Consider the following 114,249-nt stretch of genomic DNA (forward strand, 5'->3'; position numbering starts at 1 on the left):
GTTACGGCCACCGAGCAACTGATCTTCATGAACCCAGCCAATGATATTGGTTGAAGGCACGACCACACGATGCCACTTGCCGGTCTTACCATAGGAGCGCATTTCGCGGCCCTTCTCGACTGTACCGATAGCCGGTGAGCGATCCCATGCGTTCTTGTGAATGGTGAGTTTTGCCTTGGCATAAATCACCGATGGAGAATGAGCGGCCGTATTGGTGCCGCGCGGTGGCATAGGCAATGCGCGTGCGGATGCAGGGGGAGGCGGCGGTGGAGCCACTTTCTGCGTCGCCATTGCGGGCTTTGAAACCTCAATTGCGGCTTGCTGCACAGGCTTGGCCGGTGCCGGCGCTACCAATGCGGCCGGGCGTGGCACAGGACCCACCGCGCCAGCATAATCTCTGCTTTGCGACTTCTTTTCGACCACGGCCTTCTCGGCAGGTTGTCTGGCTTCAACCTTGGCAGGAGCAGACGAAGTGGTTGTCGGGACAGTGCGTTGGAACAAGGCGGTCAATGCTGCTTGCGGGCTTTTATGCTGAGCCGTTGCCCACAGGCTAAACGCACCCAATCCCAAAATAGCGCCAAGCGCCAGAATTGGTGCTGATGAACCTGAACTGTTCTTGCGCCCGGTAGAACGCCCGGTTGAGCGTTTTGTCGGGCGGGAACTCCGTTTCCGTGGCGCCATTTTTCATGTCCCCTGTCCGAATCGCGACAGGAAGACACTACCGAGTCTTCCTTCGCATTTCGTTACCAGGGTATTTATCAGACCGAGCGGGTGAGGCCGCCATCCACGCGCAGGTTCTGACCCGTGATGTAGGCAGCACCTTCGGAGGCAAGGAATGAAACCGTCGCAGCGATTTCTTCGCTTTTGCCATAGCGCTGCATAGGCACGCTATCCCGGCGTTCTTCTGTTGCTGGCAGACTGTCGATCCAGCCCGGCAAAACATTGTTCATACGGATATTGTCTGCCGCATAGGTGTCGGCGAAGACTTTTGTAAACGAGGCCAAACCAGCACGGAAAACTGCTGAAGTCGGGAACATCGCGCTTGGCTCAAAAGCCCATGCAGTCGAGATATTGATGATCGTGCCGGATTTCTGCTTTTGCATGAAAGGCACGACGAGACGGCTCGGACGTACGACATTCAGAAAGTAAGTATCGAGACCCTTATGCCAATCTTCATCTGTAATATCGAGGATCGGTGCGCGTGGACCGTGGCCGGCACTATTCACCAGCGTATCGATACGCCCCCATTTTTCGATAGTTAGATCGACGAGCTTCTTCAGGTCGTCAGCCGACTGGTTCGACCCTGTGACGCCAATGCCACCCAATTCCTCGGCCAATGCTTCGCCTTTGCCAGATGACGAGAGGATTGCGACGGAAAAACCGTCCGCTGCAAGCCGCCGTGCGGAAGCCGCACCCATACCGCTGCCACCTGCTGTAATGATCGCTACTTTCTGTGTCGACATTTCCTGATCCCAAAATACTGAAATTGTTTCGATATGCAGAAGGTAGCGGACGAGATTGAAATCCCAAGTGAATTTTCTTGAATTTAAGATTTTATAGCGTTGTTCCGGCAATAAAAAACGCCGCTTTCGCGGCGTTCTAATTAAGCTGGTCGGAATGAATTATTCCTGTCCGGATGCCTTGTTGCCCGAAAAGGGTTCACCGGAAGCAGTCTCACCGCGTTTCTGGCTCGCCTCTTTTTGCTGAACAGCATCACGAAATGCTGCCCACTCATTTTCGTGGCGACGATAAAGTGCATCTGAAGTCTGGATATCCATTTCGATCCTCCATTGGCTCTTGGCATGGCAAATAACATGGACCTTGAAGAATCGTTGCATCACAAACGGTAAGCGTTTGAAATCTTAATCGGTTTATATGTTTATAACCGATTTAGACTTGAAACTTTTTGCCGTGTTGACGCGCCTGTCTTAGCCTAAAGGCTTAGTCTTCCTGAATGGAAACGCCACCCTCTCCAATTTTCATTTCGATGCCGGAAGGTTTTGATTCCTCCTGATAGGTATAGATCGCGAATCCTGCGACCACGACAATAAGAGCACCGATAATCAGATAAAGCCCGTTGCGATTCACTCTGAAACTCCTGAAAATTTGAGGATGAAAACAAAACGCACCAGAGCAAGCTTGGTTCCTGGCTTTGAGCTAAGCCATAAACGCACCGAGCTGCGTAACGCTGTGAATAAAATTTGAAAAATCTGTTTTTAGCGCTTGCTTTATACACGGCGATTATCTAGGGAAGGGCCGCTTACAAAGCACGGAGCGTAGCGCAGCCTGGTAGCGCACCTGATTTGGGATCAGGGGGTCGGAGGTTCGAATCCTCTCGCTCCGACCATTCTTTCCAGACAATTTGCCAAGATGAGTATGTCGCAGTCAGATGCTGTGGCGTGCGCCTTTATCGCGTTGACATGGTGTGACGTGTAAACTATTGCCTTGGTGAAATTATCGCCCTTCATGGGCTCAAGAGCATAGATCAAGGTTCGTCAAATGGTTGCACGTATTTACCGTCCAGCTAAGACCGCAATGCAGTCTGGTAAAGCCAAAACCGATAACTGGCTTCTGGAATATGAGCCAGAAAGCGCTCGTAAGGTCGAGCCGCTTATGGGTTACACATCATCCGGTGACATGAAGAGTCAGATTCGCCTGTCTTTCGACAGCCGCGAAGACGCGATTGAATATGCGACCCGCAACGGTATCGCTTATCGCGTAATCGAGCCGCATGAAGTGAAGCGTCGCAAGGTTTCCTATTCGGATAACTTTAGCTTCTATCGTCCACAGCCTTGGACGCACTAACAGCTTTTCCCGGCCTCATGCTTTGTGCTATGGCCGGGTTCTGATGGTGAGGTCCCGTAGCTCAGCTGGATAGAGCACCGGCCTTCTAAGCCGTAGGTCACTGGTTCGAATCCAGTCGGGATCGCCATCAAAACAATGACTTGGATCATTGAATCTTCCTCTGCCAAAAACCTCACATTGCAGCAATCGTATCCGCCAGCATTAGCGCTGCGGTCAGCAATTCTGCTAATCACCTTCGACACAGTTGCAATTGCGTTCCCAAGTGCTAAACGGGAATTCCGGTAACTCGAAGGAATACGATATGCCGGATCTCTCCACACTTATGCTTTTTGCCACTGCTTGCGTCGTGCTCACTGCTACGCCAGGGCCAGATATGCTTCTCATTGCCTCCCGCAGTATTAGCCAAGGACGGGCTGCAGGTTTTCTCACCTATGGTGGTATTGCCGTGGGCACATATTGCCACGCAGTTGCGGCAGCCCTTGGTCTTTCGCAGCTCTTTTTGGTTTTACCCGTAGCCTATGAAATTGTGCGCTGGGCAGGCTGCATCTACCTCCTTTATCTTGCCTGGAAGACCATTCGCTCAGATGGCACTGTCTTTTCACCCGTGGCGAGCCTTAGGCGTTTTTCTTTGAAGCGGATGTTCGGTGAGGGGCTTTTTACCAATTTGCTTAATCCGAAGATGGTGCTCTTTGTGCTGGCGTTATTTCCCCAGTTTGTGAAGCCTGAGGCTGGCTCCCTCATCTTACAAATGTTGGTTTTGGCAACCGTGCTCAACGGCATTGGTTTGATTGTGAATGGAAGCGTTATTCTTTTGAGTACGCATGTTCGCAATCGCATTAAAGCACGGTACTCTATGCGAAAGCTGCCACAATATCTGCTGGCGACTGTGTTCGCAGCGCCTGCCTGCCGCCTCGCGCTGGGAGGTAGCAATTAGGTTTTACCTGGTACAATAACAAAAACGCCGCAAATTTTGCGGCGTTTCTCAATTCGAAATTGTTTGTCTTACTGGCCATGGGGTCCATCGCCGGAGCGGCTTCGTGGGAAAAATCGCGGACCACGATCACGCGAGCGATCCCAATTTCTTCCACCACGGTCCCAGTGGCGGCCTCTGTCCCATCCACGGCCGCGATCCCAATGGCGACCACGGTCCCAATGACGGCGGTCATAATGGCGACGGTCCCAGCGGTCGTTTCGGTCGTTGAGGGCAGCGCCAATCGCGACACCAGCGATCAATGGAATGCCGATCAGAGCGGCATTACGACCGAAATCGTCTGAGTAACCGCCGCTAGAGCCTTCACGCATGGCGAGGTAGCGGGATGATGCCCAGCCGGACAATCCGCCATAGCTAATCTGGCACCAGCCATAACCCGAGGTGCAACCATGCACATTGACAGGCGCTCTATTCGGAATGCTGCCGAGCGCGGCATAACCCGTTCCCGGACCTGTGCGTACATTAAGATTGGTTGTTACAATCGCGTTAGCGGCTTGCGCAGCACCCGCAGAAAAAACACCCAGCGCAATCATGGCGGCTTTAAGAGTGAGTTTCATGGGTCTTCTCCCTGGATTTATATGCACGGTAAACGAATTTACCGGGCAAGAAGTTCCCAATGGTTCTGCTTATGCGTGTATTTTAGCGACGGTGACGCAGAATGACGGCAATGGCCAGTCCTGCCAGACCAATAGCGATTACACCTTGCAACACGAAAACCCAGTTCATCATGGCATTTCCTTTGGGTGCTTTCGGCACCTGAAGACAAAATAGACTTATCTGGTTGGCTTCCTACCGTATTTCAGGGGCATGTGAAATGGATAAGTACCGAAAAGCAGCCGCAGGGCCATGAATGTTGATTTTAAATATCAACTTTCAATCTATGAAAACAAAAGCGACCATTCGGACGCTTCTGCATTTTCCAACTATTCGTCCCTTCCGAAATATTTGGTTTTCAGCGCAGCCAGCTCTTCGCTTTCCTGAAGGCTGATGATCGCAATCGAAGCGGGCTTAACCAGATCACTATGGCGCGGGAAGGCGAAGCCATATTTATCAGGGCTGAAGGTGTTGCCCACGATCTCGATCGGCGCATCGACATTTTGGTGTACATAATATTCAAGCACAGGACTATCGCCAACGATTGCCGAGATTTCGTCATTGGTCAGTGCGGTTACAGCTTCGGGAAGGTGGTCGAAACCTACAGTTGAGATGGAGCGCGCTGCCATTGTCTGCTCTGCAATACTACCCGTGCGCACACCAACCGTCTTGCTCTGAAGGTCAGCCAAGTTGTTGATGTTATTGGAGATATGGGCAACGGTCATTACGCTGGTTACGGAAGATGTTACGTAAGCAACCACGGCAATACCAAAAACCAGCCAGAATGCCTGCCATATACGTCCCGCCCAACCGAAGAGATTCTTGCGTGAGCTTTTGCCGGAAGTGGCAAGCGAAACAACGTGATAGAAGCTTTCGGCCAGGCCCTCAAGCCAACGACGTGGGAAATTCTGGTCAAACCGGCGATCAAAGAGCGTAAGCAAAACTGTGGCAACCAGAATGACGATGCCAATCCAGGCGTAGGTGGCAAGATGGCCTGCATCTTCCAGGTCACCAATCAGATCTTCCCAGCCATTTCCCGCTTGGGTGTGAACCATGATCCGAAGGCCTGCATCAAACCAAGGATGAGTAAAATCAACCACTTCCGCACGTTTTTCAGTGATTGTAATGTTGGTTACAGCCGCATCGACTTCGCTCTGAGAAACGGCCTTCACCAGCGCATTATAGTTCGGATATTCGACGAATTGAGACGCAAGCCCTAGACGTGTGCTTATACTGCTCCACAGATCGATAGCCATGCCGGTGTAGATGTCACCCTGTTTGCTGACAAAAGGCTCACTGACATAAACACCGACTTTCACCTGACGCAGAGCTGTGTCCTGAGCGACAGTCGGAATCGCTGATAGAGCTAGTAAAAAGAGCGCGAGCAGACTCTGCGTAAAAAGGTGAAGCGGATGCTTAATTGAATTCCAAGAAGACACTGACCCAAGCCGATATTTATTTTCGATAGTTCATAAGTATAAATATTCCAACACTCGATGGAAGCAAAAGAATGAGCTAATTTCACCCTAAATTTTTATTTATATATAACTAAAATACTATGTAAAAACAAAGCGGCTCCCGATACCATCAAGAGCCGCTTTGCTATTTTATGTGTCTATTCCGAGGAGACGAGCACGAGATAAGGCAATTCAGATTGCTGCAAAGCCTTTTTCGAGATCGGCAATCAGGTCAGGTACATCTTCAAGGCCGATCTGCAAGCGAATGACTGGGCCCGGATAATCGCCCTTGGCAACCATGCGATCCTTGATGCCAACTTCATTGGCGAGGCTTTCGTAGCCGCCCCAAGAATAACCGAGCCCAAAAATCTCAAGCGCATTCAGAAATGCGTGAGCTTCCTGCCGTCCGCCGCTTTTCAGAACGAAAGCGAAGACGCCTGACGAGCCTTTGAAGTCGCGCTTCCAGATTTCATGGCCGGGATGGCTTTCAAGGGCCGGGTGCAGCACACGATCAACCGCTGGATGGCTTTCAAGCCAATGAGCGACTTCAAGCGCACTTTTGCGGTGATGTTCCAGACGAACACCCATTGTGCGCAAACCGCGCAGGATCTGATAGGCATCGTCAGGTGCAGCACAAAGGCCGAGCGTGCCATGCGTTTCCAGAAGCTGCGGCCAGCATTTTTCATTGGCCGAAATTGTTCCGAAAAGAATATCGGCGTGACCGGATGGATACTTCGTTGAAGCATGGATGCTGATATCAACGCCAAAATCGAGCGGTTTGAAGTAAAGCGGCGTTGCCCAGGTGTTATCCATCATCACAATCGCACCGACCTTATGCGCTTCTTCGACGATTGCCGGGATATCCTGCACCTCAAATGTGTTGGATGCTGGCGACTCCGTGAAGACGACCTTGGTGTTCGGGCGCATCAGCTTTGCAATGGCTGCACCGATCTCCGGATCGTAATATTCAACCTCGATACCCATACGCTTGAGGATCGTATCGGCAAAGTGACGGGTTGGATTGTAAATAGAATCGACGAACAAAACATGGTCGCCGGGTGACAGGAAAGCCAGCAGAGGGATAGTGACTGCAGCAAGACCAGAAGGCACGCAAACAGTGCCAGCGGAACCTTCAAGAGCGTCTATAGCCTTGCAAAGTGCTTCACTGGTTGGAGTGCCGCGCGTTCCGTAAGTGTATTTCTGCGCGCCCGTCGCCATGGTCTGTGCATCCGGGAAAAGAACGGTAGAGGCGCGCACGACGGGTGGATTGACGAAGCCATAATAATCGCGCGGTTCATAACCATCATGGGCCAACCGTGTGTTTATGCCCAGCTTTTCTGTCTTGTCCTGTTTGTTAGTCACGAAATTGCCTCCAGGCCATGTTGCATGCTTTGCCACCAGTTCTCATTTGGAGAGCTTTGCAAACTTGTTTCCGGCGGATTCAGTCTTGCATGTGCAGGTTTTGGTCCGCTCCGGTGGATACTCCAATTTATTGGATAAGACGCACATGAAGCGGATGCAACATGGCGCTTTGTAACAGTGATAATGTAAACCAGAGAAAGAGTAATTCCGATATGAGTGAGAGTAAGGCCACAAGCACAATTCTTTATCCGATCCGCATCGCTTCGGAGTTGGTAAGGGCGCTTGTCAGGCCGGCTTATCCGGGTGCGCCATCAAGCTGGACACTTGAAATGACGGCGCTTGTAGTTCTGCTGCCCTTTGTTCTGCTTGTTCTGCATATTTGGGATGCGCAGATTGTTCGCGCTGCAATGAACAGCGACTTCTTTGTCATGGAAGTGCTTAGAACCATTACGGATTTGATTCGCACTTTGGTCTGGCTTGGCGTCGGCATTATCGTTTGGCTGAGCACGGCTTTCTTGCTCTCACCAAACATTCGCTTAGCTTCACAACAAGTGCTCGTCCGTTTTCACAGTTGGGCGACTCTTGTTCTTGCCTCAATCGTTGTCGGCAGTTTTCCCACGGAGATCGGAAAGCTCTTGATCGGACGCGCGCGCCCGCTTTTGCTGGATGAATTGGGCTCCGCGTATTTCGCTCCGTTTCGGGGCGAACATTCTTATGAAAGTTTCCCCTCCGGACACTCCATGATGGCCGGTATCATGCTGGTTTCACTGTGGATTTTCTTGCCCCGCTGGCGGTTTCTCACGGTTCCGGTCTGTGTTCTTTTCGTTATCAGCCGACTGGCAGCCGGCGCTCATTATCCGACGGATGTCGTGGCTGGACTGACAATTGGCTTTATCGCGACATGGTGGGTGGCTCGCTATATGGCGACGCGAAATATTATTTTTTCGCTAGATGAAGATCAGGTGATGCCGCGGGTCTGAATGGGGCAAAATTGAGGTGCTGATCGCTATGTTCAGCGCCTCTTTTTATCTATAACGATTTGTAATTATTGAATTTTTATAATATTTTCTTTTTTAGGTTCGGCTGATTTTTCAAGCTGAACGCCTTTACCCTAAAATTGGGAAATCGTGTAAAAATCTGCATGTTGATGACCCATTTTTTAGGCAAACCGGCTTTTTCCACGACGTTAATAGCTTGACCAAAACCAAAATATCGCCTTCGATAGCGCTGTGAAGGCGACAGGCATCACTCCGCCCATAAAAACAACAGAGGGTCGATAACGGCTCCGGGCGAGGGATATCTGCGTAAGCAGGGGTGGGGGAGGTCTTGTGGCCTGTTCTTCAACCTCATGCAAAAAATAAAGCAACAGAGACGTGCATGGATCATTTGTCCACCACGATCTCCAGGGAACATAAAAGGTTGCAGGCCAGATGAAAAAGACTGTTTTGACAGGGGTATTGGGTGCAGCGGCGTTGTTTGGCGCAGCTTCGGGAGCATCAGCCGATACACTTTCGGATGTAAAGGCTAAGGGGTTCCTGCAGTGTGGTGTCAACACAGGTTTGCTCGGCTTCGCATCGCCTAATGACAAGGGCGAGTGGTCGGGTTTTGACGTTGATTATTGCCGTGCGGTTGCTGCCGCGATTTTCGGCGATGCAACGAAGGTAAAGTTCACGCCTCTCAATGCTAAAGAGCGCTTTACTGCATTGCAGTCGGGCGAAGTGGATGTCCTCATCCGCAACACGACATGGACCATCAGCCGCGATACGTCGCTGGGTCTCGATTTCCCTGGCGTCAATTACTACGACGGTCAGGGATTCATGATTAACTCGAAGAAGCTGTCGGGTATTAACTCAGCACTTCAGCTTTCCGGCGCTTCAATCTGTGTTCAGGCTGGCACCACGACCGAGCTGAACATGGCTGACTACTTCCGCGCCAACAAGATGGAATACAATCCGGTGGTCTTCGAAAAGCTCGAAGAAGCCAACGCAGCTTATGATTCTGGCCGTTGTGATGCCTATACGACTGACCAGTCGGGCCTCTATTCGACGCGCCTCACGCTTGCAAACCCGGATGACCACGTTGTTCTGCCGGAAATCATTTCCAAGGAACCACTCGGACCAGCTGTCCGTCAGGGCGATTCCAAGTGGGCAGACGTTATCCGCTGGACTCACTATGCGCTGCTGAATGCTGAAGAGTTTGGTATTACTCAGGCCAATGTCGAAGAGATGAAGAATTCCGATAACCCGGAAATCAAGCGTCTTCTCGGCTCGGAAGCGGATACCAAGATCGGTACGGATCTCGGCCTCACCAATGATTGGGTTGTGAATATCGTTAAGGGCGTCGGCAATTACGGCGAACTCTTCGAACGCAATCTGGGTGCCAACAGCCCGCTCAAGATCGCTCGCGGTATCAATGCGCAGTGGAACAAGGGCGGCCTGCAATACGGTATGCCGATCCGCTAAGGCCGATCCGCTAAGGAACGCGCTTTTATTGGATAAATATCGGGCGGGGGCAGCAATGCACCCGCCGGATTTGTCGGCTGTATGATTTTGCAGCTGACCTCAGAATCCGCAGCGCATTCAGGGTTCGGCACACAGGTCTTACGACTGTACCAAGCAATTTAACTCGCGCTTTGTATCTTATGAGCAAGGCTGCAAGGTTCGGCATTTATACGTAACTGCTTTGAAAAGATTTTCCCGGTGGGGGTCGGGAGCCACAGCTATTTTCAAAGCTGATGCGAAAGGCCGAAAGAAAACAGGGAACATATGGCTTCCTATTCTGCAACCGAACGACGCCAAAGCGGCGGCGGCACATCACTCCTCTATGATCCGCGGCTTCGCGGCATCTTCTATCAGGTCGTGGTTTTTGCTGCCGTTATTGGCTTGATCTACTGGATCGTGGGTAACACGATCACCAATCTTCAACGCGCCAACATCGCTTCCGGCTTCGGATTCCTGAATGGTCGTGCTGGCTTCGATATCAGTCAGACGCTGATTTCCTATTCAAGCGATTCCACCTATGGCCGGGCCATTCTGGTTGGCCTGATGAACACGCTATACGTCGCTGGACTTGGTGTTGTTCTGGCGTCGATCATCGGCTTTCTGGTGGGTATTGGGCGGCTCTCGCGCAACTGGCTGATCCGCAAGATCTGCATGGTTTATGTCGAGATCTTCCGAAACATCCCGCCGCTTCTGGTTATCTTCTTCTGGTATTTCGGCGTGCTTTCCGTTTTGCCGCAGGCGCGAGAAAGTCTTTCTCTGCCGCTTGGCAGCTACCTGAATAATCGCGGTTTCTTCATGCCGTCGCCCGTATGGGGTGAGGGTGCGTGGCTGTTGCCGGTTGCCTTGTTGCTTGGCATCGTCGTTTCATTTTTCGTTGCGCGCTGGGCGAAGCGTCGGCAGATGGCGACGGGCCAGCCGTTTCATACGGTTCGCGTTTCCGCAGCATTGATCATCGGCCTGCCGATACTGGCGCTGATCGTGACCGGATTTCCTGTCTCGTTTGATTTTCCGAAACTCGGAACCTTCAATCTGACAGGCGGTGCGCAGGTTAAGCCTGAATTTCTCGCGCTGCTTTTGGCCCTGTCGTTTTATACAGCATCCTTCATCGCTGAAACCGTTCGTGCAGGCGTTCTGGGTGTCAATAAAGGCCAGACCGAAGCGTCTTATGCGGTGGGCTTGCGTCCAGGTCAGACGATGCGTTTGATTATCGTGCCGCAGGCGCTGCGCATCATCATTCCTCCGCTCTCCAGTCAGTATCTCAATCTGATCAAGAACTCTTCGCTGGCCATCGCAATCGGCTATCCGGATCTGGTCGCCGTTGGCGGTACGATCCTTAATCAGACCGGTCAGGCTGTTGAAGTCGTGGCTGTCTGGATGGTGATCTATCTCGGTATCAGCTTGATCGTTTCTGTTCTGATGAACTGGTTCAATGCCAAGATGGCGCTGGTGGAGAGATGACAATGGAAAACGCAAATCTCCAATATGTCCGCCCGCAAATGGTCGAAGGCGAAGCACCTCCGCGTTCTGTGCAGGGGCTTTCGCATTGGTTGCGGGTCAATCTTTTTGCCACACCAGTTGATGCAGCTATGACCATTCTGGGTCTGCTGCTTGTGGCGTGGTTTCTTCCGCCGATCATCCAGTGGTTGTTCATCAATGCAGCCTGGACAGGAACAGACCGCACAGCCTGTCTGACGATCGCACAGGGCGGCACTCAGCCAGAAGGCTGGTCGGGTGCCTGCTGGGCCTTTGTAAATGCGAAATACGAGCAGTTCATTTACGGACGTTACCCGATCTCCGAACGCTGGCGTGTCAATCTGACTGCGCTGATGTTCGTGGTGCTACTCGTGCCGCTTCTCATCCCAAGGGCGCCGCATAAAGTCTTGAATGCGATCCTCTTTTTCTTCGTGTTCCCGATTATCGCCTTCTTCCTGCTGGTCGGCGGCTGGTTTAGCTTGCCATTCGTGGAAACACCGCTTTGGGGCGGCCTGCTGGTAACGCTGGTTCTGTCCTTCGTGGGTATTGCAGTATCATTGCCATTGGGTGTTGTGCTGGCTCTCGGACGACGCTCAAAGCTGCCGGTTATCAAGACCTTCAGTATTATCTTCATCGAAATGGTTCGCGGTGTTCCGCTGGTGACAGTGTTGTTCATGGCGAGCGTGATGCTTCCACTATTTTTGCCGCCGGGCGTGACCTTCGACAAGCTGTTGCGTGCGCTTATCGGCGTGGCACTCTTCGCGTCGGCTTATATGGCGGAAGTGGTGCGCGGTGGCCTTCAGGCTATCCCGCGTGGGCAGTATGAAGGTGCCGATGCACTGGGTCTCAGCTACTGGCAGAAGACGAACCTCATCGTGTTGCCACAGGCGCTCAAGCTGGTGATTCCGGGTATTGTGAATACCTTCATCGGCCTCTTTAAAGACACCAGCCTTGTCTACATCATCGGCATGTTCGATCTGCTCGGCATTGTCCGTCAGAATTTCTCCGATGCGAACTGGGCTTCTCCACAGACACCTGCAACAGGTTTGATCTTTGCGGGCTTTGTTTTCTGGATTTTCTGTTTCGCCATGTCGCGATACTCTATATTCATGGAACGAAGGCTCGACACGGGTCATAAACGATAAGAATCAAGGGAATAATACAAATGAGTGCACAAAGCGCCCTCCCGCAATCCGAACTCGGTGTCGAACTCGACCGTTCAAAGCTGGAAGTCTCGAAGACCGATGTGGCCATCGAGATCAAGAACATGCACAAGTGGTATGGCGAGTTCCACGTTCTGCGTGACATCAACTTGAAGGTCATGCGTGGCGAACGCATCGTCGTTGCTGGTCCTTCGGGTTCCGGCAAGTCAACCATGATCCGTTGCGTCAATCGTCTGGAAGAACACCAGAAGGGCCAGATCATTGTTGATGGCATTGAGCTCACCAATGATCTCAAGAAGATCGACGAAGTGCGCCGCGAAGTCGGCATGGTGTTCCAGCACTTCAACCTCTTCCCGCATCTGACCATTTTGGAGAACTGTACACTCGCACCGATCTGGGTTCGCAAAATGCCAAAGAAGCAGGCGGAAGAAATCGCGATGCACTATCTGGCACGCGTGAAAATTCCAGAGCAGGCCAACAAATATCCGGGCCAGCTTTCAGGCGGTCAGCAGCAGCGTGTGGCAATTGCCCGCGCGCTCTGCATGAGCCCGAAGGTCATGCTGTTCGATGAGCCGACCTCGGCGCTTGATCCGGAAATGGTCAAGGAAGTTCTGGATACAATGGTGAGCCTTGCTGCAGAAGGCATGACGATGATCTGCGTAACGCACGAAATGGGCTTTGCCCGTCAGGTAGCAAACCGCGTGATCTTTATGGATCAGGGTCAGATCGTTGAGCAGAATTCGCCAGCTGAGTTCTTCGACAACCCGCAGCATGAACGCACCAAGCTGTTCCTGAGCCAGATCCTGCACTAATCATTCGATTAGTCGAAATATAAAACACCCGCCAGAGTGATCCGGCGGGTGTTTTTCTTTGCAGCGGTTCCAGTTAAGACTGAATCGTTGGAACCGCTGTAACTGTTTGGTTTTACGCCTTATCCGACGCATCGCAGCAGGAAAAGAAATCAGTCTGGCGAACTGATTCATCTACGGAGACACTTCGCAGGCTTGCTGGAAATGCTATTCGTCATTCGGTCCCTGGCAGAACTGAATGCGATTGCCGAATGGATCAATCACCGCCATGACACGGCCCCATGGCGCGTCCTCGATGCCGGGCCGCATATAGCGATAGCCATGCGCATTAACTTCCCTGTGGAATTCTTCGACACCCTGCATACGGACGAAAATATTCGCGCCTGGACTGCCATCACCGTGATGTTCGCTCAGATGCAAGGTCAGACCAGCGCGGGAAACCTGCATATAAAGCGGCATTCCGTCGGCAAAGCGATGTTCCCAATCAAGTGTGAAACCCAGAAAACCGATATAGAAATCTTTGGCTTTCTCGATATCGAAAATTCGGAAGATTGGGCAGGTCTGTTCAAACTGGATTGTCATTCTGGCTTGCCTTTGCGACTGGTGTATTGTTCACCATTAGAGCGCATTCCGAAAAGTGTGAAACGGTTTTCGGACCAAGATTCGCGTCAAAACAAATATTTTGGGCGCCGATCCAATTCAATCAAATCCAAACGCGCTCTAAAACCATTCCGAATCCTGCGATCGGCGACTTTGATCAGTCTTCGACGAAACGACGCAAACGCTGCAGTGCATCATCCCATTGTGCAGAGACAGTGCTGAGATAGGCCCTCGCATCGACAAGCGGGGTCGGGCAAAGCCTGAAACGGCTTTCACGCCCAACCTTATCGCGCTCAACCAATCCCGCTTGCTCAAGCACAGAAAGATGCTTGGTCATTCCCTGCCTGCTAATGCTGCCATTTTGTGAAAGCGTGACAATTGAGCGGCTTTCACCGTCGCTCAATGTTTCGATCAGGGCCAGCCGGGTTGGGTCGGCCAGTGCTGCAAAAATGGCAGACATGTTTGCTGATTGCGTGAGCGAGGCTTCGTTCATTTGCTTTCGAGGTATTCCTTGATATTTCGCATCTGCTCTTCCCAACCACCCGTGTTCATTCGAAGGGCGATTGGCTGACGCTCCGCAGGCAGGGCATCAAAGCCTGTTTCGATAACCGTGAGTTTTGTGCCCGACTCGATTTCTTCAAGTTTGAATTCTACCAGTGTCTGCGGCTCTTTCGCATAATCTGTTTCAGCTTCAACAGCATAAGGATGCCAGGTGAAGGAAAAATAATGCGGCGCTTTCATATCCTTGATGAAGGACGTCCATCTGGTGTCGCCGCATCCATCAAATGTAAAGCGGCCAGTCGATGCGCTGCCGACAATAAATGGTCCGTCAATTTTGACCCGGAACCATTCGCCGAATTCCTCATGATCCGTGAGCGCGCGCCACACCCGATCAATGCCGGCGCGAAGGTTCACGGTCTTCTCAATACGATCAGTCGATGATGTCGTTGTCATGATATGCACTCTCCTTGATTGGCAACTGTATGGTTGCCAATCTACACGAGTTTTACATATATGCAACCATATGGTTGCTTAATTCATTTTTGCAGCGGTGCTTTTGCAGGAAGTGGAAACAGTGTGATGAATTTTTCTGCCAGAGCATGATCCCCTTTCAGTGTGAGCAGGTTTGCCTCTTCAAGGGCGATTAAGGGCTGTCCTCCATAGATTGCTGCAGCCATCATGCGGGGAGAACTTTCAAAAGCGATATCATATTGCTCCGCTCTACCGCGCGTTACTTCCAATCCGCCGTTGTGCAGGTGCGCGGTGAAATCTTCATCATCGAGTTTAAGCCCAATCACAGCATTCATGCCTTGCGAGCGTTCGGGACTGATCATCGTTCGTAGTGATAGCAGGAACGACGTGGTCGAAATCGGCAAATTGGGATCATGGCTCGGCGAACGTGCAGCCCAGCGACCAAGTGTTTGCAGGATCGGTTCTGCTTCATAACCCCATTCAGTCAATTCATAGACCTGCACGGATGCGGGGGGCGGCAATTTCGACTTCCGTAAAATGCCTGCTTCTTCCAGTCCTTCAAGCCGCTGTGTGAGAACATTGGCGCTTATTCCTGGCAAGTCTGATCGTAAATCGCTGAAACGCTTCGGTCCGAACATCAGTTCGCGAATGACAAGCAAGGCCCAGCGTTCCCCAATCAAATCAAGGGCATGTGCTGCTGCGCAAGCATCATCATAGCTGCGTCTTGCTGTTGGCGCTTCGCGATTGGTTATTTTTTCTAACTTCATAGTTGCTAATTATAACTTATCTGTCATTATGTTCAAGCAATCTTATGATAGTCGGTTTCAAACAACACATAAAATGCCGACTTTATCGCCCGGGGGATCGGGCAGGCGATAAAAAAGCTGCCGTAAAGACAAGCCAAATGAAAATGGGCAGTTCATGCCCGCAATTGGAGGAATTGCCATGCCTAAAATGATTTTCGTAAACCTTCCCGTAAAAGACGTCGCTCGCTCAACCAGCTTCTATGAAGCAATCGGAGCAACGAAGAACCCGATGTTTTCGGACGAAACGGCGTCCTGCATGGTCTTTTCCGACACGATCCATGCGATGATTCTCAGCCATGAGAAATTCAGCCAGTTCACGCCTAAAAAGATTTCCGACGCCAATGCCACAAGTGAAGTTTTGATCTGTCTTTCGGCGGATAGCAAAGCGGATGTGGATGCAACGGTTGAAAATGCAGCTAAGGCCGGTGGTCGCGCCGATCCGGCTCCCAAGCAGGATTACGGTTTCATGTATGGTCGCAGCTTCGAAGATCTCGACGGTCACATCTGGGAGCTGATGTGGATGGATATGGAAGCAGCCGCAAAAGCGATGGGATAATCCACGCATATCCCGAAAAATATGAAACGGTTTTCGGGCGAGAAACGTTTGAAACTAACAGATCGAGCATTTCCAGCCATACAACCAAACTGGAAATGCTCAACAAGTCGGGGGCTGAGACATATGGGAGGAACAATCCATGTCTGGCTTAACAGTATGCCTCTGGTTCGATAACGAGGCTGAAGAGGCGGCCAATTATTACGTATCGCTCTTCAAGGAATTGGGAAAACCAGCCTCTCTGGATGGCTTCATTCGCTTCCAGCACGGTCACCAATCCGGCGGCACCGATGTCGTCACTGCAAACTTTACACTGGACGGACAGGCGATGACTGCCTTGAACGGTGGTCCACAATTCAAGTTCAACCCGGCAACATCGCTTATTCTGAAATGCAAGGATCAGGCAGAGCTTGATGCGTTCTGGAACCGGTTGCTGGAAGGTGGCTCTGCGATGGAATGCAGCTGGCTGACCGACAAATATGGGTTTGCTTGGCAGATTGTGCCGGAGTTCCTGCTCGAGATTCTACAGAACGGCGAGCCAGAGGTCAGGCAGCGCGTGGCAAATGCCATGATGACGATGGTCAAGATTGATATTGCCGCGCTGGAAGCCGCGCGCGACGCAGGCTAACTTCTTACCGCTGCAACCGCATCATAGCCATAAAGCCAGTCCAGATCTTTCAGGAAAGTATCTGGGCTGCGCATGGCAAAGAGCATGTTGCGTCCAAGCGCAAACACACCTGTCGCGTGATAGGCAAAGCGGTTTAGCTGGCCGCGTTTGGCAACTGCTGCAATCCGTTCTTTGCGAACAGAATCAAATCGCTTCAGCGCTGATTGTGGCTCTTGGTCATCCAATGCTTCGGCAAGTGCTGCCGCATCTTCAATTGCCATGGCAGCCCCTTGCGCTGCAAAGGGTGTGACAGCGTGAGAGGCGTCACCGAGAAATATCGTTCTGTCCGGGCCGACAAACTGAGCATCGGCCATTTCAAAAAGCGGCCAGTAGGTCCACTCGGTGGCTAGAGTCAGCACTTCACGTACCGGGTCGCTCCAATCGGCATAGATTGACTGCAGCCGCGCATTGTCACCCGTCTTAGACCAGACCTCACCGGGGTTATCGCCCGTCGTAATGGCGACGAAATTGAAGAAATCACCGCCCTTTACCGGATAGGCGATAAAATGCGCCTTCTTGCCAAGCCATGCAGAAACGGATTTCTGTTCTGGGATTGCTGCCTTGAAGCTTGCGGGCAGGGCATCCGCTGCAAGTGTTGTACGCCACGCGATATGGCCGCTGAAACGCGCCTTTTCATATCCCGCTTTGGTGCGTTGTGCAGACCAGACGCCATCGCAGGCAATGAGATAGCTGGCAGCAATATCTTGATCTGCTCCGCCACGTCTAACCGTTGCGGTGATGCCGTTTTGATCTGCCTTATGGCCAATAATCTCAGCACCGAGATTAATCTCGATATTTGGATTGTCGTGGCAGGCATCTAACAGGGCTGTTTGCAAATCAGCGCGATGGCAAACGACATAGGGATGATGCCAACGTTTGAATGCCTTGTCGCCAAGTTGCATGGCGAGCAGGGGGCGAGCCTTGCGCCCATCCATGAGATAAAGCGCTTCTGGCGTAACGGCTTGGGAGGAAAGGCAGTCGGCCACGCCAAGGCGCTGGAGGTGGCGCATCGCATTGGGAGCCAGCTGCAAGCCCGCGCCGACTTCCGACAGGGCTTGCGCTTTTTCAAACAGCTGGACAGTCCATCCGCGTGCCGCACATTCAAGTGCTGCACTGAGACCGGCAACACCGGCCCCTGCAATCAATATGCGTCCGTTGACCAAGCTGCTCATAATATCAGCGGCACGAATACCGCCATTTATGTTCAGGCAGCTTTGTCTGCAGGTGCTTCGTAAACGCAGCCTGCAGGAACAGTCTCGTCAGCGTGAAGCTGCGGATTGTAACGATAGAGCGTCGAGCAATATGGGCAAACCACTTCGCTTTCGTCACCCATGTCGAGGAAGACATGTGGATGATCGAAAGGCGGGTTTGCGCCGACGCACATGAATTCCTTCACGCCGATTTCAATGGAATTGTGTCCAGCGTCATTCTGGAAGTGTGGGATGATGTGATCGGACATAATAGGCTCCGGAGCTTTTGGATCGCGGCATTCAAATTGGGATGGCTATTTTTCAAGCGTTTACCGCGAACGGCTTGTTTCTGGAAGCGTTTTCATCAATTCTGGGGACATTTCAAGCGGTTTGCTATCAAACTGTCATATGACAGCCATAGGCTTATCGTCGCGCCGGGATTTGCCGGTAGTAACCGGGACAGGAAAAATGAACGAAAACAGCGTTGTGGCAACCCAGGCCGCCGATTTGACCGCACATGTGGCAGATCAGGCGGCAAATGACCATTCTGCAACCCCGAATGCCAGCAAAGTTCAAAACGCTCACGAAGCTTTGAACACTGACAAGACAGCAGAGCTGATGCAAAGCCCTGAACGCTTCGTCAATCGCGAGTTTTCCTGGCTTCAGTTTAACCGTCGTGTTCTCGAAGAAGCAGGCAATACGCGTCAGCCACTGCTGGAGCGTCTGCGCTTCCTGTCGATTTCGGCAGCCAACCTCGATGAATTTTTCATGGTGCGTATTGCAGGGCTTGCTGCACAGGTGCGTGCAGGTGTTGCCATGCGCAGCGCCGACGGTCGCACGCCGCAGGAGCAGCTTGATTTCGTTCTGGAAGAAGTGGGCCGCCTGCAGGAAGGCCAGCAGGAACGTCTGCGTACGCTGCGCGAAGAACTTGAAAAAGAGAATATCGAGATCGTACGCGCATCGACCTTGTCGAAGACCGAAAAAGATTGGCTGGAAGGTCACTTCCTGGAAACAATTTTCCCGGTTCTGACGCCGCTTTCAATCGATCCTGCGCACCCGTTCCCGTTTATTCCGAATCTAGGCTTCTCGATTGCGCTGCAGCTTGCGCGTCGTCTTGATGGTCATCCGATGACGGCGCTGTTGCGCATTCCGGTCGCCCTGAAGCGCTTCATCCAGTTGCCGACCGAGCAGCAGAACGCGTTCCGTTTTATCACCATTGAAGATGCAGTCAGCCTGTTTATCGGTCGTCTGTTCCCGGGCTATGAGGTGCGCGGTGCCGGTACATTCCGCATCATTCGCGACAGCGATATCGAGGTCGAAGAAGAAGCGGAAGATCTGGTCCGCCTTTTTGAAACAGCTCTGAAGCGTCGTCGCCGCGGTCAGGTGATCCGCATCGAATTTGATGCTGAAATCCCCGAAGCGCTGCGTGTTTTCGTTGCTACCGAACTGGGTGTCTCGGAAAACCGCATAAGCGTTCTCGAAGGTCTTCTGGCGCTCAACATGATTTCGGAAGTCGTTTCGATCCCGCGCGATGACCTGAAATTTGTGTCTTACAATCCGCGTTTCCCTGAGCGCATTCGCGAGCACGGCGGCGATTGCTTTGCCGCGATTCGTGAAAAGGACATTGTGGTCCACCATCCATATGAATCATTTGATGTGGTGGTGCAGTTTCTGCGTCAGGCCGCAGCTGATCCGGATGTGTTGGCAATCAAGCAGACGCTTTACCGTACCTCCAATGACAGCCCGATCGTGCGTGCGCTCGTCGATGCGGCAGAAGCTGGCAAGTCGGTCACAGCCCTTGTTGAGCTGAAGGCTCGCTTCGACGAAGAAGCCAATATTCGCTGGGCCCGCGATCTGGAGCGCGCAGGCGTTCAGGTGGTCTTCGGCTTTATCGAATTGAAGACGCACGCAAAGATGTCGCTGGTTGTTCGCCGTGAAGACCAGAAGCTGCGTTCCTATGTTCACCTTGGCACTGGCAACTACCACCCGATCACAGCGCGTATTTACACCGACCTTTCATTCTTCACTTCCGATGCCGATATCGCACGCGATGTGGCGCATATCTTCAACTTCATCACCGGCTATGCGCAGCCTGCTGAAGAAATGAAGATCGGGATTTCACCGCTTACCTTGCGCACGCGAATCTTGAAGCATATTGATGACGAGATCACCAATGCGAAGGCTCATAAGCCTGCAGCCATCTGGATGAAGATGAACTCGCTCGTTGATCCACAGATTATTGACGCGCTTTACAAGGCCGGTCAGGCGGGCGTGCATGTGGACCTCGTCGTGCGTGGCATCTGCTGTCTGAGACCGGGTGTTCCTGGCCTCTCAGACAACATTCGCGCAAAGTCGATTGTTGGGCGTTTTCTCGAGCATAGCCGCATTTTCTGCTTCGGAAACGGGCATGATCTGCCTTCAGACAAGGCAATCGTCTATATCGGTTCTGCCGATATGATGCCGCGCAATCTCGACCGTCGCGTAGAGACACTGGTGCCCATTACCAATGCCACCGTGCATCAGCAAATCCTGTCGCAAATCATGTTTGCCAACATAATTGATAACCAGCAGAGCTATCAGCTACTTGCGGACGGCACCTCTCGCCGGATAGAAAAAGAAGATGGAGAGGAAGCTTTCAACGCGCAGGAATATTTCATGACAAATCCAAGCTTGTCGGGTCGCGGAAAGTCGCTGAAGTCATCTGCCCCCCGTCTGATTGCGCATCGTAAACGTGCGCAGGCGGAAAGAAACACGACTTCATGAGTCCAGCAGTAGCACAAGGCCGGTTGAAAGGCCTCAAGCCCGTCGCGGTAATCGATATTGGTTCCAACTCGATCCGTGTCGTTGTTTACGAAGGCATTGTCCGGTCTCCGACAGTGCTTTTCAATGAAAAGCTTCTCTGCGGTCTTGGCAAAGGATTGGCCAAGACCGGAAAGCTCAATGAGAAATCCGTCGATATCGCCCTGCGCGCATTGAAGCGTTTTCGCGTTCTGGCCGAACAGGCGGGTGCGATTTCCATTCATGCACTGGCAACAGCCGCAGCTCGCGAGGCGAAAAACGGTCCTGATTTCATTTCTCAGGCCGAGGCTATTCTTGGACGGCACATTGAAGTGTTGTCGGGCAAGGAAGAAGCCTATTACTCCGCTTTGGGTATCATTTCCGGTTTCTACAAACCGCAGGGCGTAACTGGCGACCTTGGCGGCGGCAGTTTGGAGCTGGTTGGCGTCAATGACCATGAGGTCGGTGAGGGGATTACCCTTCCGCTCGGTGGCCTGCGTTTGCAGGACATGTCGAACGAACAACTGCCTGAAGCCGCCAAAATCACCCGCACCGAGCTTGCACGCGCGACACTTCTTGAAGAGCATCAGGGAGAAGTCTTCTACGCTGTGGGTGGTACGTGGCGAAATCTCGCCAAGCTGCATATGACGGCCAAGCATTACCCGCTGCACGTCATGCATGGCTATGAGATGGACCCGGTGGAAGCAAAAAGCTTTCTCACGCGGGTTGCCAGAGGCAATATCGACACGATGCGCGGCATCGAAGCAGTATCCAAAAATCGTCGCCAGCTTCTTGCTTATGGCGCTACGGTTCTGCTCGAAACCATTCGGCGCATGAAACCCTCCAAGATCGTATTCTCGGCGCTGGGAGTTCGTGAAGGTTACTTGTATTCGCTGCTGCCCAAGAACGAACAGCGGCTTGATCCGCTTTTGTCTTCTGCAGAAGAGCTGGCAATCCTGCGTTCGCGTTCGCCGCGTCATGCACGCGAGCTCGCAACATGGACAACGCTTTCGCTTCCCGTTCTCGGTTTCGATGAAACTGAAGATGAGAGCCGCTATCGTCAGGCGGCGTGTCTGGTGGCTGATATCAGCTGGCGTGCGCATCCCGACTATCGGGGCTCGCAGGCGTTGAACATCATCGCGCATGGTTCGTTCGGCGGTATCGATCATCCGGGCCGTTCTTTCATGGCTCTTGCGAATTACTATCGCCATGAAGGATTGGTCGAAGACGAAATTGCGCCGGAAATCCTGCAGCTTGCCTCACCGCGCCTGCGTGAGCGGGCAAAGCTTCTGGGTGCGCTGCTTCGCGTCATCTATCTGCTATCGGCATCTATGCCGGGCGTAATCCCGCGTCTTTACTGGCGTGAGGAAGAAAACGGCATTGCACTGGTCGTACCGGGAGATATCGCCGATCTGATTTCTGACCGCCCTGAAGGGCGTTTACAGCAGCTTTCAAAGCTGACGGGAAAGAACCTATTCTTTGCCATCGGCGACAGTGCGATTGACGCGAACGAGCATCATTGAAAAGAGTATGATTGATAAATCGAAAGGCCGGCGAGAGTTTTCTCCGCCGGCCTTTTTACTTAGTTTACAGCGGTTCCAGTTAAGAATGAATCGTTGGAACCGCTGTAACTGTTTGTTTTTACGCATTATCCGACGCAAAACTGCTTCGCACTTTTGCTGGAAATGCTATAATTCGACAGCTTGAATACGCCGGTTCTCAAATTTAATGCCGATTTTGCCTTCAATGAGATCGAGTGCTTTCTGGCCGAAGACTTCGCGGCGCCAGCCCTGAAGTGCGGGCACATTGGCATTCTCGCCTTCGGCTGCAATCTTGTCGATATCATCGGAGCTTGCGACGATCTTGGCTGCAACGCCGTGTTCTTCGGTCACAAGCTTGAGCAGCACTTTAAGAATATCTGCAGCTGCAGCACTGCCTTCTGGCGAATGAGACTGTTTTGGCAACTTTGGCAGATCTTCTTTTGGAATAGCCAGTGCCGCCTGAATGGCATTCACCAAGCCTGCCGCCTGAGCCGAACGTTCCCAGCCCTTCGGGATCGAACGAAGACGTCCGAGCGCTTCCGCATCTTTTGGCTGCTGCTGGGCGATTTCAGCGATCGTGTCATCCTTGATGACGCGGCCACGCGGAACATTGCGTTCGCGCGCTTCACGTTCGCGCCATGCAGCAACAGATTGAACGATAGCAAGCTCGATTGGCTTGCGCATACGCGTCTTCACACGCTTCCAGGCATCATCTGGATGAAGGTCATAGGTTTCACGCGCGCTGAGAACGGCCATTTCCTCGTTGACCCATTCGCTACGGCCTTCTTTCTGAAGCTCATCTTTCAGATAGAGGTAGATGTCGCGCAGATAGGTGACATCGGCCAGCGCATAATCGAGCTGCTTTTCAGACAGCGGGCGGCGGCGCCAGTCGGTGAAGCGCGATGACTTGTCGATATGTTTTCCAGTGACCTTCTGAACCAGAGCGTCATAGGAAATGGCATCGCCAAAACCGCAGACCATGGCAGCAACCTGGCTGTCAAAAATCGGGGCAGGGATCAGGTTGCCCAAGTGGAAAACGATTTCAATGTCCTGACGTGCGGCGTGGAACACCTTGACCACTTTTTCATCGGCCATCAGGCGAAAGAAGGGCGCAAGATCGAGACCGGGCGCCAGTGCATCGACCAGAGCGGTATGATCGGGCGAAGCCATCTGAATAAGACAGAGTTCCGGCCAGAAGGTCGTTTCCCGAATGAATTCGGTATCGACCGTTACGAAGTCGGATTTGGCTAGGGCGGATACGGCCTCTTCAAGGGCCTCTGTGGTCGTGATGAGCTGCATGTTTTTCTTTTAGAGCGCATCCCGAAAACTGTGAAGCGATTTTCGGACAAGATGCACGTTTAACAGAGGATTAGCGCGCGCTTCGATATGATTCAGTCAGATTGAAACGAGCACTGGATAATGGTGGGCTGCTTTGGGCTGCGTGCCGCGCCACAAGAAGCATATAGCGATGGAATAACACGTAAATAGTGATTTTTGTCGACATAATCCGTCAAGCTGGTTTAACAAGGCCGGATACGTGCCCGGATACAGGCAGTATCGGCTTGACAAAGCGTGATCAAAATGCGCTTTTCCGCCGGAATTGCAGCGCTTTGCCTGCACAAGATTTATAAAGTTCCAAAAGGCAGAAATCATGCACCGTTATCGCAGCCATACCTGCGCAGCCCTTCGCAAATCGGATGTTGGTTCAAAAGTCCGTCTGTCTGGCTGGGTTCATCGCGTCCGTGACCATGGTGGCATCCTCTTCATCGACATTCGCGATCATTATGGCCTCACTCAGGTTGTTGCTGATCCTGATTCGCCAGCGTTCAAGATTGCCGAAACCGTTCGTGGCGAATGGGTCATCCGTGTTGACGGTGAAGTGAAGGCCCGCGCAGATGAAGCTGTGAATGCCAATTTGCCGACCGGCGATGTTGAAATCTTCGCAACCGAGATCGAAGTTCTGGCTGCCTCTAAGGAGCTGCCGCTGCCAGTGTTTGGCGAGCCGGACTATCCGGAAGACATTCGTCTCAAGTACCGCTTCCTCGATCTGCGCCGCGAAACGCTGCACAAGAACATTATGAGCCGCACGAAGATCATTGCAGCGATGCGTCGTCGCATGACCGAAATCGGCTTCAATGAGTTTTCGACGCCAATCCTGACGGCCTCCTCGCCGGAAGGCGCGCGCGACTTCCTCGTTCCAAGCCGTATTCATGAAGGCAAGTTCTACGCGCTGCCGCAGGCTCCGCAGCAGTATAAGCAGCTTCTGATGGTTGCCGGTTTCGACCGCTACTTCCAGATTGCACCTTGCTTCCGCGATGAAGATCCGCGTGCAGACCGTCTGCCGGGCGAATTCTATCAGCTCGATCTCGAAATGAGCTTCGTAACCCAGGAAGAAATCTGGGAAACGATGGAACCAGTCATGCGCGGCATCTTTGAAGAGTTTGCAGAAGGCAAGCCTGTCACGAAGCAGTTCCGCCGCATCGCTTATGACGACGCAATCCGCACCTATGGTTCGGACAAGCCTGATCTGCGTAACCCGATTGAAATGCAGGCTGTGACCGAGCACTTCGCTGGTTCCGGCTTCAAGGTCTTCGCGAACATGATCGCCAACGATCCAAAGGTCGAAGTCTGGGCAATCCCGGCAAAGACCGGCGGTAGCCGCGCATTCTGTGATCGCATGAATTCATGGGCGCAGGGCGAAGGTCAACCGGGTCTCGGCTACATCTTCTGGCGCAAGGAAGGCGATAAGCTTGAAGGCGCTGGCCCGATTGCCAAGAACATTGGTGAAGAACGCACAGAAGCGCTCCGCAACCAGCTGGGTCTCGGCGACGGCGATGCCTGCTTCTTCGTAGCCGGTCAGCCATCGAAGTTCTACAAATTCGCAGGCGATGCCCGTACGCGGGCTGGTGAAGAGCTGAACCTCGTTGATCGTGATCGCTTTGAACTGGCCTGGATTATCGACTTCCCGTTCTACGAATGGGATGAAGACAACAAGAAACTCGACTTTGCGCACAATCCGTTCTCGATGCCACAGGGTGGCATGGAAGCACTGGAAACGCAGGACCCGCTGACGCTCAAGGCTTACCAGTACGATCTGGTCTGTAACGGCTTTGAAATCGCTTCCGGTTCGATCCGTAACCAGCTGCCGGATGTGATGGTCAAGGCGTTTGAAAAGGTTGGCCTCAGCCAGCAGGACGTAGAAGAGCGCTTCGGCGGTCTCTATCGCGCGTTCCAGTACGGCGCGCCTCCACATGGCGGCATGGCTGCCGGTGTTGATCGCGTTATCATGCTGCTCGTTGGTGCAAAGAACCTGCGCGAAATCTCGCTGTTCCCGATGAACCAGCAGGCGCTCGATCTTCTGATGAACGCACCTTCGGATGTAACGCCAGCGCAGCTGCGTGATCTTCATATTCGCTTAGCGCCAACCCAGAAGAGCTGATCTTCTCAGGTTTGAAAATCAAAAGCCCGGTCGCGAGACCGGGCTTTTTCTTTGACCTTATCAGTACGGCAAAAGAAAACCCGGTGAGCAGAACTCACCGGGTTTTGTTTGATGAACCTAAGTTCGATCAGTTGTTGGCTTCAACGCCAACTTTCAAAAGCTGGATCAGCTTTGTCGGGTCGAGCGAAGCGGTCGCAACGATGGACGCGAAGCTTACCGACTGGTCAGGCGAAGCCGAAACGGTCAGCGACTTTGGATCGTCGAAGTACTTTTCAGCTGCGGCCTTGAGCTGCTGGGCAAATTCAGGGTTCTTGAGCTGTGTTGCCATCAGCGGAACCATCATCTTCAGCTGTTCGCCGAGCTGCTTACCATCGGCACCCTGCTGCTTGCCGTAATATTCGAGCAGCTTCTGTGTCAGTTCTTCGTTGTCAAAGCGGATCGACAGATTCTTGAGGCTCAGCTGTTCAGCGAGACCGAGAAGAGCGAGGCCAGCTGCGTCTTTTTCTGCATCAGCCTTGGCCATGTTTTCCTGTGTCTTCTGCAGAGCTTCTACGAAAGAAAGATCATAGCCGTCGATAGCAGCGGTCAGATTGATCTTGCCGAGTTCTTCAGCATTGATTTCAAACTGATCCAGCGTCGCATTGCCCGAAGTCGGCAGCCATGTACCCTTCGAGTTGATCGAACCCTTAAGAGCGCTCATATCGAGTGGAGCGAGCGGGTTCTTGCCGTTCTTGTCGAAAGTCGCATCAATATCGGCAATAGTGAGATTGTAGTCGATTTTTTCGGCTTTGTTGGCCGAATTCAGGGTCACTTCCATGCCCTTGATCAGAGCGCCATCTTTGCCTGGTGTGCCCACCGAGAACTCGTCGATCTTCATCTTGTCGTAGAAGACCATCTTGGCGAGCGGGCCTTCGGCTTTCTCGGATGGAAGAATAACGTTCTCCATCGAGATGCCTTTGATTGTGGCTTTATCGTTTTTGTCCGCACCTTCAGGAGCGAAGTCCAAATCTGCAACCGCAACTTTTTCGATGCTATAGCCGCCTTCTGGCGTGTCCTGCACGTTTTCGAGCGTTATATCGCCGACAGGCGTCGCGCGGTCAGAAATGGTAGGCAGCTTGATTGTTGTGCCTTTGAGCAAAATGTTGTCGCCGTCAGCCTTAACTTCGGCGAAGTTCAGCTCTCCGCCCTGCTTTGTATAGAGGGCTTTAACGCGCTCTGCGACTGCATTTGCATCTGCAGCCATTGCCGCACTGCCAAGAACAAGCGAGAGCGCGGTGCTTGCTGCGAAGACGCGCACGGCCTGCTTGCTAACAACGAAAACCTTCATTTATTGGCTCCTGATCATTTGGTAAATTTTAGATAGCCTTCATAAGCCTTTACGCAAGGAAAAACAGCCTGTTTCATTCGTTACGTATAAGTTGTGGAGAAAACCTCTACAATTCCCGTATAGAAGCTAAATGACGGCAACATTGCGACGAATGTACTGGATTGGTTCTCATCCCCACTTGCTGACGAATCGCGCAATTGGTACTGAGAACTATGGGTAAAAGTCTGATTCCGCCGGACGACGGCGACGAACACATCGAACGGGTTGATCTTAAATCGGCCCTCGAGGAACGCTACCTCGCTTATGCGCTGTCCACGATCATGCATCGTGCGCTGCCGGATGTGCGCGACGGTTTGAAGCCGGTTCATCGCCGCATCATGCATGCAATGCGCCTGTTGCGACTCAATCCCGATCAGGCCTATGCAAAATGCGCGCGTATCGTCGGTGACGTTATGGGTAAATTCCACCCACACGGCGACGCCTCGATTTACGACGCACTTGTGCGTCTGGCGCAGGATTTTGCCGTGCGTTATCCGCTCGTGGACGGGCAGGGCAACTTCGGCAACATCGACGGCGATAATGCGGCTGCGATGCGTTATACCGAAGCGCGGATGACCGAGGTCGCAACGCTGCTTCTTGAAGGCATTACCGAAAACGCCATCGACTTCCGCCCGACCTATAATGAAGAGGACGAGGAACCCATCGTCCTTCCGGGCGCGTTCCCGAACCTGCTTGCCAATGGCTCGGCCGGTATTGCGGTCGGCATGGCCACCAATATTCCGCCGCATAATGTGGCGGAGCTGTGCTCGTCGGCGCTCTATCTTATCAATCATCCCGAAGCGACTGTTGAAGAACTCGTCACTTCGCCGGAACAATGGGAAGAGCTGAAGAAGGAAGCGGAAACCGATCCGGCAGCACTATTGAAGTGCAAGGTGCGTGGTCCCGATTTCCCGACCGGCGGCATCCTGGTGGAAGAGCATGCCAACATTCTCGAAGCCTATCGCACCGGGCGTGGTTCTTTCCGCGCACGCGCGCGCTGGGAAAAGGAAGAGGGCAATCGCGGAACCTGGGTGATTGTTGTCACCGAGATCCCATATCAGGTTCAGAAGTCGCGCCTGATCGAGAAGATTGCAGAGCTGCTTCTGGCCAAGAAGCTGCCACTGCTCGACGATATTCGCGACGAGTCTGCTGAAGACATCCGCATCGTTCTGGAGCCGAAGAACCGCACGGTCGATCCTGAACTGCTGATGGAATCGCTTTTCAAGCTGACCGAGCTTGAGAACCGCGTTTCGCTCAACATGAACGTGCTCTCGCACGGCAAAGTGCCGAATGTTCTGTCACTGGGCGGCGTGCTCAAAGAATGGCTTGAACATCGCAAGGAAGTGCTCGTTCGCCGTTCCGAATACCGTCTGGCAGAAATCGAAAAGCGGCTGGAAATCCTTGGCGGTTTCCTGAAGGCCTATCTCAATCTTGATGAAGTCATCCGCATCATTCGTGAAGAGGATGAACCGAAACAGGAGCTGATGCGGTTCTTTGATCTGACGGATAATCAGGCCGAAGCAATCCTCAACATGCGCCTGCGTTCTTTGCGCAAGCTTGAAGAGTTTGAAATTCGCAAAGAATTTGATGGTCTGACTGCTGAAAAGACTGATCTGGAAGGCTTGCTTGCTTCGGGCACGCGCCAGTGGAAGAAGATCAGCACGGAAATCAAAGCCGTCCGTGAGAAGTTTGGGCCTGAAACCAAACTTGGCAAGCGCCGCAGCACCTTTGCCGATGCGCCAAGCCATGATCTCGAAGACATTCATCAGGCGATGATCGAGCGTGAGCCGGTTACGATTGTTGTGTCTGAAAAGGGCTGGCTGCGCGCGATGAAGGGCCATATGGCTGACTTCTCGACGCTGGCCTTCAAGGAAGGCGATAAGCTCAAGCTCGCCTTCCATGCTGAGACGACTGACAAGCTGCTGTTCTTCACGACAGGTGGCAAGTTCTTCACCATTGGTGCGAACACGCTTCCGGGCGGGCGCGGCCATGGCGAACCGATCCGTATCCTCGTTGATATGGAAAATGATCAGGATATCCTGACGGCCTTCGTTCACGATCCACAGGCCAAGCTTCTGCTTGTATCGCATGAAGGCAATGGCTTCATAGTGTCCGAGAATGAAGCGGTCGCCAATACCCGCAAGGGTAAGCAGGTGATGAATGTGAAGGCGCCAGATGAAGCCAAGCTTTGCCAGCGCATTTCGGGCGATCACATTGCGGTCGTGGGCGAGAACCGGAAGATGGTCGTCTTCCCGCTTTCGGACATTCCTGAAATGACACGCGGCAAGGGCGTTCGTTTGCAGAAGTATAAGGACGGCGGCGTGTCCGATGTTCGTACCTTCGCGATCAGCGACGGCCTGTCGTGGCAGGATTCAGCAGATCGCACCTTCAATCGCAGCAAGGAAGAACTTGTCGAGTGGATTGCGGCCCGTGCCTCTGCTGGGCGTCTGGTACCCAAGGGGTTTCCGCGTTCGGGCAAATTCTAAGGTTCTGTTCAAATAAAGAAGGCGGCATGTGCCGCCTTTTTGTTTCTAGCCCTCAAATTTCTGCCAGCCGCGTGGGCCGAGATGCTCCTGCGGCCTGAAGCGCGTCTTATATTGCATCTTGCGCGACCCCTCGACCCAATAGCCGAGATAGACATGGGGAAGGCCAGCAGCGCGTGCGCGCTGGATATGATCAAGGATCATGAAAGTTCCGAGCGAACGCTCGTGCATATGCGGCGTGAAGAATGAATAGACCATAGACAGGCCGTCTGCCATCACGTCGGTAAGGGCTACCGCGATTAGCTCTCCATCGCCTTTCGCGCTGATAAAACTGTCCGGGCCGCGTCTGCGATATTCGATAATCTGCGTGTTGACGTGGGTATCTTCGACCATCATCGCATAATCGAGCACTGTCATATCGGACATGCCACCAGAATGGTGACGGGCATCCAGATAATCGCGGAAAAGGGCATATTGTTCGGTGCTTGGCTGTGCCTTGTGCTGGCGGCCGATCAGATCGCGATTATGGTTCCAGACCCGGCGCATACTCCGGTTCATCTCAAATTCACCGGTCAGGATACGCACAGAAACGCAGGCGCGACAAAGCTCACAGGCCGGGCGATAAGCAATATTCTGAGAACGACGAAAACCGCCCTGTGTAAGCAGGTCATTGATTTCGCTGGCCTTGTCACCCACAAGATGAGTGAAGACCTTCCGTTCCATCTGGCCGTCAAGATACGGGCAGGGCGATGGAGCCGTTAAGAAAAACTGCGGAGACTGTTGCGGTTGATGGGTCATTCAATATCCACGAAACGGCAATACCGAACCATCTCTTTATGCCCTAAAGATTGAGCCGGCTGCACAAAACGTCAATAGACATTTTGTGCAGCCGGCCCTGAATTTTTTTGATGCTTGCTTTAGCGGTCTGAACGAATGACTGCTGTACCAAGCAAGAGGTCGTGCACGGTACGCTTACGGTCGATCACCAGAGTCGCCAAAAGGATGAACGGTGTAAGCACCACATTCAGGCCCCAGAACAGGACAGTGTGGACCAGTGCCAGCATCGGATCGACTGTGCCGCCTTCAAGGCGCACCAGCTTGATGTTCATCATCTGCATACCCTTTGTGGCCTGTTGAGGCCCGCCAAGAGTGCGAGATATGTAAAACAATGCGACTACCGGGAACATGATGGCGTAGAGCGCCCATCCCAGCGAAAGCGTGAGAATTCCAAGGATGAAAATTACGATTGCTGCTGGGATGCAAAGAAAGAAGACAATCATATAGTCGATAAGAAAAGCCATAATACGGCGTGTGCGCACGCCTTCAAAAAATGCGCGGCTTTCAAAACGCGGGCCCATGACTTCGCCGTGCAGAATATGGTCGGACATTTTTCCTTCCAGTCCTTCAAAAGAAGCGTCCGGGAACAACCGTCCGCTGTCCCGCACTGCGCGGAACAGTCTCAAGGTGGTGTATGAAACTGGCTATTTCAAGGAAACAGCGTCTCGGAATTTAGCCCTGGCTTTTCAGCTTCTCAGCAACGTCGAGCGCAAAATAGGTCAGGATGCCGTCGCAGCCTGCGCGTTTGAAAGCCAGCAGGCTTTCCATCATGACTTTTTCTTCGTCGATCCAGCCATTCATGCCTGCAGCTTTGATCATCGAATATTCGCCCGATACCTGATATGCATAAGTCGGCAGGCGGAATGTGTTTTTCAGGCGATGGATGATGTCGAGATAAGGCATCCCAGGCTTAACCATCAGCATGTCAGCGCCTTCAGCCACGTCCTGTTCGGCCTCGCGCACCGCTTCGTCCGGGTTTGCTGGATCAATGTAGTAAGTCTTCTTGTCGCCCTTCAGCAGACCAGCTGTACCGATTGCATCGCGATAGGGGCCATAGAAGGCGGATGCGAATTTGGTCGCATAGGACATGATCGGTACATGGTTGAAGCCATGCGCATCCAGTGCCTGACGAATAGCGCCGATACGGCCATCCATCATGTCGGACGGTGCGATAACGTCTGCACCGGCTTCCGCCTGTGCGAGCGCACCGCGCACGACCATCGCAACCGATTCATCGTTGATAATTTCGCCATTGCGCAAAATGCCGTCATGACCGTGCGTTGTGAACGGATCGAGTGCTGCATCGGTAATGATACCGATTTCCGGCACTTCCTTCTTGATCGCACGTACAGCGCGGTTGATCAGATTGTCCGGACTTGCAACGAAAGCGCCGTCCTCTGTCTTTACTTCTGCCTTTTCGCGCGGGAAAGGCGCAATCGCGGGAATGCCAAGCTTGGCAGCCTTTTCGGCCATGCGTACAGCCATATCGACCGAATAGCGCTCAACGCCCGGCATCGCGTCCACAGGCTCGCTGACATTGGTTCCGTAAGTCAGGAAGAATGGCAGGATCAGATCGTCCACCGTGAGATGTGTTTCCTGAACCAGTCTGCGTGACCAGTCGGCCTTGCGCATTCGGCGCAGACGACGCCCACCGGTCACGTCATCGACGTGCCCTGAAATGTTGGCAGAAGAAATGTTGGACAAACGATCAGTCATATAAATGTTCCCGCGAGAAGAAAGCTTGGGAATCTAACGGTTCGGAAGCTTGTTATCAGATGAGCACGGTTTATCACGGGAAAAGTGGCTAATCCAAGCACAATGGCCTGCGCAGGATTGACGCGGGGCGTTTCACTTTCTACGCATTGAAAGCATTTCCAGCAAAAGTGCAAAGCAGTTTTGCGTAGGACAATGCGTAGATTAAAAGGGCATTTCCAGCAAAAGTGCGAAGCGGTTTTGCGTAGGACAATGCGCAAGAGGGAATGATTATAGCGGTTCCAACGTTCAGCTTTATCTGGAACCGCTTTAATCGCACGGGAGAGACATGATGCAGATCGATTTCGGTGGTGGCGGTGAAATCAGCTTTGAACGCAAGGGAAAAGCGGGCCTCGTGAAGCTGACGCGCTCATCGGCGCTCAATGCTTTGACGCATAAAATGATTCTCGCTCTCGACCGTGCTCTGCAGGCCTGGGAAACCGATCCGGATGTCGCCTGTGTTATTTTGGAAGGCGAAGGCCGGGCGTTCTGCGCCGGTGGCGACGTGGTTGCAGCCTATAAGGCCGGACGCGAAGGCACACCCGCTTTTGATTTTTTCCGCGATGAATATCGACTGAATGCCCGCATCGGGAGATTCCCAAAGCCATATATCTCGCTGCTTAACGGCATTGTCATGGGTGGCGGCGCTGGCATTTCCGTACATGGTTCGCACCGGATCGTGACCGAAAACACGCTTTTTGCGATGCCCGAAACCGGCATCGGCTTCTTCCCGGATGTCGGTGGAAGCGCCTTCCTGCCGCATCTCCATGATAATTTCGGCTATTATCTTGCGCTCACCGGCAACCGAATTCGCTGGGGCGATTGCCTGCAGAGCGGCATCGCGACCCATGCAGTGGCCGCCAGCGATCTTGACGACCTTCGCGATGACCTCGTTGCAAAAGCTGACCTTGATGGGGCTTTGGCCAGTGCTCAGTATCCCGATTTTGAGACGGCCCCCGAAACCCGCAAAGTCATTGCGGAAAGTTTCGCACATGCGACGCTTGCCGAATGCCTCGACGCTTTGGAAAAAGCAGCAGCCACGGGCAATAAACCGGCAACGGATATTCTGAATGTTATCGCCACGCGTTCGCCAACCAGTGTCGCTGTCACATTCCGCCAGATTGCCGATGGTCGCGCACTGGATCTCGACGATTGTATGCGGATGGAATATCGCATCGCGTCGCGTATGCTTGCTGGGCATGATTTCTATGAAGGCGTACGCGCGGTTTTGATTGACAAGGATGGAGCACCTGTCTGGAAGCCAGCTTCGACTGATGAAGTGAAGCCGGAAATGGTCAATGCGTATTTTGCTAATCTTGACGAGAGGGAACTGAGTTTTTGATGCGTCAGGATGAACTGCACCAGCATATACAACCCAGCGGCACTGAATGGTCCTTTGTCTGGTTTATACGGCTGATCGCTTTAGCTGCTCTTGCGAGTGGCGTTTATTACTGGATTAAGCTGATCGGCGTTTATCCAGGCTTGCTGTGGCGTTTCGACCTCATGCCGTGGCAATGGCAGACGGCTTGCGTGGCCCTTGCTCTGCTTATGCCGGTTGCGGCAACCGGGCTGTGGATGCGTGCGCAATGGGGACCGGTGTTGTGGTTCGTGGCGGCTGTCGGTGAGATTGCCATCTATTCTGTCTTTGCGCGCCACTTTGATTACAGGCCCCTTATCGTGGGGTTTAACGCCGTTTGTCTCCTCATTTATGTTGTGTTCCGCGTCCTGCTTTACCTCGAGAAAAGACGACTTTCTCGCGTTCGCATAACGGCCTGAAATCGCGCACCGGTAACAAAACATTAAGTCTAAATCTGCATTTCGCTTGGTAAGCTACTGTTAAGGCTGACTTTTAAGTCGAATTTTATGGATCGCGTCTAAAGTCCTCTCAAGACACGGTGAGAAAATACACCGGACCAACAGGAAAGAGAGTGGCCTCATGTAAGGCTGCTCCGACAGAGAGGCAAAAGAAATGATCAATGCACAGCACAGAATGGATGCATCTGCTCCGCTTTTGAATCCCGAAGCAGCTCTCCGCACACTTTATCTCGAAGCATTGCAGCTGGTTGAACGCCTGCATCGTCGCCTCCTTGATGTCATCAAGGACGAATTCGACCGCGCCGGCCGTAGCGATATCAATGCGACGCAGGCACTGCTCCTGTTCAACATTGGCAATTCTGAACTGACCGCTGGTGAGCTGCGCTCACGCGGTTATTATCTCGGCTCGAATGTTTCCTATAATCTCAAGAAGCTGGTCGAGATGGGTTTTATCCATCACGAACGCTCGAATACGGACCGTCGTTCGGTTCGCGTCAGCCTGACAGACAAGGGCAACGAGATTGCTGATCAGGTACAGGCACTTTACCAGCGCCATATTGCTTCTATCGAGCAGGTTGGTGGTATTCAGGTTGAAGAATTCACCGCGATGAACAAGTCGCTGCAGCGTCTGGACCGCTTCTGGAACGACAGCATTGCTTACAGGCTTTGATATTGCGGATGCCGAAAGGCAGCCGACAACTTAGAAGTTTGTTGCAGAACGGTCACAATTGACCCAGTTTGTATGTTAAAGTTCATTATTGCGAGCTAATTCAGCAAGGCCTGGCTTGAAATCCGGGCTTTGCGACATGAATAAGCCATAAAAACCGACATAAGCGGTTTAATACAGCGCATAAATTAGAGCTATCTGCAGATGCGACGCATCTGGGCGAAACCGGTTAGCCTTTGGGACCAAAACTATGACCAAAACCGACAAGAATGCCGAAGCTTTCAATGTAGGCCGTCGCAGCTTCCTGCGTGGCGCAGCAACGGCCGGTTTGGCTGCTGCTGCAACTGCTATCGCTCCTGCGGCTTTTGCCCAGCAACAGGCTTTGAATGATATTCTTTCGGCGCCACGCCGCGGCAACTGGGATGACCAGTTCGATGCCCGCGCGACCGGCGGTCAGAAAGTGGCAACCAATCAGCCAGTGCTCAGCCAGCAGACTGTGGGAAATCTTCAGTCCGCTATCGCACAATATGCGGATCTGGCAGGTCGCGGCGGCTGGCCACAGGTTCCGGGCAATGCGAAGCTGCAGCTTGGCGTTAATGATCCTTCGGTACAGGCTCTGCGCCAGCGTTTGATCGTTTCGGGTGATCTTCCGCGTGAAGCCGGTGTGTCCGGTGCGTTCGATACCTATGTCGATGCAGCGGTCAAGCGCTTCCAGTCGCGTCATGGCCTTCCGGCTGATGGTGTGATGGGCCAGTTTACCTATGCGGCAATGAATGTGGATGCCAATACGCGTCTTGGCCAGCTGCAGACCAACCTCCAGCGCCTGTCCGGCATGACATCTGCAACACAGTCTGAACAGCGCTTTGTTATGGTCAACATCCCGGCTGCTCGTATTGAAGCAGTGGAAGGCGGCAGCGTTTCGCAGCGCCATACAGCTGTTGTTGGCAAGATCGACCGTCAGACGCCGATCCTTGACTCCAAGATTCACGAAGTCATTCTTAATCCTTACTGGACCGCGCCAAAGTCGATCATCCAGAAGGATATTATTCCGCTGATGCGGAAGAACCCGCAATATCTCGCGAATAACAAGATCCGTCTCTACAACGCTCAGGGACAGGAAGTTCCGCCGGAAAGCGTAGACTGGAATACCGACGATGCTGTGAAGCTGATGTTCCGTCAGGATCCGGGCAAGATCAACGCCATGTCCTCGACAAAGATCAACTTCCACAATCAACATGCCGTTTACATGCACGACACGCCGCAGAAGAGCTATTTCAACAAGCTCATGCGCTTCGATTCGTCGGGCTGTGTCCGCGTGCAGAATGTCCGCGATCTTGATGTCTGGCTGTTGAAGAATACCGCTGGCTGGGATCGCCAAAACATTGAAGGCACCATTGCATCGGGTGTGAATACACCTATTCAGGTTTCCGATCCTGTGCCGCTGCATTTCGTTTACATCACCGCCTGGTCAACAGGCGATGGCGTGGTGCAGTTCCGCGACGATATCTACAAGATGGATGGTGCAACCGCTTTGGCGCTCGGCACCGATACTTGATCCCAATTGACTTACTAAAAAGCCGTCCGAACTCGTTTCGGACGGCTTTTTTGTTTTGGGTGCTGATCCAAGCTACGTCATGCCGCATTTTGGAACATGCTTTTCGCTTAGCGGCCATTGGCCTTGCTAATCGAAGTGTGATACTGCGCCTCATACCATATAGCTATCACCGGCTAACCGGAGGGTGTGAAACATGTCGCAAGCCAATAACGCTTTTTTCAACGCAACTCTTGAAGAAATCGATGCCGATATTTTCGGTGCGATCCGTAATGAACTCGGTCGTCAGCGTCATGAAATCGAGCTGATCGCCTCGGAAAACATCGTTTCTCGTGCGGTTCTTGAAGCTCAGGGTTCCATCCTCACCAACAAATATGCCGAAGGTTATCCGGGCAAGCGCTACTACGGCGGCTGCCAGTATGTTGACGTTGTTGAAGAATTGGCAATTGAACGCGCCAAGAAGCTGTTTGGCGCAGAGTTCGCAAACGTACAGCCTAACTCCGGCAGCCAGATGAATCAGGCCGTGTTTCTTGCGCTTCTGCAGCCAGGCGACACCTTTATGGGCCTCGACCTGAATTCCGGTGGCCACCTGACACATGGTTCGCCAGTCAATATGTCAGGCAAGTGGTTCAACGTTGTTTCCTATGGCGTTCGTGAAGACGATCACCTTCTGGATATGGAAGAAATTGCTCGCCTCGCACGCGAACACAAGCCAAAGCTGATTCTCGCTGGCGGTACCGCTTATTCCCGCATCTGGGATTGGAAGCGCTTCCGTGAGATCGCTGACGAAGTTGGCGCATATCTGATGGTCGATATGGCTCACATTGCTGGTCTGGTCGCCGGTGGCGTACACCCATCGCCAGTTCCACACGCCCATGTCTGCACCACGACGACTCACAAGTCGCTGCGCGGTCCACGCGGCGGTATGATCCTCACCAACGATCCTGATCTGGCGAAGAAGTTCAATTCGGCTGTCTTCCCTGGCCTGCAGGGCGGCCCGCTGATGCATGTGATTGCTGGTAAGGCAGTTGCTTTCGCGGAAGCTCTGAAGCCAGAATTCAAGGTCTATGCTCAGAACGTCGTCGACAATGCGCGTGCGCTTTCGGGCGAACTGAAGTCGCAGGGTCTCGATATCGTTTCCGGCGGCACAGACAACCACCTGATGCTGGTCGATCTGCGTCCGAAGAATGCAACAGGCAAGCGCGCTGAAGCAGCTCTCGGTCGTGCGAACGTGACCTGTAACAAGAACGGCATTCCTTTTGACCCAGAAAAGCCATTCGTAACTTCTGGTGTTCGCCTTGGAACGCCTGCTGGCACGACCCGTGGTTTCGGCAAGGCTGAATTCAAGGAAATCGGCTCGCTGATCGCAGAAGTGCTCGATGGTCTCAAGGTTGCAAATTCCGATGAAGGCAATGCATCGGTTGAAGCAGCGGTTAAGGCAAAGGTCATTGCACTGACCGACCGCTTCCCAATGTACGGCTATCAGGGCTAAAATTGCTCACAATTTGATGAAGCCCCGCTCAACCCTGTTGAGCGGGGCTTTTTCAATTATGCCCTAATTATGCATCAACTTAACGATGGGGTATGATTGTCAGGAATCAGTCAATCTAAGGCGTGCCTTTCAAATCGGCGCGCTTGGAAACAAAGAGTGAAGTGCGTCGCGTAAGCTATATGCAGATGCGCTTTCGTAAGTGAAAGAGTGCCATGCGTTGTCCCTATTGCCAGTCTGAAGATACGCAAGTTAAGGATTCCCGCCCGGCGGAGGATGGTGCCGTTATTCGCAGGCGCCGTGTTTGCTCGGTCTGTGGCGGACGTTTTACCACTTTTGAACGCGTACAGCTTCGCGACCTCATGGTCGTCAAGAAGAGCGGTCGCCGTGTACCTTTCGATCGCGAAAAGCTTGCCCGCTCCATCGATGTGGCATTGCGCAAGCGCGACGTGGATGAGGAGCGCGTAGAACGTGCAATCTCCGGCATCGTGCGCCAGCTCGAGAGTTCGGGTGAGGCGGAAGTCACATCAGACGAAATTGGTCGTCTTGCCATGGATGCTCTCAAGGGCGTCGATGATATTGCCTATATCCGATTTGCTTCCGTTTATCGCAATTTCAGCAAGGCCGTTGATTTCCACAACGTCATTGATGAACTGACGGTAACTGAAACAGATCGTGATCCGGACGCATAAAATGAGCCGAATGGAATTCCGGCACGCAAATGTGACGTCGGATGACGTTCGCTTCATGGAAGCGACCATTCGACTTGCCCGTCGTCACAAAGGCCTCACAGGCACAAACCCGTCAGTGGGCACTATCCTCGTTAAGGACGGTATCATCGTTGGACGTGGCGTCACCGCAATCGGTGGGCGTCCTCATGCGGAGCCGCAAGCGCTCGCAGATGCAGGTGAAGCGGCCCGCGGCGCTACGGCCTATGTCTCGCTGGAGCCCTGCGCTCATCATGGTCGCACCCCGCCATGTGCCGAAGCGCTGGTGCGGGCTGGTGTCGCGCGGGTGGTGGTTGCCGCAACCGATCCGGATGACCGGGTGAGCGGAAAAGGCTTCGCCATATTGCGGGACGCGGGCATTGAAGTGGTGCCGGGTGTTCTGTCGGACAAGGCGGCTGATGACCTTGCAGGCTATCTGAATCGATCTTCTAAAAAACGTCCGGAAGTGATTCTGAAACTTGCACTTTCTGCCGATGGCTATATCGGGAAAAAGGGCGAGGGACAGGTTCCTATTACCGGTCCGATTGCGCGCGCCCAGTCGCATATTCTGCGCTCGCAGACTGATGTGATCCTCATCGGAGTTGATACTGCAATCGCCGATGATCCTATCCTGAATTGCCGTCTTCCGGGGTTGGAACAACGTTCGCCAATTCGCCTCATATTGGACAGCGGATTGAAATTACCGCTCGATTCAAGGCTTATTCGCACTTCGGAAGCCCTTCCTTTGTGGCTTTCCTGTTGTGAAAATGTGGCGCCGGAGAGGCGATACGAGATGCAGGCTGCAGGATGCCGCATCATTGCAGCGGAAAGCGATGAGGGCCGTATCGCTTTGCCGGAGCTGATGGATGATCTTGCAGCACAGGGTATTTCGTCTGTTCTGGTCGAAGGTGGAGCCAGTGTTGCCACAAACTTCCTAAAAGAAAAGCTGGTTGACCGCCTTGTTCTGTTCCATTCGCCTGTGGAAATCGGCGCGACGAATGGGGTTGCCGTCACGGATCTGCAATCCCATATCGATAATGAATTTACAATTTTGCGCAATGCGCAGTACGGCGACGATGCCTGTATCGAGTATGTAAGGAAAGCGTGATGTTTACTGGGATTGTCACCGATATCGGTAAAGTGGATCGTATCAAGCCTTTGAATGAAGGCGTTTTGCTGCGTATTGAAACAGCCTATGATCCTGAAACGATCGAGCTTGGTGCTTCGATTGCCTGCTCTGGTGTGTGTCTGACAGTCGTGGCACTGCCGGAAAAAGGCACAAATGCCCGCTGGTTTGAAGTTGAAGCCTGGGAAGAAGCGCTGCGTCTGACCACGATTTCAAAATGGGAAAACGGCACCCGCATCAATCTTGAGCGCTCGCTCAAGCTTGGCGATGAAATGGGTGGTCATCTCGTTTCCGGTCACATTGACGGGCAAGCTGAAATCGTAGAGCGCAAGGAAGAGGGCGATGCTGTACGTTTTACCCTGCGCGCGCCGGAAGAACTTGCACCCTTTATTGCACAGAAGGGTTCCGTTGCGCTTGATGGCACTTCGCTGACGGTCAATGGCGTTAATGGCAACGAATTTGACGTTCTGCTCATTCGTCATTCGCTGGAAGTGACGACCTGGGGCGATCGCAAGGCTGGTGACAGGATCAATATTGAGATCGATCAGCTCGCACGGTATGCAGCAAGGCTTGCGCAATATCAGAAATAAGCTTAGAGCCTACACTCTAAAGCTATAACAGCATTTTCCGAATTTAGCGTTGACCGCAGGTTTTGCGGTCCGCGATTTCTGCCATGGAGTCTCTCATGTCGAAGCACGAGGCGCACGCGCCGCATTTGCTCATTGTTGAAGCGCGTTTCTATGAAGAACTGTCCGACGCGCTTCTTGACGGCGCGAAGGCTGCTCTCGATGCCGCTGGCGCAACATATGATGTTGTGACGGTACCCGGCGCGCTTGAAGTGCCAGCGACGATTTCTTTCGCACTGGATGGCGCGGAAAATGGTGGCACTTATTACGATGGTTATGTTGCCCTCGGCACAGTTATTCGCGGCGAAACCTATCATTTCGATATCGTTGCCAATGAATCCTGCCGTGCGCTGACTGATCTTTCGGTTGAAGAAGGTCTTGCTATCGGCAACGGCATTCTGACAGTTGAGAATGACGAGCAGGCCTGGGTCCGTGCGCGTCGTGAAGACAAGGACAAGGGCGGCTTCGCTGCCCGCGCTGCGCTCACCATGATTGATCTGCGTAAGAAATTCGGAGCCTGATACGATGACTTCTTCTTCTGAAGGCCGTTCTGCACCGAACGCGCCACGATCTGCAAACAAGCGTGGCGTTGCACGTCTTGCAGCCGTACAGGCGCTCTACCAGATGGATGTCGCCGGTATCGGCGTCATGGAAGTCGTGGCTGAATATGAGGCCCATCGTCTTGGCAAAGAAGTCGATGGCACACAGTATCTTGACGCCGATCCGCAGTGGTTCCGCGCCATTGTCGCGGGCGTTGTCGATAGCCAGCTCAAGCTCGACCCGATGATTCATCAGGCGCTCACAGAAGACTGGCCGCTGTCGCGTCTCGACTCGACACTGCGTGCCATCTTGCGTGCCGGTGCATGGGAATTGCAGACCCGCAAGGACGTGCCGACAGCTGTCATCGTTTCGGAATATGTGGATATCGCAAAGGCGTTCTACACTGAAGATGAGCCAAAGCTTGTTAACGCCGTGCTGGATCGTCTGGCTTTTGAACTGCGCGGCGAAAGCCGTGGTGCAAAGCCGCGTGGCCGATAAACCTTAGCCACTCAGTAAATACTCAAAAAGGCTGCGAGAAATCGCGGCCTTTTTTGCATTCTGGCACAATAAACTACGGCTTGACCTTTGCAGATAGCTTCCGCATGTTGGACATGCGGCATTGAGAATGCTGAAATGCAGAAACATCAGCCAATTATTTGATTTCTGGTCGATGTTTTCAGAATAACAACAAGCCGAAGAAGCCCGGTGAATGGTCGGTTTCAGGCACTTCCATGCCGCTGTTCTTAGGCCCGGGGAGGGGTTTTCGGGCCTTTCATGCGCCGATGTGTGCAGGCAATCGCTACCCTTGTGAGCGGTCTGCTTGTGACTGGCGCGAGCTCATGGGAGTTGGCCTAAATGGGAATTGGAGTTCTTCTTCTCGTCATTGCCTGTGGTGTGCTTTCCGTTCTTTTTGCCGTATGGGCGATCCGCTCTGTACTTGCGGCCGATCAGGGCACACCGCGTATGCAGGAAATCGCTGGTGCCATCCGTGAAGGTGCTGCAGCCTATCTCACCCGACAATATACGACCATTGCCATTGTTGGCGTCGTGGTCTTTCTGGCAGTCTGGTATCTGCTGTCTATTTCTGCCGCCGTGGGCTTCCTCATCGGGGCAGTGCTTTCCGGGCTGACCGGCTTCATCGGTATGCATGTTTCCGTTCGTGCAAATGTGCGCACCGCACAGGCGGCATCCTTGAGCCTCGCAGGTGGTTTGGAAATTGCTTTCAAATCCGGCGCTATCACCGGGATGCTGGTGGCGGGTCTCGCACTGCTGGGCGTCTCAGTCTATTATTTTATCCTGACTGTCTGGCTGGGTTATTCGCCTTCCGACCGCACGGTCATCGATGCCCTTGTGGCACTTGGCTTCGGCGCTTCGCTCATTTCGATCTTTGCGCGCCTTGGCGGCGGCATCTTCACAAAAGGTGCTGATGTCGGTGGCGATCTCGTGGGTAAGGTCGAAGCAGGCATTCCGGAGGATGATCCACGCAATCCTGCAACCATTGCCGATAATGTCGGCGACAATGTTGGTGACTGCGCAGGCATGGCAGCGGACTTGTTCGAGACCTATGCCGTTACAGTCGTTGCAACCATGGTTCTGGGCGCGATTTTCTTCACTGGCTCAGATGTTCTCTCAAGCGTGATGCTCTATCCGCTGGCGATTTGCGGCACTTGTGTCATCACTTCGATTGCTGGCACGTTCTTTGTCAAACTCGGCGTCAATGGCTCGATCATGGGCGCGCTTTACAAAGGCTTGATCGCAACCGGACTTTTGTCCGTGGTGGGTTTGGCAATTGCCAACACGCTTACCATTGGCTGGGGTGAAATCGGCACTGTCGCAGGCATGTCGATCACCGGCACCAATCTCTTCATCTGCGGGCTGATTGGTCTCGTCGTCACCGGTCTGATCGTGGTGATTACCGAATACTACACCGGAACTAACAAGCGTCCGGTCAATTCGATTGCCCAGGCTTCGGTCACTGGCCATGGCACCAATGTCATTCAAGGCTTGGCTGTTTCGCTGGAATCGACTGCTTTGCCAGCAATCGTCATTGTTGGCGGTATCATCGGCACATATCAGCTCGCGGGCCTCTTTGGCACAGCAATTGCTGTTACGGCCATGCTTGGCATTGCCGGTATGATCGTGGCCCTCGACGCTTTTGGCCCGGTTACGGATAATGCTGGCGGTATTGCTGAAATGGCCGGTCTTGATCCGGAAGTGCGTAAATCGACCGATGCTCTCGATGCCGTCGGCAACACGACCAAGGCCGTCACCAAGGGCTATGCAATCGGATCGGCGGGTTTGGGTGCGCTTGTGCTCTTCGCAGCCTATTCAAACGATCTGGCTTATTTTGCCGCCAACGGGCAAACCTATCCATATTTCGCGGATATGGGGCCGGTGTCGTTCGAGCTCTCCAATCCTTATGTGGTTGCCGGTCTGATTTTTGGTGGCCTCATCCCCTATCTCTTTGGCGGTATGGCGATGACGGCTGTTGGTCGTGCGGGCAGTGCGGTGGTGCAGGAAGTGCGTCGTCAGTTCCGCGAGAAGCCGGGCATCATGACGGGCAAGGATCGTCCGGATTATGCGCGAGCTGTCGATCTTCTGACGAGAGCCGCCATTCGGGAAATGATTATTCCGTCGCTTCTGCCGGTTCTGGCGCCGCTTGTCGTCTATTTCGGCGTGTTGCTGATCTCAGGCTCCAAAGCCGCAGCCTTTGCAGCACTCGGTGCCTCGCTGCTGGGCGTTATCATCAACGGCTTGTTCGTGGCCATATCCATGACATCAGGCGGTGGCGCCTGGGATAATGCCAAGAAGAGCTTCGAAGATGGCTTTACGGATGCTGACGGCGTGAAGCATCTCAAGGGATCGGAAGCGCATAAAGCTTCCGTGACCGGCGATACCGTAGGCGATCCTTACAAGGATACGGCAGGTCCAGCCGTTAATCCTGCCATCAAGATCACCAACATCGTGGCACTCTTGCTGCTTGCGGTGCTGGCTCACATGGTTTGATGAAGCACTAACAAAAAAGCCCCTCCAAAAGAGGGGCTTTTTTTAATTCTTTGTATTGGATCAGTTGTTCGCGCCGCCAGCAGCACCCGGCAATGATGTCGGAGCTTTGGAAACACCCTGAATAATCTGACCAATGAAGGTCTGGTCCTTGCCGCCAGTTGGCGTGGTGCGCGATACGAAATCGAACAGCTTGCCGTCCTGTAGGCCGTAATTGGCAATATTGCTGACCTTGCCGTCCTTGTCGAAGTAAACGGCAAGGATATGACGGTCGATAATTTTGGGCTTCATGAACTGAGCCGCACGATAACGCTTCTGCGAAATGTAATAAAACACTTCGTTATCGAAGGTCGCCGTAGTGGATGGCGTACCGAGTGCGAGAAGCACCTGTTCACGGCTGGAGCCAACCGGAACCGAATCAAGTGCCTCCTGATCGAGCACGTAACCCTCTGTAAGTGTTTCCGACGGGTTTAGCGTGGACGCAGTGTTGCATCCGGCGAGAGCCGCCGAAAAGAGAATTGCTGTGCCTGCGAGAAGGGCACGCTGTTTGCGTGCGCTTAGGAAAATTCGCTGCAACAAAGACCTCTCCATACATTCTATATCAGCGCGGCACTTTCGCCGTCGGGAGAACTTCGGTAAACCACCTTGCTTCTGGATGCAACAAGTACGGTCGTACGGGAATGATTCTTCGACTTTTTCGCCGCAAATCTAAAGCAAATGAGACAGTTGTGCTTCGCGTTTACGAGACGATCGTGGCAGCGGCGCGGCAAAAGCGTTTTTATGCACAATTTCAAGTGCCTGATACGCCTCTCGGTCGCTATGAAATGCTCTCAGTTCATATTTTTCTCGCTCTTCATCGCATGAAAGGCGAAAAATCTGCATTATTGCCGCTTGCGCAGGACATTGCAGACGAATTTTTCAAGGATGTCGATCATTCCTTGCGGGAATTGGGAATCGGTGATCAGGGCGTTCCCAAGCGCATGAAAAAGCTTGCACGCATGTTTTATGGTCGTGTCAGCTCTTATGGGACTGCATTGGATGCCGGTGATCGCGACATGCTGGCAACAGCTTTGACACGCAATATCCGCCCGGACCTCGAATTATGGCCGCATTCTCACTATTTGAGTGAATATCTGTTTGCTTGCCGTGATCGGCTGGCAAAAATTGAGGACAGTGCTTTGGCGGCAGGCGACATATCCTTTATGGATGCTGACGAGATGGCGTTTGCGCCAATATAGCATTTCCAGCAAAGGTGCGAAGCGCCTCCGCAGGGAAATCAGTTCGCTGGACTGATTTCTTTTCCTGCTGCGATGCGTCGGATAATGTGTAAAAACAAACAGTTACAGCGGTTAAAACTTAACTGGAACCGCTGCAAATAACGAAACAAAGGCTAAAGAGAATGACTGATAAACCGGCGCTGACCTATCCCGTTCCAGTTCTGCATCTGCCCCCCAAGGGCATAACGGTGAAGATTGGGACCACTGACAAGGAAAGAGCTGCTTTGGCTGCCCAGCATGGCTTAGAGGCCGTGAATTCCTTTGCTGCAGAGTTTTTGCTGACGCCTTGGAAAAAGAGCGGCATTCGTTTGCGCGGAACCGTCAATGCGGAAATCGTGCAGTCATGCGTGGTTACACTTGAACCGCTTAATGCGACGATTGCGGAAGAAGTCGATACGATCTTCGTGCCAGAAAATTCACGCCTTGCGAAAATTCAGCTCGATGAGAGCGGAGAATTGCTGCTGGACGCCGATGGCGCGGATATTCCCGAGACTTTTCCTGGCGACAAAATTGATATTGGCGCTGTGGCTGAAGAGTTTTTCGAACTGGCGCTCGATCCATACCCTCGCAAACCCGGCCTGCCTGACGATGCCGAGCCAGCCGTATTTGGCGATGTTGAAGAGGAAGAGAAGCCTGATTCGCCTTTTGCCGAGCTCTCGGAATGGTCCAAGAAGCCCTGATTTAACCGATGCTTGAGAGAATCTGGTTGTGCGCGACCGGAAAAACACTATTTTCGCGGAAAACCCCTATGTTTATAAAGAAGCAAATGGGGCAGGGATCGCACAGGAATAATCAATAGTGATAAAAATTTCGATTGACGCCATGGGCGGTGATTTTGGCCCTGAAGTGGTCATCCCTGGTGCTGCGAAGGCGCTTGAGCGTCATCCTGATATCCGGTTTATTTTCTTCGGTCTGGCTGGTCAGGTCGAGCCCATACTTGCGCGTTATCCAAAGCTACAAGCTGCTTCCGAGTTCCGCGCCAGTCAGGTTGCGATCAAGATGGATGACAAACCAAGTCAGGCGCTGCGCGCTGGTCGGGGCAAGTCTTCCATGTGGCAGGCGATTGAAGCGGTAAAGACCGGCGACGCCGATGTCTGCGTTTCTGCTGGTAATACCGGCGCACTGATGGCCATGTCCAAATTCTGCTTGCGTATGCTGTCTGATGTCGAGCGTCCGGCAATTGCCGGTATCTGGCCTACACTGCGTGGCGAGAGCATCGTTCTCGACGTTGGCGCAACGATTGGTGCCGATGCACGTCAGCTTGTCGATTACGCGGTTATGGGCGCGGGAATGGCGCGGGCGCTTTTTGAGGTGCGCAAGCCGACTGTAGGTCTCCTCAATGTCGGTACGGAAGAAGTCAAAGGTCTCGACGAGATTAAGGAAGCTGCCCAGATTCTGCGCGATACACCGCTGGAGGGTTTGCAATATACCGGCTTTGTCGAAGGAAATGATATCGGCAAAGGCACGGTCGATGTCGTCGTCACAGAAGGCTTTACCGGCAATATCGCTCTGAAGGCCGCCGAAGGCACTGCTCGTCAGATGGCAACGCTTCTGCGCCAAGCCATGAGCCGTACCTTGCTTGCCAAGATCGGTTATATTTTTGCCAAGGGTGCATTTGATCGTATTCGCGAGAAGATGGACCCGAACAAGGTGAATGGCGGCGTTCTTCTTGGATTGAGCGGTATTGTTATCAAGAGCCATGGCGGCGCAACGGCAGAAGGTTTCTGCTCGGCGGTCGAAGTCGGCTATGACATGGTGCGTAATAAGCTTCTTCAGAAGATTGAAGCGGATCTGGCGCATTTCCACCACAGTCATCCGCATTCTGCGTCTAATGACGGCAACGAAACAGCCAAATGATAATTAACCCATAACAGGGTATGAATTTTGACCGGCAGGCGTGGGTCTGCGATGGTCAGGCTAGGACAGGAAAACAAGATGATAAGATCTGTCGTAAGAGGTATTGGTTCGGCTCTGCCTAAGCGGATCATGAAGAACTCCGATTTTGAGGGCGTGGTTGAAACCTCTGACGAATGGATTGTCCAGCGTACAGGTATTCGTCAGCGTCACATTGCTGGCGAAGGTGAAACGACAGTATCGTTGGGTGCGGCTGCTGCCCGCGCTGCATTGGAAAATGCTGGCCTGCAGGCTTCTGATATCGATCTCGTTTTGGTCGCAACCTCGACGCCAAACCATACGTTTCCTGCAAGCGCAGTCGAAATTCAGCGCGAACTCGGCATCACGACCGGCTTTGCATTCGATCTGCAGGCGGTTTGCAGTGGCTTCATCTATGCCGTTACGACTGCTGACCTCTATATCCGTGGCGGACTTGCACGTCGTGTTCTGGTTATCGGCGCAGAAACCTTCTCGCGCATTCTCGACTGGAATGATCGCACCACCTGCGTTCTGTTTGGCGACGGTGCCGGTGCGCTGGTTCTCGAAGCCGGCGAAGGCAAGGGCTTGACCTCTGATCGCGGTATTTTAGCTGCCAACCTTCGTTCCGACGGCAATCACAAGGAAAAACTCTTTGTGGATGGCGGCCCGTCGACGACACAGACGGTCGGTCATCTGCGCATGGAAGGCCGTGAAGTCTTCAAACATGCCGTGGGCATGATCACAGATGTGATCGAAGCATCCTTTGCTGAAACGGGCCTTAGCGCCGATGACATCGACTGGTTTGTGCCGCATCAGGCCAACAAGCGCATTATCGATGCTTCGGCCAGGAAGCTGAATATAGCTGAGGAAAAGGTCGTTATAACCGTTGATAGACACGGCAACACCTCTGCTGCGTCGGTTCCGTTGGCTCTTGCTACGGCTGTCGCTGACGGTCGTATCAAGAAGGGCGACCTCGTTCTTCTGGAAGCTATGGGCGGTGGATTTACCTGGGGCGCAGTTTTATTGCGCTGGTAATAAAAAAATTGATGGGCCGCGAGGAAACTCGCGGCTTGACCACACCGCTTTTATTTGTGTAACCTCCTGTCACTTAAGGATATTATCTGTTCAAACACTAACCAGGTAGGTTCGGTTATGGGAGGTAAGACGGTCACACGCGCTGATCTGGCAGAGGCTGTTTACCGAAAGGTAGGCCTGTCCAGAACAGAATCGGCGGCTCTGGTCGAGATGATACTCGATGAAGTCTGTGACGCCATCGTCAACGGTGAAACTGTGAAGCTGTCGTCTTTCGCGACATTTCAAGTCCGTGACAAGAATGAGCGCATCGGCCGTAATCCGAAGACTGGCGAGGAAGTTCCTATTCTCCCACGCCGCGTCATGACGTTCAAAGCTTCTAACGTTCTCAAGCAGCGTATTCTGCAGGAACACCAGAAGCGTAGCGCAAAAGGCGCCAAGTAATCACCTCATATAGATAAAGAGAGATTTGTCTCTTTATCTCTTCGTCCTCACTGGACGAAGTATTTCCGCTTGCTTATTTATCCAGTGACATCTGTAAATCCGAAAACTGTGCCTCTTTCTGTAATATATGAAGGGGTGCTTATAAAGTTCTGATATTATATAATCGACGGATAAAGCGAGTCGTTTCGCTAATATAACAGACCGAAAAGTAGGGGCTTTTCATCCCAACTTTTTGTGTTAAACGCCGTTAGATTATTATGATATTATGGCTGGCGCTGATTGATGTGCCGATTGCCATTTGAACTATCTGGACTGGCAGGTTCGCCCAAAAGACGACCAAACCACTGGAAAGGGCAAGCAGATGGACAAAAGCCCTGATGCATTCAGGACTATTAGCGAAGTTGCCGAGGATCTCGATCTCCCTCAGCATGTACTGCGTTTCTGGGAAACGCGTTTCACCCAAATAAAGCCTATGAAGCGAGGCGGTGGTCGCCGCTATTATCGTCCGCTGGATGTTGAGCTTCTAAAGGGTATTCGCCATCTGCTTTATGATCAGGGTTACACCATCAAGGGTGTGCAGCGTCTGCTTCGCGAGAACAACGCACAGTTCATCATTGCCTTGGGTAATGGCGATGTGCAGGCTATTGAAGCGATCACGCGCCAGAAACAGGCTGCGGCAGAAAAGCAGGCAATGGAAAATGCCGCTGATCATGAAATGGCTTTGCCGAACGGCATCAAGGCACCACAACCTGCACGCAAGCTGTTCGGATTGCTGAAGGGTGAAGAAGACGGCCCGATCGGTGCCGATGGCAAGCGGCCATCGAAAGACAATCGGTCGCTCTTGCAGGAAGCACTTTTTGATCTGCTTGAATGTAAGCGACTATTGGATCAGGTTCGCTAGAGCATTTTGCATTTAAGCTGAACCATTCGAAACGCATTATCTTTTTGTTTTACACACGTCTTTGCCCGAAAACTGGTGTCCGGTTTTGAGAGACATGCTCAAAGAACGTAATTGAATTGAGATAATAAAAAGGGAGGCTTTTGCCTCCCTTTCTTTTTGGGTTATGTCGATGAGAGTTTGAGCCCGACGATGCCCGCGAGAATGAGCGAGACGCTTAAAATCCGGAAGAACGTCGCAGCTTCGCCCAGAATGACAATGCCCACCACGAATGCACCCAAGGCACCGATTCCGGTCCAGATTGCATAAGCTGTGCCCAACGGCAGGCTACGCATGGCAATTGAAAGCAGTGCAAAGCTGCCGATCATCGTTACGATGGTGATGATTGTCGGCGTCAGAAGAGAGAATCCTTCTGACTTTTTCATAAAATAGGCCCAGACGATTTCAAGGCCGCCCGCAAGTACGAGATAAATCCATGCCATTATAGTGCTCCTTGGGTATGGGCCGTCCCATATTTGAAGGAACGAAAGGTCGTCCTTTCGCTCTGGTATTGGGTTTCGAGCGCATCACGAAAAGTGTGAAACAGTTTTCAGATGAAGATGCGCGTTAAAGCTCTAGTGAGAAGGATGCAGGGCGTCGTTTAGATACATGCAGCTTAGCATGGTGAAAACATATGCCTGAATGATAGCCATAAGCAATTCGAGTGCGGTAAGTGCGACAGTCATGGCAAGTGGTAGAACTGCCGACAACAAGCCCATCGTGCCCAAACTGCCCAAGCCCACGACAAAGCCCGCAAAGACTTTAAGCGTGATGTGCCCCGCCAGCATGACGGCAAACAAGCGCACCGAATGGCTGATTGGCCGTGAAATATAGGACATCACCTCGATAGGTACGATAATCGGCGCGAGTATCATGGGGACACCTGCCGGCATAAACAGCTTGAAGAATTTAAAGCCGTGGCGGACCAGCCCATAAATAGTCACGGTGAGAAATACCAGCATCGCCAGCGCGAATGTCACAATGATGTGGCTTGTAACCGTAAAGGCATACGGAAACATCCCAATGAGATTTGCAACGAGGATGAACATGAAAAGCGAGAAAACCAGCGGGAAGAACTTCATCCCGTGTTCGCCTGCATTCTCGCGAATCGTTTTGGAAACAAACTCGTAGAGCATTTCGACTGACGACTGCCAGCGGCCAGGCACAACCCGATTCCGGCGTGAGGCTAAAAACAGAAAGCCAGCAGCAACTGTTACAGTCAGCAGCATGTAAAGCGCAGAATTTGTGAAGACAATCTGTTGGCCACCAAGTGTACCAAGCTCGACGATAGGTCGAATCGCAAATTGCTCAATAGGTCCAGCCACGGAACACCCCTCTTATGGGGCCGTCCCCTATGCGAACACAGACGCGGGTCGTCCCGCGCAACTTTCAGATAGAGACATTTTTTGCGGGCCGCAAGTCTCACTTAATTCAGAACCTACGAAAACTTGAATGGGCAGCTCTGGATCGAGACCGTTTTTGCGCTATTTTTAAAGTAACGCAACTCACTCTGGAGACTGATTGATGGCTATCTCACGGCGAAATTTCATTGTTGCTGCTTCTGCTGCGGGGGGCGGGGCAGCTCTGTCGCCATTCGATAGCTCTCAGGCTCAGGCACAAGGTCAGGCTTCGGTGTCAAAGGTCGAGAATCCAGGTTTTCATCGCTTTCAGTTTGGCGATTTTGAAATCACGACGCTTTCCGATGGGCGCAGAGCAGGCGAAGCGCCTGAAAAAACCTATGCAATCAATCAAGACCCGAAGGACGTGGCGGCACTTCTGGAGGAAAATCTCCTGCCGACTGATCGCTTTGTGAATAGTTTTACACCAGTTCTGATCAATACGGGCAAAGAGTTGGTGCTGTTTGATACCGGAATGGGCGCAGGGGCGCGCGAAGCCGGTCAGGGCAAATTAATCAGCGCTCTTGAGGCTTCGGGCTATAAGGCGGACGACGTATCACTCGTTGTGCTCAGCCATTTTCACCCCGATCACATTGGCGGCTTGATGGAAGATGGTAAGCCGGCTTTCGCGAATGCGCGTTACGCTGCCGGTCAGAAGGAATTTGACTTCTGGACAGATCCGGGGCGTCTTGAGACACCGGCTAAAACCGTTGCGCAAATGGTGGAAAAGAACGTGAAGCCATTCGCCGAAAAAACGACTTTCATCGATGATGGCAAGGAGGTCGTCTCGGGCATTCACGCGGTGGGTGCTTATGGCCATACGCCAGGTCACCTGGCGTTCCGAGTGGAATCGGGCGGAAAGTCGCTGATGCTGATTTCCGATACGGCCAATCACTCTGTCATCACCTTACAGCGCCCCGACTGGCATGTTTCTTTTGATATCGACAAGGAAATGGCGGTTGAAACCAGAAAGCGTATCTTCGATATGCTTGCGACGGAACGTCTGCCGTTCATTGGCTACCATATGCCTTTCCCATCCCTTGCTTATCTTCAACGCGCAGGTGAGGGCTATCGTTACGTCCCGGAAACTTACCAGATCCGCGCAAGTTAAGTCCCCTTATCTACGGTGCAGGGCTGTTCATTTCTGCAATTGCAGAAATTAGACCTTGCGCCGTAACAGGTTATATTCTACGGCTTTTTCATGGTCCGGAGCGTAGCGCAGCCCGGTAGCGCACTTGACTGGGGGTCAAGGGGTCGTGGGTTCGAATCCCGCCGCTCCGACCATTAAATCAAGCCAAACAATAGAAGTTTTTATGGTGCTTTTGCTGACGCTTTTCACAAGCTTCGGCTGAGGATTTCCATCATTTTTGAAAATTGTTTTGTAGCCGAAGTGAAGCGCTCAGTGCCGTCTGCAGTCTGCACAAGCACAAAAAAGCCCCTGTATAGAACAGGGGCAATTTTGTTAACCTAATGCAATTTTGGATAAGAATACGTACGGGGGTAATACGATAAACTGATCCATAATGAAGTTAGTAAAAGAAGTTACGAAAATCTATTTCCACGTTAAATGAAAAAATGCCTGGTAATAGTATATCTTGATTAGATCGCAATTTTAGTTATTGAACAACCGCACTTGTTCGCTCACAATTATGAAGTGGGATTGTCTTATATGATGCAAGTTTGGTTGATTGATATTTTCCAAACGAAAAGAAATTTTACCATTTGGTTCAAAATATTTATTTGTATAATGCGGCGCTTCACGAATGTTATATTTAAGAGGAATCGTTCTTTCATTGCTGAAATTATTGCTGTTATCTGATCTCAAGCGGTATTTATTCGTCTTTTTCAGGTTGATGCTTGATGTGCGAGGCATGTAGTGATGAGTTTGATCATTGATTTCGTCAAATACGTTTCAATCGTCGTGATTGGTCTTTTGCCTATTATGAATCCCTTGACGACAATTCCCTTATATATGTCGCTGACCAAGCGCATGAGTGCTGAAAACAAACGTGTTCAGGCGCGAAAAGCATGTATTTATGCATTTTCGATTCTCACAGCATTTCTATTGCTCGGAAACGGGATCATCTCGCTTTTCAGCATATCCATGCCAGGTATTCGCGTCGCTGGCGGGCTGATCATCATGATTTTGGCGTTGCGGATGATTTTCTCGGGGGAGGATTCGTCATCAGAAGTAGATGCAGAGCCCGCCGATATCAAAAAAGCTGATCTGGATTATTCTTTCTCACCACTCGCAATGCCGAGCCTTGCTGGGCCGGGCTCTATTGCGGTTATTATGAGCTTTGGATCGCAGATTCCGTCTGAGCACACAATCATTGGCCATGGGATTGTCATTGTTGGTATCGCCATCACGATCTGCGTTGCTTATCTCGCACTCTCGTCTGCGTCACTGATTGAAAAAGTGCTCGGGGAACACGGTATGCAGGCTGTGACAAAGATCATGGGCTTTCTGCTGACCTGTGTGGCCGTGCAGTTTCTGGCGTCCGGTATCCGCGATTTCTACATCGAGTTCAGCAAAATCAGCTGATCCAATCAGGATCGTGGGACGAAGAGGATGATGCAGGTGCCGACAAAGGCCGTTGCGGCACCAATGATATCCCAGCGGTCTGGACGCATTCCTTCTGCAGCCCAAATCCAAACAATCGAAGCGATGATGTAAATACCGCCATAAGCGGCGTAAGCACGGCCGGCAGCGTCACTTTCAATCAGCGTGAGCAGGTAAGCAAAGAGCCCAAGGCAAACCAGCCCGGGAATAAGCCAGAGCGGCGACTTATCGAGTTTGAGCCACGCCCAGAATGTAAAACAGCCTGCGATTTCGAACAAAGCGGCGGCGACATAGATAAGAAGCTGCAAAGCGATTTTCCTAGAGACAGTTAGTTGCATAAGGCTGAGGTTCAGCAGCTTTGCGCTGATACTTATACTCCAGCCCCGCGCACCCCCAAATAATGCCGAACAGCAAATAGAAATGACGCCAGTGATCGGTATCAATGACATTGCCAATCAGCACATGCCCCAGATAGGCAGCATAGGCGCACATCAGAAATGGCTGCCACGGGCGGTTTCGAAACATCAGTTTGAAACCAATGCCGAGCGTTAGAAAAGTCAGCGTCATAAAGCTTATGAAACCGATCCATCCATAGTCGAGTACCGCTTTTAGCCAGGTATTATGCGTGTCCTCACCAAACATAGGCCCAAACTCAAGCGGTCCAATGCCCAAGGGATGTTCGGTGGCTAACCACATGCCCAGCCAGTGACGCGCAAAGCGGCCCAGCCGCGCGCTATCGTAGCTTTGTTCCAGCTGTGCACGCTCGAGAAAGAAGGAGCGAACATCTGGAATCTGCAGCAGCAGCAGCACAGTGAGAACAATCACGACAACAGAGAGGAGACCAATCGTTATAAGTCGCAGCCGGAACTTGTTGCTTTCACTTTGCAAAAACAGAACTGCGAAAATGCAAATGAAGGAGAGGGGAACCATCCCCCATGCGGCGCGTGAGAACGATACCAATATGCCCAGGACAAGCACGCAACACAGCGGCATGTAAATCAGGAGATCGCGCATATTTCCGCGCATGATACGGTAAAGGCACCATGTAAAAGGCAGGACCAGAAACGGAGCGTAGACGTTAGAATCCTGAAATGCCCCTTTAGCACGATCATAACGCGTGAAGATTTCCGCACCGGGAAAAAGATTGAGATAGCCAGCAATGCCCAATAGCGAAGATACAAGACCAATGAGCAGATAGGCATTGAAGATCGTTTTCAGGCGCCGATAGTCGGCTTCGATAATTGCTGCATAGAAAACCGCTGTGAAGGCCAGGAAGAGCGACACAGCGATGTAAAGCGGCGCATCCTTGGTATCCGCCATCTGCATGACGGAAATCATGCCGCCGAAATTGAACATGGTGAAGATTGCAAGCAGCACCATACTGGTCCGCGTCAACCGCATCCCGAAAAGCAGCGCCACACTAATGAGCGCGACCATATAGAGTTCATACGGCGCAGGCTCGCTCATGACGAACCCAAGCAGAAATACACCGAACCCTATAGCGAAATTACTGATCAGCCTGTTCAGCGCGCGCTTGCCCGCAACATCGGCAGCAGGCAGGCTACGCCGATTTTGAGCCGCATCGTTGACGCTATGGGAAATCGCGCTCAATAAGCATTTTCCGTATTGAGAAGTCGGATCGGCGTGAGAAACAGGATCTTCAGGTCAAACCAAAGCGACCAGTTTTCGATATAAAACAGATCATATTCGGTGCGCATTCTGATCTTGTCGTCATTGTCGATTTCGCCACGCCAGCCATTGATCTGAGCCCAGCCTGTTACGCCTGGTTTCACGCGGTGGCGGGCGAAATAGCCGTCAACCACTTCGTTGTAGAGCACATTGTGCGAGTGAGCAGCCACTGCATGTGGGCGAGGTCCGACCAGGGACAGCGATCCGGTTAGCGAGTTGAAGAACTGCGGCAGCTCATCGATAGACGTTTTGCGGATAAAGCGGCCAACTCGAGTTACGCGTGGATCATTTTTAGTGACGGCATTGCGCGCTGTCGGATCGCTAAGCTCGGTGTACATCGAGCGGAACTTCCAGACATTGATCACTTCGTTGTTAAAGCCATGGCGCTTCTGCTTGAAGATTACAGGTCCCTTGCTGTCGAGCTTGATGGCAATGGCTGTGGCCAGCATGATCGGTGAAAGGAAAATGATGCCAAGCAGACTGAAGGTAATGTCGAAAATACGTTTCGCGACAGAATCCCAATCGTTGATCGGTTTGTCGAAAATATCCAGCATCGGCACGGTGCCGATGTAGGAATAAGCACGGGGACGGAAGCGAAGATGATTGTTGAGAGCCGAAAGACGAATATCGACCGGCAGGACCCAAAGCTTGTTCAGGATCATCAGGATACGCTCTTCAGCACTGATCGGCAGAGAGACGATCAGCATGTCGATATAAGCGATACGTGCAAATTCTATGAGTTCTTTGATATTTCCAAGCTTGGGATAGCCAGCGACGATAGGTGGAGAGCGCTTATCATCGCGATCATCGAAAATGCCGCAAATGCGAATATCATTATCCGGCTGTTGCTCGAGCGAGCGGATCAGCGCTTCAGCGTTAGGGCCGCCACCGACGATTACGGCGCGACGCTCCATGATACCGTTTCGTGCCCAGCGGCGGATGCGCCATGAAACGAACAGACGGCAAATAATGAGAACAATCAGACCGCTCAAGGCCCAGATAAGAAACCAGGCACGCGAAAAGTCGGACGAAACTTTAAACAGAAAGCCAGCGACGGCGACTGTACCAAGAACCGTCGCCCAGCTGATGATGACGCGTTTCAAATGGCGGCTGGGGCTACGCAGAATATTGATCTGATAGCCGTTGTTTATTTCCATCGAAAGCACATACAGGCCACCGCCTGCGGCCATGATCAGGAAATAATAAAGCAAATGAGGAGTGTTGAAGCTTACATAATAAGCGAAACTGAATACGCCCGTCAGAAAAACAATGCCGAACTCAACAAGCCTGATGACCCCGCTCACCATGGTTGGTGACAATGTGTCACGAGCATATTGCTCGGCCATCTGGCGCGCCATCGGGTTCAGTTCTACCCGTTCGTTCTGCTTGGAATCCTTCGCACCGCTGGCATTGCTTGCCTCAAGGCTGTTTGGAGAAGGCGTATTATTATCCCGCACAGTTTTACCCCTACTAATCAAAGTGCCGGGCTATCTTTAAAGGCAAATCCTAAGGAATTGCTGATTAAACGGCCTCCATCACGATAAGATCGTTAGGATCGTGCCTCACGGTAAACCAATTCTATAGAATGTGCCATTGTCTGGAGGCTGAAGCGCTCATGCAAGCGCGAGGCGTCGGGCATGGAAGCCTTGAAGCTGTCTTCGTCGTTCATGATGACAAGCAGCTTAGCTGCCAATTTCTCCACGTCGGGTTCGACAAGAGAAGGAGAGCTGGGGCCGAAGATTTCAGGGATACCACCGACGTTGCTCGCGAGCACAGTCTTTCCAGCAGCCAAAGCTTCGAGAACGATATAGGGAAAAGCTTCTGCACGCGATGGCACGACCATGACTTTCCCGAGCGCAAAAGCTTCGCGTGCTGCCATTCCAGACATAAAACGGATTTGGTCCGCCACTCCCAGCTCATCTGAGAGCGCCAGAAATTCCGGCTTCTCGGCGCCGTCGCCTATGATTGTCGTGGTGAAGCGTTGGTTGTGTTTGTCGCGAAGGTCGGCGAGGGCGCGGATCAACAGATCAGGGCCCTTCAAGGCACGCATGGTTCCGACAAATAGAAAATCGGTGGCGTCTGGTGCGGTTGCCGTATGAACAAACTCTTCATCGGACAAACCATTATAGATGACCGCATGAAGATCATATGGTCGACCGACTTTCTCTTCATATGTTCGCTTCTCAAAATTTGAAACAAACAGAACAGCGTCGGTCAGCGGCGCCAGCAGTTTTTCGATGAGAAAGACAGCGCCACCGCGGCGTGTCTTTCTGTCGAAATGCAGGCTACCGCCATGCGGTGAATAGATACGGGCTACGCGAGACTTAAAAACCCGTAGGACTGAACCGAACAGACGTGCATAAACGCCACCTTTGGCGCCATGACCGTGCAGGATGTCCGGCTGCAATTTCTTGATGATACGATACGCTTTGAATGCTGCTTTGATATCGCCAGTGCCGATATGTCGTTGCATGGCGATACGGTGGATACCAAGCGTAAGGTACGGCTGTAACTCTTCGAGCAACGCTTCTTCACGCGGACCGCCGGTCGTAGCATCGCAGACGATGCCGACCTGATGTCCATTTTGAGCTTGCGTCGCGACGAGATCGCGCACATGGCGGAACAGCCCGCCGGTGGGCTCACGGAAACAATGGACGATCCGAAGTGGGGAAACGCTTTTTTCATCAGACATTTATCGCCATCAGAACAGACGTTCGCGGACATAGACTGTGTCGCCCGGCAGGATCGGATCAGAGATCAGAACCCGACCTGTCACCACTTCGCCGTTAACGGTGCGCGTGATGTCGACATTCTCCTGATTGGCGCGGGGGCTGAAACCGCCCGCCGCAGCAATGGCTTTCTGAACAGTCATGCCCGGCACGTATGAATACTGACCGGAGCCACCGACTTCACCCATGATGAAGATTGGCCGATAGCGATCAACCTCGACACTTACATCTGGATCGCGCAGGTAGCCGCCGCGCAGTTTGGACGCGATAACTCCTTCAAGTTGCTTTACGGTTTTGCCGCTCGCAGGAACGCTGCCAATAAGCGGGAAAGCGATGTAGCCCGACTGATCGACGCTATAATTATTGGTGAGGCTTGCCTGCTCAAATACGGTAACGCGCACGCGATCGCCGGAATTGAGCATATAAGGCTCGTTCAGTGCTGCATGAAAAGCCGGAGGGGCAGGGCGATAGCTTGAACATGCGGAAAGCGTCATCGCCGCGAGGCCGAGCGCGATAAGGACCATGTGGCCCGAGCGCTTTTTATGAGTTTTCTGCATTGTCATTGTTGCCTCGGTCTCTTCCGAAAAGCCTGCCGCATTTAGAGATTCGGATCACGAATATCCGAGTGCTTATGAGTGATGTTATCGTTTGATTAAGGTTAATGGCTGGTAAAGAACCGCCATTCGGATGAAAAATCTTTATACATGGGCAGCTTATACAGGGCGTATTGAATAAAACCCGTTTGTCCTCTGCTAATTCGAGCGGCGATCCGTGCTGCGTCAGCAATTTGAGCCTTGGTATTAACATTGCGATGCGTGTGTTTAACGGTCTGGTTACCTTGTTCGTTTACGTTTCCTTACAAAATTGGCTGTTTGCCTTTGTATGGGTGAGGGCGGTTGCTCGAGAACCGTTGTCTCGCGGAGTGTCGGAATGACTGAAGTCGATAGCCTGTCGAAAGACGCAGATATTGATATCGGTGCGCTCTTTGCGAGCCTGCGCCGAAATTGGCTTTTGATTATCAGTGGTGCAGCCATCATGGCTGTGCTGGCGTGGATTATTTGTCTGCTTATCACCCCGGACTATCGTGCAGAAACGCGCATTCTGATTGAATCGCGCGAGTCCGTTTTTACGCGCCCCAATGGTGAAGCGACGACTGAACGTCCGGTCATGGACCCCGAAGGCGTTAAAAGTCAGGTCGAGGTTCTAACCTCTGGCGATCTTTTGAAGCAGGTCGCAGACAGGCTCAAGCTTACCCAAAACGAGGCATTTACCTCAACGAATATAAGGCCTTGGACGCGTGTCTTGATTCTTCTTGGGATGCGTAACAACCCAGAAAATCTGACGCCTGAAGAGCGTGCGTTGCAGATTCTGCGTCAAAACCTGCAAGTCTTCAATGTCGCTGGTTCACGCGTGATCGTGGTTCAATATACGTCTGCCAGTGCGCAGGAAGCAGCTGATATCGCAAATGCAGTTGCAGACGCATATATCGCGCTTCAAGGTGCTGCAAAACTTCAATCCAATGATGATGCTACCGGTTGGCTCGCGCCTGAAATCGAGGATCTGCGCGGTAAGGTTCGCGATTCAGAAAAGAAAGTCGCTGATTATCGTGCGGCCCAAGGACTTCTGACCGGACAGACGAACACCACCATCGCCGCCCAGCAGCTCACAGAAGTTACAACCGAACTTACGCGTCTGCGCGCCAATCGTGCCGCTTCGGAGGCCCGCGCCGAGAGCGTCCGTCAGGCACTCGCTTCGGGTGTGCCGGTTGATACGCTGCCCGATGTGGTTGCGTCCGGCATGATGCAGCGCCTTGCTGAACGTCGCATTGAACGCAACGCGCAAATTGCCGATCTATCGGTGACGCTGCTTGAAGGTCATCCGCGTATTAAGGCTTTGCGTTCGCAGCTTGCCGATCTGGATCGTCAGATTAATGCGGAAGGTCGCAAATTGCTTGCGAGCCTCAATAATGAGGTGAACGCCGCGAAACTTCGCGAAGATGAGCTTAACCGCGAGCTTAACCGTGTCAAAGCACAGGCCGCACAGGCTGGTGCACAGGAAGTGGAGTTGCGGGCTCTTGAGCGTGAAGCCGCGGCTCAACGTCAGCTTCTGGAAACTTATCTGACGCGTTATCGCGAAGCTGCGTCGCGAACGGATCGCAATTATGTTCCTGCCGATGCGCGCATCTTCTCGCGTGCCGATGCACCTGCGGTTCCTTATTATCCGAAGATCTTGCCTATCGTCAGCGCAACCTTTGTTGCCGGGCTTCTCATTCTTTCAATCTTCGTATTGCTACGTGAGCTGTTCAGCGGTCGGGCATTTGTAACTGCGGATGGAAGGCGCATTGCTTCGGTCGAAGAAATTGAAATGCCGGTCATTGAGGCTGCGACCGATATGGCTTTTGTTCCGCCTTCGGAAAATGAACTAGAAGGCTCTCACAGGCCGGTCCGGCATTGGACATCGCCATTCATGACGGAAGCTTTGGTCGAAATCGACCAGAATGTTCCAGCCGTTCCGGAAAACCCGAATGGTGTGAAAGCGGTTGCCGATAGGCTCGTGGCGAACAAATTGAAGCGCGTTATTGCGGTTTCGCCAGAAGGCGATACGGCTTCCGCGGGCACTGTTCGGTTGCTGCGCGAGCTGGCGGATCGTGGCAAGCGTGCCATTCTGATCGATATGACTGCCTATGGTACGTTGGGGCGGACAATGCTGGATGGCGGCAACCGTGCCGGCATTACAGAGCTTCTCGCGGGAGAACGCCGCTTCAATGACGTCATTCACACCGACCACTATTCTCAGGCGCATGTAATGCCGCTTGGTAAAGTTGAGCCGGAAAGCGCAATGCGTTCGGCTGATCGTCTGCCGTATATTCTTGACGCGCTGGAAACGGTTTATGATTTCGTCGTTGTCGAATGTGGTCCTTCGACCTCACGTCAAATACGCCGTATCGCAGATGGTCCGGCATTGGTTATCATGAATATCGTCGATCCTGACGACAACACTGTCGTTATGGCAGCCCTTGATATGGATCAGGGTGGCTATGAAGACGTCATCATTCTGATGGATAATCCGGCCCATGCTGCGGCTGCTTCCAGTTCTGAAACGCCACGGCCGACAGCCTGATTTCGATTCCCGATCAATGAGATAGCGCTTTCAACTGAATCAGATCGGGAAGCGCTTACCTTGAAATCTCAGCGTAGGGCCAATTTGCTCCGCATGGTCTTGGCTAATTGCCATAGGCGCGGATTACCCTTGATTTTAGCAACCACCTTGCTTCTTGCTGATTGCAATACAGTGAATGCTTTGCCTTTTGCAGTCAGCGGAATGATGGTGTCGTAGATGCTGGATTGGATATCGCACCATTCCCGCTTATAGGGCTCATCGCCGATACCGAAACTATAGATGTCTCGTCCGCTCTCGCAGTTTTTCTTGATATCTTCGTAGAACAAAAACTCGCCGGGGCTGGCGGTCATCAACTCATCATCGGCAATGGCGCTGAACTCGACGGTTGGCCCGGATTTCGAGATGCTCTTGCCAATAAGCGAACGGATTTTGCCGTTCACCTCCAGAACCCGAAGTTCGAAATTTGGAGATTGTTGTTCTGCAGCATGGCTATAAAGCTGTTTAAAGAAGGCCTGAATGTCTGCCTCTGCAAAAGGGTCGCTTATTCCCATTTGTTTAAAACGGTGGGCTTTGAGTGCAAAGAATGCGTCGAGCGCCTGCTCAGATTGCAGACGAGATTCAGGCCTATAAATCCGCCATCCGCCAGCTTCTTCATAACGCCGACCATGCTGACGATGTTTTTTAAGTTTACGCTTGGCGTTGCTGCGCTCCAGCACGCTTTCAAAGCCGCAAGTGATAGATGCCGCAAGAACCGGATTAGGGTTCTCTGCGCTCTTCGTCTGTAACAACGGATTATCGCGCCCGGATAAGGACGGTAGCTGCCGCGTCAGTGAAAGCACATCCACGTCTGGGCGCGCTTTGCGTATAGCTGTCACAAGATTTTCGATTGATTTGTAATCAACCTGACCGTCAAGCCATGGGAAATTGCAATTCGCGTGGCTTCCACCGGGATAGCGCAGAACGCGTGCGCCATTCATTCTGAGAACTTCCAATGGCAATAGCATGATGGGCTCGTTGCCAGTAAAAAGACCCGCTACAAAGCTATCCGCATTAACTTGCCTGCGCCAGCAGTCGATCCAGTCAAAACTTTGAGCATTCCCGTGGACGGCATCCTGTTTTGACCAGATATCGCGCAACTGCTCATAATCGGTGATGAGCCGCGGTGTCAGGCTAACTATTGCCTTGTCAGTCACGTTCGACCCGCCCCCGCAAAATAATCAGTGGCGTTTTTGGCGCGGAGGTTGTGCCATCCACCAGATAATTCCCATGGCTGGCAAAACCCACAAAAGACCTGTGAGAAGGAAGTAGAGCAGATGTACCCATGCCGGTGAATTGGCGAGCTGGGCTACGGCGATGATCGTTGCAAAAACTGCATAGATAATCACAAGGGCTACCAGCAGAAACGTGCCAATGAGTTTTTTCAGCCGAACGGGCATGTCTTTCTCCTCTGTCCTGTCTTCACTAGCTCGTGAGCACGCGCAAAGGAAGCGAAAACGCGTCGGCATGTCGCGTGAACCTGTCTTGTAACCGCTTCGCCTATGCGGCATGTATCCCTGACTAAATATTGAAGGAAGAGATGGCATGGCGGCAGTTACCGTTCGACATGAAGGGCAGGGCGCAACAAGATCCCGCGATGATACAAATCGTCGGTTGATCCGGTATTGGCTCTATGCGGTTTTTGTCGTTCTGATCGCCATTGTCATGGTCGGCGGCGCCACCCGCATGACAGGCTCGGGCCTGTCGATTACCGAGTGGAAGCCGATCCATGGCGTTATTCCGCCACTCAATCATGCAGAATGGCTGGAAGAATTCGATAAGTACCGCCAGATTCCGCAATATCAGCAGATTAACAAGGGCATGGCCCTCGAAGAGTTTCAGTTCATCTTCTGGTGGGAATGGGCGCATCGTATGCTGGCCCGCTTCGTGGGCTTTCTGGTAGCCGTGCCGCTTGCGTTCTTCTGGCTTACGGGCCGTCTTAACACGACACTGAAATATCGTATGCTCGGACTGCTTGCATTGGGCGGTTTTCAGGGCGCAATCGGCTGGTGGATGGTTGCATCTGGCCTGAGCGAGCGCACAAGCGTCAGCCAGTATCGCCTGGCGATCCATCTGACCACAGCCTGCGTCATCATAACGGCAGTGTTCTACATCGCCCGCGGTTTGGTGAAATATACCGAACGCCCGGCGGAACGGTCTATCCAGCGTTTCGCTGGCTGGCTGGTATTTGCGGTGCTGATACAGATTTATCTTGGCGGTCTGGTTGCCGGTCTTCATGCCGGTCTGACTTATAACACCTGGCCATTGATGGACGGCGCGATCATTCCGTCAGATCTGTTCATACAATCGCCTTGGTGGCGTAACCTGTTTGAAAATCCAAAGACCGTGCAGTTCGTTCACCGGATGTTTGCCTATACGGTGCTGGTTCTGGCTGTACTTCACGCCGTGCAGGTCTGGAAAAACGCAGCTGCGACCACCCATGCGCGCCGGACCATCGTTCTGCTGGGTCTGATACTGGTACAGGCAGCCATCGGCATTGCAACACTTCTGATGAGCGTTCCTCTTGATCTCGGTCTCACACACCAGTTTGTTGCGCTGATGGTGCTGGCCTTTGCTGTGGCACATTGGCGCGCAACGAAGGGCGCTTACGAGGGATAGGCTTCGGGCCTATTATGAAGGGGGCCCGAGCCTAAGCCGTCAGGCGCAGGCTTCGTAGCGCGGAGGCTATTTTCAGCTCCCGCGCTTCATCGGCATCATTGCCGTCTTCACGGTGCCACGCCGCCGAAAGGCAGCCATAAGCAAAAGCATAATCCAGAACATAGGCTGGATCGCGTTTGAGAATTGGCGCGAAATGCTCGGCCATGTGCCTTGCGCGTTGAAGATCAAGGCACAGATCATCGCGATCAAGCGGATTGTAGAAGATATTGGCGGCATCGAATGCTGCATCACCTATCAGTCCATGGGGATCTATCACCAGCCAGCCACGCGGCCCCCAAATGACGTTCTCGTGGTGAATGTCACCATGCAGCGGAATGGCGCTATGTGGCGATGACAGAAGGCGTTGGGCTAGGGATGCGGCTTCCGCATAGACCGGGCTTTCATTGGCGACTGCAAACAGACCTGCGAAATGCTTATCCAAAGGCTGCAGATCAGTGGGAACGGCAGCGGGAGAAGGCTGATGCAGTGCAGCCAGAACCTCACCGAAAACTGTCAGGCACTCGCCGTCTTTACCGTTCTTCAGGTGCTGATCAAGATGATAGCTGCCCGCATATTCGAGCAGCATCGACGTGCCCTTGAGATCGTAAAGCTTTGCAGCGCCGTGACCGTCACGCCATGAAAGATAATGCGCGCCACGCAATTCCTCCATTCCTGCAGGCTTCAGCTGCTTGATAACAAAAACCTCGTCTGGATAGTCGTTGCGTTCGACTTTCCAGACGAGGCTTGAATGTGTATCAGCCAGTGGCTCAAAAGAGCCGATATTCCATTCGGCAGGGAATATCGGCCTTTCCGTCATTAGGCTTCTCCAAGCATCAGGTTCATGTTCTGAACAGCGGCACCCGAAGCACCCTTGCCGAGATTGTCGAGCAGCGCCACGAGATTGACCTGATTGTCACCTTCCGTGCCAAACACGAACAGCTTCATGCCATCCTTGCCTGCAAGCTCCTCAGCATCGACGCGCGCAAGCTTGCTGCTTTCATCAAGCGAAACCACTTCCACAATATCCTGACCGGCGTAATGGGCAGTCAGAGCGGCATGAATATCCTTGAGCGATGGAGTGCCTCCAAGCTCGGTAACAAACAGCGGAACCTGAACGATCATACCCTGCGGGAAACGGCCCACGCTTGGGCTGAAAATCGGACGACGATCCAGACGGCCATGCAACTGAAGTTCCGGCACATGCTTGTGGTGCAGCGACAAGCCATAAAGGAAGTTATTGGCTGCGAGATGCTCTGGATGGTTCTTGTCTTCCATCTGCGCGATCATCTGCTTGCCGCCGCCCGTATAGCCGGAAACCGCGTTGACGCTGATCGGATAATCCGCAGCCAGCAGGCCAGCGTCGCGCAATGGGCGCACCAGTGCGATTGCACCCGTCGGATAGCAGCCGGGATTGGCAACGAGCCGTGCCTCAGAGATCCGCTCACGCTGTCCTTTTGCAAGCTCTGCAAAACCATAGGCCCAGTCGGCATGTACCCGATGTGCGGTCGAGGTATCGATGATGCGGGTCGAGTTGTGACCTTCCAGCAGCGTGACAGCTTCCTTGGAAGCATCGTCCGGCAGGCAGAGGATCGCGATATCGGCAGCGCGCAGATAGTCGGCGCGCAAATCCTTGTTGCGTCGCTCGGCTTCCGGGATGGAAATAACTTCAAGATCGTCGCGCTCGGCAAGGCGGCTGCGGATTTGCAGACCAGTTGTGCCGTGTTCGCCGTCGATGAAGATTTTCGGTTTCATGCGCTTTGCCTTTAGATTTCAGAAAGTTACATCAGTATTCGGAATCGATTTTTCAGCTGCTTGAATCAGTTTCTGAGCTTTATCTATCGTCGTCGTGCTTTTTGTTCAGCCAGCAATCCAAGATAATACATTGCGATTGTGGCACCTGCGATTGCCGTTATATCAGCATGATCATAAGCCGGTGCAACCTCAACAACGTCCGCACCCACAAAATCAAGCGAAGTGAGCTTACGAAGCACGGAAAGCATTTTCGCAGACGAAGGGCCACCGGCAACAGGTGTGCCTGTTCCTGGCGCAAAGGCTGGGTCGAGGCAATCAATGTCGAAAGTCAGATAGGTCTTCTTGCCAGCGGTGCGCTTGAGAATTTCGTCAGCAATTGCCTGCGCCGACATATCCTCGACTTCGTGACCATAAATGATCTTGATGCCGCAATCTTCCGGCGCGTGTGTGCGAATACCGACCTGGATCGAATGTTTGGGATCGATAATCCCGTCACGAACGGCACGCGCGACGAAAGAGCCGTGATCGATGCGTTTGCCATCGTCGAACCACGTATCCTGATGTGCGTCAAACTGAACGAGCGCCAGTGGGCCATATTTTGCAGCGTGGGCTTTAAGCAGGGGCCACGTCACGAAATGATCGCCGCCAAGCGTTAGCAAAAATGCATCTGATTTGAGGACTTTTGCGGCTTCCCGCTCGATAGTCGCTGGCGTCTTATAATGATTGCCATAATCAAGCAGGCAATCACCGTAGTCGATGACAGCAAGGTCTTCGAACAGATCGCGCTCGAATGGATATTGCGGATCATTATCGAAAATGGCCGATGCACGCCGAATGGCCTGCGGACCAAACCGTGCGCCCGGACGATTAGAGACCGCCGCATCGAACGGAATACCCCAGACCACGGCTTCAGCACCTTTCAGCGATTTACTGTAAAGACGCCGCATAAACGACAGCACACCCGCATGGGTGGGGTCGGTGGCAGCACTTGTCAGGCTGCGAGCGGTGAAAGCATGGTCAATCGTCTTAGAGGGCATGGCCGGCTCCCGGATGGTGTCTCAACTCTCATAGCGCTTCACGAAGCAAAATGGGAGATTGCTTTATGCGGTTTTAAAGCATGTCGCGGAAAAGTGGGAACCGGTTTTCCGATAACGATATGCTTAAAATCAAAAAAGATGGAGCGATCATGATGATTACGATTAAGTGCGACGCGATCTATCTTCAAACCCGTAAGCACGTTCTACACGCGCAATGCGAACGCAATACGCTTCATACCATTGCTGACGGCCAAGCTTTTGCGCCACAAGATGATCAACGTCGCGCTTCCATGCGCGGATGCTGTCTTCATCCACCCAGAATGAATTGGTGATGCCGAAACCTTCTGCATCGCGCGCACTCTCAACGCCAATATAGCCGGGCTGCTTTGCAGCAAGCTCCGCCATGCGGTCGGCCATTTCACCATAGCCATCATCATCGCCCATGCGTTGCGACGAAAACGAAACAACGAAGTAGGGCGGTTGGGGTGTATGAGCGAAGCGGTCAGATGTGGTCGTGGACATAGGCATAATCCGTTGGCGAAAAATCTCGGGCTTCCTTCTTCATGACGGCAGAGCCGATTGCTTTCAACTGCGGCGAAGACGCGCTCCTGACAAGATATTGCCCCCGCACAACCATGATTGTTGGAACTCAACGGCTCGTAGCTAATGCCTTCTTTTGAAGAGGGACATTATGAAAAAAGTGATTCTACCGGTTTCAATTATATTTGCTTGCTCTGCGGTCTTATCCGGATGTGTGACCGACCAGCGTGCCGCGCGCCTACAGCTTGAGCAGCAAAATGTGAGTGCTGTGAACTGGATGCAACAATCTGGCGAATACGAGGCGCTTGCCTATCAGGCCTTTAACAGTGCGCGCAAAGCGTTCGATACGGCAAAGGTTCGCAAGGGTTACAGGAAAGCCGTGATCGTTGATCTCGATGAGACGATGATCGATAATTCAGCTTATGCGGGATGGCGTATCCAACATAATTTGCCTTACACAGAGAAGACCTGGGCGCGCTGGATGGCTGCTGAACAGGCAAGGCCACTCGCCGGTGCTGTCGAGTTTGCACGTTATGTAAACGCGCATGGTGGCACGATGATTTATGTGACAAACCGTGATGCAAGATCGTTTGAACATACGGCAGAAAACATCAAGAAGCTGGGCTTTCCCGGTGTGTCGGCAAAAACTCTGCTTCTGAATAATGGTCAACCCAACAAACAGGCGCGCTTTGATGCTGTGAAGGCAGCAGGTTTTGATGTCGTGATCTATATCGGCGACAATCTCAACGATTTCGGAACTGCGACTTATCATAAGAGCAATCAGCAGCGCCGCGCATTCGTCGCAGCTAACCGCGAAGCCTTTGGTACAAAGTTCTTCATGTTGCCCAATCCGAGTTATGGTGATTGGGTTTCTGGAATGGCACCCGACTACTACAAACTGCCTGTCGCAAAACAGTTGGACGTCAACCGTAAAGCCATTCGTGCTTGGGCAGGCTAATGCGATTGGCTTTAGCCAACCATCAAAACAAAAAAGCGGACCCGAAGGCCCGCTTTTCTGTAATTCCAAAGCGATAAATATGAATGCTTCGAGAACTGGCCTGAAGCGTATTAACGCTTCGAGAACTGGAACGAACGGCGAGCCTTGGCCTTACCGTACTTCTTACGTTCAACAACGCGGCTATCGCGAGTAAGGAAGCCACCCTTCTTGAGAACCGTGCGAAGGCCTGGTTCGTAGTAGGTGAGTGCCTTGGAGATGCCGTGACGAACAGCACCGGCCTGACCGGAAAGACCGCCGCCAACAACAGTTGCGACAACGTCGAACTGACCAGCGCGGTTCGAAGCAACGATTGGCTGCTGCAGGATCATCTGCAGAACCGGACGTGCGAAGTATGCAGCAAATTCTTTGCCGTTGACTGTGATCTTGCCAGAACCTGGCTTGACCCAAACGCGAGCAATCGCGTCTTTACGCTTGCCGGTCGCATAAGCGCGGCCCTGAGCGTCGATCTTCTGAACGTGAACCGGAGCGGCCTGTTCAGCGGCTACGCTGCCGAGTTCTTCGAGCGAGTTGAGCTGCTCAGCCATGATTATGCATTCCCTTTGTTCTTGCGGTTCAGCGCTGCTACGTCCAGAACTTCTGGCTGCTGAGCTTCATGCTGATGTTCTGCACCTGCGTAAACGCGCAGGTTCTTCATCTGGCGACGGCCAAGAGGACCGCGTGGGATCATGCGCTCGATAGCCTTTTCAAGAACGCGTTCCGGGAAACGGCCTTCGAGAATCTGGCGAGCAGTACGTTCCTTGATGCCACCTGGATGGCCAGTGTGCCAGTAGTAAACCTTGTCGGTGTACTTCTTGCCGGTCAGAACAACCTTGTCTGCATTGATGATGATGACATTGTCGCCATCGTCAACGTGCGGGGTGAAGGTTGCTTTGTGCTTACCGCGCAGGCGATTGGCGACGAGGGATGCGAGACGACCGACGACGAGACCTTCTGCGTCGATCAGAATCCACTTCTTCACCACTTCGGCTGGCTTCTGAGAAAAAGTTGCCATTGAAGTCTTCCTTGACTTAATCCCCGATCTTGCGATCCGGGCTTTTCTTGTTGCTTGTTTTGGTCGTACCAATCGTGACGACGGCCAACCGTAAGAACGTATAAAAGCGGACTTCCATACGTGCTGGGCGGGTCGATACACAAACTCTGGCGGGCCGTCAAGCGCTGTTTTTACAGCAATCTTTTAAAAACTCAATAAAAACAATAAGTTATGATATTGGTATTATAATACCGTATCTTTTTATCGTGGTGGAATGGAATAAGTCGCGGTTGCGTGTGCAATAAGCTCACCTGTTGTGGCGCTTGTCAGGCTTATTTCCAAAACGGCCAAACGCTTTCCGAGTTTGAGAATCCGTGCCACGGCTTCGACTATGCCCGGATCGGCTTTGCGGAGAAAATTGATGTTGAGGTTGGTCGTGACCGCCAGCGCTACAGGCCCGATATGACCTAAAATGGCCGCATAAGCCGCCACATCAGCCAGAGCAAAGAGAGAAGGGCCGGATACAGTGCCGCCCGGGCGTAAATGTTGTTCGTCAGCATGAAGATGCATGATCGCAGCACCTTCACTGACCGAGACGATCTTAAAGCTTTCACCAAGCTGCGGAAATTCGCGCCCCATGAAGGTTTGCAAATCTTCAATGCTCATGACGGGACTCAAGCCGATATGGTGTGCGGTGCTGATGTTCATCTTCTCTCCCTTGCAATAAGAAATAGGGGGAGTGTGGCCGGTCTTGCAAGCCTGTGTTTCTGTATGCTTACAATAAAAGCCGCAATGGCATTGGAGGAACGTTATGCAGATGTCTTCAGATAACGAGATTCGCGATATTCTGCAGTCCGTCAGAACGATTGCTTTGCTTGGTGCTTCGCCAAAACCGGAGCGGCCGAGCAACGGTGTCATGAAGTTTCTGTTGGATCGTGGCTATCACGTCATTCCCGTTAATCCGGGGCAGGTGGGAAAGACCATCCACGGGCAGCAAGTCGTAGCCGAGCTTGCCGACATCAATGAGCCGATTGATATGGTGGACGTGTTTCGCGCGTCCTATTCACTTCCCGGTATTGTGGATGAAATTCTCGCCTTAAAACATCGCCCGGCCGTTCTTTGGACACAGCTTGATGTGGTGCATGAAGAGGCTGCAAAAAAGGCTGAAGAAGCTGGTTTGAAGGTTGTGATGGATCGGTGTCCAGCTATCGAGTACCCGCGTCTGATTGGTTGACCGTAAACCACGGAATTAATTTCTTTAATTGTATCGCTGGGAGCAAATTCCTCCTTTGCTTTCTCTCACGCAAAGCCTAACGTCCGGTCACATTATTTGGCATAGGCTGTCAGGAGGAACTCATGTCTAAGCGCTCACCAGGGATCGAAACACTCGCAGTTCACGCAGGCGCGAAGCCTGACCCAACTACGGGCGCGCGGGCCACGCCGATCTATCAGACCACATCCTTCGTGTTTAACGATGCAGATCATGCCGCATCTCTGTTTGGCCTGCAGGCTTTTGGCAATATCTATACGCGCATCACAAACCCAACTACAGCCGTTCTGGAAGAGCGCATTGCGGCACTTGAAGGTGGTACGGCTGCTGTTGCGACGGCTTCCGGTCATGCTGCACAGCTGCTTGTTTTTCATACACTGCTGCAGCCGGGTGATAATTTCATCGCAGCGCGCCAGCTTTACGGCGGTTCGATCAACCAGTTCGGTCAGTCGTTCAAATCTTTCGGCTGGCAGGTTCGTTGGGCTGATGCGACCAACCCGACCGATTTCGCAAAGCAGATCGATAGCAAGACACGCGCAATCTTCATTGAAAGCTTTGCCAATCCGGGCGGGATCGTCGTCGATATCGAAGCGATTGCCGAAATCGCGCATAAGCATGGCCTGCCACTGATCGTAGATAACACGCTGGCATCGCCTTATCTGGTGCGCCCGATTGAGCATGGCGCGGATATCGTCGTGCATTCGCTGACCAAGTTCATCGGCGGTCATGGCAATTCGATGGGGGGCATTCTGGTTGACGCAGGCACATTTGATTGGGCCAAGTCCGGCAATTATCCGCTTCTGACTGAACCCCGCCCAGACTATGCCGGGCTCGAATTGCATAAGACCTTTGGCAATATCTCGTTTGCCATTGCGGCGCGCGTGCTCGGTCTGCGCGATTTTGGCCCAGCCATTTCACCGTTCAATGCGTTCCAGATACTGACAGGCGTTGAAACATTGCCACTGCGTATGCAGCGCCACGCGGATAACGCATTGAAGGTTGCGTCATGGCTGCATGGGCACGAAAAAGTGTCCTGGGTGAATTATGCGGGACTGCCGCATGACAAATATCATGCGCTGCAGCAGAAATATTCGCCGAAGGGCGCTGGCTCGGTTTTCACCTTCGGTCTGAAGAGCGGTTATGAAGCGGGCGTCAAGTTTGTTGATAGCCTTGAGCTGTTCTCGCTTCTGGCCAATATCGGTGACACGCGTTCGCTGGTTATTCACCCGGCATCAACAACGCATCGTCAGCTGACTGACGAACAGAAGGTTGCTGCGGGCGCAGGCCCTCATGTTGTTCGTCTGTCCATTGGCATCGAAGACGCTGATGACATCATTGCTGATATCGAGCAGGCACTCGCCAAGGTTTGATGCGATGAGCCGATTCCTCAGTTTTGATATCGATGGTGTGGAACCAGAAGAAAGCGCTCCTTTGCCGGAGCGCGTTCTTTTGGGCGATCCGCGGTTTCTTACGTGGAACTTCGAGGAAAGTACCGACGGCAAGCTATTCGCAGGCGTATGGGAGAGCTCACCCGGAAAATGGCGCGTAGAATATGACGAATGGGAGTTTTGTCATATTTTGGCAGGCCACTCGGTTCTGACGGAAGAGGGTGGTGAAGCACGCACGCTTAAAGCAGGCGATAGTTTTGTTATTCAACCGGGTTTCAAAGGTACCTGGGACGTTATTGAAACTACGCGCAAGGAATATGTAATCCGGCTTTGAAAGTACCGCTTGATTGTCTGAAACTGAAAGGCCCGGTCGATCGACCGGGCCTATCTTTTTAAGCGCCGTATGGCACCCAAATGTTTTTGACCTGAACAGCTCTGCGCAAGTAATCGCGACCTTGTGCTTCGCTGGTATTGTTCCAGTTAGGCAGGCGGCCATTATTGACCCAAGTGGCCTTGAGATTTCCGGCAGAAGCCTTTTCAACCATCGCGCTGCCTTCCTTAGAACCGAAGTACCAAAGGGCTGCCACTTCATCATGTTCAGCCAATGTCTTGGCTAAGACATCACGTTCGCCGGTGACAATGTTGATTACACCACCCGGCACATCCGATGTGTCGAGCACCTGATAGAAATCGCCAGCAATCAGCGGATGACGGCTTGATGGCACGACAACTGCGCGATTACCCATCGCAATGGCAGGCAGCACAAGCGAGACCAGCGACAAAAGCGGAGCTTCATCCGGGCAGACGATACCCATCACACCCCATGGCTCGTTCATGGCGAGCGTCACATGGCGCGACTTGGTTGAATGTACCGCGCCGTCGAACTTGTCGGCCTGTGCCGCATAATAGAAAATGCGGCGCAGGGATGCTTCGACTTCTTCAGTAGCTTTCTTTTCGCTGACGCCGGCGCTGTCAACGAGGCGAGCCAAAAATTTGTCGCGGCGTGCATCGAGGTTTTCACCCAGATAGTAAAGCACCTGTGCCCGGTTATGGGCGGTCGCGCTGCCCCAGTTTGATGCTTTGGCTGCCGCCTCAACCGCATTGCGGATATCTTTGCGGTTGCCAATGCCAGCCTGACCTATAACTGCGCCGCCTTTGCCTGTAACCGAATAGCTATAACCACCATCAGGACGAGCCTGCTTGCCGCCAATATAGTTCTTCATCGTACGGTCAATGCCATTGATGACGATCTTGTCTTCACCTGACGGCGCCGCAGACGGTACAAAGCTTTCGACAGCCTTTGGAGAAGTCAGCGTCTTTTCCCAATCGGCTGCAAGATACTCGTAAAGGCCTTCGCGTGCACCTTCACGGCCGTATCCGCTTTCGCGATAACCGCCAAAGCCTGCGCCTGCATCCAGCATATTGGTGCAGTTGATCCAGACAACACCGGCTTTGACGCGGGCTGCGAGGTCGAGCGCAACATTGATGTTTTCCGACCAGATGGATACGGCAAGACCGTAACTCGTATTGTTGGCGAGTGCCACAGCCTCATCTGGCGTACGGAAGGTTGTGGCGGCGGCGATTGGTCCGAAGATTTCCACCTGGCAGACCGTTGCCGCCTGATCGACCTCAGTGAAAAAACCGGGCGCAATGTAATTACCCTTGGCAGGCAGCGGATGAGGCGTCTGCCAGAGTTGTCCACCTTCATCGATACCTTTCTGGATCAGATCGGATATGCGTTTCACCTGAGTAGGCGAGACAATGGCGCCAACATCGGTGGATTTGTCGAGCGGATCACCGACGCGCAGGCTTTCAAGACGCTTTTTCAACTTGGCATAGAAGCGATCGGCAATACCTTCCTGCACCAGAAGGCGTGAACCCGCGCAGCAGACCTCGCCCTGGTTAAACCAGATGGCATCGACAACACCTTCAACAGCGGCATCGAGATCAGCATCTTCAAATACGATGAAGGGCGATTTGCCACCAAGCTCCAGTGAGAGCTTCTTGCCAGAACCTGCAATTTGCTCGCGGATGATGCGGCCCACTTGTGTCGAGCCGGTGAAAGCAACCTTGTCGACGCCGTCATGACCGCAGAGGCTCGCACCCGTTGTGCCATCGCCCTGTACGATATTGACCACACCGGCAGGCAGGCCAACTTCGTGGCAGATTTCTGCAAAGGCAATAGCGGTCAGTGGTGTGAGATCAGCAGGCTTCAGCACCACCGTATTTCCCGCAGCCAAGGCCGGTGCGATCTTCCACGCCAGCATCAACAATGGGAAGTTCCAAGGGATCACCTGACCACAAACGCCAACCGGCGAGAAGCCCTTGAACTCATCTTCAACCATCTCCGCCCAACCGGCATGATGGTAGAAATGACGAACTGCCAGCGGAATATCGATATCGCGTGTTTCGCGCAGCGGTTTGCCATTATCCATGGTTTCCAGAACCGAGAGGAAGCGTTCGCGCTTCTGGATATGGCGGGCAATTGCATAAAGATATTTCGCACGTTCATGGCCGGATAGCTTCGACCATTTGCCAAATGCACCACGCGCAGCTTTCACAGCCTGATCGACGTCTTCCTGCGTTCCAAGTGTAATCTCGGCAAGCTTGTCGCCATTGGCAGGATTGGCCACGGCAATGGTTTTGCGGCCTTCCGGTTTGACGAAAGCGCCGTTGATATAATGACCGAAAAAATGGCCATGCTGTTCCAGCCACTGCTTCACATCGCCGTTTGCTTCAGGGGAAGGTCCATATTCCATGGTCTTCAGAATGTCCTTGATGGGTCGCATTTTATGTTCCTTACGAGCATTTCCAGCAAAACTGCGTGAGCGTTTGCGTAGGAGAATGCGAAATGCCAAGTTTAAGCAGCGGCGTGACGATTGGCGCTTGAATAGCGTCCGGTCACGAAGTGCTCTAATTGTCGTTCAATGTCGCCGAGCATCGATGATGCGCCGATGCGGAAAAGATCGGGTTCAAGCCAGCGATTGCCGAGTTCTTCTTTCATGAGCGTGAGCCAAGCGAGTGCGTCCTTGGCGGTCTTGAGACCACCGGCAGGCTTGAACCCGACGATCTGCCCGGATAGCTCGCCGTAATCCCGCAATGCCCGCACCATGGTAAGGCTGACGGGCAGCGTCGCGTTGACATCTTCCTTGCCGGTTGAGGTCTTGATGAAATCAGAACCCGCCTGCATGGCAACCATCGAAGCGCGATAAACATTGGTGAGCGTGTTGAGATCACCGGTTGCGAGAATGGCCTTCATATGCGCCTCGCCACAGGCTTCGCGCATGGCGGCGATTTCGTCATAAAGCGCCGACCAATTTTGTGTCAGCACATGCTCGCGGGTAATGACTATGTCGATTTCGTGCGCACCCTGCTCAACCGCATAGGTGATTTCTGCAAGGCGCAATGGCAAAGGTGTCAGACCTGCCGGAAAACCTGTTGCCACAGAGGCTACGGGAATGCCGGAGCCATCCAGTGCTTTGACTGCATGGGACACCATGGTTGGATAAACACAGACTGCGCCAGTGGTTATGCCTGCATCGAGCAGGCCGAGGGCTTCAAGAATGTCATCGCGCACGGGGCGGCGCGCTTTGGCACAAAGTCTGCGCACACGTCCGGCAGTATCATCACCGGCGAGCGTCGTCAGGTCGATGCACTGGATTGCACGGATAAGCCATGCTGCCTGATATTCTTTCTTGATCGAACGTCGCGCTGGCAGCGTTGCAGCGCGACGTTCCGAGGCGCTGCGGTTCACGACAACATCTTCAAACCATTCAGGCTTGAGCGGCGTGCCATTATTGCGGGGAAGGGTTTCGGTCATTGTATTGTCCGTCTGTGAGGTTTGTTGACGTTCAAGAGCACTTAGGCGCGTTCGATCAAAGGCGCGTGGTCACGGCAGAACGTTTCAAATTCATCGGCACTGGCATAAGCCTTTTGCGTGCCGGGTCGGGTGATGGAATGAGCGGCATAAAGGGAGGCTTTGCGAAGTGCAGCTTCCACATCGCCGGTCTCTGCATAAAAGCGTGCAAACGAGCCGATAAAAGCATCGCCTGCGCCTGTCGTATCTTTCGGTGTGACTTTGACCGGCGGGATATTGACGATCTCAGTTGCGGTAATCATGCGTGCGCCGCGTCCGCCCAGTGTCACGATGACCGTGCGGATCCCACGCGCAATCAGCGAGCGGGCGGCAACGACAATCTCATCATCCGTGCTGGTTGGAAGGCCAGACAAAAGAGCAAGCTCGCTCTCGTTGGGCACGAGGAAGGTCACTTGCCGGATGCGTTCCGGATCAAGATCAGCCGCCGCAGGTGCGGGGTTCAAAATGGTTTCGATGCCATTTTCAGCGGCAAAAGCGATTGTGTGGTAGACGGTCTCGACCGGCACTTCCATCTGCATGAGGATCAGGCCGCATTCCTTCAAATCATCGGCAGCCTTATCGACTTCGGCGGGCAGGAGGTCTGCATTTGCACCTTTGACGATCAGGATCGAGTTTTCGCCTGAAGGTTCGACGAAGATAGGGGCTACACCGCTCGACTTGCCCGGTACTTTGATAACGTGTCGCGTATCGACGCCAAAGCTATTGAGATTGCGGATCGTATTATCGGCAAAGACGTCATCGCCAACGCGCGTTACCATCATCACGTCGGCACCGAGGCGTGCGGCTGCAACAGCCTGATTTGCCCCTTTGCCGCCGCAGCCAATTTCGAACGTTGGTGCTTCAAGCGTCTCGCCGGGGCCAGGCATACGGTTCACATAGGTGATGAGATCCACCATGTTGGAGCCGACCACTCCGATCTTTCTGGTCATGAGAAGTTCCTTTGAAATTTCAGAGTGCCCTGATCTTGGCTTCAAACTGTTCGGCGGCAGGCTGATCGAGATAGCCAAGGCGCACGGGGAAGATGGCGCGCTCACCCGACGCCAGTATCCGCACATTGTTCTTGGCTTTTTCGGTGAGATAGCCTTCCGGCTCGCAAGTGGATGGCAGGGCAAAGGCTGCAACCTGCGCATCACCGTTGACGAGAATCCAGCGCACGGTTTTCGGGAAAGCCTCAACCGGATAGGAGATCGCAAAGCCGTCGCCATCGGCTAACTGCATCATCTGATGGGTCTTGCCATCGGCATCGGTTGGCAAGCCACGAATATAGAAAACCTGCTCGGGATCGTAGCGTTCCGGCTCATCGAGCACTTCCATCACGGAAGGATCTGCGGCCAGTTCATCAATCAAGGAGAGGTAATCGTCATTGGGTGTCACATGGCCCGGAACGGCCGTGCGAACCTGCACCTGATCTGGTGTAAAGGCGACCGGCTGCACAATGCGCGCGTCTTCGTCATAGGCGAAATTGACGTGGCACATATACATCAGCTCCATCGGAGCCGATGACAGGTTTTCAACATCCATGGTGATGTCGAAGAGCGTTTCCTTCGCATGAAGCCGAACGCTTGGCCGAGCGAGATAATGCGCGCCAAAGCCCATGACATATTCATATTCGCCAGTGACTTCGACAAAGCTGCCATGTTCATCGGCGCCGAATAAAAGCCCCGCCTTGTCCATCTTTGCGCAGGCCATCTCACCATGCAGAAGGTGATTATCCTGCGGCGAAGGGCAACCATTGCGCAAGATTCCGCTGTGAAAAGCAAAGCATCCATAAGTCTCGACGATGGTCGTTGCCGGGCGCGGCATGGAGAAGCTGTTGCCCATGGTAAGGTCAATGCCGTCGAACTCTGCGCCCCATACCATCTGCCCCATGAATGGAAGCACAATGATATTGCCGCGCTCGTTTTCGATCAGCAGAGCTTCGATGCCGCTTGGATAGCGAAATGCCGTAACACTCAGCCCGTCTGCACTGGCAATGACATGCGGTTGTTCGACAAAGTCCTGACGACGAAGATGAAATTCAATATCCTGCATTTGGGATCACCTGCCTTGATTGCGCGAAGCATTGATCGCGATGACGAGGATGAGGAACGCGCCCCAGATGAAGTCGATCAGGTGGTTGGAAAACCGCATCATCTGAAAGCCGGAGGAAAGAAGCATGAGAGCGATCAGCGCGATGGCGATGCCCAGCACGCGCCCCTTGCCACCAGCCGGATTGGTGCCGCCAAGCACGGCGATCAGAACCGCCTGCAGCAGATAGGACGCGCCATAATCGGACTTGGCCGCATTGGTACGTCCCGACAAAATGATGCCCGCAAGAGAGGCAAGAACGCCCGTCAGCATGTAGGAATAAAGGATCATGCGTTCTTTGCGGATGCCGGCAAACACGGCTGCGCGCGGGTTGGTGCCGATCAGCATCAGATTGATACCAAGCGTGGTGCGGGTCAGCAAAACTCCGACGAGAATGCAGACCACGATGAATAGAAGGAAAGGCGTGGCGATGCCCATGATTTTGCCATTGCCTACCCAGTTCCAAGCATCCGGAAAACCAACGATGGCAGGCCCGCCGGTAAGCACCAGCGCCAGTCCCATCAGAACCTGGCCTGTGCCGAGTGTTGCGAGGATCGGCGTAATGCGCAGTTTGGCAATCAGCAATCCATTCACAAGGCCTGATAGAAGCCCGATGAGTATCGCAAGCAGGATGCCAATGACCGTGTAGAACAACATTCCAGAGCCTGAAGTCTGGGCTGCCTGCACCATGGACGAGTGGAAATAGACGCCAGCGACGATACCCGCCAGATTGGCAATGCCGACCACCGAAAGATCAATGCCGCCCGTCAACATCGCAATCATCATGGCGATGGAAAGGATGCCCAGCTCCGGCATGATGTAGCTGATTGATTCAAAATTGTAGTAACGCAGGAATTTGTCCGGGTTCATCCAGGTCATCAGCGCAAACACAAGAACGGTGATCACAACGAGCTGGATGATATTGTTGTCTCCGCCAAGGATGCGGCGCATGTCGAAAGACTGTTTCATGTCGCTTTCTCCCTTCAGGCGATGCTTTTGCGATCGCGCCACGCCGTGATGGCGGTTGCTGCGATGATAATGAGGCCCACAACGACACGCTGCCATGTGGTATCGACCTTCATGATGATGAGCGAGTTTTTGACCATCACGAGCATGAAGACGCCCATGAGTGTGCCAAGCACTGTTCCGCGGCCACCGAAAATCGACGCGCCACCGAGAACCACGGCTGCGATCACATCGAGTTCGAGGCCTACAAAATCACGCGGATTGGCAAGCCAGATCATGGATGAATGCAGCAGTCCCGCAAAACCTGCCAAGGCACCCGCCACGCAATAAACGAAGAAGATCGTGCGGCGCGTGTTGAAGCCGACGCGCTTTGCGGCTTCCGGCGAGCCGCCATAGGCATAAACACTGCGTCCGATCATCGTATGGCTGAGGATCAAGTGGATCAGCAATGCAAGCGTGAGATAGACGAGGAACATCGCCGTCAGGCCAAAGGCTGTGCCGGAGGCCGAGGTGAGCGAAATTACGTCCGTCTTGCCAAACTCGATCAGCTCTTTCGGCATCTTGTTGATATTGACGATGCTGGTCCCGACAAGACCCAGAACAAGGCCGCGCACAATGGAGCCGGTGCCGAGCGTCACGATCAGCGGGATCATCTTGAAACGGTGGATGATGAAGCCGTTAAAGGCACCGAGCAGCAAGCCGATAAGCGTTGCCGCGACAAACGGAATGAACACACCATCATAGCCAAGGTAAACCATAGCGCGGACGGTCAGATACATTGCCGCAATAGCAAAGGCCGTAAACGATACGTCGATGCCGCCGGAAATCATCACCAGCAGAACGCCAAGCGCCATGATGCCGATCACGACATTGGAACGTAGAAGCCCGAAAATATTATCCAGTGACCAGAAGGCGGGGTTGATAAGACCAATGATAATCATTGCGGCGAGAAGCACACAGGCAATGATGAATTCGGTACTGCGAATGAATTTCATGTGCCGGTTCCTCAATTCAACGTCTTGAGCCGGTCATTGACGGCGTCTTCAGTCATGTTTTCACCGGAGAGTTCATCGACGAAACGTCCACGATGCATCACCAGCACACGATTACAGTTCTGAACCAGCTCCGGCACATCATCGGAAATCATCAGAACGGCCAGACCTTCATCTTGTGCGAGTTTGCGGATGATGTTGTGAATCTGAGCCTTTGAACCCACATCCACGCCAACCGTTGGCCCGTTCAGGATCAGGATTTTGGCGCCGGTTAAAAGCCAACGCGCCAATACAACGCGCTGTGCGTTGCCGCCGGAGAGATGATTGACCGGCGTATGCGGGCCGGGCGCAACAATATTCATTGCCGAGAACATATCGCGGGTCGTCGCATCGGCCTTTTTGCGGTTGATGAACAAGCCGCGCACGAATTTTTCAATCGAAGTCACAATGATATTGCGCTCAATCGACTGGGTGAGGAACAGCCCTTCCGTAAGGCGATCTTCCGGCACATAAGCTACGCCGCAGGCAATACCTTCCTGCACGGTTTTGGGGTGAACGGGCTTGCCGTCGATCCGCACATTACCGGTAAAGCCAGGCTTCATTCCAAAGAGAGCCAAGGCAAGCTCGGTACGGCCAGAACCGATCAGGCCGGAAATGCCAACAATCTCGCCTGCATGAAGCGTGAGGCTGGCTTTTTCCACCGAACCGGGAACTGAGAGATTGTCGACCTCAAGGCTCGGGACACTGGTGGTGCCTTCACGGGCAGCCCATTGGTAGCTATGTGCTGTCAGTTCCTGGCCCGTCATGGCGCGGGTGATCGCCGGTTCGTCAAACTCGTTAATCGGGCCTTCCGCGACTTTCTTGCCGTTGCGGAAAACAGTCAGCCGCTCGCTGATTTCCAGCATTTCACGCATCTTGTGGCTGACGAACAGCACAGCGATGCCCTGTGCCTGAATATCGCGCACGATCTTGAACAGCGCGTCGACTTCATGCCGGGTAAGCGCAGTGGTTGGTTCATCCATGATCAGAAGCCGCGCATCAGCCATAACGGCGCGCGCTATTGCTACGATCTGCTTGCCGGATGTTGGCAGGCTATCCACATCGGCATCCAGATCCATCTGAACACCGAGACGATCAAGCGCCTGCTGCGCAAGTTCGCGCACGCGCTTCCAATCGACAGCTTTTCGACCTTCCATGAGAAATGTATTGATCGCGAGATTCTCCGCGACCGTCAGGTTCCCGAACAGCGAGAAATCCTGATAAATCACCTGAATGCCATGATGCACGGATTTGACAGGATCGAGCTTGCCGACTGTCTTACCGTCGATCAGAATTTCACCGTCTTCGGGTGTGTAAACACCGGACATGATCTTGATTACAGTGGATTTGCCAGAGCCGTTTTCGCCAGCTAGGCAGTGAATTTCGCCGGGCTTGATGGCAAAGGACACGTCGTCCAGCGCTTTCACGCCGCCAAAGCGCTTCCCGATATGGCGCAATTCGATCAGATTTTCAGTCATAGAGGCCTCGTGCAAGGCTGCAAATGCAGATGGAATGGGGAGAAAGAGGCGGGGGCCTCTTTCTCCTGTTCAGCAACGATTAGAAGTCGTACTGATCCATGTTTTCCTTGGTCACGCCGACCCAGCCTGCGCCGTAGAGCAGGTTTGGCTTGGAAGCGTCGGGAGCGATCAGGCTTTCATAGCCAGGCAGACCGAGATTAAGGCCAGCCTTGATTTGCTCATTCTTCTTTTCAAGGGCTGCAACGGCCAGCATGTTCATGGCATAGCCCGCGACTGCCGGGTCCCAGAACTGAATATACTGAACATCGTCATTCTTGATGTATTCACCGGCAACCGACACAAGACCGGTGCCAGCGAAGAACACCTTGCCCTTGAGGCCACCTTCAGCAATCAGCCGTCCAGCACCAGCAGAAGTCGGCATTGGCGCGCCCAGAATACCGGTGATGTCCGGATAGGCGGTCATCGCTTCCTTGAGCTTGTTGTAGTCGGTATTTGCATCATCATAGGTTTCGAGACGTTCAGTCGCCTGCGACATTTCCGGGAAGTTGGCCTTCTGATACTCAACGGCACCATCAACCCATTCCATCTGTGACTTCGAGGTCAGGCTGCCAACGGTGGCAACATATTTGCCCTTGCCGCCCATCGACTTGCCGAGTTCCTTCATAAGGTTGGCGCCGTAGGCCTTATTGTCGAAAGCTTCGATGTCATAGTCGACATTCTGAATGTTGGAAGCTTCATGGCTGATAACGACGATGCCGCGTTCACGAGCCTTCTTCAAGACTGGTTCCACAGCCTCAACCGAGAACGGTACGATGGCAATAGCGTCAACGCCCTGAGCGATCAGGTTTTCTACGATCTGAACCTGAGCAGCCGCATCTGCCTGACTTGGACCAACCATCCAGACGTCATTGCCGGTATCGGCCTTGAACTGCTCAACGCCGTCACGCATACGGTCGAACCAGGCAATGCCGTCAACCTTCACAACTGTCGCGATCGTGTATTTCTTGTCGTTTGCCGTCGTGATGAGGTCTTTGTTGATCTTGGATGTATCGACGACGCCTTCCGCAAAAGCATGTGGCACGGCAACAGACATCGTAACAGACGCGGCAATAGCCATGGACGCGATAAACTTCTTCACCGGTATTTCCTCCCTGGAAACGAATAGCCCCCGCCAAAAGCGCTTCCGCGCAGGCGAGAATGGTGACTACTGATTTTTACGCTGATGCTTTGCAGACTGCTGCTGACATCAGTGTCTCCTCCATTGCGACCATCAACGCTGGATAAGTCGCAAATTCCTCTTTCTCGGCGCAGGCTGCCTGAAGCGTTGTGGCCTGCTGCAAATTCCTGTTGTCAGATCCTCCCGATAATGCGAATTATAATGTTACAATCCGATCATTATGTTTGGATCGTTTCATATTTCGGTTTGACCTGTCAAGTATGCACCATCGCAATTGCACCAATTGATGTGGCAAGCTAAACGGGGGTGAACCGCAACCGAAATGGGGAATCAGTGAGCAGGATCAGTCGTAAAGACGAACGGATTGCCGAACTTGCGGCTCTTGTTGAGGAAGCGGGAGTGCTGCGTCTTCGCGATGCGGCCACGCGGCTGGGCGTTTCGGAAATGACAATTCGCCGCGATATCGGGACCGATTCCGGGCCGCTCAATTGTTTGGGTGGTTACATTATTCCTGTGCAGGATAACGGTAACGGTAGCGATTACGTCTTTGATCTTGAAAAAGATTGCCATGCCAATGCAAAAGCGCAAGCCTGCGCGGCAGCTGCAGCACTTATAGAAGCGCATGACACCGTTTTTATCGATTGTGGCACGACAACGCCATATCTCGCGCAGCAAATACCGCAAAACCAGCATATCACCGTGGTCTGTTATTCGCTGAATATCGCCGAGATTCTATCGCGCCGGGATGATGTCCGGCTCATCGTGCTCGGTGGGGTTTACCACCCGGAAGCCGCGTCTTTCTCAAGTGATGAAGGCATCGAAGTTCTCAAGCGCGTCAATATCAACAAGGCTTTCTTATCGGCAGGCGGTGTTGATGAGCAACACGGAGTAACCTGCTCCCATTTTCATGAAGTGCCGGTAAAGCAGATGGCGATGCAGCGCGCGCTCCAGAAACATCTGGTTGTTGATGAAAGCAAGTTCGGCAAAGTCCGCGCTGCACGCTTTGCCGGAATGGTGGATTTCGATTCTATCGTTTCAGGCTGAAATACACGTCCGTCGTCCCGCTGTTAGGAAGCTTTGGTGCAGTTCAAATTTTCGAAATCGGCGCTGGTCATCACGATCATGATCTTCTTTGGTCTTTTGCTGTTGGCGACCGCAGGCGCTGGTCTTGGCTGGATAAGAAGCTTCTTAGGCGATGTTATTGCTGTAATCTTCGTCTACTTTGCATTCCGTACGGTGCTTGACGGAAACCGAGTTTTGTTGGCTCTGGCGGCATTTTTTGTAGGCGTGGCGGTTGAGGCCGGGCAATATCTGTCCAAAGTATTCGGTATTGAAATCAGCAACAGAGCGCTGCGGATCATTCTGGGAGCAACGCCGGATTGGCTCGATGTTCTGGCTTATGGAATCGGTGGGGTGCTGATTATGGCGTGCCTCGGAGCCGGCGCTTTATTGAAGCGGGATCAAAGAATGTGATTTTTCAGCAAGCGGACTTTCTTTGAACACAATGCTCTCTTATACCTCTGTTTATAGGCATTGCTGATGAGCGCTGGAACGCGTCTGTCGCTCGCAATAGCCTTCATCAATTAAAGCTTTTGACCACGGATGTACTGGCACTGGTAGACATTGATGATCAGGAAGGTCGGTGCATTTTTGCCCCGGCCTTTTTTGTTGCGTAAAATTCGATTGAATACGCGCACAGTACTTCAAGGGCGAAGATCGACCAGCTCATCTACCGACGTTGATGCTACGAGCATGTTTGCTTGGATTGTCCGCGCATATGCACGTTCTCAACGAAGAATAGCACGCAAACTACCGGCTAAGGTCGCTTCGCACACTCGACGAATTTTGAGAGAAAAACTTTTTAGAGGATTGTTGGTTTACAGGGCCAGGCGAGGTTTATTGAACCTAAAGTAAACTTCATATTTTCGATCTAAGTGATTGGAAAATATGGTGGGCGATGAGAGACTCGAACTCCCGACATCTTCGGTGTAAACGAAGCGCTCTACCAACTGAGCTAATCGCCCGACTGACTTGTCAGCCGCTGTGAGAGCCGTTTAGGCTGTTCGTTTGGAGAGTGCAAGCGGAAAAATTAGAAAAATGCATTTTTTTAGTTCTCCGGCTAAAATCGATAGGCCCGCTGGGGATAACTCAAATCGGCGCTCTTATAAGAACTACGTGTGAGAGCCTGATTCATGCACTTGATCATGCAACGCGATTCTATTTTCCATTTAATTTGAATGCGTTCGGGCGATACATGCAGAGATGTGGATAAAAGCTCCCCTATAAGAAAGCCCGCAAAATGGGGGCTTTTAAAATAAAATCGAATTTCTTCTTTTTTCTTCAGACCACTCGCTTGACACTCGTGAGAGAACCCCTTAAACGACCGCTCACACCGAACGGAAACGCCGGTGACTGTCCAGCCAAACGGCTGAAAATGAAATGCGCGGGTGTAGCTCAGTTGGTTAGAGTGCCGGCCTGTCACGCCGGAGGTCGCGGGTTCGAGCCCCGTCACTCGCGCCATTTTCTTTCAAGAATTCGATCCTAAAATCTTGAAGAAAATGGCGCTTCTCGCGTTTTTATTCCCATGATGAAACATTCAAATCTTATGCCTCAGTCATGCCTGATCGAGAGCTTTATCTCGCCGCATGCTTAGCCGCGCAAGCGAACTGGCGTCATCATTCATATTGTCAGGGTGGGGCTATTTCGCTTTACGCTTCCAGGAGAGATAGGCGACAGACAAAATCCCGGCCAGAATGACCAGAAAGTCGCCACTTGTGAGCAGATATGTGCTCAAATCTCTCTCCTTTTATTAAGCTCAGACTCTGATGCCGAAGCGATGGGGTGTTCGTACCTGCAGTTTCGTCAGCATTTGATTCTTATGCCAATGCGAAAGCGCTACGATCCTGAGGGGCAATTCTAAAAAATAGTGGCTGATTGCTGAAGGCACGCGAAACCACTCATTGAATCGCTGGCGCTAATTCATTTCAAGAATCGTGGTCATGACGATGAGAATTTTCCGCCGGTAGCGACAGGTCGGCAGAAGTGAGGAGGGGGCTGTTTTGCACTTTATATATAAGTGTGATTTTCACTCTCTATATATATATAAAGAGTGCTTAGCGACTTTTCTGAAGCGAAGCTGCGCCTCAATTTATTCCGCATTCGAAAGCAAGCGAGTGAATCGCATCCCGGTTTGCGCTTCGCAATGAATGTGAGCAATAGAAATGAATCGGAGGCACTTGCGGTGAATGACAGGTGCGAACTTGATTGAAAATCCGCCGCAAGTTTTGTCGCTCGCATCTAAATCGATTGATTCTATTCGCCTCAAAATGGCGAAAGACGGTTTGTCTCTAAATACTCACGAAATTATGATGTTTTCGTGCTATACGAAAATAGGGTGGCATATATGGGCTTGATGTTGCCTCTTATTAAGCATCTTGACCGGACTATACCCGCCTGATCGCGTTGGAGGGCTTGCGCTTGCGCGCATGCTGCGCTAACCGTCCCCGCGAAATGAACTAAGTTCGCACGGCATGCCTTTTGAAGCTGCTTGAGGCGACGAGGTCGCAATAGATGCAATGTGTCGCATGGTGGTAAGCTTCAAAAAGCTTATGACAGGCGGCGCAGCCTCGTATTCAAGCCGGATAAGGATCATGAACGAGCTTTTAAGTTCCTATTTGCCGATTGTCATCTTTCTCGGCATCGCAATGGTAATCGGTGTAGCCCTTCTGGTTGCGCCGTTTCTAGTCGCGTACAGACAGCCCGACCCGGAAAAGCTTTCAGCTTACGAGTGCGGCTTCAATGCCTTTGATGACGCCCGTATGAAATTCGACATCCGTTTCTATCTGGTGTCGATTCTCTTTATCATCTTCGATCTCGAAGTCGCCTTCCTGTTCCCGTGGGCAGTGTCCTTCGGTGCAATCGGCTGGTTTGGTTTCCTGTCGATGATGTTGTTCCTTGGTGTTCTGACCATCGGCTTCATCTATGAATGGAAGAAGGGAGCGCTGGAATGGGATTGACCGGCACAAATCAGTCGTCGGGTTCGACGCTCATTGCTCCGCAGCCAAAGGGTATTCTTGACCCTCGCACGGGCAAGCCTGTTGGCTCCGACGATGCGTTTTTCAACGATCTGAACAGCGAACTGTCTGACAAGGGCTTCATCGTCACATCTGCTGACGCGCTGATCACCTGGGCACGTACTGGCTCGCTGATGTGGATGACCTTCGGTCTCGCATGTTGTGCTGTGGAAATGATGCACATTTCCATGCCGCGCTATGACGCCGAGCGTTTCGGTATCGCGCCGCGCGCATCTCCACGTCAGTCCGATGTTATGATCGTTGCAGGTACGCTGACCAACAAGATGGCTCCGGCTCTCCGCAAGGTCTACGACCAGATGCCTGAGCCACGTTACGTCATTTCGATGGGTTCATGCGCCAACGGCGGCGGCTATTACCACTACTCTTATTCTGTAGTGCGTGGATGCGACCGTGTTGTTCCAGTCGATATTTATGTTCCAGGCTGCCCGCCAACGGCGGAAGCTCTGCTCTACGGCATTCTGATGCTGCAGAAGAAAATACGTCGTACAGGTACGATCGAGCGTTAACAGGGCTTTCGCAGTCCCGTTGGTGCAAGAGGGTTTGTTAGAGTTCGATCCGTTTTCCCAAGGATGGGTCGAAATCTAAAAGAGGAAGTTAGAGATATGAGCGAAGAAGCTCTTGGTGAACTTTCCGGCTATATCAAAGAACGTCTCGGCGATGCGATCGAAGAGGCGAAGCTGGCCTATGGCGAGCTTACTCTTAATGTTCCGGTTACGAGCCTGATCAGCGTTCTGACGTTTCTGCGCGATGACGTGCAGTGCCAGTTCGTGAACCTGACGGATATTTCCGGTGTAGACTATCCGCAGCGCGTTCAGCGCTTCGATGTTGTCTATCAGCTCATGTCTCCACGCCAGAACCTCCGCATTCGTGTGAAGGTTAAAGCCGATGAAGATACGCTGGTCCCTTCAGCTGTCGGCGTTTACGTCGGTGCTGAGTGGTTTGAACGCGAAACATACGACATGTATGGCGTTCTGTTCTCTGGCCACCCGGATCTGCGTCGCATTCTGACCGATTACGGTTTTGAAGGTCATCCGCTGCGCAAGGACTTCCCAACGACTGGTTTTGTTGAAGTTCGCTATAGCGATGAAGCAAAGCGCGTCGTTTATGAGCCTGTCATGCTGCGACAGGAATTCCGCAATTTTGATTTTCTCTCGCCATGGGAAGGGACGGATTACGTCCTGCCGGGCGATGAGAAAGCCAAGACGAACTGAGCGACAGGAAGCTGAACATGGCTGAGACTCAGGTCCGCAACTTTAATATCAACTTCGGTCCGCAGCATCCTGCTGCGCACGGCGTGTTGCGTCTTGTTCTTGAACTCGACGGCGAAGTCGTGGAACGCGTCGATCCGCATATCGGTCTGCTGCATCGCGGCACTGAAAAGCTGATGGAAACGAAGACCTATCTTCAGGCACTTCCTTATCTCGACCGCCTCGACTACGTGGCGCCGATGAACCAGGAACACGCTTATGCTTTGGCTGTTGAGCGTCTGCTCGGTATCACAGTGCCGAAGCGTGGCCAGCTGATCCGCGTTCTCTTTTCGGAAATCGGCCGTATCCTGAACCATATTCTTAACGTAACCACGCAGGCTATGGACGTTGGCGCGCTGACGCCGCCGCTCTGGGGCTTCGAAGAACGCGAAAAGCTGATGGTGTTCTACGAGCGCGCTTGTGGCGCCCGTATGCACGCAGCTTACTTCCGCCCAGGTGGCGTTCATCAGGATCTGCCTGATCAGCTTATCGAGGATATCGGCAAGTGGATTGATCCATTTTTGTCGACGACGCTTACGAACCTCGATGATCTGATTACGCCAAACCGTATTTTCAAGCAGCGTAACGTCGATATTGGCGTTGTTTCGCTCGAAGATGCATGGGCATGGGGCTTCTCGGGCGTCATGGTTCGCGGTTCGGGTGCAGCATGGGATCTGCGCAAGTCGCAGCCTTATGAATGCTACAACGAAATGGAATTCGATATTCCTATCGGCAAGAACGGTGACTGCTATGACCGTTACCTGATCCGTATGGAAGAAATGCGCCAGTCGGCTCGTATCATGCGCCAGTGCGTAGATCTTCTGCTCGGCAAGGAACGCGTCGGTCCTGTTTCGAACACCGACAACAAGATCGTGCCGCCGAAGCGCGGCGAGATGAAGCGCTCGATGGAAGCGCTCATCCATCACTTCAAACTTTACACGGAAGGCTACCATGTGCCTGCCGGTGAAGTTTACGCAGCAGTTGAAGCACCAAAGGGTGAATTTGGCGTCTTCCTCGTATCGGATGGCTCCAACAAGCCTTACCGCTGCAAGCTGCGCGCACCGGGCTTTGCCCATCTTCAGGCTATGGATTTCCTGTGCCGCGGCCACATGTTGGCTGACGTGTCGGCAATTCTTGGCTCGCTCGATATCGTGTTTGGTGAGGTTGACCGCTGATGTCCGTTCGCCGTCTCGCAGATGATGCCGTCCAGCCGGCTGGTTTCGCTTTCAACGCGGAAAACCAGGCGTGGGCGCACAAGACGATCGCAAAATATCCGGAAGGCCGTCAGCAGTCGGCTGTTATTCCGCTGCTCATGCGTGCGCAGGAACAGGATGGCTGGGTCACGAAAGCCGCTATCGAACATGTAGCTGACATGCTCGATATGCCGCTGATCCGCGTTCTCGAAGTTGCGACTTTCTATACGCAGTTCCAGCTCAAGCCAGTTGGCACGCGCGCGCACATTCAGGTTTGCGGCACCACGCCATGCATGTTGCGTGGTTCGGAAGCCCTGATGGATGTTTGCCGTCATAAAATCCACCACGATCCTTTCGAGCTTAATGCCGAAGGCACACTGTCGTGGGAAGAAGTTGAATGCCAGGGCGCTTGCGTCAATGCACCGATGGTCATGATCTTCAAGGACGCCTATGAAGACCTGACGCCAGAACGTCTGGCTGAAATCATCGATACGTTCGAAGCAGGCAAGGGCGACACTGTTAAGCCAGGTCCACAGGATGGCCGCATCACGTCTGAGCCTATGGGCGGACTGACGGCTCTGACCGAAGATCTGGACTACAGAAAAGTTGGTCTGGAAACCCGTAAGGCATCGGATGCCGCAGTTGCCAAAGCCAAGGCGGAAGCCGAAGCAAAGGCAAAGGCGGAAGCTGAAGCCGCAACCAAAGACGGAAGCAGGTGAGACATGCTGGCTGATAAAGATCGCATCTTCACCAATATCTATGGCTTTAAAGACCAGTCGCTGAAAGGCGCCATGTCGCGTGGCCATTGGGATAACACCAAGGGCTTCATCGAAAAGGGCCGCGACTGGATCATCAACGAAATGAAGGCTTCGAACCTTCGTGGACGTGGTGGCGCAGGCTTCCCGACTGGCCTCAAATGGTCGTTCATGCCGAAGGAAGTGACGGATCGTCCGCATTACCTCGTCGTGAATGCCGATGAATCAGAGCCGGGCACTTGTAAGGACCGCGAAATTCTGCGCCACGATCCGCATACGCTGATCGAAGGCTGCGTGATCGCCGGTTGTGCCATGAGCGCCCATACCGCTTACATCTATCTGCGCGGCGAATTCATGCGTGAGCGTGAAGCGCTGCAGGCAGCAATTGATGAGTGCTATGACGCTGGCCTTCTGGGCAAGAACAATAAGTGCGGCTGGGATATGGATATTTTCCTCCATCACGGCGCTGGCGCTTATATCTGCGGTGAAGAAACAGCTCTTCTCGAAAGCCTTGAAGGCAAGAAGGGCCAGCCACGTCTGAAGCCTCCGTTCCCTGCGAACATGGGCCTTTATGGCTGCCCAACGACTGTTAACAACGTTGAATCGATTGCTGTTGCTCCGACAATCTTGCGTCGCGGCGGTGCATGGTTCTCGTCTATTGGTCGTCCGAACAACGTCGGCACCAAGCTGTTCCAGATTTCTGGTCATGTGAACACGCCTTGCACCGTTGAAGAAAGCCTCGGCATTACTTTCCGCGAGCTGATCGAAAAGCACGCTGGCGGTATCCGTGGTGGCTGGGACAATCTGCTCGGTGTTATTCCTGGCGGTGCTTCCTGCCCGATTATCAAGGGCGAAGACATGATGGATGCCATCATGGACTTTGACGGTATGCGCGAAAAGAAATCTTCGTTCGGTACGGGCGGCGTGATCGTCATGGACAAGTCCACTGACGTGATTAAGGCAATTGCCCGTCTTTCAGCTTTCTTCAAGCATGAAAGCTGCGGCCAGTGCACGCCTTGCCGTGAAGGCACGGGCTGGATGTGGCGCGTCATGGAACGCATGGTCAAGGGTAACGCGCAGAAGCGCGAAATCGACATGCTTCTCGACGTAACCAAGCAGATTGAAGGTCACACGATCTGCGCGCTTGGTGATGCTGCTGCATGGCCTATTCAGGGCTTGATCCGCAATTTCCGTCCGGAAATTGAAAAGCGCATTGACGATTATACACGCAACGCTGTTCAGAGCCGCAACATCCGCCTCGAAGCGGCTGAGTAAGCGGAAGAATACGTTGTATGTCCGCCCGGGAAGGGCGGACTTTAGAGTTTGACATCTGGAAGATGCGGCAAGAGCCGCAGGTTTGGATAAGCGATGGCAAATATTAAGGTTGACGGCACAGAGATCGAAGTACCCGATCACTATACGCTCCTTCAGGCTGCCGAAGCCGCGGGGGCTGAAGTCCCGCGTTTTTGTTTCCACGAACGGCTTTCCATCGCTGGAAACTGCCGCATGTGCCTAGTTGAAGTGAAGGGTGGGCCGCCAAAGCCGGCAGCATCCTGCGCTATGGGCGTTCGCGATCTGCGTCCTGGCCCGAACGGCGAAGCACCTGAAATTTTCACCAACACGCCTATGGTCAAGAAGGCCCGCGAAGGCGTGATGGAATTCCTGCTCATCAACCATCCGCTCGATTGCCCGATCTGCGATCAGGCAGGTGAGTGCGATCTGCAGGATCAGGCAATGGCATTTGGTACCGATGGCTCGCGCTATCGCGAAAACAAGCGTGCTGTTGAGAACAAGTATATTGGTCCACTCGTCAAGACGGTGATGACGCGTTGCATTCATTGCACGCGCTGCGTTCGTTTCACGACTGAAGTGGCTGGCATTTCCGAGCTCGGCCTTATCGGTCGCGGTGAAGATGCTGAAATCACCACCTATCTTGAACGCGCAATGACCTCGGAACTGCAGGGCAATGTTATCGACCTTTGCCCGGTTGGTGCTCTGACTTCGCGTCCATATGAATTCCAGGCTCGTCCGTGGGAACTGAACAAGACTGAAACCATCGACGTGATGGATGCTGTCGGTTCGAACATCCGCGTTGATACCCGTGGCCGTGAAGTGATGCGCATCATGCCGCGCGTCAATGAAGCGGTGAACGAAGAGTGGATTTCCGACAAGACCCGCTTCATCTGGGATGGTCTGCGCACCCAGCGCCTTGATCGCCCATATGTTCGCAAGGATGGTCGTCTGGTTGCAGCATCGTGGCCAGAAGCTTTCGCAGCAATCGCTGCCAAGGTTTCCGCTACTTCCGCTGACAAGATCGGTGCAGTCGCTGGCGATCTGGCTTCGGTTGAAGAACTCTATGCTCTGAAAAGCCTCATTGCATCGCTCGGCTCGAAGAATATCGATAGCCGTCAGGATGGCGTAGCACTTGATCCAGCTTTGGGTCGTTCAAGCTATCTTTTTAACACAACGATCGAAGGCATTGAAAATGCTGACGCTCTTCTGATCATCGGCTCCAACCCACGCGTTGAAGCAGCTGTTCTGAACGCTCGTATTCGCAAGCGTCAGCGCATGGGCCATTTCCCGATCGCTCTGATCGGCGAACAGGCCGAACTGCGTTACGATTACGAATATCTGGGTGCAGGCGCAGACACACTCGCAGCAGTTGCTTCGGGCAAGAACGCATTCCGCGACGTGCTGGCAAAAGCTGAACGTCCATTGATCATCATTGGTCAGGGCGCGCTCACCGGCGAAAATGGTGCAGCAGTTCTCGCATCCGCTGCAAAGCTTGCGCAGGATGTTGGTGCAATCAACGCTGAGTGGAACGGTTTCTCGGTTCTTCACACTGCAGCTTCCCGCGTCGGCGCTCTTGATCTCGGTGTTGTTCCGGGTGAGGGCGGTAAGGCTGCTCGCGATATGTTGGGCAATCTCGATGTTGTGTTCCTGCTCGGTGCAGACGAACTCGACATGACGACCAAGGGTTCGAGCTTTGTTGTTTATATCGGTACGCATGGCGATGCCGGTGCACATGCCGCTGACGTTATCCTCCCTGGTGCAGCCTATACCGAAAAGTCGGGTACATGGCTCAACACTGAAGGTCGCGTACAGCTAGGCAACCGTGCTGGTTTCGCACCGGGCGAAGCAAAGGAAGATTGGGCAATCCTGCGCGCTCTTTCCGACACGCTCGGTAAGCGTCTGCCATTTGACAGCCTCGCACAGCTTCGCGCCAAGCTCTATGCAGACTTCCCGCATATGATGGCGATCGACACTATTACGCCTGCTTCGGCTGACGACATCGTCGCGCTGGCTGCAAAGGCATCCAACCTTTCCGGCGGCGCTGCGTTCGTTTCGCCGGTCAAGGATTTCTACCTGACGAACCCAATCGCGCGTGCTTCCGCTGTCATGGCCGAGTGCTCGGCGCTTGCGGCCGGCAGCTTCCAACAGGCAGCTGAGTAAGCGAGAGAGAGACGGAATAATGGACGGAATTTTTGCAGCTTACGTCTTGCCCGCGCTAATCATGGCGCTGAAGTCGGTCGTTCTGCTTGTCGTATTGCTGATCGTCGTGGCTTACCTGCTTTATGCGGATCGTAAGATCTGGGCAGCTGTTCAGCTTCGCCGCGGACCAAACGTTGTTGGTCCATGGGGTCTCTTTCAGGCGTTCGCCGATCTTTTGAAGTTCGTCTTCAAGGAACCAATCATTCCTTCGGGCGCAAACAAGGGCGTGTTCCTTCTTGCACCGTTTGTTTCAGCGGTTCTGGCAATGGCAACCTGGGCAGTCATCCCGGTCAATGAAGGCTGGGCGATTGCTAATATTAATGTCGGCATTCTCTATATCTTCGCCATTTCTTCGCTTGAAGTTTACGGCGTGATCATGGGCGGCTGGGCCTCGAACTCGAAGTACCCATTCCTCGGCGCACTTCGTTCGGCAGCACAGATGGTCTCTTATGAAGTGTCGATCGGTTTCGTGATTGTCACGGTTCTTCTGACGGTTGGCTCGCTCAACCTAACGGATATCGTGCTGTCGCAGAATACGGGTCTCGGTACATCGCTCGGCCTGCCTGCTTCGTTCCTCGACTGGAACTGGCTGGTACTGTTCCCGATGTTCGTGATCTTCTTCATTTCGGCGCTTGCTGAAACGAACCGTCCGCCATTCGATCTTGTCGAAGCTGAATCTGAACTCGTGGCCGGTCACATGATCGAATATTCGTCCACGCCGTTCCTTCTGTTCTTCCTCGGCGAGTATGTGGCGATCACGCTGATGTGCGCCCTGATGACCACACTCTTCCTTGGCGGCTGGTTGCCTCCGGTTGACGTATGGTTCCTCAACTGGGTTCCGGGCATCATCTGGTTCATGCTCAAGCTCTGCTTCTGCTTCTTCATGTTCGCCATGGTGAAGGCTTTCGTACCGCGTTACCGTTACGACCAGCTGATGCGTCTGGGTTGGAAAGTGTTCCTGCCGATTTCGCTGGCAATGGTTGTTCTGACCGCGACCGTCATCAAAGTCTTCGATCTGGTGTAAGGAGAAAGACAAATGGCTTCATTCGCACAAGCCGCGAAATCCCTCCTTCTCAAGGAGTTCGTCGGTGCTTTCTTCCTCTCCATGCGTCAGTTCTTTGCGCCCAAGGCGACACTGAACTACCCGCATGAAAAAGGTCCCGTTTCGCCACGTTTCCGTGGCGAGCACGCGCTGCGTCGTTATCCCAACGGCGAAGAACGCTGCATTGCCTGTAAGCTCTGCGAAGCGATCTGCCCGGCGCAGGCTATCACCATTGAAGCTGGTCCGCGCCGCAACGACGGCACCCGCCGCACGGTGCGTTACGACATTGACATGGTGAAGTGCATTTATTGCGGCTTCTGCCAGGAAGCATGTCCGGTGGATGCCATCGTCGAAGGTCCGAACTTCGAGTTCGCGACCGAGACGCGCGAAGAGCTGTACTACGACAAGGACAAGCTCCTCGCCAATGGTGACCGTTGGGAACGCGAAATCGCGCGCAATATCGCGATGGATGCGCCTTATCGCTGATTGGTTTTGCTGAAACCTTGTTTCGGCATCCGGTTTGAAAAGCGGCAACAAGAAGGGGCGGCCCGTCTTGTTGCTGGAATTTAAGTTTCGCGATTATTCGCGGCAAACAAAGACTAAAGCGGATGAAGCAATCAGGCTTTGTCCACGGAAAGGTGTTGGGGGATCCCCATGCTGACAGGTATTGCGGCAGCGTTCTTCTATCTGTTCGCCTTTATCATGATCGCAAGCGCGTTCATGGTGATTGCGGCACGCAACCCCGTGCATTCGGTGCTGTTTCTGATCCTCGCTTTCTTCAATGCAGCGGCGCTGTTCCTGCTGACGGGGGCCGAGTTCCTCGCCATGATCCTGCTCGTCGTTTATGTCGGTGCTGTGGCGGTTCTCTTCCTCTTCGTCGTCATGATGCTGGATGTTGACTTCTCTGAGTTGAAGCGCGGTGCGCTGCAATATGCGCCGGTTGGCGCTCTGGTTGGTCTCATTCTGCTGGGCGAGCTGATTGTTGTTTTTGCGGGTTCGATGTTCACGCCTAAGCTGGGGCAGGGCGCAGTTCCGATCCCTGATCTTGCTGAACGCACCAACACCGCAGCCCTCGGTGATATTCTTTACACCGACTTCGTCTTCCACTTCCAGATTGCAGGATTGGTCCTTCTCGTAGCCATGATCGGCGCGATCGTTCTGACGCTGCGGCACAAGCCGAATGTTAAGCGCCAGTCGATCCCGGATCAGGTCGCTCGTACGCCTGAGACGGCGATCGAGATCAAGAAGATCGAACCGGGCAAGGGCATCTGAGGATAAGAATATGGAAATCGGTATTTCTCATTATCTGACCGTTTCGGCCATCCTGTTCACCCTTGGCGTTTTCGGTATCTTCTTAAACCGTAAGAACGTCATCGTTATCCTGATGTCTGTCGAATTGATCCTTCTCTCGGTCAATCTCAATTTCGTGGCGTTTTCTTCTGTGCTTGGCGATATGGTCGGACAGGTTTTCGCGCTCTTCGTTCTGACTGTTGCGGCTGCTGAAGCAGCTATCGGTCTGGCAATCCTCGTTGTTTTCTTCCGTAATCGCGGCTCCATCGCGGTGGAAGACGTCAATGTTATGAAAGGTTGACGGGCAAATGCTCTACTACGCGATCGTCTTCCTTCCGCTTATCGGCTTTCTTGTTGCTGGCCTGTTCGGCAACAAGATCGGAGCCAAAGCGAGTGAATACATCACTTCCGGCCTGATGGTGATCGTCGCGATCCTGTCATGGGTCGTGTTCTTCAAGATCCCGCTCGGACACGATGCCGAAACAATTCGTATCCCTGTTCTTCACTGGGTTACGTCCGGTTCGCTGTCGTTTGATTGGGCTCTGCGTGTTGATACGCTGACTGGCGTTATGCTCGTCGTGATCAACTCGGTGTCGGCACTGGTGCACATTTATTCGATCGGATACATGCACCACGATCCACATCGTCCGCGCTTCTTTGCTTATCTTTCGCTCTTCACCTTTGCCATGCTCATGCTGGTAACGTCGGACAATCTGATCCAGATGTTCTTCGGCTGGGAAGGCGTTGGTCTCGCATCCTACCTTCTGATCGGTTTCTGGTTCCAGAAGCCATCGGCAAATGCTGCTGCAATGAAGGCATTCGTGGTCAACCGCGTTGGTGACTTCGGCTTCCTGCTCGGCATCTTCGGTCTGTTCGCACTGTTCCAGTCGGTTGATTACAACACGATCTTCTCAGCCGCGGCGACCTATCTGCCAGCTGAAGGTGCAAGCGATGCCGGTTCGGTTGTTCTTAACTTCCTCGGCTATGAGCTGCACAAGGAAACCGCTCTGACGGTTGTCTGCCTTCTGCTCTTCATGGGTGCTATGGGTAAGTCCGCGCAGTTCCTGCTGCACACCTGGCTTCCTGACGCGATGGAAGGCCCGACGCCTGTGTCCGCGCTTATTCACGCGGCAACGATGGTGACCGCGGGTGTGTTCATGGTTGCGCGCCTGTCGCCGATCTTCGAACTCTCGCACACTGCTCTGCTGATCGTGACGATCATCGGTGCAACGACAGCTTTCTTTGCTGCAACCGTTGCTCTGGTTCAGAACGACATCAAGCGCGTTATCGCTTACTCGACCTGTTCGCAGCTTGGTTACATGTTTGCGGCTCTGGGTGTTGGCGCTTACGGTGCTGCTGTATTCCACCTGTTCACGCACGCTTTCTTCAAGGCTCTTCTGTTCCTTTGCGCAGGCTCGGTTATCCATGCCGTGTCTGAAGAACAGGACATGCGTCGCATGGGTGGTCTGCGTAAGCTGATCCCGATCACCTATTGGATGATGATGATTGGTACTGTTGCGATTACGGGTCTGGGTGTACCAGGCACGATCATCGGTACCGCTGGCTTCTTCTCGAAGGATGCCATCATCGAGTCGGTCTTCGCATCGCACAGCCTCGCATCGGGCTACGCTTTCACGCTCCTCGTGATCGCGGCAATGTTCACCAGCTTCTACTCATGGCGCCTGATTTTCATGACCTTCTATGGCAAGCCACGCGCTTCCGCTGAAGTCATGCATCACGTCCATGAATCGCCTCCGGTGATGCTGGTACCGTTGCTGATCCTCGCTGTCGGCGCTCTGCTTGCAGGTGTCGTATTCAAGGAATTCTTCTTCGGTCACGAATATGCCGAGTTCTGGAAGGGTGCGCTCTTCACGTTGCCAAGCAACGAAATCCTGGAGCATTATCACCATGTTCCACTGTGGGTTAAGTTGTCGCCGTTCATCGCTATGCTGATCGGTCTGGTAACGGCTTGGATTTTCTATATCCGTGCGCCGCACATTCCAAAGGCACTCGCAGAACGTCATCGTGGTCTGTACCAGTTCCTTCTCAACAAGTGGTACTTCGACGAATTGTATGACTTTATCTTCGTGCGTCCTGCTCGTTTCCTCGGCCGCTTCTTCTGGAAGGTCGGTGATGGCAAGATTATCGATGGATACGGTCCTAATGGTGTCGCCGCACGCGTTCTTGATGTTACGGGTCGCGTTGTGAAGATGCAGTCGGGTTACCTTTATCACTACGCATTCGCGATGCTTATCGGCGTCGCCGCGCTCGTCACCTGGATGATGCTCGGGAGCTCTTTCTGATGACCGATTGGCCAATTCTTTCTACGGTCACATTCCTGCCGCTCGTCGGCGCCTTGTTGATCCTTCTCATCAAGGATGACAGCGAAGCCTCGCGTCGCAACATCAAGAATGTTGCGCTGCTGACCACGGTTTTCGTCTTCATTCTATCCCTGGTTATTTGGGCCGGATTTGATAATTCAAATCCAGGCTTCCAGATGGTCGAACAGATCGACTGGCTCGGTGGTGGCATTTCCTACCACATGGGCGTTGACGGCATTTCCATGCTGTTTGTCGTACTCTCCGCTTTCCTCATGCCGTTCTGCATCTTGGCAAGCTGGTTGGCTATCGACAAGCGCGTCAAGGAATACATGATCGCTTTCCTTATTCTGGAAACGCTCATGATCGGCGTGTTCTGCGCGCTCGATCTGTTCCTGTTCTACGTGTTCTTTGAAGCAAGCCTTATCCCGATGTTCATCATCATCGGTGTTTGGGGTGGCAAGCGCCGCGTTTATGCAAGCTTCAAGTTCTTCCTCTACACGCTGCTCGGCTCCGTGCTGATGCTGATCGCGATCATGGCAATGTACTGGCAGGCTGGTACGCTCAATATCGTTGAACTGCTGAAGTACGACTTCCCGGCAGGTATGCAGACGTGGCTGTGGCTGGCGTTCTTGGCGTCCTTCGCGGTCAAGATGCCAATGTGGCCGGTTCATACCTGGTTGCCCGATGCGCACGTTGAAGCGCCGACGGCAGGCTCGGTCATTCTGGCTGGTATTCTTTTGAAGCTCGGTGGCTACGGCTTCCTGCGCTTCTCGCTGCCGATGTTCCCGCTTGCATCTGCCGATTTCGCACCATTCGTCTTTGCATTGTCTGCAATTGCTATCGTCTACACCTCGCTCGTGGCTTTGGTGCAGGAAGATATCAAGAAGCTGATTGCTTACTCGTCGGTAGCGCACATGGGCTATGTGACCATGGGTATCTTCGCAGCCAACGAGCAGGGCGTGCAGGGTGCAATCTTCCAGATGCTCTCGCATGGTATTGTTTCGGGCGCGCTCTTCCTTTGCGTGGGCGTCATCTATGACCGTATGCATACCCGTGAGATTTCGGCCTTTGGCGGTCTCGTCAACAACATGCCGAAATATGCGGTCGCCTTCCTTATCCTGACGATGGCGAATGTGGGTCTTCCGGGTACTTCGGGCTTTGTGGGTGAATTCCTCACGTTGTTCGGTGTCTTCCGCGTCAATACGTGGGTTGCACTGTTCGCGACATCGGGTGTGATCCTGTCGGCAGCCTATGCGCTGTGGCTCTATCGCAACGTGGTGTTTGGTGCGCTGACCAAGGAAAGCCTCAAAGGCCTTCTCGACCTCAGCCCGCGTGAAAAGCTGATCCTGTATCCGCTTGTGATCCTCACTATCTTCTTCGGTGTGTATCCGGTTCCGGTCTTTGATGCGACCGCAAGCGCCGTGCATGCACTGGTTACTAATTACGACGCAGCGCTGGCAAATGCCGCTAGCGCTACGCTGGCGCAGTAAGTAAAGGCGTAGGCTTGATGCAAACCGACCTGATTGCTTCCCTGTCTCTCGCAGCTCCCGAGGTTCTCCTCGCGCTGAGCGGACTGGCATTGCTCATGATCGGCGTGTTCTCCGGAGAGCGCGCCTCAACCCTCGTCAATGGACTTGCAGTCGCTGTTTTGATTGCAGCACTGGCTCTTGTCGTGATCTTCCCGCACAACGGCACTGCTTTCGGCGGTGGCTTTGTAAGCGATGGCTTCGCACGTTTCATGAAGGCGCTGACACTGATCGGCTCCATCGTGACACTCGTTATGTCCGTTGGCTTTGCGCGTGAAGAAAAGTTCGACAAGTTCGAATTCCCAGTGCTGATCGTGCTTTCGACGCTCGGCATGCTCATTATGGTGTCGGCATCGAACATGCTGACGCTTTATATGGGTCTCGAACTGCAGTCGCTTGCACTCTATGTGCTTGCAGCCTTCAATCGTGACAGCGTTCGCTCCACCGAAGCTGGCCTCAAGTACTTCGTGCTGGGTGCGCTTTCGTCGGGTATGCTGCTCTACGGTATCAGCCTTGTTTACGGTTACACCGGCCATATCGGCTTTGCAGAAATCGCAACCGCTATCAGCGGCGGCGAGCGTCAGCTTGGTCTGGTCTTCGGTCTGGTGTTCATTCTGGCAGGTCTCTGCTTCAAGATTTCCGCTGTTCCATTCCATATGTGGACGCCGGACGTTTATGAAGGTTCGCCAACGCCTGTAACCGCATTCTTTGCTGCCGCTCCAAAGATGGCAGCAATGGCTCTGATCGTTCGTGTTGTTGAAGGCGCATTTGCTCCTGTGACCCACGACTGGCAGCAGGTTATCACTTTCGTCGCGATCGCTTCGATGGTGCTGGGTGCTTTCGCCGCTATCGGTCAGCGCAACATCAAGCGCCTGATGGCCTACTCGTCGATCAGCCACATGGGCTATGCTCTCGTTGGTCTGGCTGCCGGTACGGTTGTCGGTGTTAAGGGCGTTGCGCTTTACATGGCGATCTATCTCGTCATGACGCTGGGTAGCTTCGCCTTCATCCTGTCCATGCGGACCAAGGACGGCAATGTTGAGCAGATCGAAGATCTTGCTGGTCTGTCGCGCACCAATCCGGTGATGGCAACCATCATGACCATGATGCTGTTCTCGCTTGCTGGTATTCCGCCGCTCGCTGGCTTCTTCGGTAAGTGGTACACCTTCGTTGCGGCCGTTGAAGTGGGTCTTTATCCGCTGGCAATCATCGGTATCGTCGCTTCGGTGGTTGGTGCATTCTACTACCTGCGCATGATCAAGATCATGTGGTTTGATGAGCCAACAACGACTTTCGTTCCAGCAGCAATTGAGCTGCGTCTCGTACTGCTGGTTTCGGGTGCTTTCGTTCTGTTCTATGGACTGATCGGTGGCTGGCTCGGCGGCTTGGCTGAAACTGCAGCGAAGACGTTCTTCTGAGCATGACAATGAATAAGGCCGCAGGTGATGGCATGGGTTTCACGCTGGCACCTGCGGCTTTAGCAGACGAATACCGACTGGAGTTTTTTCCGGTCGTTGGTTCTACCAATGCAGAGGCGCTTGCACAGGCTAATGCCGGGGATGCAGGGCGCCACTGGTTCGTTTCTCCCAAACAGGAGAGCGGACGAGGGCGTCGTGGCCGTACGTGGACCGCGCCCGAAGGCAATCTTGCCGCCACTCTGCTTCTCGTTGAACGTTTTGATCCCAAAACTGCCGCCACACTGGGCTTTGTCGCAGGTCTCGCCTTGGCGGATGCTGTTGATGCCGTTTTGCCGGAAGCTGTAGCTGCCCGCGTCAATGTCGCGCTCAAATGGCCGAATGATGTGCTGGTTGATGGCGCAAAGCTTTCCGGGATTCTGCTTGAATCAACCATGCTCTCGGATGGACGTTTCGGAATAGCGATTGGCATGGGCACGAATGTCGTTGCAGCGCCTGAGGGCTTGCCTTACGCCGCAACCTCGATCAACGGATTGGGCGGCAATACGGATGCTGCTACGCTGTTTCTGGCACTTTCCGATGCATGGTGCCAATATTACCGCATCTGGGATCAGGGACGGGGATTGAACAATATTCGCGAGCTTTGGCTGAAGCGCGCGCATGGTCTCGGCCAGCCTGTTGCTATGCAGCTCAATGGACGGATTGTTGAAGGCGTTTTTGAAACTATCGATTCGGAGTGTCGGCTGGTCATCCGTGAGGACGATGGAAGACGCGTGCCTGTGACCGCTGGCGATGTCTATTTTGGAACGGCAGCATCTGTTAAAGCCGTTTCCCGAAGCAATATATGTGCACAATAGGCCTCAGTTTGCGCCGTTCCGGGCTTGCAAACTATCGGTAGTCGGTTCAACAGAGGCATAATCAGAGCATCTTCGGTAAAGAATTGTTTTCTCTTCCGGAACAGGATGCGCATTATATCAAAAAGTTAGAGTGTTAAGCTGAATCAATTTGCTAAGAAGGCACTCTAAAACGAAGTTAGAACAGGGAGGCATTATGCCCCGCTCACCATCGACGCAATTTGTCTTCCTGCCGCTCGGCGGTGTCGGCGAAATCGGCATGAACCTCGCCATGTATGGCTTTGGTCCTGAAGACAATCGTGAATGGATCGTGGTCGACATGGGCGTAAGCTTTGCCGGACCGGAACATCCGGGCGCGGACCTTATTCTCCCTGATATTCGTTTTCTCGAAGCTGAAAAGCACAATCTGCGCGGCATCGTCATCACGCATGCGCACGAAGACCACTACGGCGCATTGCTCGATCTCTGGCCGCGTCTGAAGACGCCCGTCTATGCAACGCCATTCACGGCTGGCCTGCTTGAAGCCAAGCGCCAGTCTGAATTCGGTGCGCCGGAAATCCCGATGAATATTTTCAAGGCGGGTGAAAGCTTTGAAATCGGCCCGTTCAAGTTGGAAGCGATTGCAGTTACGCACTCGATCCCTGAACCTGTTTCGCTGGCGATTACCACGCCACTTGGCACGGTCGTTCATACCGGCGACTGGAAGATGGATCCGGACCCTTCAATGGGGCCGTTGATTGATGAAGCACGTTTCCGTGCGCTTGGTGATCAGGGTGTTCTGGCGCTCGTCTGCGACTCCACCAATGCGATGCGCGAAGGGGAATCTCCATCTGAGCGTCAAGTCGGCGAAAGCCTGCGCGAACTCATTGAAAACGCGCGTGGACGCGTTGCCATTACGACTTTCTCGTCGAATGTTGGACGTATTCGCTCGATCACCGAAGCCGCACGCGATGCGGGTCGTCAGCTGCTGGTGGTTGGTCGTTCCATGAAACGCACAATCGCTGTGGCGACCGAGCTTGGCTATATGGAAGGCCTGCCTGAGTTCCTCAGCGAAGACGATTATGGCTATATCCCGCGTGAAAACGTCGTAATGATCCTGACGGGCAGTCAGGGCGAGCCGCGTGCCGCACTCGCAAAACTGGCGCGTGATGAAATGCGCAGCATTGCGCTTTCGGCTGGCGATACGGTTATTTTCTCGTCGCGTCCGATTCCGGGCAACGAAAAGGCCATTCTCGACATCAAGAACAAGCTTATCGATCAGGGTATCAAGCTGATCAGCGATGATGATGCGCTTGTGCATGTTTCAGGCCATCCGCGAAGAGCCGAGTTGAAGCGCATGTATTCATGGGTGCGTCCGAAGATTCTTGTGCCTGTTCATGGTGAAGCCGCGCATCTGGTTGCTCAGGGTTCGCTTGGTGCAATGGAAGGTATCGAAGAGATTGCGCAGGTGCGCGACGGCGATATGCTGCGCCTTGCTCCCGGCAAGGCCGAAATCATCGATGAAGCCCCGATTGGTCGTATATACAAGGACGGCAAGCTGATCGGTGACGAAGACGAAATCGGTATGGTTGAGCGTCGTAAGCTTGCCTATGTCGGCCATGTCGCTGTTTCCGTGCTGCTGGATCGCGATTTTAAGATCATGGACGAGCCTGATCTCGTGGCTTTCGGTCTGCCGGAAGAAGATGCACAGGGCGATCTGATGGAAGATATTCTGCTCGATGCCGCAATTGAAGCTATCGACAGCATTCCGCGCGCCCGCCGCAAGGATCTGGAAGTCGTTCGTGAATCTGTTCGCCGCGCTGTTCGCGCTGCGACAAATGAGGCATGGGGCAAAAAGCCGGTAGTGACGGTGTTTATCAACCGGATAAAGTAGGCTTCAGTTTTCGGGAGGAGGACACTGATGCTTGAACGCCTGAACCATGTCGCAATCGCGGTTCCGGATATAAAGACCGCGTCTGCGCTCTATAGCGCGCAGCTGGGTGCGAAAGTTACAGCGCCACAGGCTTTGCCCGAACATGGTGTGACTGTGGTTTTCATCGACGTCGGCAATACCAAGATCGAGTTGCTTGAGCCTTTGGGCGAGGGATCGCCCATCGCAAGCTTCTTGGAAAAGAACCCTTCCGGCGGTATACATCATCTTTGCTATGAAGTTGCAGATATTATCGCCGCTCGTGACCATCTTAAAGCAGAAGGCGCACGCATTCTCGGTAACGGCGAGCCAAAGATCGGTGCACACGGAAAGCCCGTACTATTTTTGCATCCCAAGGATTTCAATGGGACACTGATCGAGCTTGAGGAGGCATGAAATGACCATCGTTTCCGGCGTCGCAATGTATTTTATCTTCTGGTGGATAACGTTGTTTGCCCTTCTACCCGTTGGTTTGCGCACACAGGCCGAAGAAAAAGAGGTCACATTGGGCACCGTTGCCAGTGCTCCTGCAAAGCCACGCATCGGTCTCGCCTTTCTACGTACGACATTTGTCGCGACCGCTATCTTCTGCCTCTATTATTACATGACGCAGGTCCAGGGTTTTGGGCTTGATGATATTCCGCACTTCTTTCCCGATCTGAAGTAAAAGCGGACACTCTATTTTCAGAAATTTGTAAGATGAAAAAACCAATGCCTATTTTATAGGCATTGGGTTCACGCTAGGTATTTTCGCGGCTTTTGCTGGCTACAGGCTATGAATCTAAAACTCATCAATTCTTTATAACTGTTTGAATCGATAGAAAATTAGCGCTTCTAGAAACTCGCTCTACGATGAAAATCAGCTGTCGATAACATGGTGTTCAAGCCAATAAAAAAGAGCACCCGCCGCTGCGTTTTGCAGTCAGAGAAATAATAAAACTATCAATGGGTTAATTCTGCGGGAGTTGGCTTTTCTATTGCGAGTTATGTAAAGCCAAAAAAAAAGCAAGGCTTTCGCCTTGCTAGTCGAATACGCGTTCGACCCGTTTCCATTTTACTGGCGGCAGCGAGTAATCGCGCCTGGATCCATCCTCCCAAGACTTTGACCGCGTGAACCAACGGTTAATTCCGTTGTTAGGCTTATTGATGAAAAAAATAGCGGACTGCACAGCTTTTGTCACCAAAAATCTTTCACAATGTCATATTTCGTTCGTAATTTTTCCCAGAAGGATGTGCAGTTTAATTAATGTATTGAAATTGAATATAAATCTCGCTGTGTATAGTTTCTTGCGATCTACTTTCATGTTTAGGTGATGTTTGTGGATGGCAAAAACCCATATCAGCAAAGCAGCGGCGGGCGGGTTTTCAACAGCGGCATAACCCGTTATGAAACCGGCAAGTTTGCTTAATTTTTGCCTGATTCTACACGCACTCAGTTGATACTCAGGCAATCTCTCTCTTGATCGGTGGTCACGATGCGTCTGTCGCAGTATTTTTTGCCCATTCTGAAGGAAAACCCAAAAGAGGCAGAAATTGTCTCTCATAGGTTGATGCTGCGCGCGGGTATGATCCGTCAACAGTCGGCAGGCATTTATTCATGGCTCCCGCTTGGTCTGAAAGTGCTCAACAAGGTTTGCAACATCATTCGTGAAGAGCAGAACCGTGCTGGCGCGAATGAAATTCTTATGCCGACGATCCAGTCCGCCGACCTTTGGCGTGAAAGCGGTCGTTATGATGCATACGGCAAAGAAATGCTGCGCATTCAGGACCGTCAGGAGCGTGAAATGCTCTTCGGACCGACGAATGAAGAAATGGTCACGGATATTTTCCGTTCCTACGTGCGTTCCTATAAGGATCTGCCGCTGAACCTCTATCACATTCAGTGGAAATTCCGCGACGAAGTGCGTCCGCGTTTCGGTGTGATGCGCTCGCGTGAGTTCCTTATGAAAGACGCCTATTCGTTCGACCTCGATTATGAGGGCGCGAAGATGGCTTACTACCGCATGTTCGTCTCTTATCTGCGCACCTTTGCTCGCGTCGGTCTGCAGGCAATTCCGATGCGTGCCGATACCGGCCCGATCGGTGGTGATCTCAGCCACGAATTCATCATTCTGGCTGAAACCGGCGAAAGCCAGGTTTATTGCGATAAAGCCTATCTCGATCTCGCCGTTCCGGGCGCAGATACGGATTTCCGAAATGACGAACAGCTGACGGATATCGTCACTCGCTGGACGACGCCTTATGCGGCAACTGACGAAATGCATGATGAAGCGGAATGGTCAGCGGTGAAAGCCGACGATCAGGTTTCCGCGCGTGGCATTGAAGTCGGCCATATCTTCCATTTTGGCACCAAGTATTCCGAGCCAATGGGCGCAAAAGTGCAGGGCCCAGATGGCAAGGAACACCTTGTTTCGATGGGCTCTTACGGTATCGGTCCTTCGCGTCTGGTGGCGGCTGCTATTGAAGCATCCCACGACGAAGCAGGCATCATCTGGCCAAAGGCGATTGCGCCTTTCGGTGTTGGCATTGTCAACATGAAGCCGGGCGCTGAAGGCTGCGATGGCGTGAGCGAAAAGCTCTATGAAGCATTCACCAATGCTGGGATCGATCCGCTTCTCGACGACACGGATAACCGTCCGGGTTCCAAGTTTGCGACAATGGATCTGATCGGCTTGCCTTATCAGGTTATCGTCGGTCCGCGTGGCGTTGCGGCTGGCGAAGTCGAGGTCAAGGACCGTAAGACCGGTGAGCGTCAGAATCTCACCGTCGAAGCAGCAATCAACCTTTTGACGGCTTAAACATGAGCAGTGCGGCGGCAGCAAAATCTGATGGTAAGCAGAAGGCGTCTGATAAGGCGCCTTCTTCTGGCCCATTCTCAGCCTTTGAGCGGATGATCGCATGGCGCTATCTGCGAGCGCGCCGCCGCGAAACGTTTATTTCGGTGATTGCCGGTTTCTCGTTCACCGGTATCATGCTCGGCGTCGCTACACTCATCATCGTTATGGCGGTGATGAATGGTTTCCGCGCTGAGCTTCTGAATAGAATTCTGGGCATCAACGGACATCTCATCATGCAGCCGATAGATCGGCCACTTGATGATTATGCCAGCCTGATTACCCGCATTGATGGCATTTCCGGTGTGAAATTTGCTATTCCTGTCGTCGAAGGACAGGCTTTGGTGCAGGGCAATATCGGCGCCGGCACTGGTGCTCTGGTTCGTGGTCTTCGTGAGGAAGATCTTGCCAAGCTCAAGCTCGTTTCTGACAATATCAAGCAAGGCACTTTGCAGGGCTTTGATCAGGGCGGCGGCGTGGCCATTGGCACACGTATGGCTGAAAACCTTGGCCTTTCTATTGGCGATACGCTGCGCGTTATCTCACCCGATGGCGATGTGACGCCATTTGGCGTCAACCCGCGCGTCAAAGCCTACCCGATTGTCGCGATTTTTGAGATCGGTATGTCGGAATATGATGCGTCCATCGTCATGATGCCGCTATCGGAAGCGCAGCTTTTCTTCAATCAGGAAGGCAAAGTGCAGTCGCTGGAAATCTTTGTCGATAATCCTGATAAAGTAGATGCCATGCGAGCACCCGTTGAGGAAGCTGCAGCGCGTCAAATCTCCATGGTCGATTGGCGTCAGCGCAACCAGACGTTCTTCTCTGCCTTGCAGGTTGAGCGTAACGTCATGTTCATGATCCTGACGCTGATCGTGCTTGTGGCCGCACTCAATATCATTTCCGGCCTTATCATGCTGGTGAAGGATAAAGGGCGCGACATCGCTATCCTTCGAACCATGGGGGCAACGCGTGGCGCGGTCATGCGGATATTCCTGATGACGGGCGCTGCGATTGGCGTGACGGGTACGCTTGCAGGCGTGGTTCTCGGTGTCGTCGTATGTCTTAACGTCGAGCGGATTCGACAGTTCTTCTCGTGGCTTTCGGGCACGACCCTGTTTAATCCGGAGCTTTATTTCCTGAGCACGCTGCCCGCGAAGATGGATGTTGGTGAAACATTCTCCGTCATAGCAATGGCTTTGGTCCTTTCTTTTATTGCCACCATTTTGCCGGCATGGCGCGCAGCCAAGCTCGATCCGGTCGAAGCCCTGAGGTATGAATAATGGCGGCTGAAGTCATTCTGCGTCTGGAAAATGTCAGCCGTGCCTATAAGGAAGCTGATCGCGAACTCGTTATTCTGAAGGACGCGAATTTTACGTTGCGTCGCGGAGAGATGGTGGCACTTGTTGCGCCGTCTGGCGCTGGCAAATCGACCCTGCTGCACACGGCGGGTCTGCTTGAGCGTCCGGATGCAGGCGACGTCATTCTTGATGGCCGTTCATGTGGCGGTCTGTCGGAAGACGAGCGAACTGCTGTTCGTCGCAACGATGTCGGCTTTGTTTATCAGTTTCATCACCTTCTGCCGGAGTTCTCGGCTCTGGAAAATGTGATGATGCCACAGATGATCCGCGGCCTTCCACCGAAAGCTGCAACGGTGCGTGCGCAACAGTTGCTCGACTATATGAAAATCGGCAAGCGTGCTTCGCATCGCCCTGCAGAGCTTTCGGGCGGCGAGCAGCAGCGTGTCGCAATTGCGCGTGCGGTGGCTAACGCACCGCTCGTTCTGCTGGCGGATGAACCAACAGGCAACCTTGACCCGACCACGTCGTCCTACGTCTTTGGGGCGCTTGAGGCGCTCGTGCGGCAGTCGGGACTGGCAGCTCTGATCGCGACCCATAACCATGAGCTCGCTCGTCGTATGGATCGTCGCGTCACCCTTAAAGAGGGCAAGGTCGTCGATGTCTGATGTCCAAAGGGACGTTTAAAAGTATTTCCAGCAAAAGTGCGAAGCGCCTCTGCATGGAAATCAGTTCGTCGGACTGATTTCTTTTCCTGCTGCGATGCGTCGGATAATACATAAAGCCAAATAGTTGCAGCGGTTCCAACGTTCATTCTCAACTGGAACCGCTGTAAAAGCAGCTATAGAGCGCATTTCCAATGGTTCAGTTTAAACCGTGGATGCTTTAGCATTCTGCGTCAGCTGTTCTCCGCATAGATCTCATATTGTTGATCATTGAACGCCGGTGGCCATGCTGCCGGCGATTGCATGTTTATTTTTCATAAACCTTAAATACATGACTGCAGCAGAACGGGTGTTGACTTTAGAACAAAAATGGAACAAAAAATAAACATACGTGAACAAAGAGGAGTTATTCCAATGACCGATCTCGTCTACGACGTTTTGTCTTTCGTCTCCGTCAGCCTGTTCGTTGCTACCTTTGCTATCTGGGTAAGCGTAATCTGAAAGCGTAATGCGGGTTCTTCTGTGAACCCCGATGATAGTAGCGACCGTCACGCTGGACATCGTTGCGGTATTCCCCGAAACTGCCTAAATGGGCGATAAGAGTCGCCCGTTAGAGTGTGCAAATCCATATAGTGATTGGCACGCGGATGGCGCTGAAGGCATGATGTCGTTGTCATGGTATTGCAGTGCGTTTAGCTCTGCAAAGATCGGGGAAATAGCATGAATGATACAGCAAGCATTTTAGCGGGCGAGGGCAAGTCGTCACCTCGTTTCGTTCATCTGCGAGTTCATTCTGCTTACTCCTTGTTGGAAGGCGCGCTGCCTGTCGGCAAGATCATCAAACAGGCGATTGCCGATCAAGCACCGGCCATCGCGATAACTGACAGCAACAACCTTTTCGGCGCTCTCGAGTTTGCACAAAAGGCGTCAAAGGATGGTTTGCAGCCAATCATAGGCTGCCAGCTCGATGTTGCTTTTGGCGATCACAACGATAACAGCCGCAGTGCAAACCGACGATTGGTTCTCGATCTTGCACCTCTGGTTTTCCTCGCTTCGACTGAGGAAGGTTATGCGAACGTTGTCAGGCTTGTCAGCCGTGCGTTTCTTGATACGCAATCGGGAGACCCAGTGCATGTCGATGCAAGCTGGTTATCTGATCTGTCAGAAGACGTGATTGTTCTTTCAGGCGGCCCTCTGGGGCCAATCGGACGCGCATTTGCTGCTGATCGTCCCGATCGCGCTGAAAGCCGTTTGGCCTTTTTGAAAGAAGCATTCGGTGATCGGCTTTATGTCGAGTTGCAGCGGCAGGCGGGCTATGATCGCGCGCTTGAGGCAAAGACCGTCGAGTTAGCATATGCGATGGAACTGCCGCTCGTTGCGACCAATGAAGCTTTCTTTTTGAAAGCCGAGGATTTTGAAGCGCACGACGCGCTTCTTGCCATCGCTGAAGGTCAAATTCTATCCAATGATGATCGCCGTCGCTTGACGCCGGATCATCATTTGAAAAGCCGTTCGGAAATGGCTGCCCTGTTTGCAGACCTGCCCGAAGCGCTCGAAAACACGATTGAAATCGCCGAGCGGTGCAGCTGGTTCACGCAGACACGTCAGCCGATCCTACCGCGTTTCACCGGCGAATCTGATGATCCTGAAGCAGCCATTCAGGCGGAAGCTGACGAGTTGGCACGTCAGGCGCGTGAAGGCCTGCAGATGCGGTTGGAAACAGCAGGTCTTGCTGAAGGCTATACAGAGGAACAATATGCCGAGCGTCTCGACTACGAGATCGGCATTATTACCCGCATGAAGTTCCCGGGTTACTTCCTGATCGTTGCGGACTTTATCAAATGGGCCAAACAACAGGGTATTCCTGTAGGACCGGGGCGTGGTTCTGGTGCGGGTTCGCTCGTCGCTTATGCTTTGACGATTACGGACGTTGACCCGCTGCGCTTCTCGCTTCTGTTCGAACGCTTCCTCAATCCAGATCGCGTATCGATGCCCGACTTCGATATCGACTTCTGTCAGGATCGCCGCGAAGAAGTTATTCGCTACGTTCAGGAGAAATACGGGCGCGATCAGGTCGCGCAGATCATCACCTTCGGTACTTTGCAGGCGCGTGCTGTGCTACGCGACGTGGGCCGTGTTCTCGAAATGCCATACGGTCAGGTTGATCGTCTCTGTAAGCTTGTACCGCAGAACCCGGCCAATCCGGTGTCTCTGGCACAAGCCATCGAGACTGAGCCAAAGATCAATGAAGAGCGTGAGAAGGAGCCCGTTGTTGGCCGTCTTCTCGATATGGCGCTGAAGCTTGAAGGACTGTATCGCCACGCCTCGACCCACGCCGCCGGTATCGTCATCGGCGATCGTCCGCTTTCTGAACTCGTGCCGATGTATCGCGATCCACGTTCCGATATGCCGGTCACTCAGTTCAATATGAAATGGGTCGAGCAAGCCGGGTTGGTCAAGTTCGACTTTCTGGGTCTGAAAACACTGACGGTTCTCGAAACAGCCGTGAAGCTCGTTGCACGCAAGGGCATCGATATAGACCTGTCACGCCTGCCGCTCGATGATGAACTCACCTATGAAATGCTGTCGCGCGGCGAAACGGTCGGCGTGTTCCAGGTGGAAAGTGCCGGTATGCGTAAGGCGCTGCTTGGTATGCGTCCCGACCGGATTGAGGATATTATTGCGCTTGTTGCGCTTTATCGCCCTGGTCCGATGGAAAACATCCCGACCTATAATGCGCGCAAGAACGGTGAGGAGGAAATCGCCTCCATTCACCCAAAAATCGACGATCTGATCAAGGAAACGCAAGGCGTTATCGTTTATCAGGAACAGGTGATGCAGATCGCACAGGTGCTTTCCGGCTATTCGCTCGGTGAAGCTGATCTTCTGCGCCGCGCGATGGGTAAAAAAATCCGCGAAGAAATGGACAAGCAGCGTGTCCGTTTTGTTGATGGTGCGATCGAAGGTGGTGTTGATAAGGCTCAGGCGAATATGATTTTCGACCTGTTGGCTAAGTTCGCTGACTACGGCTTCAACAAGTCGCACGCTGCCGCCTATGCGATTGTCTCCTACCAAACCGCCTATATGAAGGCGCATTATCCAGTTGAGTTTCTAGCGGCATCGATGACCTATGATATGTCGAACGCAGACAAGCTCAATGATTTCCGTCGTGATGCAAATCGTTTGGCAATCGATGTTGTGACACCTTCCGTCATGACATCGTTCCGACCTTTCGAGGTGGGCGAGAAGAAGATTTTCTATTCTCTGGCAGCAATCAAGGGCGTGGGCGAAGCTGCCGTTGATCATATCGTCAGTGTGCGGTCCGAAAAGCCGTTTGAAAGCCTTGAGGATTTCTGTGAGCGGATCGATCCGAAAATCGTCAATCGCCGTGTGACGGAAAGCCTGATCAATGCAGGCGCACTTGATTGCTTTGGTCGCGACCGTGCTGCGATGAGCGCAGGAATGGACCGCATTATGGGCTTCGCGCAGCGCACGCAGGAAAATGCGGCCAGCGGCCAGTCCGATATTTTTGGGCTTTCAGGTGCTCCGAAAGAAACACTTATTCTTCCGCAGGCAGCGCCATGGCTCCCTTCGGAAAAGTTGCATCGCGAGTTTCAGGCAGTTGGCTTTTATTTGTCCGCCCATCCGCTCGATGAATATCGTCAGGTCCTTGACCGGATGCGTGTGCAGAGCTGGGCCGATTTCTCGGCGGCGGTGAAGCGTGGTGCAAATGCAGGTCGTCTTGCCGGAACAGTAACCACCAGACAGGAGCGTAAGACGCGCACAGGCAACAAAATGGGCATTGTGCAGCTGTCGGATGCCACCGGCCAGTTTGAAGCCGTACTTTTCTCGGAAGGTCTCGCGCAGTACCGCGACCTGCTTGAAAGCGGTAAATCGGTGGTGATCACAGTTGCCGCGGAAAACCGTCCAGAAGGGATTGGCCTCAGAATTCAGACGGTGCAGTCGCTCGAGGACGAAGCCTGCCGGATGCAGAAGGCACTCCGGCTCTATCTTCGTTCAGCGGAAGCGGTGAAGCATATTGTTCCGCATTTCAACACGCGTGGCGACGGTCAGGTGAGCCTGATTGTCATTAAGGAAGAAGGTCAGCGCGAAGTCGAGATTGAGCTTCCCCACCGCTATCGCGTCAGTCCGCAAATTGCGAGCGCGATGAAGGCAATTCCAGGTGTCGTTGAAGTTGAACTGGTCTAATAAAAAAAGCCGGCTGGGAATATACAGCCGGCTTTTGTTTTAAGCGGGTGTTCGCATGCTCAAGGCCTTGCGGACTTCCGGCGCAACCTTGGTCCCGAACAGCTCAATTGATTTCATTGTATTTTTGTGCGGCAGATTGCCGAGGGCTGTCTGCAGCAAGAACCGGTCATGCTTGAAATAGCTATGCTGGCTCAAGATTTTGTCGACGATCTGTTGCGGGCTTCCGACGAGCAATGATCCTCGTGGTTGGCACATCGCATCAAATTGCTCACGGGTGGTCGGCGGCCAGCCACGCTCACGCCCGAGTTTGCTCATGACATAGGCGTATGAACTGTAGAATTCGTCGCCAGCTTGTTGAGAGTTTTCAGCAATATAGCCGTGAGAGTTGATTCCAACTTTGAGCTTTTTTGGTGCGTGTCCGGCTTTAAGACCTGCTTCTCGATAGAAATCGGTCAATTGCGCGAAACGCTCCGGATACCCTCCGATAATCGCGATGGCGAGAGGCAGGCCAAGAAGTGCTGCTCGTCCCACTGAAGCGGGCGTACCGCCCACTGCGAGCCAGATTGGTAAGGAATCCGGTAGCGCGCGCGGATAGACACCACGTCCGTCAATTGCTGCGCGCATGGTGCCAGTCCAACTAACCCGCTCATTCTCGCGAATATTAAGCAACAGGTCGAGTTTTTCGGCAAAAAGCGTGTCGTAATCGTCGAGATTATAACCAAAAAGAGGGAAGGACTCGATGAACGAGCCACGACCTGCCATGATTTCAGCACGCCCGTTGGAGATGAGATCAAGCGTTGAAAATTGCTGATAGACCCGCACCGGATCGTCAGACGAAAGAACCGTCACCGCACTGGTCAGCTTAATGTTCTTCGTGCGTGATGCTGCCGCTGCCAGCACGACAGGGGGTGCAGAAATCGCGTAGTCCGGGCGATGATGCTCGCCCAAGCCGAATACATCGAGGCCGACCTGATCGGCGAGTTCAATCTCTTCTATGAGATTGCTGAGCCGTTGTTGCGGTGAAAGGGGGCGATTGGTTTCGGGATCAGGCCCGATATCGCCGAAAGTATAAATACCGAGTTCCATGGCGTTCCATCGATCTGTTGGCTGTTGCGCTTTAATTAAGGCGCTTCATGCCGCTTGTTAAGAACGCACTGAAAGGTGATCGGGTTACCTTGAGGAAACCGGGCGGTTGCCCGCCCGGCAATCGATTGCCTTAGTATGCAGCGGTGAAACGCTTGCCGATGTGCTTGCCCTGTTCTGCTTCATCAACAATCGCAACAGCCAAATCTTCGACGGAGATTTTGCTTTCGCCATTGTCATCAAACACAGGCTCGTCAGCACCAAGACGATATTTTCCGGTGCGTTCGCCCGGCTGAAGAATGATCGCAGGCGAAACGAACGTCCAATCGAGGTCTTTTTCATCACGCAATTCGTGCAATGCCTGACTTGCGCCAAGTGCGCCTTCTTTCCACTCGGCCGGAAATTCAGGTGAATCCACCAGCTGATGGCCATTGATAGCAAGGCTGCCTGCACCGCCGACTGCGATGAGACGCTTAACGCCAGCCTTTTTGGCAGCTTCGTTGATGGAGCGGCTGCCCTTGATATGGTTTTCGCGAATGTTGGCATCGGTCCAGCCGGGGTTGAAGGCCGAAATAACGATGTCGTGGCCTGCAAGTTGTTTGGCGAGCGCGTCAGTGTCGAATACGTCTGTCTTCACTGCTGTAACATTATCGAGTTTCTCAACCTTGTCCGTGTTGCGAACGAGGGCCGTTACGGTATGGCCGCGAGATACGGCTTCCTTGAGGACAGCTGCGCCTACAAAGCCGGTAGCGCCGATCAGTGCAATTTTAGCCATGACATTTTCCTTTTCAGTTAAACCTAGAGAAGTGATATTTAATAATCAGGTTCTTTATGGTAACTAGGTAGTCGAGATGAGAAGCCTTGTGAAGAACGCACTTTTTCATGTTTAAGGTACATGGAAGTAACCGCGTTGCCGGCAAGAGCAGAAATCGCCGATAAAAACTTTAGGTTTTGGCTCGCGCATGACTCCCCCAAACGCAAACCGTCTTTGCGGAAGAGGTGCCTGGAAGCGAAGATTTAAAGCGTGCCGCCT

Annotated in this window: 108 protein-coding genes and 5 tRNA genes (1 of these 113 running past the window's edge); 66 read left to right on the forward strand and 47 right to left on the reverse strand. The window is 53.0% G+C overall.

What is annotated here, in order from left to right:
• The 4 genes from ABWV94_RS01410 to ABWV94_RS01425 all read right to left on the reverse strand — a co-directional run.
• Positions 1-681 carry the 5' portion of a hypothetical protein gene (locus tag ABWV94_RS01410; RefSeq protein ID WP_113498165.1) on the reverse strand. 129 nt of this gene lie to the left of the window's left edge, so 681 of the gene's 810 nt are visible here — the first part of the coding sequence; the start codon lies at positions 679-681; its stop codon lies off the left edge, out of view.
• Positions 682-758: 77 nt separating this feature from the next.
• Positions 759-1,463, reverse strand: a complete 705-nt coding sequence (locus tag ABWV94_RS01415) for an SDR family oxidoreductase (RefSeq protein ID WP_007874379.1) — start codon at positions 1,461-1,463, stop codon at positions 759-761.
• Between the two features lie 159 nt (positions 1,464-1,622).
• Positions 1,623-1,778, reverse strand: coding sequence for a hypothetical protein (locus ABWV94_RS01420; protein ID WP_007874380.1), 156 nt, complete (start codon positions 1,776-1,778; stop codon positions 1,623-1,625).
• A 163-nt stretch (positions 1,779-1,941) separates the two neighbouring features.
• Positions 1,942-2,088, reverse strand: a complete 147-nt coding sequence (locus tag ABWV94_RS01425; protein ID WP_353412501.1) for a hypothetical protein — start codon at positions 2,086-2,088, stop codon at positions 1,942-1,944.
• Positions 2,089-2,270: 182 nt separating this feature from the next.
• Here ABWV94_RS01425 and ABWV94_RS01430 point away from each other — a divergent pair.
• The 4 genes from ABWV94_RS01430 to ABWV94_RS01445 all read left to right on the forward strand — a co-directional run bounded on the left by ABWV94_RS01430 (position 2,271) and on the right by ABWV94_RS01445 (position 3,739).
• Positions 2,271-2,347 (forward strand) — tRNA-Pro (locus ABWV94_RS01430).
• A 152-nt stretch (positions 2,348-2,499) separates the two neighbouring features.
• Entirely contained in the window at positions 2,500-2,805 is a 306-nt protein-coding gene (locus ABWV94_RS01435; protein ID WP_007874386.1) for an ETC complex I subunit, read from the forward strand.
• 50 nt (positions 2,806-2,855) lie between these two features.
• Positions 2,856-2,932 (forward strand) — tRNA-Arg (locus tag ABWV94_RS01440).
• A gap of 174 nt (positions 2,933-3,106) precedes the next feature.
• Positions 3,107-3,739: a LysE family translocator gene (locus tag ABWV94_RS01445; protein WP_353412503.1), complete on the forward strand. Its 633-nt coding sequence runs from the start codon at positions 3,107-3,109 to the stop codon at positions 3,737-3,739.
• 68 nt (positions 3,740-3,807) lie between these two features.
• On the opposite strand, the gene ABWV94_RS01450 is transcribed toward ABWV94_RS01445, so the two are convergent.
• The 3 genes from ABWV94_RS01450 to ABWV94_RS01460 form a co-directional block, all read right to left on the reverse strand.
• Complete coding sequence (locus ABWV94_RS01450; protein ID WP_007874392.1) at positions 3,808-4,353, reverse strand: SH3 domain-containing protein; 546 nt, start codon at positions 4,351-4,353, stop codon at positions 3,808-3,810.
• 366 nt (positions 4,354-4,719) lie between these two features.
• Positions 4,720-5,709 carry a transporter substrate-binding domain-containing protein gene (locus ABWV94_RS01455; RefSeq protein WP_247645072.1) on the reverse strand — a complete coding sequence of 330 codons (990 nt, stop codon included), beginning with the start codon at positions 5,707-5,709 and terminating at the stop codon, positions 4,720-4,722.
• Between the two features lie 330 nt (positions 5,710-6,039).
• Entirely contained in the window at positions 6,040-7,209 is a 1,170-nt protein-coding gene (locus ABWV94_RS01460; RefSeq protein ID WP_064322390.1) for a cystathionine beta-lyase, read from the reverse strand.
• A 212-nt stretch (positions 7,210-7,421) separates the two neighbouring features.
• Between ABWV94_RS01460 and lpxE the strand changes: the two genes are divergently transcribed.
• From lpxE to ABWV94_RS01485, 5 genes are all read left to right on the forward strand, one after another.
• Complete coding sequence (lpxE, locus tag ABWV94_RS01465; RefSeq protein WP_064320422.1) at positions 7,422-8,189, forward strand: lipid A 1-phosphatase LpxE; 768 nt, start codon at positions 7,422-7,424, stop codon at positions 8,187-8,189.
• Between the two features lie 450 nt (positions 8,190-8,639).
• On the forward strand, positions 8,640-9,671 hold the full coding sequence (locus ABWV94_RS01470) for an amino acid ABC transporter substrate-binding protein (RefSeq protein ID WP_007874396.1): 1,032 nt from the start codon (positions 8,640-8,642) through the stop codon (positions 9,669-9,671).
• 303 nt (positions 9,672-9,974) lie between these two features.
• A complete protein-coding gene (locus ABWV94_RS01475) occupies positions 9,975-11,168 on the forward strand; it encodes an amino acid ABC transporter permease (RefSeq protein ID WP_064320423.1) in 1,194 nt (397 codons plus the stop codon).
• Positions 11,169-11,170: 2 nt separating this feature from the next.
• Positions 11,171-12,328 carry an amino acid ABC transporter permease gene (locus tag ABWV94_RS01480; protein ID WP_113159090.1) on the forward strand — a complete coding sequence of 386 codons (1,158 nt, stop codon included), beginning with the start codon at positions 11,171-11,173 and terminating at the stop codon, positions 12,326-12,328.
• Between the two features lie 20 nt (positions 12,329-12,348).
• A complete protein-coding gene (locus tag ABWV94_RS01485) occupies positions 12,349-13,158 on the forward strand; it encodes an amino acid ABC transporter ATP-binding protein (protein WP_007874402.1) in 810 nt (269 codons plus the stop codon).
• Between the two features lie 204 nt (positions 13,159-13,362).
• On the opposite strand, the gene ABWV94_RS01490 is transcribed toward ABWV94_RS01485, so the two are convergent.
• The 4 genes from ABWV94_RS01490 to ABWV94_RS01505 all read right to left on the reverse strand — a co-directional run bounded on the left by ABWV94_RS01490 (position 13,363) and on the right by ABWV94_RS01505 (position 15,494).
• The gene (locus ABWV94_RS01490; RefSeq protein WP_112812358.1) at positions 13,363-13,737 is read right to left on the reverse strand and encodes a glyoxalase superfamily protein; all 375 of its coding nucleotides are present in this window, start codon (positions 13,735-13,737) and stop codon (positions 13,363-13,365) included.
• Between the two features lie 175 nt (positions 13,738-13,912).
• The gene (locus ABWV94_RS01495; protein WP_113500154.1) at positions 13,913-14,248 is read right to left on the reverse strand and encodes an ArsR/SmtB family transcription factor; all 336 of its coding nucleotides are present in this window, start codon (positions 14,246-14,248) and stop codon (positions 13,913-13,915) included.
• Positions 14,245-14,709, reverse strand: coding sequence for an SRPBCC family protein (locus ABWV94_RS01500; RefSeq protein ID WP_064320426.1), 465 nt, complete (start codon positions 14,707-14,709; stop codon positions 14,245-14,247). Before ABWV94_RS01500 ends, ABWV94_RS01495 begins: the two co-directional genes overlap by 4 nt.
• Before the next feature lie 83 nt (positions 14,710-14,792).
• Positions 14,793-15,494: a winged helix-turn-helix transcriptional regulator gene (locus tag ABWV94_RS01505; protein WP_113500156.1), complete on the reverse strand. Its 702-nt coding sequence runs from the start codon at positions 15,492-15,494 to the stop codon at positions 14,793-14,795.
• 178 nt (positions 15,495-15,672) lie between these two features.
• Between ABWV94_RS01505 and ABWV94_RS01510 the strand changes: the two genes are divergently transcribed.
• Both ABWV94_RS01510 and ABWV94_RS01515 read left to right on the forward strand, forming a co-directional pair.
• Positions 15,673-16,089, forward strand: coding sequence for a VOC family protein (locus ABWV94_RS01510; RefSeq protein ID WP_007874416.1), 417 nt, complete (start codon positions 15,673-15,675; stop codon positions 16,087-16,089).
• A 139-nt stretch (positions 16,090-16,228) separates the two neighbouring features.
• Positions 16,229-16,714, forward strand: a complete 486-nt coding sequence (locus ABWV94_RS01515; protein ID WP_353412511.1) for a VOC family protein — start codon at positions 16,229-16,231, stop codon at positions 16,712-16,714.
• Here the strand turns inward: ABWV94_RS01515 and ABWV94_RS01520 are convergent.
• A complete protein-coding gene (locus tag ABWV94_RS01520) occupies positions 16,711-17,916 on the reverse strand; it encodes an FAD-binding protein (RefSeq protein ID WP_353412637.1) in 1,206 nt (401 codons plus the stop codon). The genes ABWV94_RS01515 and ABWV94_RS01520 overlap by 4 nt on opposite strands.
• Positions 17,917-17,957: 41 nt before the next feature.
• Positions 17,958-18,212 carry a zinc-finger domain-containing protein gene (locus tag ABWV94_RS01525; protein WP_007874421.1) on the reverse strand — a complete coding sequence of 85 codons (255 nt, stop codon included), beginning with the start codon at positions 18,210-18,212 and terminating at the stop codon, positions 17,958-17,960.
• A gap of 250 nt (positions 18,213-18,462) precedes the next feature.
• Between ABWV94_RS01525 and ABWV94_RS01530 the strand changes: the two genes are divergently transcribed.
• Both ABWV94_RS01530 and ppx read left to right on the forward strand, forming a co-directional pair.
• Positions 18,463-20,706: an RNA degradosome polyphosphate kinase gene (locus tag ABWV94_RS01530; RefSeq protein ID WP_502905150.1), complete on the forward strand. Its 2,244-nt coding sequence runs from the start codon at positions 18,463-18,465 to the stop codon at positions 20,704-20,706.
• Entirely contained in the window at positions 20,703-22,244 is a 1,542-nt protein-coding gene (gene ppx, locus ABWV94_RS01535; protein WP_353412515.1) for an exopolyphosphatase, read from the forward strand. Before ABWV94_RS01530 ends, ppx begins: the two co-directional genes overlap by 4 nt.
• Positions 22,245-22,409: 165 nt before the next feature.
• On the opposite strand, the gene rnd is transcribed toward ppx, so the two are convergent.
• Positions 22,410-23,561, reverse strand: coding sequence for a ribonuclease D (gene rnd, locus ABWV94_RS01540; protein WP_007874429.1), 1,152 nt, complete (start codon positions 23,559-23,561; stop codon positions 22,410-22,412).
• A 352-nt stretch (positions 23,562-23,913) separates the two neighbouring features.
• On the opposite strand from rnd, the gene aspS reads away from it, so the two are divergent.
• Positions 23,914-25,701, forward strand: coding sequence for an aspartate--tRNA ligase (gene aspS, locus ABWV94_RS01545; RefSeq protein ID WP_113500160.1), 1,788 nt, complete (start codon positions 23,914-23,916; stop codon positions 25,699-25,701).
• Positions 25,702-25,828: 127 nt separating this feature from the next.
• Here the strand turns inward: aspS and ABWV94_RS01550 are convergent, their stop codons facing one another.
• The gene (locus ABWV94_RS01550; protein WP_113500162.1) at positions 25,829-27,028 is read right to left on the reverse strand and encodes an aq_1923 C-terminal domain; all 1,200 of its coding nucleotides are present in this window, start codon (positions 27,026-27,028) and stop codon (positions 25,829-25,831) included.
• 212 nt (positions 27,029-27,240) lie between these two features.
• On the opposite strand from ABWV94_RS01550, the gene ABWV94_RS01555 reads away from it, so the two are divergent.
• Entirely contained in the window at positions 27,241-29,553 is a 2,313-nt protein-coding gene (locus ABWV94_RS01555; RefSeq protein WP_105518367.1) for a DNA topoisomerase IV subunit A, read from the forward strand.
• A 45-nt stretch (positions 29,554-29,598) separates the two neighbouring features.
• Here the strand turns inward: ABWV94_RS01555 and ABWV94_RS01560 are convergent, their stop codons facing one another.
• From ABWV94_RS01560 to hemB, 3 genes are all read right to left on the reverse strand, one after another.
• Positions 29,599-30,348 carry an arginyltransferase gene (locus ABWV94_RS01560; protein WP_064320432.1) on the reverse strand — a complete coding sequence of 250 codons (750 nt, stop codon included), beginning with the start codon at positions 30,346-30,348 and terminating at the stop codon, positions 29,599-29,601.
• Positions 30,349-30,467: 119 nt separating this feature from the next.
• Entirely contained in the window at positions 30,468-30,938 is a 471-nt protein-coding gene (locus ABWV94_RS01565) for an RDD family protein (RefSeq protein ID WP_007874442.1), read from the reverse strand.
• A gap of 121 nt (positions 30,939-31,059) precedes the next feature.
• Entirely contained in the window at positions 31,060-32,103 is a 1,044-nt protein-coding gene (hemB, locus tag ABWV94_RS01570) for a porphobilinogen synthase (protein WP_007874444.1), read from the reverse strand.
• Between the two features lie 328 nt (positions 32,104-32,431).
• Here hemB and ABWV94_RS01575 point away from each other — a divergent pair, with 328 nt between their 5' ends.
• The 11 genes from ABWV94_RS01575 (at position 32,432) to ABWV94_RS01625 (ending at position 43,667) form a co-directional block, all read left to right on the forward strand.
• Positions 32,432-33,481 (forward strand): enoyl-CoA hydratase/isomerase family protein, encoded by a 1,050-nt coding sequence (locus ABWV94_RS01575; protein ID WP_113500168.1) that lies wholly within the window; start codon positions 32,432-32,434, stop codon positions 33,479-33,481.
• On the forward strand, positions 33,481-33,915 hold the full coding sequence (locus ABWV94_RS01580) for a DUF6163 family protein (RefSeq protein ID WP_113500164.1): 435 nt from the start codon (positions 33,481-33,483) through the stop codon (positions 33,913-33,915). Before ABWV94_RS01575 ends, ABWV94_RS01580 begins: the two co-directional genes overlap by 1 nt.
• Positions 33,916-34,108: 193 nt before the next feature.
• Complete coding sequence (ldtR, locus tag ABWV94_RS01585; RefSeq protein WP_007874450.1) at positions 34,109-34,624, forward strand: transcriptional regulator LdtR; 516 nt, start codon at positions 34,109-34,111, stop codon at positions 34,622-34,624.
• Between the two features lie 247 nt (positions 34,625-34,871).
• Complete coding sequence (locus tag ABWV94_RS01590; protein WP_007874451.1) at positions 34,872-36,176, forward strand: L,D-transpeptidase family protein; 1,305 nt, start codon at positions 34,872-34,874, stop codon at positions 36,174-36,176.
• Positions 36,177-36,369: 193 nt separating this feature from the next.
• The gene (glyA, locus tag ABWV94_RS01595) at positions 36,370-37,665 is read left to right on the forward strand and encodes a serine hydroxymethyltransferase (RefSeq protein WP_113498535.1); all 1,296 of its coding nucleotides are present in this window, start codon (positions 36,370-36,372) and stop codon (positions 37,663-37,665) included.
• Positions 37,666-37,877: 212 nt separating this feature from the next.
• Complete coding sequence (nrdR, locus tag ABWV94_RS01600) at positions 37,878-38,354, forward strand: transcriptional regulator NrdR (protein WP_007874456.1); 477 nt, start codon at positions 37,878-37,880, stop codon at positions 38,352-38,354.
• 1 nt (position 38,355) lies between these two features.
• Positions 38,356-39,477: a bifunctional diaminohydroxyphosphoribosylaminopyrimidine deaminase/5-amino-6-(5-phosphoribosylamino)uracil reductase RibD gene (gene ribD / locus ABWV94_RS01605; protein ID WP_113498537.1), complete on the forward strand. Its 1,122-nt coding sequence runs from the start codon at positions 38,356-38,358 to the stop codon at positions 39,475-39,477.
• Positions 39,477-40,085 carry a riboflavin synthase gene (locus ABWV94_RS01610; RefSeq protein ID WP_079211736.1) on the forward strand — a complete coding sequence of 203 codons (609 nt, stop codon included), beginning with the start codon at positions 39,477-39,479 and terminating at the stop codon, positions 40,083-40,085. Before ribD ends, ABWV94_RS01610 begins: the two co-directional genes overlap by 1 nt.
• Positions 40,086-40,180: 95 nt before the next feature.
• Positions 40,181-40,642 carry a 6,7-dimethyl-8-ribityllumazine synthase gene (locus tag ABWV94_RS01615; RefSeq protein ID WP_007874460.1) on the forward strand — a complete coding sequence of 154 codons (462 nt, stop codon included), beginning with the start codon at positions 40,181-40,183 and terminating at the stop codon, positions 40,640-40,642.
• A gap of 4 nt (positions 40,643-40,646) precedes the next feature.
• Positions 40,647-41,159 carry a transcription antitermination factor NusB gene (gene nusB / locus ABWV94_RS01620; RefSeq protein WP_113498539.1) on the forward strand — a complete coding sequence of 171 codons (513 nt, stop codon included), beginning with the start codon at positions 40,647-40,649 and terminating at the stop codon, positions 41,157-41,159.
• A 357-nt stretch (positions 41,160-41,516) separates the two neighbouring features.
• The gene (locus tag ABWV94_RS01625) at positions 41,517-43,667 is read left to right on the forward strand and encodes a sodium-translocating pyrophosphatase (RefSeq protein WP_113498541.1); all 2,151 of its coding nucleotides are present in this window, start codon (positions 41,517-41,519) and stop codon (positions 43,665-43,667) included.
• Between the two features lie 60 nt (positions 43,668-43,727).
• Here ABWV94_RS01625 and ABWV94_RS01630 read toward each other — a convergent pair whose 3' ends face one another.
• A complete protein-coding gene (locus ABWV94_RS01630) occupies positions 43,728-44,243 on the reverse strand; it encodes an outer membrane protein assembly factor BamE (protein ID WP_039859655.1) in 516 nt (171 codons plus the stop codon).
• Positions 44,244-44,344: 101 nt separating this feature from the next.
• On the opposite strand from ABWV94_RS01630, the gene ABWV94_RS01635 reads away from it, so the two are divergent.
• From ABWV94_RS01635 to ABWV94_RS01660, 6 genes are all read left to right on the forward strand, one after another.
• Positions 44,345-44,902, forward strand: coding sequence for a ubiquinol-cytochrome C chaperone family protein (locus ABWV94_RS01635; RefSeq protein ID WP_113158484.1), 558 nt, complete (start codon positions 44,345-44,347; stop codon positions 44,900-44,902).
• Between the two features lie 161 nt (positions 44,903-45,063).
• On the forward strand, positions 45,064-45,621 hold the full coding sequence (locus ABWV94_RS01640) for a YceD family protein (RefSeq protein ID WP_113498543.1): 558 nt from the start codon (positions 45,064-45,066) through the stop codon (positions 45,619-45,621).
• Between the two features lie 118 nt (positions 45,622-45,739).
• Positions 45,740-46,798 carry a phosphate acyltransferase PlsX gene (plsX, locus tag ABWV94_RS01645; RefSeq protein WP_007874476.1) on the forward strand — a complete coding sequence of 353 codons (1,059 nt, stop codon included), beginning with the start codon at positions 45,740-45,742 and terminating at the stop codon, positions 46,796-46,798.
• Between the two features lie 78 nt (positions 46,799-46,876).
• Entirely contained in the window at positions 46,877-47,848 is a 972-nt protein-coding gene (locus tag ABWV94_RS01650) for a beta-ketoacyl-ACP synthase III (protein WP_113498545.1), read from the forward strand.
• Positions 47,849-47,965: 117 nt separating this feature from the next.
• Positions 47,966-48,289 carry an integration host factor subunit alpha gene (locus tag ABWV94_RS01655; RefSeq protein ID WP_007874478.1) on the forward strand — a complete coding sequence of 108 codons (324 nt, stop codon included), beginning with the start codon at positions 47,966-47,968 and terminating at the stop codon, positions 48,287-48,289.
• A gap of 361 nt (positions 48,290-48,650) precedes the next feature.
• A complete protein-coding gene (locus tag ABWV94_RS01660; protein WP_007874479.1) occupies positions 48,651-49,190 on the forward strand; it encodes a MerR family transcriptional regulator in 540 nt (179 codons plus the stop codon).
• Between the two features lie 161 nt (positions 49,191-49,351).
• Here the strand turns inward: ABWV94_RS01660 and sugE are convergent, their stop codons facing one another.
• Positions 49,352-49,669, reverse strand: a complete 318-nt coding sequence (gene sugE, locus ABWV94_RS01665) for a quaternary ammonium compound efflux SMR transporter SugE (protein ID WP_007874480.1) — start codon at positions 49,667-49,669, stop codon at positions 49,352-49,354.
• Positions 49,670-49,801: 132 nt separating this feature from the next.
• Positions 49,802-50,551, reverse strand: a complete 750-nt coding sequence (locus ABWV94_RS01670) for a F0F1 ATP synthase subunit A (protein WP_007874481.1) — start codon at positions 50,549-50,551, stop codon at positions 49,802-49,804.
• A gap of 199 nt (positions 50,552-50,750) precedes the next feature.
• Between ABWV94_RS01670 and ABWV94_RS01675 the strand changes: the two genes are divergently transcribed.
• The 3 genes from ABWV94_RS01675 to ABWV94_RS01685 all read left to right on the forward strand — a co-directional run bounded on the left by ABWV94_RS01675 (position 50,751) and on the right by ABWV94_RS01685 (position 53,168).
• Complete coding sequence (locus tag ABWV94_RS01675) at positions 50,751-51,734, forward strand: MBL fold metallo-hydrolase (RefSeq protein WP_113158485.1); 984 nt, start codon at positions 50,751-50,753, stop codon at positions 51,732-51,734.
• Between the two features lie 96 nt (positions 51,735-51,830).
• Positions 51,831-51,907, forward strand: a tRNA-Pro gene (locus ABWV94_RS01680).
• Positions 51,908-52,502: 595 nt separating this feature from the next.
• Positions 52,503-53,168 (forward strand): MarC family NAAT transporter, encoded by a 666-nt coding sequence (locus ABWV94_RS01685; protein ID WP_007874485.1) that lies wholly within the window; start codon positions 52,503-52,505, stop codon positions 53,166-53,168.
• A 5-nt stretch (positions 53,169-53,173) separates the two neighbouring features.
• Here the strand turns inward: ABWV94_RS01685 and ABWV94_RS01690 are convergent, their stop codons facing one another.
• The 5 genes from ABWV94_RS01690 to ABWV94_RS01710 all read right to left on the reverse strand — a co-directional run bounded on the left by ABWV94_RS01690 (position 53,174) and on the right by ABWV94_RS01710 (position 58,161).
• The gene (locus ABWV94_RS01690) at positions 53,174-53,494 is read right to left on the reverse strand and encodes a YnfA family protein (RefSeq protein ID WP_007874488.1); all 321 of its coding nucleotides are present in this window, start codon (positions 53,492-53,494) and stop codon (positions 53,174-53,176) included.
• A 10-nt stretch (positions 53,495-53,504) separates the two neighbouring features.
• On the reverse strand, positions 53,505-54,797 hold the full coding sequence (locus tag ABWV94_RS01695) for an O-antigen ligase family protein (protein ID WP_113485107.1): 1,293 nt from the start codon (positions 54,795-54,797) through the stop codon (positions 53,505-53,507).
• Positions 54,794-56,332, reverse strand: a complete 1,539-nt coding sequence (locus ABWV94_RS01700) for an undecaprenyl-phosphate glucose phosphotransferase (RefSeq protein WP_007874491.1) — start codon at positions 56,330-56,332, stop codon at positions 54,794-54,796. The genes ABWV94_RS01695 and ABWV94_RS01700 overlap by 4 nt, the downstream gene beginning before the upstream one ends.
• 92 nt (positions 56,333-56,424) lie before the next feature.
• On the reverse strand, positions 56,425-57,567 hold the full coding sequence (locus ABWV94_RS01705; RefSeq protein ID WP_113498547.1) for a glycosyltransferase: 1,143 nt from the start codon (positions 57,565-57,567) through the stop codon (positions 56,425-56,427).
• A 9-nt stretch (positions 57,568-57,576) separates the two neighbouring features.
• Positions 57,577-58,161, reverse strand: coding sequence for a polysaccharide biosynthesis/export family protein (locus tag ABWV94_RS01710; protein WP_064322393.1), 585 nt, complete (start codon positions 58,159-58,161; stop codon positions 57,577-57,579).
• Between the two features lie 373 nt (positions 58,162-58,534).
• Between ABWV94_RS01710 and ABWV94_RS01715 the strand changes: the two genes are divergently transcribed.
• Complete coding sequence (locus tag ABWV94_RS01715) at positions 58,535-60,724, forward strand: GumC family protein (RefSeq protein ID WP_113498549.1); 2,190 nt, start codon at positions 58,535-58,537, stop codon at positions 60,722-60,724.
• A 68-nt stretch (positions 60,725-60,792) separates the two neighbouring features.
• Here ABWV94_RS01715 and ABWV94_RS01720 read toward each other — a convergent pair whose 3' ends face one another.
• Positions 60,793-61,917 (reverse strand): GNAT family N-acetyltransferase, encoded by a 1,125-nt coding sequence (locus tag ABWV94_RS01720; protein WP_113498551.1) that lies wholly within the window; start codon positions 61,915-61,917, stop codon positions 60,793-60,795.
• A 24-nt stretch (positions 61,918-61,941) separates the two neighbouring features.
• On the reverse strand, positions 61,942-62,160 hold the full coding sequence (locus ABWV94_RS01725; protein WP_007874498.1) for a DUF2842 domain-containing protein: 219 nt from the start codon (positions 62,158-62,160) through the stop codon (positions 61,942-61,944).
• Positions 62,161-62,305: 145 nt separating this feature from the next.
• On the opposite strand from ABWV94_RS01725, the gene ABWV94_RS01730 reads away from it, so the two are divergent.
• Entirely contained in the window at positions 62,306-63,379 is a 1,074-nt protein-coding gene (locus ABWV94_RS01730; RefSeq protein WP_094543716.1) for a COX15/CtaA family protein, read from the forward strand.
• Positions 63,380-63,410: 31 nt separating this feature from the next.
• Here ABWV94_RS01730 and ABWV94_RS01735 read toward each other — a convergent pair whose 3' ends face one another.
• The 4 genes from ABWV94_RS01735 to ABWV94_RS01750 form a co-directional block, all read right to left on the reverse strand.
• Positions 63,411-64,235 (reverse strand): aminoglycoside phosphotransferase family protein, encoded by an 825-nt coding sequence (locus ABWV94_RS01735; protein ID WP_113498553.1) that lies wholly within the window; start codon positions 64,233-64,235, stop codon positions 63,411-63,413.
• Positions 64,235-65,170, reverse strand: coding sequence for an N-acetyl-gamma-glutamyl-phosphate reductase (gene argC / locus ABWV94_RS01740; protein WP_113498555.1), 936 nt, complete (start codon positions 65,168-65,170; stop codon positions 64,235-64,237). Before argC ends, ABWV94_RS01735 begins: the two co-directional genes overlap by 1 nt.
• Before the next feature lie 83 nt (positions 65,171-65,253).
• Positions 65,254-66,207, reverse strand: coding sequence for an agmatinase (speB, locus tag ABWV94_RS01745; protein ID WP_113498557.1), 954 nt, complete (start codon positions 66,205-66,207; stop codon positions 65,254-65,256).
• 162 nt (positions 66,208-66,369) lie between these two features.
• Positions 66,370-66,729 carry an antibiotic biosynthesis monooxygenase family protein gene (locus ABWV94_RS01750; protein WP_113498559.1) on the reverse strand — a complete coding sequence of 120 codons (360 nt, stop codon included), beginning with the start codon at positions 66,727-66,729 and terminating at the stop codon, positions 66,370-66,372.
• A 169-nt stretch (positions 66,730-66,898) separates the two neighbouring features.
• Here ABWV94_RS01750 and ABWV94_RS01755 point away from each other — a divergent pair, with 169 nt between their 5' ends.
• On the forward strand, positions 66,899-67,705 hold the full coding sequence (locus ABWV94_RS01755; protein WP_113498561.1) for a 5'-nucleotidase, lipoprotein e(P4) family: 807 nt from the start codon (positions 66,899-66,901) through the stop codon (positions 67,703-67,705).
• Positions 67,706-67,815: 110 nt separating this feature from the next.
• Here ABWV94_RS01755 and rpsI read toward each other — a convergent pair whose 3' ends face one another.
• From rpsI to ABWV94_RS01770, 3 genes are all read right to left on the reverse strand, one after another.
• Positions 67,816-68,289, reverse strand: a complete 474-nt coding sequence (gene rpsI / locus ABWV94_RS01760) for a 30S ribosomal protein S9 (protein ID WP_064320455.1) — start codon at positions 68,287-68,289, stop codon at positions 67,816-67,818.
• Between the two features lie 2 nt (positions 68,290-68,291).
• Entirely contained in the window at positions 68,292-68,756 is a 465-nt protein-coding gene (gene rplM, locus ABWV94_RS01765) for a 50S ribosomal protein L13 (RefSeq protein ID WP_007874511.1), read from the reverse strand.
• Between the two features lie 240 nt (positions 68,757-68,996).
• Positions 68,997-69,443 (reverse strand): PaaI family thioesterase, encoded by a 447-nt coding sequence (locus tag ABWV94_RS01770; protein WP_113498563.1) that lies wholly within the window; start codon positions 69,441-69,443, stop codon positions 68,997-68,999.
• A gap of 103 nt (positions 69,444-69,546) precedes the next feature.
• Here ABWV94_RS01770 and ABWV94_RS01775 point away from each other — a divergent pair, with 103 nt between their 5' ends.
• The 3 genes from ABWV94_RS01775 (at position 69,547) to ABWV94_RS01785 (ending at position 71,727) form a co-directional block, all read left to right on the forward strand.
• A complete protein-coding gene (locus tag ABWV94_RS01775; protein ID WP_113498565.1) occupies positions 69,547-69,969 on the forward strand; it encodes a CoA-binding protein in 423 nt (140 codons plus the stop codon).
• A 122-nt stretch (positions 69,970-70,091) separates the two neighbouring features.
• Positions 70,092-71,375, forward strand: a complete 1,284-nt coding sequence (locus ABWV94_RS01780) for an O-acetylhomoserine aminocarboxypropyltransferase (protein WP_113498567.1) — start codon at positions 70,092-70,094, stop codon at positions 71,373-71,375.
• Positions 71,376-71,379: 4 nt separating this feature from the next.
• Positions 71,380-71,727, forward strand: coding sequence for a cupin domain-containing protein (locus ABWV94_RS01785; RefSeq protein ID WP_113498569.1), 348 nt, complete (start codon positions 71,380-71,382; stop codon positions 71,725-71,727).
• Positions 71,728-71,785: 58 nt separating this feature from the next.
• Here ABWV94_RS01785 and ABWV94_RS01790 read toward each other — a convergent pair whose 3' ends face one another.
• From ABWV94_RS01790 to ABWV94_RS01825, 8 genes are all read right to left on the reverse strand, one after another.
• A complete protein-coding gene (locus tag ABWV94_RS01790) occupies positions 71,786-74,182 on the reverse strand; it encodes an aldehyde dehydrogenase family protein (RefSeq protein ID WP_162761732.1) in 2,397 nt (798 codons plus the stop codon).
• Positions 74,183-74,253: 71 nt separating this feature from the next.
• Complete coding sequence (deoC, locus tag ABWV94_RS01795) at positions 74,254-75,213, reverse strand: deoxyribose-phosphate aldolase (RefSeq protein WP_113498571.1); 960 nt, start codon at positions 75,211-75,213, stop codon at positions 74,254-74,256.
• A gap of 41 nt (positions 75,214-75,254) precedes the next feature.
• Positions 75,255-76,199, reverse strand: coding sequence for a ribokinase (gene rbsK / locus ABWV94_RS01800; protein ID WP_064320461.1), 945 nt, complete (start codon positions 76,197-76,199; stop codon positions 75,255-75,257).
• 19 nt (positions 76,200-76,218) lie between these two features.
• Positions 76,219-77,301: an aldose 1-epimerase family protein gene (locus ABWV94_RS01805; RefSeq protein WP_353412529.1), complete on the reverse strand. Its 1,083-nt coding sequence runs from the start codon at positions 77,299-77,301 to the stop codon at positions 76,219-76,221.
• A 6-nt stretch (positions 77,302-77,307) separates the two neighbouring features.
• Positions 77,308-78,306 carry an ABC transporter permease gene (locus ABWV94_RS01810; RefSeq protein ID WP_105518393.1) on the reverse strand — a complete coding sequence of 333 codons (999 nt, stop codon included), beginning with the start codon at positions 78,304-78,306 and terminating at the stop codon, positions 77,308-77,310.
• Between the two features lie 14 nt (positions 78,307-78,320).
• Entirely contained in the window at positions 78,321-79,298 is a 978-nt protein-coding gene (locus ABWV94_RS01815) for an ABC transporter permease (protein ID WP_094543718.1), read from the reverse strand.
• A gap of 11 nt (positions 79,299-79,309) precedes the next feature.
• Positions 79,310-80,812, reverse strand: coding sequence for a sugar ABC transporter ATP-binding protein (locus ABWV94_RS01820; RefSeq protein ID WP_113498575.1), 1,503 nt, complete (start codon positions 80,810-80,812; stop codon positions 79,310-79,312).
• Positions 80,813-80,891: 79 nt separating this feature from the next.
• A complete protein-coding gene (locus tag ABWV94_RS01825) occupies positions 80,892-81,950 on the reverse strand; it encodes an autoinducer 2 ABC transporter substrate-binding protein (RefSeq protein WP_200635303.1) in 1,059 nt (352 codons plus the stop codon).
• Between the two features lie 372 nt (positions 81,951-82,322).
• Here ABWV94_RS01825 and ABWV94_RS01830 point away from each other — a divergent pair, with 372 nt between their 5' ends.
• Together ABWV94_RS01830 and ABWV94_RS01835 are read left to right on the forward strand one after the other, a co-directional pair.
• Complete coding sequence (locus ABWV94_RS01830; RefSeq protein WP_007874534.1) at positions 82,323-83,033, forward strand: DeoR/GlpR family DNA-binding transcription regulator; 711 nt, start codon at positions 82,323-82,325, stop codon at positions 83,031-83,033.
• Positions 83,034-83,069: 36 nt separating this feature from the next.
• Positions 83,070-83,462, forward strand: a complete 393-nt coding sequence (locus ABWV94_RS01835) for a ribosomal maturation YjgA family protein (protein WP_113485122.1) — start codon at positions 83,070-83,072, stop codon at positions 83,460-83,462.
• Between the two features lie 475 nt (positions 83,463-83,937).
• On the opposite strand, the gene ABWV94_RS01840 is transcribed toward ABWV94_RS01835, so the two are convergent.
• Positions 83,938-84,013: transfer RNA gene (locus ABWV94_RS01840), tRNA-Val, on the reverse strand.
• A gap of 419 nt (positions 84,014-84,432) precedes the next feature.
• Here ABWV94_RS01840 and ABWV94_RS01845 point away from each other — a divergent pair.
• The 22 genes from ABWV94_RS01845 to ABWV94_RS01950 all read left to right on the forward strand — a co-directional run bounded on the left by ABWV94_RS01845 (position 84,433) and on the right by ABWV94_RS01950 (position 107,927).
• Positions 84,433-84,509 (forward strand) — tRNA-Asp (locus tag ABWV94_RS01845).
• 1,130 nt (positions 84,510-85,639) lie between these two features.
• Complete coding sequence (locus ABWV94_RS01850) at positions 85,640-86,005, forward strand: NADH-quinone oxidoreductase subunit A (protein WP_007874537.1); 366 nt, start codon at positions 85,640-85,642, stop codon at positions 86,003-86,005.
• The gene (locus ABWV94_RS01855) at positions 85,996-86,589 is read left to right on the forward strand and encodes a NuoB/complex I 20 kDa subunit family protein (protein ID WP_007874538.1); all 594 of its coding nucleotides are present in this window, start codon (positions 85,996-85,998) and stop codon (positions 86,587-86,589) included. Before ABWV94_RS01850 ends, ABWV94_RS01855 begins: the two co-directional genes overlap by 10 nt.
• Positions 86,590-86,685: 96 nt before the next feature.
• Positions 86,686-87,294: an NADH-quinone oxidoreductase subunit C gene (locus ABWV94_RS01860; RefSeq protein WP_064320469.1), complete on the forward strand. Its 609-nt coding sequence runs from the start codon at positions 86,686-86,688 to the stop codon at positions 87,292-87,294.
• Positions 87,295-87,311: 17 nt separating this feature from the next.
• On the forward strand, positions 87,312-88,505 hold the full coding sequence (locus ABWV94_RS01865; RefSeq protein WP_007874540.1) for an NADH-quinone oxidoreductase subunit D: 1,194 nt from the start codon (positions 87,312-87,314) through the stop codon (positions 88,503-88,505).
• Positions 88,505-89,242 carry an NADH-quinone oxidoreductase subunit NuoE gene (gene nuoE, locus ABWV94_RS01870; protein ID WP_007874541.1) on the forward strand — a complete coding sequence of 246 codons (738 nt, stop codon included), beginning with the start codon at positions 88,505-88,507 and terminating at the stop codon, positions 89,240-89,242. Before ABWV94_RS01865 ends, nuoE begins: the two co-directional genes overlap by 1 nt.
• A gap of 3 nt (positions 89,243-89,245) precedes the next feature.
• Positions 89,246-90,553, forward strand: a complete 1,308-nt coding sequence (gene nuoF / locus ABWV94_RS01875; RefSeq protein ID WP_007874542.1) for an NADH-quinone oxidoreductase subunit NuoF — start codon at positions 89,246-89,248, stop codon at positions 90,551-90,553.
• Between the two features lie 93 nt (positions 90,554-90,646).
• A complete protein-coding gene (gene nuoG, locus ABWV94_RS01880; protein WP_113498576.1) occupies positions 90,647-92,731 on the forward strand; it encodes an NADH-quinone oxidoreductase subunit NuoG in 2,085 nt (694 codons plus the stop codon).
• Positions 92,732-92,750: 19 nt separating this feature from the next.
• Positions 92,751-93,794, forward strand: a complete 1,044-nt coding sequence (nuoH, locus tag ABWV94_RS01885) for an NADH-quinone oxidoreductase subunit NuoH (RefSeq protein ID WP_007874545.1) — start codon at positions 92,751-92,753, stop codon at positions 93,792-93,794.
• Between the two features lie 12 nt (positions 93,795-93,806).
• Positions 93,807-94,298, forward strand: coding sequence for an NADH-quinone oxidoreductase subunit NuoI (nuoI, locus tag ABWV94_RS01890; protein ID WP_007874549.1), 492 nt, complete (start codon positions 93,807-93,809; stop codon positions 94,296-94,298).
• 168 nt (positions 94,299-94,466) lie between these two features.
• On the forward strand, positions 94,467-95,084 hold the full coding sequence (locus ABWV94_RS01895; RefSeq protein WP_113498578.1) for an NADH-quinone oxidoreductase subunit J: 618 nt from the start codon (positions 94,467-94,469) through the stop codon (positions 95,082-95,084).
• 10 nt (positions 95,085-95,094) lie between these two features.
• Complete coding sequence (gene nuoK / locus ABWV94_RS01900; protein ID WP_007874552.1) at positions 95,095-95,403, forward strand: NADH-quinone oxidoreductase subunit NuoK; 309 nt, start codon at positions 95,095-95,097, stop codon at positions 95,401-95,403.
• A gap of 7 nt (positions 95,404-95,410) precedes the next feature.
• On the forward strand, positions 95,411-97,405 hold the full coding sequence (gene nuoL, locus ABWV94_RS01905) for an NADH-quinone oxidoreductase subunit L (RefSeq protein ID WP_007874553.1): 1,995 nt from the start codon (positions 95,411-95,413) through the stop codon (positions 97,403-97,405).
• The gene (locus ABWV94_RS01910; RefSeq protein WP_113498580.1) at positions 97,405-98,913 is read left to right on the forward strand and encodes an NADH-quinone oxidoreductase subunit M; all 1,509 of its coding nucleotides are present in this window, start codon (positions 97,405-97,407) and stop codon (positions 98,911-98,913) included. The genes nuoL and ABWV94_RS01910 overlap by 1 nt, the downstream gene beginning before the upstream one ends.
• A 17-nt stretch (positions 98,914-98,930) precedes the next feature.
• Complete coding sequence (gene nuoN / locus ABWV94_RS01915; RefSeq protein ID WP_007874555.1) at positions 98,931-100,367, forward strand: NADH-quinone oxidoreductase subunit NuoN; 1,437 nt, start codon at positions 98,931-98,933, stop codon at positions 100,365-100,367.
• Between the two features lie 32 nt (positions 100,368-100,399).
• Positions 100,400-101,221 carry a biotin--[acetyl-CoA-carboxylase] ligase gene (locus ABWV94_RS01920; protein WP_353412640.1) on the forward strand — a complete coding sequence of 274 codons (822 nt, stop codon included), beginning with the start codon at positions 100,400-100,402 and terminating at the stop codon, positions 101,219-101,221.
• A 193-nt stretch (positions 101,222-101,414) separates the two neighbouring features.
• Entirely contained in the window at positions 101,415-103,091 is a 1,677-nt protein-coding gene (locus ABWV94_RS01925) for a ribonuclease J (protein ID WP_113498584.1), read from the forward strand.
• A gap of 27 nt (positions 103,092-103,118) precedes the next feature.
• Positions 103,119-103,523: a methylmalonyl-CoA epimerase gene (mce, locus tag ABWV94_RS01930; RefSeq protein WP_353412535.1), complete on the forward strand. Its 405-nt coding sequence runs from the start codon at positions 103,119-103,121 to the stop codon at positions 103,521-103,523.
• Between the two features lies 1 nt (position 103,524).
• Positions 103,525-103,794 carry a DUF1467 family protein gene (locus tag ABWV94_RS01935; RefSeq protein WP_007874566.1) on the forward strand — a complete coding sequence of 90 codons (270 nt, stop codon included), beginning with the start codon at positions 103,525-103,527 and terminating at the stop codon, positions 103,792-103,794.
• Between the two features lie 808 nt (positions 103,795-104,602).
• Positions 104,603-105,925, forward strand: coding sequence for a proline--tRNA ligase (gene proS / locus ABWV94_RS01940; protein WP_113498586.1), 1,323 nt, complete (start codon positions 104,603-104,605; stop codon positions 105,923-105,925).
• A 2-nt stretch (positions 105,926-105,927) separates the two neighbouring features.
• A complete protein-coding gene (locus tag ABWV94_RS01945) occupies positions 105,928-107,244 on the forward strand; it encodes a lipoprotein-releasing ABC transporter permease subunit (RefSeq protein ID WP_113498588.1) in 1,317 nt (438 codons plus the stop codon).
• A complete protein-coding gene (locus tag ABWV94_RS01950) occupies positions 107,244-107,927 on the forward strand; it encodes an ABC transporter ATP-binding protein (protein WP_007874573.1) in 684 nt (227 codons plus the stop codon). The genes ABWV94_RS01945 and ABWV94_RS01950 overlap by 1 nt, the downstream gene beginning before the upstream one ends.
• A gap of 264 nt (positions 107,928-108,191) precedes the next feature.
• On the opposite strand, the gene ABWV94_RS01955 is transcribed toward ABWV94_RS01950, so the two are convergent.
• Positions 108,192-108,485, reverse strand: a complete 294-nt coding sequence (locus ABWV94_RS01955; protein WP_094543767.1) for a hypothetical protein — start codon at positions 108,483-108,485, stop codon at positions 108,192-108,194.
• Between the two features lie 159 nt (positions 108,486-108,644).
• Between ABWV94_RS01955 and dnaE the strand changes: the two genes are divergently transcribed.
• Entirely contained in the window at positions 108,645-112,133 is a 3,489-nt protein-coding gene (gene dnaE, locus ABWV94_RS01960; RefSeq protein ID WP_113498590.1) for a DNA polymerase III subunit alpha, read from the forward strand.
• A gap of 39 nt (positions 112,134-112,172) precedes the next feature.
• Here dnaE and ABWV94_RS01965 read toward each other — a convergent pair whose 3' ends face one another.
• Complete coding sequence (locus ABWV94_RS01965; protein WP_113498592.1) at positions 112,173-113,219, reverse strand: LLM class flavin-dependent oxidoreductase; 1,047 nt, start codon at positions 113,217-113,219, stop codon at positions 112,173-112,175.
• Positions 113,220-113,349: 130 nt separating this feature from the next.
• Positions 113,350-113,991 (reverse strand): NAD(P)-dependent oxidoreductase, encoded by a 642-nt coding sequence (locus ABWV94_RS01970; protein ID WP_113498594.1) that lies wholly within the window; start codon positions 113,989-113,991, stop codon positions 113,350-113,352.
• Positions 113,992-114,249 lie beyond the last annotated feature (258 nt).

The sequence above is a fragment of the Brucella sp. NBRC 12953 genome, assembly GCF_040369775.1.
GTDB lineage: Bacteria > Pseudomonadota > Alphaproteobacteria > Rhizobiales > Rhizobiaceae > Brucella > Brucella pseudogrignonensis.

What these genes read in the sequence shown, in the direction of transcription:
- ABWV94_RS01415 (WP_007874379.1), bottom strand. Translation starts at nt 1,463, where the DNA reads ATGTCGACACAGAAAGTAGCGATCATTACAGCAGGTGGCAGCGGTATG.
- ABWV94_RS01420 (WP_007874380.1), bottom strand. Translation starts at nt 1,778, where the DNA reads ATGGATATCCAGACTTCAGATGCACTTTATCGTCGCCACGAAAATGAG.
- ABWV94_RS01435 (WP_007874386.1), top strand. Translation starts at nt 2,500, where the DNA reads ATGGTTGCACGTATTTACCGTCCAGCTAAGACCGCAATGCAGTCTGGT.
- ABWV94_RS01445 (WP_353412503.1), top strand. Translation starts at nt 3,107, where the DNA reads ATGCCGGATCTCTCCACACTTATGCTTTTTGCCACTGCTTGCGTCGTG.
- ABWV94_RS01450 (WP_007874392.1), bottom strand. Translation starts at nt 4,353, where the DNA reads ATGAAACTCACTCTTAAAGCCGCCATGATTGCGCTGGGTGTTTTTTCT.
- lpxE (WP_064320422.1), top strand. Translation starts at nt 7,422, where the DNA reads ATGAGTGAGAGTAAGGCCACAAGCACAATTCTTTATCCGATCCGCATC.
- ABWV94_RS01470 (WP_007874396.1), top strand. Translation starts at nt 8,640, where the DNA reads ATGAAAAAGACTGTTTTGACAGGGGTATTGGGTGCAGCGGCGTTGTTT.
- ABWV94_RS01475 (WP_064320423.1), top strand. Translation starts at nt 9,975, where the DNA reads ATGGCTTCCTATTCTGCAACCGAACGACGCCAAAGCGGCGGCGGCACA.
- ABWV94_RS01480 (WP_113159090.1), top strand. Translation starts at nt 11,171, where the DNA reads ATGGAAAACGCAAATCTCCAATATGTCCGCCCGCAAATGGTCGAAGGC.
- ABWV94_RS01485 (WP_007874402.1), top strand. Translation starts at nt 12,349, where the DNA reads ATGAGTGCACAAAGCGCCCTCCCGCAATCCGAACTCGGTGTCGAACTC.
- ABWV94_RS01490 (WP_112812358.1), bottom strand. Translation starts at nt 13,737, where the DNA reads ATGACAATCCAGTTTGAACAGACCTGCCCAATCTTCCGAATTTTCGAT.
- ABWV94_RS01495 (WP_113500154.1), bottom strand. Translation starts at nt 14,248, where the DNA reads ATGAACGAAGCCTCGCTCACGCAATCAGCAAACATGTCTGCCATTTTT.
- ABWV94_RS01500 (WP_064320426.1), bottom strand. Translation starts at nt 14,709, where the DNA reads ATGACAACGACATCATCGACTGATCGTATTGAGAAGACCGTGAACCTT.
- ABWV94_RS01505 (WP_113500156.1), bottom strand. Translation starts at nt 15,494, where the DNA reads ATGAAGTTAGAAAAAATAACCAATCGCGAAGCGCCAACAGCAAGACGC.
- ABWV94_RS01510 (WP_007874416.1), top strand. Translation starts at nt 15,673, where the DNA reads ATGCCTAAAATGATTTTCGTAAACCTTCCCGTAAAAGACGTCGCTCGC.
- ABWV94_RS01515 (WP_353412511.1), top strand. Translation starts at nt 16,229, where the DNA reads ATGTCTGGCTTAACAGTATGCCTCTGGTTCGATAACGAGGCTGAAGAG.
- ABWV94_RS01525 (WP_007874421.1), bottom strand. Translation starts at nt 18,212, where the DNA reads ATGTCCGATCACATCATCCCACACTTCCAGAATGACGCTGGACACAAT.
- ppx (WP_353412515.1), top strand. Translation starts at nt 20,703, where the DNA reads ATGAGTCCAGCAGTAGCACAAGGCCGGTTGAAAGGCCTCAAGCCCGTC.
- rnd (WP_007874429.1), bottom strand. Translation starts at nt 23,561, where the DNA reads ATGCAGCTCATCACGACCACAGAGGCCCTTGAAGAGGCCGTATCCGCC.
- aspS (WP_113500160.1), top strand. Translation starts at nt 23,914, where the DNA reads ATGCACCGTTATCGCAGCCATACCTGCGCAGCCCTTCGCAAATCGGAT.
- ABWV94_RS01550 (WP_113500162.1), bottom strand. Translation starts at nt 27,028, where the DNA reads ATGAAGGTTTTCGTTGTTAGCAAGCAGGCCGTGCGCGTCTTCGCAGCA.
- ABWV94_RS01555 (WP_105518367.1), top strand. Translation starts at nt 27,241, where the DNA reads ATGGGTAAAAGTCTGATTCCGCCGGACGACGGCGACGAACACATCGAA.
- ABWV94_RS01560 (WP_064320432.1), bottom strand. Translation starts at nt 30,348, where the DNA reads ATGACCCATCAACCGCAACAGTCTCCGCAGTTTTTCTTAACGGCTCCA.
- ABWV94_RS01565 (WP_007874442.1), bottom strand. Translation starts at nt 30,938, where the DNA reads ATGTCCGACCATATTCTGCACGGCGAAGTCATGGGCCCGCGTTTTGAA.
- hemB (WP_007874444.1), bottom strand. Translation starts at nt 32,103, where the DNA reads ATGACTGATCGTTTGTCCAACATTTCTTCTGCCAACATTTCAGGGCAC.
- ABWV94_RS01575 (WP_113500168.1), top strand. Translation starts at nt 32,432, where the DNA reads ATGCAGATCGATTTCGGTGGTGGCGGTGAAATCAGCTTTGAACGCAAG.
- ABWV94_RS01580 (WP_113500164.1), top strand. Translation starts at nt 33,481, where the DNA reads ATGCGTCAGGATGAACTGCACCAGCATATACAACCCAGCGGCACTGAA.
- ldtR (WP_007874450.1), top strand. Translation starts at nt 34,109, where the DNA reads ATGATCAATGCACAGCACAGAATGGATGCATCTGCTCCGCTTTTGAAT.
- ABWV94_RS01590 (WP_007874451.1), top strand. Translation starts at nt 34,872, where the DNA reads ATGACCAAAACCGACAAGAATGCCGAAGCTTTCAATGTAGGCCGTCGC.
- glyA (WP_113498535.1), top strand. Translation starts at nt 36,370, where the DNA reads ATGTCGCAAGCCAATAACGCTTTTTTCAACGCAACTCTTGAAGAAATC.
- nrdR (WP_007874456.1), top strand. Translation starts at nt 37,878, where the DNA reads ATGCGTTGTCCCTATTGCCAGTCTGAAGATACGCAAGTTAAGGATTCC.
- ribD (WP_113498537.1), top strand. Translation starts at nt 38,356, where the DNA reads ATGAGCCGAATGGAATTCCGGCACGCAAATGTGACGTCGGATGACGTT.
- ABWV94_RS01610 (WP_079211736.1), top strand. Translation starts at nt 39,477, where the DNA reads ATGTTTACTGGGATTGTCACCGATATCGGTAAAGTGGATCGTATCAAG.
- ABWV94_RS01615 (WP_007874460.1), top strand. Translation starts at nt 40,181, where the DNA reads ATGTCGAAGCACGAGGCGCACGCGCCGCATTTGCTCATTGTTGAAGCG.
- nusB (WP_113498539.1), top strand. Translation starts at nt 40,647, where the DNA reads ATGACTTCTTCTTCTGAAGGCCGTTCTGCACCGAACGCGCCACGATCT.
- ABWV94_RS01625 (WP_113498541.1), top strand. Translation starts at nt 41,517, where the DNA reads ATGGGAATTGGAGTTCTTCTTCTCGTCATTGCCTGTGGTGTGCTTTCC.
- ABWV94_RS01635 (WP_113158484.1), top strand. Translation starts at nt 44,345, where the DNA reads ATGATTCTTCGACTTTTTCGCCGCAAATCTAAAGCAAATGAGACAGTT.
- ABWV94_RS01640 (WP_113498543.1), top strand. Translation starts at nt 45,064, where the DNA reads ATGACTGATAAACCGGCGCTGACCTATCCCGTTCCAGTTCTGCATCTG.
- ABWV94_RS01650 (WP_113498545.1), top strand. Translation starts at nt 46,877, where the DNA reads ATGATAAGATCTGTCGTAAGAGGTATTGGTTCGGCTCTGCCTAAGCGG.
- ABWV94_RS01655 (WP_007874478.1), top strand. Translation starts at nt 47,966, where the DNA reads ATGGGAGGTAAGACGGTCACACGCGCTGATCTGGCAGAGGCTGTTTAC.
- ABWV94_RS01660 (WP_007874479.1), top strand. Translation starts at nt 48,651, where the DNA reads ATGGACAAAAGCCCTGATGCATTCAGGACTATTAGCGAAGTTGCCGAG.
- sugE (WP_007874480.1), bottom strand. Translation starts at nt 49,669, where the DNA reads ATGGCATGGATTTATCTCGTACTTGCGGGCGGCCTTGAAATCGTCTGG.
- ABWV94_RS01675 (WP_113158485.1), top strand. Translation starts at nt 50,751, where the DNA reads ATGGCTATCTCACGGCGAAATTTCATTGTTGCTGCTTCTGCTGCGGGG.
- ABWV94_RS01685 (WP_007874485.1), top strand. Translation starts at nt 52,503, where the DNA reads ATGAGTTTGATCATTGATTTCGTCAAATACGTTTCAATCGTCGTGATT.
- ABWV94_RS01705 (WP_113498547.1), bottom strand. Translation starts at nt 57,567, where the DNA reads ATGTCTGATGAAAAAAGCGTTTCCCCACTTCGGATCGTCCATTGTTTC.
- ABWV94_RS01710 (WP_064322393.1), bottom strand. Translation starts at nt 58,161, where the DNA reads ATGCAGAAAACTCATAAAAAGCGCTCGGGCCACATGGTCCTTATCGCG.
- ABWV94_RS01715 (WP_113498549.1), top strand. Translation starts at nt 58,535, where the DNA reads ATGACTGAAGTCGATAGCCTGTCGAAAGACGCAGATATTGATATCGGT.
- ABWV94_RS01725 (WP_007874498.1), bottom strand. Translation starts at nt 62,160, where the DNA reads ATGCCCGTTCGGCTGAAAAAACTCATTGGCACGTTTCTGCTGGTAGCC.
- ABWV94_RS01730 (WP_094543716.1), top strand. Translation starts at nt 62,306, where the DNA reads ATGGCGGCAGTTACCGTTCGACATGAAGGGCAGGGCGCAACAAGATCC.
- ABWV94_RS01735 (WP_113498553.1), bottom strand. Translation starts at nt 64,235, where the DNA reads ATGACGGAAAGGCCGATATTCCCTGCCGAATGGAATATCGGCTCTTTT.
- argC (WP_113498555.1), bottom strand. Translation starts at nt 65,170, where the DNA reads ATGAAACCGAAAATCTTCATCGACGGCGAACACGGCACAACTGGTCTG.
- speB (WP_113498557.1), bottom strand. Translation starts at nt 66,207, where the DNA reads ATGCCCTCTAAGACGATTGACCATGCTTTCACCGCTCGCAGCCTGACA.
- ABWV94_RS01750 (WP_113498559.1), bottom strand. Translation starts at nt 66,729, where the DNA reads ATGTCCACGACCACATCTGACCGCTTCGCTCATACACCCCAACCGCCC.
- ABWV94_RS01755 (WP_113498561.1), top strand. Translation starts at nt 66,899, where the DNA reads ATGAAAAAAGTGATTCTACCGGTTTCAATTATATTTGCTTGCTCTGCG.
- rpsI (WP_064320455.1), bottom strand. Translation starts at nt 68,289, where the DNA reads ATGGCTGAGCAGCTCAACTCGCTCGAAGAACTCGGCAGCGTAGCCGCT.
- rplM (WP_007874511.1), bottom strand. Translation starts at nt 68,756, where the DNA reads ATGGCAACTTTTTCTCAGAAGCCAGCCGAAGTGGTGAAGAAGTGGATT.
- ABWV94_RS01770 (WP_113498563.1), bottom strand. Translation starts at nt 69,443, where the DNA reads ATGAACATCAGCACCGCACACCATATCGGCTTGAGTCCCGTCATGAGC.
- ABWV94_RS01775 (WP_113498565.1), top strand. Translation starts at nt 69,547, where the DNA reads ATGCAGATGTCTTCAGATAACGAGATTCGCGATATTCTGCAGTCCGTC.
- ABWV94_RS01780 (WP_113498567.1), top strand. Translation starts at nt 70,092, where the DNA reads ATGTCTAAGCGCTCACCAGGGATCGAAACACTCGCAGTTCACGCAGGC.
- ABWV94_RS01785 (WP_113498569.1), top strand. Translation starts at nt 71,380, where the DNA reads ATGAGCCGATTCCTCAGTTTTGATATCGATGGTGTGGAACCAGAAGAA.
- ABWV94_RS01790 (WP_162761732.1), bottom strand. Translation starts at nt 74,182, where the DNA reads ATGCGACCCATCAAGGACATTCTGAAGACCATGGAATATGGACCTTCC.
- deoC (WP_113498571.1), bottom strand. Translation starts at nt 75,213, where the DNA reads ATGACCGAAACCCTTCCCCGCAATAATGGCACGCCGCTCAAGCCTGAA.
- rbsK (WP_064320461.1), bottom strand. Translation starts at nt 76,199, where the DNA reads ATGACCAGAAAGATCGGAGTGGTCGGCTCCAACATGGTGGATCTCATC.
- ABWV94_RS01805 (WP_353412529.1), bottom strand. Translation starts at nt 77,301, where the DNA reads ATGCAGGATATTGAATTTCATCTTCGTCGTCAGGACTTTGTCGAACAA.
- ABWV94_RS01810 (WP_105518393.1), bottom strand. Translation starts at nt 78,306, where the DNA reads ATGAAACAGTCTTTCGACATGCGCCGCATCCTTGGCGGAGACAACAAT.
- ABWV94_RS01815 (WP_094543718.1), bottom strand. Translation starts at nt 79,298, where the DNA reads ATGAAATTCATTCGCAGTACCGAATTCATCATTGCCTGTGTGCTTCTC.
- ABWV94_RS01820 (WP_113498575.1), bottom strand. Translation starts at nt 80,812, where the DNA reads ATGACTGAAAATCTGATCGAATTGCGCCATATCGGGAAGCGCTTTGGC.
- ABWV94_RS01850 (WP_007874537.1), top strand. Translation starts at nt 85,640, where the DNA reads ATGAACGAGCTTTTAAGTTCCTATTTGCCGATTGTCATCTTTCTCGGC.
- ABWV94_RS01855 (WP_007874538.1), top strand. Translation starts at nt 85,996, where the DNA reads ATGGGATTGACCGGCACAAATCAGTCGTCGGGTTCGACGCTCATTGCT.
- ABWV94_RS01860 (WP_064320469.1), top strand. Translation starts at nt 86,686, where the DNA reads ATGAGCGAAGAAGCTCTTGGTGAACTTTCCGGCTATATCAAAGAACGT.
- ABWV94_RS01865 (WP_007874540.1), top strand. Translation starts at nt 87,312, where the DNA reads ATGGCTGAGACTCAGGTCCGCAACTTTAATATCAACTTCGGTCCGCAG.
- nuoE (WP_007874541.1), top strand. Translation starts at nt 88,505, where the DNA reads ATGTCCGTTCGCCGTCTCGCAGATGATGCCGTCCAGCCGGCTGGTTTC.
- nuoF (WP_007874542.1), top strand. Translation starts at nt 89,246, where the DNA reads ATGCTGGCTGATAAAGATCGCATCTTCACCAATATCTATGGCTTTAAA.
- nuoG (WP_113498576.1), top strand. Translation starts at nt 90,647, where the DNA reads ATGGCAAATATTAAGGTTGACGGCACAGAGATCGAAGTACCCGATCAC.
- nuoH (WP_007874545.1), top strand. Translation starts at nt 92,751, where the DNA reads ATGGACGGAATTTTTGCAGCTTACGTCTTGCCCGCGCTAATCATGGCG.
- nuoI (WP_007874549.1), top strand. Translation starts at nt 93,807, where the DNA reads ATGGCTTCATTCGCACAAGCCGCGAAATCCCTCCTTCTCAAGGAGTTC.
- ABWV94_RS01895 (WP_113498578.1), top strand. Translation starts at nt 94,467, where the DNA reads ATGCTGACAGGTATTGCGGCAGCGTTCTTCTATCTGTTCGCCTTTATC.
- nuoK (WP_007874552.1), top strand. Translation starts at nt 95,095, where the DNA reads ATGGAAATCGGTATTTCTCATTATCTGACCGTTTCGGCCATCCTGTTC.
- nuoL (WP_007874553.1), top strand. Translation starts at nt 95,411, where the DNA reads ATGCTCTACTACGCGATCGTCTTCCTTCCGCTTATCGGCTTTCTTGTT.
- ABWV94_RS01910 (WP_113498580.1), top strand. Translation starts at nt 97,405, where the DNA reads ATGACCGATTGGCCAATTCTTTCTACGGTCACATTCCTGCCGCTCGTC.
- nuoN (WP_007874555.1), top strand. Translation starts at nt 98,931, where the DNA reads ATGCAAACCGACCTGATTGCTTCCCTGTCTCTCGCAGCTCCCGAGGTT.
- ABWV94_RS01920 (WP_353412640.1), top strand. Translation starts at nt 100,400, where the DNA reads ATGGGTTTCACGCTGGCACCTGCGGCTTTAGCAGACGAATACCGACTG.
- ABWV94_RS01925 (WP_113498584.1), top strand. Translation starts at nt 101,415, where the DNA reads ATGCCCCGCTCACCATCGACGCAATTTGTCTTCCTGCCGCTCGGCGGT.
- mce (WP_353412535.1), top strand. Translation starts at nt 103,119, where the DNA reads ATGCTTGAACGCCTGAACCATGTCGCAATCGCGGTTCCGGATATAAAG.
- ABWV94_RS01935 (WP_007874566.1), top strand. Translation starts at nt 103,525, where the DNA reads ATGACCATCGTTTCCGGCGTCGCAATGTATTTTATCTTCTGGTGGATA.
- proS (WP_113498586.1), top strand. Translation starts at nt 104,603, where the DNA reads ATGCGTCTGTCGCAGTATTTTTTGCCCATTCTGAAGGAAAACCCAAAA.
- ABWV94_RS01945 (WP_113498588.1), top strand. Translation starts at nt 105,928, where the DNA reads ATGAGCAGTGCGGCGGCAGCAAAATCTGATGGTAAGCAGAAGGCGTCT.
- ABWV94_RS01950 (WP_007874573.1), top strand. Translation starts at nt 107,244, where the DNA reads ATGGCGGCTGAAGTCATTCTGCGTCTGGAAAATGTCAGCCGTGCCTAT.
- ABWV94_RS01955 (WP_094543767.1), bottom strand. Translation starts at nt 108,485, where the DNA reads ATGTCCAGCGTGACGGTCGCTACTATCATCGGGGTTCACAGAAGAACC.
- dnaE (WP_113498590.1), top strand. Translation starts at nt 108,645, where the DNA reads ATGAATGATACAGCAAGCATTTTAGCGGGCGAGGGCAAGTCGTCACCT.
- ABWV94_RS01965 (WP_113498592.1), bottom strand. Translation starts at nt 113,219, where the DNA reads ATGGAACTCGGTATTTATACTTTCGGCGATATCGGGCCTGATCCCGAA.
- ABWV94_RS01970 (WP_113498594.1), bottom strand. Translation starts at nt 113,991, where the DNA reads ATGGCTAAAATTGCACTGATCGGCGCTACCGGCTTTGTAGGCGCAGCT.